The sequence below is a fragment of the Tsukamurella sp. NPDC003166 genome, from assembly GCF_040611135.1.
Lineage (GTDB): Bacteria > Actinomycetota > Actinomycetes > Mycobacteriales > Mycobacteriaceae > Tsukamurella.
Genome location: NZ_JBEXNL010000005.1, coordinates 1 through 115,034 on the forward strand (window position 1 = coordinate 1; position 115,034 = coordinate 115,034).

Annotated in this window: 96 protein-coding genes (1 of these 96 running past the window's edge); 49 read left to right on the forward strand and 47 right to left on the reverse strand. The window is 70.0% G+C overall.

All coding sequences use genetic code 11. The annotated features are described in order from the left end of the window. Nucleotides 1-3,691 (reverse strand): class I SAM-dependent DNA methyltransferase (locus ABZX10_RS07590; RefSeq protein WP_355536704.1); only part of this gene is annotated, 3,691 nt, incomplete at its 3' end. Nucleotides 3,692-3,693: 2 nt separating this feature from the next. Next, complete coding sequence (locus ABZX10_RS07595) at nt 3,694-6,519, reverse strand: helicase-related protein (RefSeq protein ID WP_355536707.1); 2,826 nt, start codon at nt 6,517-6,519, stop codon at nt 3,694-3,696. Nucleotides 6,520-6,737: 218 nt separating this feature from the next. On the opposite strand from ABZX10_RS07595, the gene ABZX10_RS07600 reads away from it, so the two are divergent. From ABZX10_RS07600 to ABZX10_RS07610, 3 genes are all read left to right on the forward strand, one after another. After that, the gene (locus tag ABZX10_RS07600; RefSeq protein WP_355536710.1) at nt 6,738-7,058 is read left to right on the forward strand and encodes a helix-turn-helix transcriptional regulator; all 321 of its coding nucleotides are present in this window, start codon (nt 6,738-6,740) and stop codon (nt 7,056-7,058) included. Between the two features lie 69 nt (nt 7,059-7,127). Then, complete coding sequence (locus ABZX10_RS07605) at nt 7,128-8,444, forward strand: DUF1800 domain-containing protein (RefSeq protein ID WP_355536713.1); 1,317 nt, start codon at nt 7,128-7,130, stop codon at nt 8,442-8,444. A 10-nt stretch (nt 8,445-8,454) separates the two neighbouring features. Beyond that, the gene (locus ABZX10_RS07610; protein ID WP_355536716.1) at nt 8,455-9,657 is read left to right on the forward strand and encodes a DUF1501 domain-containing protein; all 1,203 of its coding nucleotides are present in this window, start codon (nt 8,455-8,457) and stop codon (nt 9,655-9,657) included. Nucleotides 9,658-9,712: 55 nt separating this feature from the next. Here ABZX10_RS07610 and ABZX10_RS07615 read toward each other — a convergent pair whose 3' ends face one another. After that, entirely contained in the window at nt 9,713-10,216 is a 504-nt protein-coding gene (locus ABZX10_RS07615) for a hypothetical protein (protein WP_355536718.1), read from the reverse strand. A gap of 80 nt (nt 10,217-10,296) precedes the next feature. On the opposite strand from ABZX10_RS07615, the gene ABZX10_RS07620 reads away from it, so the two are divergent. Next, nucleotides 10,297-10,728 (forward strand): PPOX class F420-dependent oxidoreductase, encoded by a 432-nt coding sequence (locus ABZX10_RS07620; protein WP_355536720.1) that lies wholly within the window; start codon nt 10,297-10,299, stop codon nt 10,726-10,728. A gap of 4 nt (nt 10,729-10,732) precedes the next feature. Here the strand turns inward: ABZX10_RS07620 and ABZX10_RS07625 are convergent, their stop codons facing one another. The 5 genes from ABZX10_RS07625 to treY form a co-directional block, all read right to left on the reverse strand. Further along, nucleotides 10,733-11,758 (reverse strand): LLM class flavin-dependent oxidoreductase, encoded by a 1,026-nt coding sequence (locus tag ABZX10_RS07625; protein ID WP_355536723.1) that lies wholly within the window; start codon nt 11,756-11,758, stop codon nt 10,733-10,735. 66 nt (nt 11,759-11,824) lie between these two features. Beyond that, a complete protein-coding gene (locus ABZX10_RS07630; RefSeq protein ID WP_355536726.1) occupies nt 11,825-12,865 on the reverse strand; it encodes an LLM class F420-dependent oxidoreductase in 1,041 nt (346 codons plus the stop codon). A 57-nt stretch (nt 12,866-12,922) separates the two neighbouring features. Further along, nucleotides 12,923-14,662, reverse strand: coding sequence for a malto-oligosyltrehalose trehalohydrolase (gene treZ / locus ABZX10_RS07635; RefSeq protein ID WP_355536729.1), 1,740 nt, complete (start codon nt 14,660-14,662; stop codon nt 12,923-12,925). Between the two features lie 18 nt (nt 14,663-14,680). Further along, on the reverse strand, nt 14,681-15,358 hold the full coding sequence (locus ABZX10_RS07640) for a hypothetical protein (protein WP_355536732.1): 678 nt from the start codon (nt 15,356-15,358) through the stop codon (nt 14,681-14,683). A 35-nt stretch (nt 15,359-15,393) separates the two neighbouring features. Then, complete coding sequence (gene treY, locus ABZX10_RS07645; RefSeq protein WP_355536735.1) at nt 15,394-17,715, reverse strand: malto-oligosyltrehalose synthase; 2,322 nt, start codon at nt 17,713-17,715, stop codon at nt 15,394-15,396. Nucleotides 17,716-17,787: 72 nt separating this feature from the next. On the opposite strand from treY, the gene ABZX10_RS07650 reads away from it, so the two are divergent. The 5 genes from ABZX10_RS07650 (at nt 17,788) to ABZX10_RS07670 (ending at nt 22,272) form a co-directional block, all read left to right on the forward strand. After that, complete coding sequence (locus tag ABZX10_RS07650; protein ID WP_355536738.1) at nt 17,788-19,059, forward strand: adenosylmethionine--8-amino-7-oxononanoate transaminase; 1,272 nt, start codon at nt 17,788-17,790, stop codon at nt 19,057-19,059. 4 nt (nt 19,060-19,063) lie between these two features. Next, the gene (locus ABZX10_RS07655; protein ID WP_355536741.1) at nt 19,064-20,221 is read left to right on the forward strand and encodes an 8-amino-7-oxononanoate synthase; all 1,158 of its coding nucleotides are present in this window, start codon (nt 19,064-19,066) and stop codon (nt 20,219-20,221) included. Then, on the forward strand, nt 20,218-20,922 hold the full coding sequence (gene bioD / locus ABZX10_RS07660) for a dethiobiotin synthase (protein WP_355536744.1): 705 nt from the start codon (nt 20,218-20,220) through the stop codon (nt 20,920-20,922). Before ABZX10_RS07655 ends, bioD begins: the two co-directional genes overlap by 4 nt. A gap of 118 nt (nt 20,923-21,040) precedes the next feature. Next, the gene (bioB, locus tag ABZX10_RS07665) at nt 21,041-22,048 is read left to right on the forward strand and encodes a biotin synthase BioB (protein WP_355536747.1); all 1,008 of its coding nucleotides are present in this window, start codon (nt 21,041-21,043) and stop codon (nt 22,046-22,048) included. A gap of 32 nt (nt 22,049-22,080) precedes the next feature. Next, on the forward strand, nt 22,081-22,272 hold the full coding sequence (locus ABZX10_RS07670) for a hypothetical protein (protein WP_068569920.1): 192 nt from the start codon (nt 22,081-22,083) through the stop codon (nt 22,270-22,272). A gap of 589 nt (nt 22,273-22,861) precedes the next feature. Here the strand turns inward: ABZX10_RS07670 and ABZX10_RS07675 are convergent. From ABZX10_RS07675 to ABZX10_RS07685, 3 genes are all read right to left on the reverse strand, one after another. Further along, complete coding sequence (locus tag ABZX10_RS07675; protein ID WP_355536750.1) at nt 22,862-23,515, reverse strand: FMN reductase; 654 nt, start codon at nt 23,513-23,515, stop codon at nt 22,862-22,864. A 2-nt stretch (nt 23,516-23,517) separates the two neighbouring features. Continuing rightward, nucleotides 23,518-24,651 (reverse strand): LLM class flavin-dependent oxidoreductase, encoded by a 1,134-nt coding sequence (locus ABZX10_RS07680; RefSeq protein ID WP_355536753.1) that lies wholly within the window; start codon nt 24,649-24,651, stop codon nt 23,518-23,520. An 81-nt stretch (nt 24,652-24,732) separates the two neighbouring features. Next, on the reverse strand, nt 24,733-25,434 hold the full coding sequence (locus tag ABZX10_RS07685) for a hypothetical protein (protein ID WP_355536756.1): 702 nt from the start codon (nt 25,432-25,434) through the stop codon (nt 24,733-24,735). A gap of 177 nt (nt 25,435-25,611) precedes the next feature. On the opposite strand from ABZX10_RS07685, the gene ABZX10_RS07690 reads away from it, so the two are divergent. After that, a complete protein-coding gene (locus ABZX10_RS07690) occupies nt 25,612-26,562 on the forward strand; it encodes an acyl-ACP desaturase (protein WP_355536759.1) in 951 nt (316 codons plus the stop codon). A gap of 63 nt (nt 26,563-26,625) precedes the next feature. Here the strand turns inward: ABZX10_RS07690 and ABZX10_RS07695 are convergent, their stop codons facing one another. Continuing rightward, a complete protein-coding gene (locus tag ABZX10_RS07695; protein ID WP_355536762.1) occupies nt 26,626-27,351 on the reverse strand; it encodes an NUDIX domain-containing protein in 726 nt (241 codons plus the stop codon). A 49-nt stretch (nt 27,352-27,400) separates the two neighbouring features. Between ABZX10_RS07695 and nadA the strand changes: the two genes are divergently transcribed. From nadA to ABZX10_RS07715, 4 genes are read left to right on the forward strand one after another with little or no spacing between them, the layout of a single operon-like run. Beyond that, nucleotides 27,401-28,453, forward strand: coding sequence for a quinolinate synthase NadA (nadA, locus tag ABZX10_RS07700; RefSeq protein ID WP_355536765.1), 1,053 nt, complete (start codon nt 27,401-27,403; stop codon nt 28,451-28,453). Then, nucleotides 28,450-29,958: an L-aspartate oxidase gene (gene nadB, locus ABZX10_RS07705; RefSeq protein WP_355536768.1), complete on the forward strand. Its 1,509-nt coding sequence runs from the start codon at nt 28,450-28,452 to the stop codon at nt 29,956-29,958. Before nadA ends, nadB begins: the two co-directional genes overlap by 4 nt. After that, nucleotides 29,955-30,818, forward strand: a complete 864-nt coding sequence (nadC, locus tag ABZX10_RS07710) for a carboxylating nicotinate-nucleotide diphosphorylase (RefSeq protein WP_355536771.1) — start codon at nt 29,955-29,957, stop codon at nt 30,816-30,818. Before nadB ends, nadC begins: the two co-directional genes overlap by 4 nt. A gap of 38 nt (nt 30,819-30,856) precedes the next feature. Next, on the forward strand, nt 30,857-31,906 hold the full coding sequence (locus ABZX10_RS07715) for an NAD(P)-dependent alcohol dehydrogenase (RefSeq protein WP_355536774.1): 1,050 nt from the start codon (nt 30,857-30,859) through the stop codon (nt 31,904-31,906). A gap of 304 nt (nt 31,907-32,210) precedes the next feature. Here the strand turns inward: ABZX10_RS07715 and ABZX10_RS07720 are convergent, their stop codons facing one another. Genes ABZX10_RS07720 through ABZX10_RS07730 form a run of 3 tightly spaced genes read right to left on the reverse strand, consistent with a single transcriptional unit; the run spans nt 32,211 to nt 33,769 of the window. Continuing rightward, nucleotides 32,211-32,618 carry a VOC family protein gene (locus tag ABZX10_RS07720; RefSeq protein ID WP_355536777.1) on the reverse strand — a complete coding sequence of 136 codons (408 nt, stop codon included), beginning with the start codon at nt 32,616-32,618 and terminating at the stop codon, nt 32,211-32,213. A gap of 10 nt (nt 32,619-32,628) precedes the next feature. Next, nucleotides 32,629-33,090: a helix-turn-helix transcriptional regulator gene (locus ABZX10_RS07725; protein ID WP_355536780.1), complete on the reverse strand. Its 462-nt coding sequence runs from the start codon at nt 33,088-33,090 to the stop codon at nt 32,629-32,631. Beyond that, a complete protein-coding gene (locus ABZX10_RS07730) occupies nt 33,056-33,769 on the reverse strand; it encodes a lysophospholipid acyltransferase family protein (protein WP_355536783.1) in 714 nt (237 codons plus the stop codon). Before ABZX10_RS07730 ends, ABZX10_RS07725 begins: the two co-directional genes overlap by 35 nt. 121 nt (nt 33,770-33,890) lie before the next feature. On the opposite strand from ABZX10_RS07730, the gene hisD reads away from it, so the two are divergent. From hisD to hisB, 3 genes are read left to right on the forward strand one after another with little or no spacing between them, the layout of a single operon-like run. Further along, nucleotides 33,891-35,237, forward strand: a complete 1,347-nt coding sequence (gene hisD / locus ABZX10_RS07735) for a histidinol dehydrogenase (protein ID WP_355536786.1) — start codon at nt 33,891-33,893, stop codon at nt 35,235-35,237. After that, on the forward strand, nt 35,234-36,361 hold the full coding sequence (locus ABZX10_RS07740; RefSeq protein ID WP_355536789.1) for a histidinol-phosphate transaminase: 1,128 nt from the start codon (nt 35,234-35,236) through the stop codon (nt 36,359-36,361). The genes hisD and ABZX10_RS07740 overlap by 4 nt, the downstream gene beginning before the upstream one ends. Further along, nucleotides 36,358-36,972, forward strand: coding sequence for an imidazoleglycerol-phosphate dehydratase HisB (hisB, locus tag ABZX10_RS07745; protein ID WP_168544017.1), 615 nt, complete (start codon nt 36,358-36,360; stop codon nt 36,970-36,972). The genes ABZX10_RS07740 and hisB overlap by 4 nt, the downstream gene beginning before the upstream one ends. A 54-nt stretch (nt 36,973-37,026) precedes the next feature. Here hisB and allB read toward each other — a convergent pair whose 3' ends face one another. Next, complete coding sequence (gene allB, locus ABZX10_RS07750) at nt 37,027-38,376, reverse strand: allantoinase AllB (protein WP_355536793.1); 1,350 nt, start codon at nt 38,374-38,376, stop codon at nt 37,027-37,029. Between the two features lie 243 nt (nt 38,377-38,619). Between allB and ABZX10_RS07755 the strand changes: the two genes are divergently transcribed. The 4 genes from ABZX10_RS07755 to ABZX10_RS07770 are packed head-to-tail and all read left to right on the forward strand — an operon-like array spanning nt 38,620 to nt 43,090. Further along, nucleotides 38,620-40,164 (forward strand): NCS1 family nucleobase:cation symporter-1, encoded by a 1,545-nt coding sequence (locus ABZX10_RS07755; RefSeq protein ID WP_355536796.1) that lies wholly within the window; start codon nt 38,620-38,622, stop codon nt 40,162-40,164. An 11-nt stretch (nt 40,165-40,175) separates the two neighbouring features. Next, nucleotides 40,176-40,898, forward strand: a complete 723-nt coding sequence (locus tag ABZX10_RS07760; RefSeq protein WP_355536800.1) for an aspartate/glutamate racemase family protein — start codon at nt 40,176-40,178, stop codon at nt 40,896-40,898. A gap of 34 nt (nt 40,899-40,932) precedes the next feature. Next, nucleotides 40,933-42,336, forward strand: coding sequence for a C4-dicarboxylate transporter DctA (gene dctA, locus ABZX10_RS07765; protein ID WP_355536803.1), 1,404 nt, complete (start codon nt 40,933-40,935; stop codon nt 42,334-42,336). Beyond that, nucleotides 42,329-43,090: an MTAP family purine nucleoside phosphorylase gene (locus ABZX10_RS07770; protein ID WP_355536806.1), complete on the forward strand. Its 762-nt coding sequence runs from the start codon at nt 42,329-42,331 to the stop codon at nt 43,088-43,090. The genes dctA and ABZX10_RS07770 overlap by 8 nt, the downstream gene beginning before the upstream one ends. Nucleotides 43,091-43,155: 65 nt before the next feature. On the opposite strand, the gene ABZX10_RS07775 is transcribed toward ABZX10_RS07770, so the two are convergent. The 7 genes from ABZX10_RS07775 to ABZX10_RS07805 all read right to left on the reverse strand — a co-directional run bounded on the left by ABZX10_RS07775 (nt 43,156) and on the right by ABZX10_RS07805 (nt 53,105). Further along, nucleotides 43,156-43,977 (reverse strand): bifunctional allantoicase/(S)-ureidoglycine aminohydrolase, encoded by an 822-nt coding sequence (locus ABZX10_RS07775; protein WP_355536809.1) that lies wholly within the window; start codon nt 43,975-43,977, stop codon nt 43,156-43,158. Further along, the gene (locus ABZX10_RS07780; RefSeq protein WP_355536812.1) at nt 43,974-45,245 is read right to left on the reverse strand and encodes an aldolase; all 1,272 of its coding nucleotides are present in this window, start codon (nt 45,243-45,245) and stop codon (nt 43,974-43,976) included. Before ABZX10_RS07780 ends, ABZX10_RS07775 begins: the two co-directional genes overlap by 4 nt. Before the next feature lie 134 nt (nt 45,246-45,379). Continuing rightward, the gene (gene guaD / locus ABZX10_RS07785) at nt 45,380-46,684 is read right to left on the reverse strand and encodes a guanine deaminase (RefSeq protein WP_355536815.1); all 1,305 of its coding nucleotides are present in this window, start codon (nt 46,682-46,684) and stop codon (nt 45,380-45,382) included. After that, nucleotides 46,681-47,490 carry a xanthine dehydrogenase accessory protein XdhC gene (gene xdhC, locus ABZX10_RS07790; protein ID WP_355536818.1) on the reverse strand — a complete coding sequence of 270 codons (810 nt, stop codon included), beginning with the start codon at nt 47,488-47,490 and terminating at the stop codon, nt 46,681-46,683. The genes guaD and xdhC overlap by 4 nt, the downstream gene beginning before the upstream one ends. A 7-nt stretch (nt 47,491-47,497) precedes the next feature. Continuing rightward, nucleotides 47,498-49,906, reverse strand: coding sequence for a xanthine dehydrogenase molybdopterin binding subunit (gene xdhB, locus ABZX10_RS07795; protein ID WP_355536821.1), 2,409 nt, complete (start codon nt 49,904-49,906; stop codon nt 47,498-47,500). Continuing rightward, a complete protein-coding gene (locus ABZX10_RS07800; protein ID WP_355536824.1) occupies nt 49,903-51,387 on the reverse strand; it encodes an FAD binding domain-containing protein in 1,485 nt (494 codons plus the stop codon). The genes xdhB and ABZX10_RS07800 overlap by 4 nt, the downstream gene beginning before the upstream one ends. Before the next feature lie 233 nt (nt 51,388-51,620). Next, the gene (locus tag ABZX10_RS07805) at nt 51,621-53,105 is read right to left on the reverse strand and encodes an NCS2 family permease (protein WP_355536827.1); all 1,485 of its coding nucleotides are present in this window, start codon (nt 53,103-53,105) and stop codon (nt 51,621-51,623) included. A gap of 457 nt (nt 53,106-53,562) precedes the next feature. Between ABZX10_RS07805 and ABZX10_RS07810 the strand changes: the two genes are divergently transcribed. The 9 genes from ABZX10_RS07810 (at nt 53,563) to ABZX10_RS07850 (ending at nt 59,712) form a co-directional block, all read left to right on the forward strand. Further along, on the forward strand, nt 53,563-54,327 hold the full coding sequence (locus ABZX10_RS07810) for an IclR family transcriptional regulator (protein ID WP_068569446.1): 765 nt from the start codon (nt 53,563-53,565) through the stop codon (nt 54,325-54,327). 91 nt (nt 54,328-54,418) lie between these two features. Then, nucleotides 54,419-55,357: an NADP-dependent oxidoreductase gene (locus ABZX10_RS07815; protein WP_355536831.1), complete on the forward strand. Its 939-nt coding sequence runs from the start codon at nt 54,419-54,421 to the stop codon at nt 55,355-55,357. A gap of 57 nt (nt 55,358-55,414) precedes the next feature. Further along, nucleotides 55,415-56,044: an imidazole glycerol phosphate synthase subunit HisH gene (gene hisH / locus ABZX10_RS07820; protein WP_355536834.1), complete on the forward strand. Its 630-nt coding sequence runs from the start codon at nt 55,415-55,417 to the stop codon at nt 56,042-56,044. After that, entirely contained in the window at nt 56,041-56,286 is a 246-nt protein-coding gene (locus tag ABZX10_RS07825; RefSeq protein WP_355536837.1) for a hypothetical protein, read from the forward strand. Before hisH ends, ABZX10_RS07825 begins: the two co-directional genes overlap by 4 nt. A 9-nt stretch (nt 56,287-56,295) precedes the next feature. After that, nucleotides 56,296-57,030, forward strand: coding sequence for a bifunctional 1-(5-phosphoribosyl)-5-((5-phosphoribosylamino)methylideneamino)imidazole-4-carboxamide isomerase/phosphoribosylanthranilate isomerase PriA (gene priA / locus ABZX10_RS07830; RefSeq protein WP_355536840.1), 735 nt, complete (start codon nt 56,296-56,298; stop codon nt 57,028-57,030). Continuing rightward, nucleotides 57,030-57,893 carry an inositol monophosphatase gene (locus tag ABZX10_RS07835; protein WP_355536843.1) on the forward strand — a complete coding sequence of 288 codons (864 nt, stop codon included), beginning with the start codon at nt 57,030-57,032 and terminating at the stop codon, nt 57,891-57,893. The genes priA and ABZX10_RS07835 overlap by 1 nt, the downstream gene beginning before the upstream one ends. Before the next feature lie 25 nt (nt 57,894-57,918). Next, on the forward strand, nt 57,919-58,707 hold the full coding sequence (gene hisF / locus ABZX10_RS07840; RefSeq protein WP_355536846.1) for an imidazole glycerol phosphate synthase subunit HisF: 789 nt from the start codon (nt 57,919-57,921) through the stop codon (nt 58,705-58,707). Further along, on the forward strand, nt 58,704-59,078 hold the full coding sequence (gene hisI / locus ABZX10_RS07845) for a phosphoribosyl-AMP cyclohydrolase (RefSeq protein ID WP_355536849.1): 375 nt from the start codon (nt 58,704-58,706) through the stop codon (nt 59,076-59,078). The genes hisF and hisI overlap by 4 nt, the downstream gene beginning before the upstream one ends. Nucleotides 59,079-59,151: 73 nt before the next feature. Then, the gene (locus tag ABZX10_RS07850) at nt 59,152-59,712 is read left to right on the forward strand and encodes a hypothetical protein (protein WP_355536852.1); all 561 of its coding nucleotides are present in this window, start codon (nt 59,152-59,154) and stop codon (nt 59,710-59,712) included. A gap of 11 nt (nt 59,713-59,723) precedes the next feature. Here the strand turns inward: ABZX10_RS07850 and ABZX10_RS07855 are convergent, their stop codons facing one another. Beyond that, nucleotides 59,724-60,182, reverse strand: coding sequence for a redoxin domain-containing protein (locus ABZX10_RS07855; protein ID WP_355536855.1), 459 nt, complete (start codon nt 60,180-60,182; stop codon nt 59,724-59,726). A 37-nt stretch (nt 60,183-60,219) separates the two neighbouring features. Between ABZX10_RS07855 and ABZX10_RS07860 the strand changes: the two genes are divergently transcribed. Genes ABZX10_RS07860 through trpC form a run of 3 tightly spaced genes read left to right on the forward strand, consistent with a single transcriptional unit; the run spans nt 60,220 to nt 63,324 of the window. Further along, nucleotides 60,220-61,776 carry an anthranilate synthase component I gene (locus ABZX10_RS07860; RefSeq protein WP_355537504.1) on the forward strand — a complete coding sequence of 519 codons (1,557 nt, stop codon included), beginning with the start codon at nt 60,220-60,222 and terminating at the stop codon, nt 61,774-61,776. Further along, nucleotides 61,773-62,465: a TIGR02234 family membrane protein gene (locus ABZX10_RS07865; protein WP_355536858.1), complete on the forward strand. Its 693-nt coding sequence runs from the start codon at nt 61,773-61,775 to the stop codon at nt 62,463-62,465. Before ABZX10_RS07860 ends, ABZX10_RS07865 begins: the two co-directional genes overlap by 4 nt. Before the next feature lie 40 nt (nt 62,466-62,505). Continuing rightward, nucleotides 62,506-63,324: an indole-3-glycerol phosphate synthase TrpC gene (gene trpC / locus ABZX10_RS07870; RefSeq protein ID WP_355536861.1), complete on the forward strand. Its 819-nt coding sequence runs from the start codon at nt 62,506-62,508 to the stop codon at nt 63,322-63,324. 27 nt (nt 63,325-63,351) lie between these two features. On the opposite strand, the gene ABZX10_RS07875 is transcribed toward trpC, so the two are convergent. Both ABZX10_RS07875 and ABZX10_RS07880 read right to left on the reverse strand, forming a co-directional pair. After that, the gene (locus ABZX10_RS07875) at nt 63,352-64,254 is read right to left on the reverse strand and encodes a BadF/BadG/BcrA/BcrD ATPase family protein (protein WP_355536864.1); all 903 of its coding nucleotides are present in this window, start codon (nt 64,252-64,254) and stop codon (nt 63,352-63,354) included. Beyond that, nucleotides 64,251-65,690 (reverse strand): sugar porter family MFS transporter, encoded by a 1,440-nt coding sequence (locus ABZX10_RS07880; RefSeq protein ID WP_355536867.1) that lies wholly within the window; start codon nt 65,688-65,690, stop codon nt 64,251-64,253. Before ABZX10_RS07880 ends, ABZX10_RS07875 begins: the two co-directional genes overlap by 4 nt. Before the next feature lie 97 nt (nt 65,691-65,787). Between ABZX10_RS07880 and ABZX10_RS07885 the strand changes: the two genes are divergently transcribed. Beyond that, nucleotides 65,788-66,555 (forward strand): GntR family transcriptional regulator, encoded by a 768-nt coding sequence (locus tag ABZX10_RS07885; protein WP_355536870.1) that lies wholly within the window; start codon nt 65,788-65,790, stop codon nt 66,553-66,555. Between the two features lie 21 nt (nt 66,556-66,576). On the opposite strand, the gene ABZX10_RS07890 is transcribed toward ABZX10_RS07885, so the two are convergent. Genes ABZX10_RS07890 through ABZX10_RS07905 form a run of 4 tightly spaced genes read right to left on the reverse strand, consistent with a single transcriptional unit; the run spans nt 66,577 to nt 69,735 of the window. Further along, nucleotides 66,577-67,584, reverse strand: coding sequence for a transporter substrate-binding domain-containing protein (locus ABZX10_RS07890; RefSeq protein WP_355536873.1), 1,008 nt, complete (start codon nt 67,582-67,584; stop codon nt 66,577-66,579). Continuing rightward, entirely contained in the window at nt 67,581-68,372 is a 792-nt protein-coding gene (locus ABZX10_RS07895) for an amino acid ABC transporter ATP-binding protein (protein WP_355536876.1), read from the reverse strand. Before ABZX10_RS07895 ends, ABZX10_RS07890 begins: the two co-directional genes overlap by 4 nt. Further along, on the reverse strand, nt 68,369-69,286 hold the full coding sequence (locus ABZX10_RS07900) for an amino acid ABC transporter permease (RefSeq protein WP_355536879.1): 918 nt from the start codon (nt 69,284-69,286) through the stop codon (nt 68,369-68,371). The genes ABZX10_RS07895 and ABZX10_RS07900 overlap by 4 nt, the downstream gene beginning before the upstream one ends. After that, nucleotides 69,283-69,735 (reverse strand): GNAT family N-acetyltransferase, encoded by a 453-nt coding sequence (locus tag ABZX10_RS07905; RefSeq protein WP_355536883.1) that lies wholly within the window; start codon nt 69,733-69,735, stop codon nt 69,283-69,285. The genes ABZX10_RS07900 and ABZX10_RS07905 overlap by 4 nt, the downstream gene beginning before the upstream one ends. A gap of 339 nt (nt 69,736-70,074) precedes the next feature. Between ABZX10_RS07905 and trpB the strand changes: the two genes are divergently transcribed. The 5 genes from trpB to ABZX10_RS07930 all read left to right on the forward strand — a co-directional run bounded on the left by trpB (nt 70,075) and on the right by ABZX10_RS07930 (nt 76,175). Further along, nucleotides 70,075-71,403, forward strand: a complete 1,329-nt coding sequence (gene trpB / locus ABZX10_RS07910; protein ID WP_355537507.1) for a tryptophan synthase subunit beta — start codon at nt 70,075-70,077, stop codon at nt 71,401-71,403. Beyond that, nucleotides 71,400-72,182, forward strand: coding sequence for a tryptophan synthase subunit alpha (gene trpA / locus ABZX10_RS07915; RefSeq protein WP_355536886.1), 783 nt, complete (start codon nt 71,400-71,402; stop codon nt 72,180-72,182). The genes trpB and trpA overlap by 4 nt, the downstream gene beginning before the upstream one ends. A gap of 106 nt (nt 72,183-72,288) precedes the next feature. After that, a complete protein-coding gene (locus ABZX10_RS07920) occupies nt 72,289-73,365 on the forward strand; it encodes a GGDEF domain-containing protein (protein ID WP_355536889.1) in 1,077 nt (358 codons plus the stop codon). Then, nucleotides 73,362-74,483: a GGDEF domain-containing protein gene (locus tag ABZX10_RS07925; RefSeq protein WP_355536892.1), complete on the forward strand. Its 1,122-nt coding sequence runs from the start codon at nt 73,362-73,364 to the stop codon at nt 74,481-74,483. Before ABZX10_RS07920 ends, ABZX10_RS07925 begins: the two co-directional genes overlap by 4 nt. 63 nt (nt 74,484-74,546) lie before the next feature. Next, nucleotides 74,547-76,175, forward strand: a complete 1,629-nt coding sequence (locus ABZX10_RS07930) for an ABC-F family ATP-binding cassette domain-containing protein (protein ID WP_355536895.1) — start codon at nt 74,547-74,549, stop codon at nt 76,173-76,175. A gap of 37 nt (nt 76,176-76,212) precedes the next feature. On the opposite strand, the gene ABZX10_RS07935 is transcribed toward ABZX10_RS07930, so the two are convergent. From ABZX10_RS07935 to ABZX10_RS07970, 8 genes are all read right to left on the reverse strand, one after another. Then, a complete protein-coding gene (locus ABZX10_RS07935; RefSeq protein ID WP_355536898.1) occupies nt 76,213-77,007 on the reverse strand; it encodes an SDR family oxidoreductase in 795 nt (264 codons plus the stop codon). A gap of 53 nt (nt 77,008-77,060) precedes the next feature. After that, on the reverse strand, nt 77,061-78,287 hold the full coding sequence (locus ABZX10_RS07940) for a glycosyltransferase (RefSeq protein ID WP_355536901.1): 1,227 nt from the start codon (nt 78,285-78,287) through the stop codon (nt 77,061-77,063). Next, nucleotides 78,287-78,910 carry a TetR/AcrR family transcriptional regulator gene (locus ABZX10_RS07945; RefSeq protein WP_355536904.1) on the reverse strand — a complete coding sequence of 208 codons (624 nt, stop codon included), beginning with the start codon at nt 78,908-78,910 and terminating at the stop codon, nt 78,287-78,289. The genes ABZX10_RS07940 and ABZX10_RS07945 overlap by 1 nt, the downstream gene beginning before the upstream one ends. A 203-nt stretch (nt 78,911-79,113) precedes the next feature. Continuing rightward, entirely contained in the window at nt 79,114-79,887 is a 774-nt protein-coding gene (locus ABZX10_RS07950) for a PIG-L family deacetylase (RefSeq protein ID WP_355536907.1), read from the reverse strand. A gap of 82 nt (nt 79,888-79,969) precedes the next feature. Continuing rightward, on the reverse strand, nt 79,970-83,344 hold the full coding sequence (locus tag ABZX10_RS07955) for an ATP-binding protein (protein ID WP_355536910.1): 3,375 nt from the start codon (nt 83,342-83,344) through the stop codon (nt 79,970-79,972). Then, entirely contained in the window at nt 83,341-84,123 is a 783-nt protein-coding gene (locus tag ABZX10_RS07960) for a DUF4194 domain-containing protein (protein ID WP_355536913.1), read from the reverse strand. The genes ABZX10_RS07955 and ABZX10_RS07960 overlap by 4 nt, the downstream gene beginning before the upstream one ends. After that, entirely contained in the window at nt 84,123-85,631 is a 1,509-nt protein-coding gene (locus ABZX10_RS07965; protein ID WP_355536916.1) for a DUF3375 domain-containing protein, read from the reverse strand. Before ABZX10_RS07965 ends, ABZX10_RS07960 begins: the two co-directional genes overlap by 1 nt. A gap of 194 nt (nt 85,632-85,825) precedes the next feature. Further along, nucleotides 85,826-86,086 carry a helix-turn-helix transcriptional regulator gene (locus tag ABZX10_RS07970; RefSeq protein WP_355536919.1) on the reverse strand — a complete coding sequence of 87 codons (261 nt, stop codon included), beginning with the start codon at nt 86,084-86,086 and terminating at the stop codon, nt 85,826-85,828. A gap of 106 nt (nt 86,087-86,192) precedes the next feature. On the opposite strand from ABZX10_RS07970, the gene ABZX10_RS07975 reads away from it, so the two are divergent. The 6 genes from ABZX10_RS07975 to brxL are packed head-to-tail and all read left to right on the forward strand — an operon-like array spanning nt 86,193 to nt 98,499. After that, nucleotides 86,193-86,945, forward strand: coding sequence for a hypothetical protein (locus ABZX10_RS07975; RefSeq protein ID WP_355536922.1), 753 nt, complete (start codon nt 86,193-86,195; stop codon nt 86,943-86,945). Beyond that, nucleotides 86,942-87,499 carry a BREX protein BrxB domain-containing protein gene (locus tag ABZX10_RS07980; RefSeq protein ID WP_355536925.1) on the forward strand — a complete coding sequence of 186 codons (558 nt, stop codon included), beginning with the start codon at nt 86,942-86,944 and terminating at the stop codon, nt 87,497-87,499. The genes ABZX10_RS07975 and ABZX10_RS07980 overlap by 4 nt, the downstream gene beginning before the upstream one ends. Continuing rightward, a complete protein-coding gene (gene brxC / locus ABZX10_RS07985; RefSeq protein WP_355536928.1) occupies nt 87,496-90,951 on the forward strand; it encodes a BREX system P-loop protein BrxC in 3,456 nt (1,151 codons plus the stop codon). The genes ABZX10_RS07980 and brxC overlap by 4 nt, the downstream gene beginning before the upstream one ends. Nucleotides 90,952-90,953: 2 nt before the next feature. Beyond that, entirely contained in the window at nt 90,954-94,115 is a 3,162-nt protein-coding gene (locus ABZX10_RS07990; protein WP_355536931.1) for a hypothetical protein, read from the forward strand. Continuing rightward, complete coding sequence (gene pglZ / locus ABZX10_RS07995) at nt 94,112-96,445, forward strand: BREX-1 system phosphatase PglZ type B (protein WP_355536934.1); 2,334 nt, start codon at nt 94,112-94,114, stop codon at nt 96,443-96,445. The genes ABZX10_RS07990 and pglZ overlap by 4 nt, the downstream gene beginning before the upstream one ends. After that, complete coding sequence (gene brxL / locus ABZX10_RS08000; RefSeq protein ID WP_355536937.1) at nt 96,442-98,499, forward strand: protease Lon-related BREX system protein BrxL; 2,058 nt, start codon at nt 96,442-96,444, stop codon at nt 98,497-98,499. Before pglZ ends, brxL begins: the two co-directional genes overlap by 4 nt. A gap of 180 nt (nt 98,500-98,679) precedes the next feature. Here the strand turns inward: brxL and ABZX10_RS08005 are convergent, their stop codons facing one another. The 7 genes from ABZX10_RS08005 to ABZX10_RS08035 form a co-directional block, all read right to left on the reverse strand. Beyond that, entirely contained in the window at nt 98,680-99,939 is a 1,260-nt protein-coding gene (locus ABZX10_RS08005) for a HipA domain-containing protein (protein WP_355536940.1), read from the reverse strand. Then, nucleotides 99,920-100,270 (reverse strand): helix-turn-helix transcriptional regulator, encoded by a 351-nt coding sequence (locus ABZX10_RS08010; protein ID WP_355536943.1) that lies wholly within the window; start codon nt 100,268-100,270, stop codon nt 99,920-99,922. Before ABZX10_RS08010 ends, ABZX10_RS08005 begins: the two co-directional genes overlap by 20 nt. 87 nt (nt 100,271-100,357) lie before the next feature. After that, nucleotides 100,358-101,500, reverse strand: a complete 1,143-nt coding sequence (locus tag ABZX10_RS08015) for a VWA domain-containing protein (protein ID WP_355536946.1) — start codon at nt 101,498-101,500, stop codon at nt 100,358-100,360. Beyond that, a complete protein-coding gene (locus tag ABZX10_RS08020) occupies nt 101,497-103,737 on the reverse strand; it encodes a DUF5682 family protein (RefSeq protein ID WP_355536949.1) in 2,241 nt (746 codons plus the stop codon). The genes ABZX10_RS08015 and ABZX10_RS08020 overlap by 4 nt, the downstream gene beginning before the upstream one ends. 3 nt (nt 103,738-103,740) lie before the next feature. Continuing rightward, on the reverse strand, nt 103,741-104,844 hold the full coding sequence (locus ABZX10_RS08025) for an AAA family ATPase (RefSeq protein ID WP_355536952.1): 1,104 nt from the start codon (nt 104,842-104,844) through the stop codon (nt 103,741-103,743). Next, nucleotides 104,841-106,238 carry a DUF5691 domain-containing protein gene (locus ABZX10_RS08030; protein WP_355536955.1) on the reverse strand — a complete coding sequence of 466 codons (1,398 nt, stop codon included), beginning with the start codon at nt 106,236-106,238 and terminating at the stop codon, nt 104,841-104,843. Before ABZX10_RS08030 ends, ABZX10_RS08025 begins: the two co-directional genes overlap by 4 nt. Further along, nucleotides 106,235-107,524 carry an SWIM zinc finger family protein gene (locus tag ABZX10_RS08035; protein WP_355536958.1) on the reverse strand — a complete coding sequence of 430 codons (1,290 nt, stop codon included), beginning with the start codon at nt 107,522-107,524 and terminating at the stop codon, nt 106,235-106,237. The genes ABZX10_RS08030 and ABZX10_RS08035 overlap by 4 nt, the downstream gene beginning before the upstream one ends. Before the next feature lie 147 nt (nt 107,525-107,671). On the opposite strand from ABZX10_RS08035, the gene ABZX10_RS08040 reads away from it, so the two are divergent. Both ABZX10_RS08040 and ABZX10_RS08045 read left to right on the forward strand, forming a co-directional pair. Continuing rightward, nucleotides 107,672-108,436 carry a YdcF family protein gene (locus tag ABZX10_RS08040; RefSeq protein WP_355536961.1) on the forward strand — a complete coding sequence of 255 codons (765 nt, stop codon included), beginning with the start codon at nt 107,672-107,674 and terminating at the stop codon, nt 108,434-108,436. 65 nt (nt 108,437-108,501) lie between these two features. After that, nucleotides 108,502-109,323, forward strand: a complete 822-nt coding sequence (locus ABZX10_RS08045; protein ID WP_355536964.1) for a VOC family protein — start codon at nt 108,502-108,504, stop codon at nt 109,321-109,323. Between the two features lie 49 nt (nt 109,324-109,372). Here ABZX10_RS08045 and ABZX10_RS08050 read toward each other — a convergent pair whose 3' ends face one another. Further along, entirely contained in the window at nt 109,373-109,939 is a 567-nt protein-coding gene (locus tag ABZX10_RS08050) for a helix-turn-helix domain-containing protein (protein ID WP_355536967.1), read from the reverse strand. Between the two features lie 82 nt (nt 109,940-110,021). Beyond that, nucleotides 110,022-112,838, reverse strand: a complete 2,817-nt coding sequence (gene acnA / locus ABZX10_RS08055; RefSeq protein ID WP_355536970.1) for an aconitate hydratase AcnA — start codon at nt 112,836-112,838, stop codon at nt 110,022-110,024. A gap of 169 nt (nt 112,839-113,007) precedes the next feature. On the opposite strand from acnA, the gene ABZX10_RS08060 reads away from it, so the two are divergent. Both ABZX10_RS08060 and ABZX10_RS08065 read left to right on the forward strand, forming a co-directional pair. Next, nucleotides 113,008-113,625, forward strand: coding sequence for a DUF6676 family protein (locus ABZX10_RS08060; protein ID WP_355536973.1), 618 nt, complete (start codon nt 113,008-113,010; stop codon nt 113,623-113,625). A 241-nt stretch (nt 113,626-113,866) separates the two neighbouring features. Beyond that, a protein-coding gene (locus ABZX10_RS08065) for an NlpC/P60 family protein (RefSeq protein WP_355536976.1) crosses the window boundary here: on the forward strand, nt 113,867-115,034 show its 5' portion. Its footprint extends 302 nt past the window's final position; the window shows 1,168 of its 1,470 coding nt (coding positions 1-1,168); the start codon lies at nt 113,867-113,869; the stop codon falls past the right edge of the window.

Below are 115,034 nucleotides of genomic sequence, written 5' to 3' on the forward strand. Positions count from 1 at the left end.
GTCGGCCGACCCCGAGGTGGGAGCCCTGGAGGATGACCTGATCCCACGATTCAGGCACCCCCCACTCTGCGTCGAAGAACCCCTTCGTTCGGTCGTTCTTCTCGTGCCAGCCGGGTGAGAATTGGAGTCCAAGGGATGAGAACCTTGGAGCTGCGGCCAGCTTCTCCAATACTGCGGCCGTAGACTGGTTGACTGCGTACACCATACGGGTTTGTGAGAGAGGAACCTCGTCCGTCTCGAGTATCGCATGCCATGAACGGAGAGTCTCCTGGGTAGCCAGTACTATCCGTGAAGAGTGGGGCCGGAGATCCCAGTTTCCGTCGAGGTCCTTGATACCTGGCTCGGTTCCTGAACCATCATGTTTGATCGACCGCTCGACGGTGTCCGGGTGGTAGAGCGACGCCGCCTGCAAGAACCTGGGGGCCTGGCGCCCGCCATACACGTTCACGCCGAAGCGCTTCTGGTCCTGAATCTCGAAGAGCTTCAACTCGTTGATGAACTGCCAGTGCCTTCGAAGGCGGCGGTAGGTCTCAGCTCGAAGGCGGCCAGCCCTCTCGTCTGTGAAGTGGGACTCCAGGTGGATGAGACCGACCGAACCTGTCGGTCTGGTGTTTCGCCAAGTAAGTTCCATGAAGCAGCGGTACAGGTCGGGCTGCAGGCCGCTGAGATGCGGGAACAGGCGGGCGTCGCCGAGGAACGCCGCCGTCGCGGCGATGTCGGCGGTGCCGTCCAGTACGAGGTCGGTGATGCCGGGCAGCGCGAGCGTCGCGTCCCGCTTGGCCTTCACCTGCGCCTGCGTCGGCTTGACCGAGAGCTGGAACCACGGGTCGCCCTCGGCGAGTAGGGCGTCGACGTTCGATCGCGGGCGGACCCAAGGCGGGTTTCCGACTTGGAGATCGAAGCCGCCGCGGGCGAAGATGGGGGCGAAGTCCAGCTCCCAGTGGAAAAACCCCTGCCGCTCGGCGACGCGCTCGGCCACCGTGAGCCAGGGGTGCGCTGCGAGCACAGCCTCGACCGGCTTCACCTGCGCGAAAAGGAGATCCGACTCCTCGGCGTCGGTGAGCTCGGACCAGCTGGTCGTCTCGTAGAGGTTGCCCTGACCTGCCTTCTCGCCTCGTGTCTCCTTCACCGGGGTACCGAGCAGGTCGGTGAGTGTGTCGATCCAGTCGTCAAGACTCGGAGGCTCGACGATCACGCCGTCCACGGTGCGGTCACCGTCGGTGAGCGGCCAGAACCAGAGGGCGCACCAGGCGTCCATGATCCGTCGCAGGCGGCGGTAGGCGCCGTTCTGGTCGGCGAGGGACTCCTCGATCTGCTCGCGCGTCACCGCGCCGCCGGTGGGGACGAAGTCGCGGCCCCAGAGTGGGATGTCTCGCCGGATTTCCGATTCCGCGATCTCCAACCGCCGCAGTGCGAAGGCCCAGAGCGTCTCCGTCCGCACAGCGAGGTCGCGGAGGCGGCGCACCTGGGCGGCGGTCGGCTGCTTGCGGAATGTCTTTCGCCACTCCTTGAGCTTCGCGGTGGTCTCCGACGCGAGGTTCTTCGCCTCCTTGGCATCCACCGTCGAACCCCAGCCGGTAGACGGCAAAAGGAAGGTGTGTACCGAGTTGTGCGGGATCGCCTCGCCGAGCACTACATCCACGGGCGTCGCCTCGACATACCCGCGGTCAGTGACCTGGTCCGCGGCGATCACGGTGTGCCGCGCGCCGATGAGGGAGTTGCCGCGGCGCAGGTGCAGGCCGAACCACGGCGCCGCAAGCCCGGGGCCCATCGTGTCGAGCCACAGGGTGATCTCGGCGAATTCGACTGCGGTGGTGTTGAGGTCGACGCCGTAGACGTTGTGCAGCGCGAGATAGGACTTCACGCGCTGCAGCTCGATCGCGTACCGCTCGGGGTCGATGCGCTCGCCCAGCTCATCCTGCCGCCGCTTGAGGTACTGCTCCGCGAGTTGGCGTACGGCCTCGATCGCGAACGCTCCGGACCCCATCGCGGGCTCGCACACCGTGAGCTCGAGGATCTGCTCGGCAGTAGTCGTGGAGTCGTCCTGGTCGAGCAGCTCCTCCAGCGCCTGCCCCACCGTGAAGCGGGTCAACACCTCCGGCGTGTAGTACGACGCCGACTGCTGCCGCTCGCGGCCGGCGAGCCGGAACACGAAGGTTCCGCGCCGATGCACGACCGGCTTGAGCTCGCCGTTCTCATCCGGCGCCTTCACGAAGTCGGAGGGGGAGATCGATGCAATCCGGTCCTCGGGAACCACCCACGAGCCATCCTCGGGGTCACCGTGTTTGGCGACCTCGTACAGGTCCTCCTCGGCGAAGAAGCCGGTGTAGCTCATCAGGCCCTCGTACACGGCGCCCAGCTGGTTGATGCCCAGCTCGGCGTACGAGATGAAGCCACGATCGCGGCCGCGGGCCTCCTTGCTCAGCAGCAGGTGCCGGAGCACGCGCTGCAGCTCCGCATCGCCCAGCTTCACCTCCGCGATGAGTGAGATCGCCTCGGGCCGGAACAGATCCGCGCGCAGCGCGCCGAACGTGAGCCCCTCCTCGTAGGCGGCGTCGTTCGCCGAGACGCCACCGTCATGGCCCTGATCTACCCGCTCGAACAGCACCGCCAGCGAATCGTAGAAATGCGTCTTCGACTGCGCGCTCAGGTTGGTGATCTCGACGGGCAGCAGCTCGCGGAGCCGGTCGAGGCTGTAGCCCTGCTCATACGCGGGAACGCCGGTGGGGAGCACGCCCAGCTCGGCGGTCGCCTCGGCGTACAGCAGGAACAGCACGCGGTAGAGGAAGCGCAGCGACTGCCCGGCGAGCGCCTGCGCCTGATCGGCCGGGAGCGGCGGGAGTCCCTGCGCCGCACGGCGGCTGACGACCTCGTTCGCGACAATCTCGATCGACAGCCGCACGCCCTCGCGCAGGTCCTTGGACACGCCCACGGTGTGCTTGACCGACTCGTCGAGCACCGTCGACCACCAGATGTCACCGTCGGCGTCCGGGGCGAGGGAGTCGGCGTCGAGACACGTGAGGGCCCGGTCGATCTCGCCACCGCGCCCCGCGTCGTTCCGCTCTCCGACCAACTGCAGGTCGACGGCGAGGTAGCGGCCCTCGAGCCACCGCTCGCGTTCGGTGACGAGCGCGATGCCGCCGGCGAGCACGAGGGCGAAGCGCGGGCCGTCGTCATCCACGAACAGGGTGGACAGCAGGGCGGCGACGGAGACGATCGGCTCGGCATCGTCGCGGTGGTACACGCGCAGCAGGGTCTTCTCGTGCTTGGCCAGTAGGTCTTCGAGCTTCAGGCCGCCGGCGGCCTCCACGACGACGAACGGTGCCGGACCCGTCAGCCCGCGGGTGCGGAACTCAAGGACCGGTCCGGGTTCGGTGTCCGAGCCGCCGACGCGTTCGACGTCCCAGCGCACGGCGTTGTCGAAGCCGAGGATCGCCCGCAGCTCCGCGTACAGCGGGTCGAGAGTGTCGGCGTCGGCGCTCTCGGCGAGCCCGCTGAGGGCGCGACCCAGCTGGTTCCGGGACTCGGTGAAGCGGCTGCGAGTAGTGGGGGTGCCGTCCGCCCGCGCGGCCTCCCACTGCTTGCGGCGCCCCAGCGCCTTCGCCTGGAACGACTGCGACGTGGCGTCGGTGGTGAAGTAGTGCTCGCTGAGGAACTCGTCGCCGACGATCAGCGCGTCCGAGACGGGCATGCTCAGCTCTCCGATCCGAGGGGTAGGACGACGATCAGGGGACGGATCAGGCGGCGCGCGGGATTCATCGCGACCGCGAGCTCTTGCTCCTCGGTGATCCGCTTGCTCTGCTCGGCCAGCTCGGAGCGCCTGATCAGCGTTCCGGCTTCTTCCTGCCACCGGTGGGAGCGCCGCATCCATGCATCGATCCGCGCGGCGGTCTCGCGGCGGATGGCCTCGGCCTGTTGCTCGGCGTTCGCGTCGGCGGCGCGCACCGCGGCCGCCACGAGGGGCTGCAGCGACTGGGCATCGGTGACGTCGCAGGTGTTGACGTCGCCGAGCTGCAGCTCCGCGACGGCCTCGTGGGCGGTCGCGTGCGGCATCGCGAGCGATGCGCTCGGCTCGTCGACGTCGGGGAAGGCCACCGTGTAGTAGCCGGCCGCGACCACCTGCCCGCGGTCGTTGGTCTGCGTGACCTGGACGAGCACCGTCGGGAACAGGACCGCGCCGCGCACCGCGTAGATCTGCGCGCGGCCCAGCTCGGCGAGCGCGCGGTCGGCGGCCCAGTCGAGGATGGGGTGCAGCGGCGCGAGGTAGTGCGCTTCCGGCCAGGTCGAGGTGGAGGCGCCGGAGCGGGCCTGCGTCAGCTCCTCCTCGCCGCGGGCGGCGGTGTACGCGAGCTTGTACGTCTCGGTGACGCGGCGGGCGGTGAGGTAGTCCTGCGGGAGCACCTTGAGGCGCTGCGTCAGGTCCTTCGGTGGAGTGAGACTGGCGATCGAGTACTGCTTGTGGACGGTCCAATCCACGCCGTTGGGCGGCGCCAGCTGCGGTGTCTTGAGGAACTCGAGCAGCGCGTCGGCGAGGAACGCGAAGTCCGACTCGTACACGCCCGGGGAGGCGGTATCGACGGCCGTCTCGGGGAGCGTGTCATCGTCGTCCTGGTCGATCGTGCCCAGCGCCAGGCCGGCGAAGAAGGCGTCGAGGCCGCCACCGTCGGTGACCTGATCGACTGTCTTGACCACCGTGTCCAGCTCCTGCTGGCCAGCGAGCACTGCGATGATCGACTCCTCCTGGGCCTTCACGTCGTAGGTGCCCATGAGCGACGAGGCGTCGCCGAGCGCCTTGTGCGCCTCGTGCTCGCGTTCGACGAGGCGGGTGAGGACGCGGATGTCGCCCGCGAAGTGCTCCGTGGACGGGGTGAGCAGCAGCGTGGTGATCTGCGGGCGGTGCTTCTGCCCGTAGCGGTCGATGCGGCCGTTACGCTGCTCGATCCGGATCAGGCTCCACGGGATGTCGTAGTGGATCAGGTTGTGGCACTGCGAGTGCAGGTTCACGCCTTCAGACGCCACGTCGCCCGTGACGAGGATGCGGATGGGTGACGACTCGAGCTTGAACGATTCGACGATGTCCGTCTGCTCGGTGTCACTGAGCCCGCCGTGCAGCACCGTGACCGGTGCGAGCGCATCTCCGCGGGAGGGCTTCAGCTTCAGGTCCGCGGCCAGTGCCTCGGCGAGGGCCGTCAGGGTGGCCACGCGCTCGGCAAAGATCACCACGCGGGTATCGCTGCCGGGCCCGACGCCGATTTCTCGCAGCAGCTTCGCGAGTGCCTCGTACTTGGCGGACTCCCGGGTGGGGACCGCCTCGGTGAGCTCGGCGAGGACGTCGAGGGCGCGCCGTTCCTTCTCCGCCGCGGCGGAGGTGTCGAGCCGGCGCCGCCGCTCGCGGATCGTCTGCATCAGGGCGGCAGGGGAGGAGAGGAACGCCTTCGCGAGCGTCCACGGGAACAGCGAGGAGGTCCTGCCGGAGTAGGGGGAGGCACCGTCGGACGGCCAGAGCCAGACGTCCTCGAGTTCCCGGGCGATCGCGTCCTCGGCCGGGGTGGCCGGCACCGTCACATTGCGGGGCGGCTGTCGCTCGGCCCAGTCGGCCCCGACCTCACTCGCCACGTCCGGGTGATGGCGGTGGCGGCGGATGACGAGCTTGCGGACCTCGTCGAGATCGGGCTCGCCATCGGGGGAGACGGCGGTGGGGTCGAGCATGCGGACCAGCTCGGCAAAGGACTCCGCGCGGCCGTTGTGCGGGGTCGCGGAGGCGAGGATCAGCGCATCGGTGCGTGCCGACAACAGGCGCGCGAGCCGGTTGTTCTGCGACGCGGTGTTGGTGACGTTGTGCGACTCGTCGATGACCACGGCGTCCCAGCGCTGCTTCTGCAGGTTCGCGATGTAGCGATCGCTCTTGAGCGTGTCGATCGAAATGATGACGCGCTTGTAGTAAGTGAACGGGTTGCGGCTGGCGGGCAGGACCTGCCTGATCCGCTGAATGCCGGCCGAGTCCAGCCGGACGAAGGGCAGTGCGAACCGGGTCCACAGCTCCATCTGCATCTGCTCGAGCACGTGCTTCGGCGTGACGATGAGGATGCGCTCACCACGCCCGCGCCGAACGAGCTCGGACAGGATCATGCCGATCTCGATCGTCTTGCCCAGACCGACGGAGTCCGCGAGGAGGATCCGCGGCCGCAGCTTGTCCGGATCGAGCGCCTTGGCGACGGCCTTCACCTGGTAGTCGAGCGGCTTCGCGAGCCCGCTCTTCGCCGTGGCGAAGCCCGGATCGGTGACGGCGATCGGGGTCTTGCGGAACATCGACTCCAGCCACAGGCGGCTGAGCCGGAACCGTTCGGACATATCGGGGACGACGGCGACGGCGGTCGGGTCGACCTCCTCGATCTCATCGAGCGCCGTGGAGAACACCGCAGTGGTGTCGCGCACCAGCTCTGACAGACCCGTGACGTGGACGAAGCAGCCGTCAGCAGTGGGCTCGACTGAGGTGACCAGCCACTCCTGATCGCGCACGACGACGACTGACCCCGGTGCACACGAGAACGCGCGCGGCCCGGCGCTTCCGCCGGTACCGACACCGTCGTGCTCGATCACGCTCATCCTGCCCGTGCCCCCATAGTCCACCGGGTAAACCCCGTGCGATGAACCTAACAACCGGGGCTGACAGATTTGCGCGATGGTGGGGTTTACCTCGGTGGTACGGCGATTGCGCCGTCGGAAGTGTGGAGCGGGTGCCTGCCTCGCCGATCGAGATGCACCTGGCGAAGCAGCTGGGGCTGCGCCTGCGGCGTCTGCGCGAGGATCGGGGCTACACGCAGGAGTCGATGGCCGCGAAGACAGGGATCGACCCCAAGACCTATCAGGGCTACGAGAACGGCGTCGGCGACTACAAGTCGGGACGGCCCTTCAATCCCAAGCTGAACACGTTGATGGCGATCGCCTCCGGGCTCGAGCTCACGACCCCGGCGCTGATGATGGTGCTGTTCGACGCGGACGGAGCGCAGGAGACTACCGCGCCTCGGGTTGCGGGTGGATCGGACTTGTCGACCTGAACCGGTCGCCAGCTGTGGGTTCCCTGCTGATATCGGCGTGACCAGCGCCGATGCTCCTACGCTGAACGCATGGGCAACCAATCCGCCGAGTGGCTGCAGCGTGCGCGGGTGTTGCGCCGCATGGGCTTCGGCGCCACCGGGACGGAGGTGGACGCCACCGTCGGGACGGCGATACCGGACCTGGTGGCGACGCGGTTGGACAGTACGCCGGAGCCGTCCACGGCGCCCGCGGCCGCCTACCTCGCCGCCCCGGGCAAGACGGCGTCGACTGCCGAGCGGAAGGCGTACCAGCAGAAGCTGTCCGCGCAGCAGACCGAGCTGAGCAGGTGGTGGCTCCAGCGCATGGTCACCGCGCGCGAGCCGGTGCACGAGCGCCTCGCGCTGACCTGGCACAACCACTTCGCGACGTCGGCGGTCAAGGTGCGGCAGGCGCAGTCCATGGCGCGGCAGAACGCGGCGCTGCGGGCGGGCTCGCTCGGCGACTTCCGGGCGCTCGCACTCACGATGCTCACCGACCCGGCGATGCTCTACTGGCTCGACGCGCAGCAGAACACCAAGAAGGGCGCGAACGAGAACCTGGCGCGGGAGTTCATGGAGCTCTTCGCCCTCGGCCACGGCAACGGCTACACCGAGGACGATGTCAAACAGGGCGCCCGCGCGCTCACCGGCTGGACGCTCGACAACACCGGCGCCGCGAAGTTCGTGCCCGCCCGGCACGACGCCGGGGAGAAGACGGTGCTCGGCATGAAGGGCCCGCTCGACGTCACCGGGTTCTGCGATGCCGTCCTGGCGCACCCGAAGTCACCGTCGTACATCGCGACGCGACTGTGGCACGGCCTCGCCTCCGACACCCCGCCCAGCGACGCCGCGCTCCCCCGCCTGACCACGGCCTACGGCGCCCGCCGCGACTTGAAGGCGCTGACCACCGCCATCTGGACCGATCCCGAGTTCCTGGGCGGCCGCGCGAGCGTGGTCAGCGGTCCGGTCGAATGGCTGGTCGGGGCGCTGCGCGCCCTCCGGATCACCCCCGCGGACACGGGCAAGAAGGGCTCGCCGGCCACCGTCGACGGTGCCCTGGCCCTACTGACCACACTCGGGCAGCGTCCGTTCTTCCCGCCCGACGTGGGCGGATGGCCCAGCGGCCTCGGGTGGGCCTCGACGGCGGCGGTCTCGGCCCGGCTCTCGGCGGCGACGGCGCTGACCGCAGCGGGGAACATCGCCACCGTCGAGCAGGCGGCCCGCACGGACCGCATCGACGCCGCGGGTCACCTGCTGGGGGTCGGTGCGTGGTCGGACGTGAGCGCCGGCGCCCTGCGGCCGTTCGCCGGCGAACCGAAGAGGCTGGTGGCCGTCGCCCTCCTCACCCCCGAGTACCTCACCTCGTGAAAGGTTTCGCATGGTGCAGCTGACGCGACGTTCACTGCTCGTGTCCGGGGCCGGTGTGGCCGCGGTCGGCGGGCTGGCCGCGTCCGGGGTGCTGACCTGGGAGGAGCTGCACCGCCGGGCGGGGGAGCGCGCGCCGGACGCCGGGACGGGCACCGTCGTCCTCGTGACCCTGTACGGCGGGAACGACGGCCTGTCCACCCTCGTGCCGTACGCGGACCCCGCGTACCACGACGCCCGCCCCGACCTCGCCTTCACCGCGGACCAGGTACAGCGGCTCGACGATCGGTACGGCCTCAATCCGGAGATGAAGGGCCTCGCCGGGCTGTTCCACGCGAACAAGCTCGCGATCGTGCGCGGCGTCGGCTACCCGAAGCCCGACCGGTCCCACTTCCGGTCGATGGACATCTGGCAGACCGCCTCCCCGTCGGAACCGGTGCCGACAGGGTGGATCGGGCGATGGCTCGATTCCACGGGTGACGATCCGGTGCGCGCCCTGAACATCGGGGCGACGGTGCCGGCCCTCGCGGTCGGCGCGAAGACCTCCGCCGCGGCGCTGTCGCTGGCCGGGATTCCGAAGACCTCCCTGGCCGCGTCGGCGAAGGCGCTGGGGGCGGCCGATCACGCGGACACGCCCGCGATGGCGACCGTCCGGACTTCGTACCGCTCGGCGCAGATCGTGGGCGCCACGTTCGCGGGTCCGGCCGGGGAGAAGGACGACGGTGCCGCCGATCGGACGAATCCGCTCGCGCGCCAGCTCGACCTGGTCGCGCGGTGCATCCTGGCGGGCGTGCCGACCCGGATCTACTCCGTCTCGCTCGGCGGTTTCGACACCCACTCAGCGGAGCGCGATACGCAGCACCGGCTGCTCGGCGCGGTGGACACCGCGCTCACGGCCTTCCACCAGCGAATGCAGGCGGATCCGCGGGGGCGCGGCACCGTCGTGATGATGTACACGGAGTTCGGCCGCCGGGTGCACGCCAATGCGTCCGAGGGCACCGACCACGGCACCGCCGGCCCCGTGTTCGTGCTGGGCGACACGGTGCGCGGCGGCTTCCACGGCGACGAGCCGAGCCTGACGGATCTGGATCAGGGCGACCTGAAGTACACCGTCGACTTCCGCGACGTCTATCACGAGCTGCTGTCGAAGGGTATCGGCGCCGACCCGACGCCCTCGGTGGGCGCGGGTCGGCGCGACGTGGGGTTCCTCGCCTGAAGTTCGACGGTGCGCGGTCGGGGCCCGCGGACCGCCGGGCCGGGCGTGGGATCGATCAGCCGACCGCGCCCACCGGCTGCTGGTCCCGGTGCGCGGCGACGCGCTGCTGGAGGAACCACTGCTGGGCGAAGAGGGTGACGCCGATGAACAGCATCGTGGTGACGCCGGCGAAGCCGTGGCCGGTGTGGTCGCCCATCGCGGCGGGAACGACGACGTCGACGGCCACGTGCAACGCGATCGCGACGATCCACAGCCCGATCGTGGCCGGCGTTCCCTGACGGAGGTAGGCACCGTCGGGCCCGGGGAAGACCTTCGTGGTCAGGGCCCGCGGGTAGGCGAGTGCGACGGCGATCACCAGGCCCAGCACGGCGGCCACCACGTGCCCGGCCCCGACCTCGCCGCCGGACGAGACGTATTGCACCGTCTGGACCAGTCCGAGGATCGCGAGCACGGCGGCGATCCGCGAGGTCTTCTCCTTGAGAGGCCGGGCCTGCACCTGGCGGTAGAAGATCCAGCCGATGACGAGGACGGCGATGACGGCGGTGGTCGCTGAGTTCATACCGCAGACTCTTCCGCGATCAGCGCGGAACCGGATCGACCGACGGGTGGAGATCCGGGTGGAGACGTAGCCTCGACCTCATGCAGATCACGCAGTCCCTGACGCAGGCCGTCGTCGAGTTCCTCTCCACCGGAACCCGGACGGGGCACCTCGCCTACCGCGCGAGCGACGGGCGCCCGCTCACCACGCCGGTCTGGTTCGTCATCGACGACGGTGCGCTCGTCTTCGCCACGGGACGGGACACGCCGAAGGGGCGGCTGCTGGCCCAGGATCCCAGGGTCGCGGTGTCGGTCGACCTGCAGGAGCCGCCGTACGCCTTCGCACAGGTGCAGGGCGTCGCCGAGTTCGTCGACGATCCCGACTATCTGCTCACGATCTGCACGGCCTGCGGCGTCCGGTACATGGGCGCCGAGCGCGGCCAGGAGTTCGGGCAGCGCAACGCCGTTCCTGAGGAGGTGGTGGTGCGGGTCCGCCCGACCCGGGTGCTGTTCAACGGCGATGTCACCGCGTAGGGGCTCAGCCCAGCTGGTCGACGGCACCCTTGATCAGCTCGAGGCTGCGCTTGCGCTCCTCGATCCCCGGGATCATGCCGGAGATCATGAGTTCCTGCGGCTGCGTGCGCGCCAGCAGCTCTCGCAACTCGTCCCGGACGGTGTCCTGCGAGCCGACGATCCACGCCGATGTCGACGGCGCGATGAGGTGCTCCTGCTCGGCCGTCAGCGGGTTCGCGGCGGCCTCGTCGAACGTCGGGAGGCGGCGGGGATTGCCGGTGCGGGCGGCGAGCATGCCCACCTTTCCCGGTCCGGCGATCCGCTGCGCCTCCTCGTCGGTGTCGGCGGCGATGACCGTCACGGTCAGCATCGCGTACGGATCGGCGATGTCGCCGGGCCGGAAGTTCTCGCGGTACTCGGCGAGCGCGGGCAGCGTGGCCTGCGGTGCGAAATGGCGGGCGAAGGCGAAAGGAACGCCGAGCAGGCCCGCGAGTTTCGCGCTGAAGGTCGACGAGCCGAGCAGCCAGATGCCCACCTGGGCGCCGAGGCCGGGCACCGCGGTGATCGCGGCGTACGGGTGATCGGCCGGGAAGTCGTCGTTCAGGAACGCGCGCAGGTGCGCGAGTGCCTGGGGGAAGTCGTCGACGGACTCGCTGACCCTGCCGCCGCGCAGCGCGTGTGCGGTCAGCTGGTCGGTGCCGGGAGCGCGACCGATTCCGAGGTCGATCCGCCCGGGGTAGAGCGCGTCGAGGGTGCCGAACTGCTCGGCCACGACGAGCGGCTGGTGGTTGGGCAACATCACGCCGCCCGACCCGACGTGGATGGTCTCGGTGGCGGCGGCGATCTGCCCGATCAGGACGGCGGGAGCCGAGCTGGCGATGCCGGGCATCGAGTGGTGCTCGGCGACCCAGACGCGTTCGTACCCGAGGCGTTCCGCCTCCTGCGCCGTCGCGATCGTGCCGCGGAGGGCGTCGCCGAAGGAGGCACCGTCGACGACGGGAGCGAGCTCGAGGAGGGACAGGCTGGGGCGGGGGAAGGAAGCTTCGGTCACGGAAGAGACAACCGGGGGCGGCCCGGAAATCTTCCCGGACCGCCCCTTATCGGACTGTGTCGGACGCTACAGGAGCCCGCGCAGCAGCTCGACCTGCTGCACGCGACCCGCCGCGTCCTCCGCGATCGGCGCCACGTTGAGCACGGTGGCGCCGGCCTCCTCGAACGCCGCGATCCGTTCCTTGACGAAGCCCTTCGGGCCGATCAGGGACACATTGCGTGCGAGCTCGTCGGGCACGGCCTCGGCTGCGGCGGCCTTCTCGCCCGCGAGGTAGAGCTCCTGGATCCGGTCCGCCTCGGCGCCGTAGCCGTAATTGGTGGCGAGCGTGTGGTAGAAGTTCTTGCCCTTGGCGCCCATGCCGCCGATGTACAGCGCGAGGTGGGGCTTGACGAAGCCGAGCAGGTGATCGACGTTCTCGCCGATCGCGAGTGCCGGGCCGGCGTACACGTCGAGCTCGCCGAGCGCGGGATCGCGCTTGGCCTTGCCCTCCGCCACGGCATCGCCCCACACGTCCTTGGCCTTCTCGGGCAGGAAGAAGATCGGCTGCCAGCCCTCGGCGACCTCGGCGGCCAGCGCCACGTTCTTCTGCCCCAGGGCGGCAAGCAGGACCGGGATACGATCGCGGACAGGGTGGTTGATGAGCTTGAGCGGCTTGCCGAGGCCGGTGCCGCCGTCCTCCCTGGTCAACGGCATCGTGTAGTACTTGCCGCGGTGCTCGAGCCGCTCGCGGCTCCAGACCTTGCGGCAGATCTCGATGATCTCGCGGGTGCGGCCGATCGGGGCGTCGTACTTCACGCCGTGGAAGCCCTCGATCACCTGCGGGCCGGACGCGCCGAGTCCGAGGATGAACCTGCCGTCGGAGACGTTGTCGAGTCCGGCAGCGGTCATCGCGGTCAGGGTGGGCGTGCGGGTGTAGATCTGCAGGATGCCGGACGCGAGCTTGATGTGCTCGGTCTTCGCGGCGAGGTAGCCGAGCGCGCTGACGGCGTCGAACGAGTACGCCTCGGGGACGAAGACGATGTCCAGCCCCGCCCGCTCCAGGTCGAGGACCTCGTCGGCCGTGGCCTTGAACCCGTCCGTGTAGTTGATGCCCAATCCGATTCGCATACGGGAAAGGTTCTCACAAAGCGATCGCTTAGCGACAGGGTGGCGGGAAAAGTGACCTCATACCGCGCGGCGGAGGACCACGAAGGATTCGCCCGGCACGGTCGTCGCGTCTCCCCGGACCGACGGTGCCGCCCACTCCAGGACGGGGGTACCGCCGAACGGCGCCGTGACGGCAGCGCCGGAGACGTTGACGATCAGCGTGAGGTCGCCGCGGTGCACCGCGAACCACGTGGCCTCCCCGGGATGGTCGATCGTGACGGACCGGAGGTCGTCGACGGTGAGCGCCGGGTCGCGGCGGAGCGCGATCAGCGCGCGGTACACGTTCAGTAGCCGCGCGTTCTCGGGGCGTTCGCGCTCGGTCCAGTCCAGGCGGGACGCCACGAAGGTGTCCGGGTCCTGCGGGTCGGGCACCTCGCCCGGCGGCCAGCCGTGTTCGGCGAACTCGGCCTTGCGGCCCTCGACCGTGGCGCGGGCCAGCTCCGGCTCGGGGTGGCTGGTGAAGAACCGGAAGGGCGTGCGCGCGCCCCACTCCTCGCCCATGAAGAGCATCGGCGTGAAGGCGGAGAACAGGACCAGTGCGGCCTTGATCGCGAGCCGTCCGGGGGACAGGTACTCGGACGGGCGGTCGCCCCGGGCCCGGTTACCCACCTGGTCGTGCGTGCAGGTGTACGCCAGGAGCTGCGACGGTGCCACCGCCGCCGGGTCGATCCGCTCACCGTGCACCCGCCCGCGGAAGGAGCTGAAGGTGCCGGCGTGGAAGAAGCCCTCGGTGAGCACCGTTGCCAGGCATTCCGGGCTGCCGAAGTCGGCGTAGTAGCCCTGCCGTTCGCCGGAGACGAAGGCGTGGATCGCGTGGTGCACGTCGTCGTTCCACTGCGCCGCGAGCCCGTACCCGCCGTGGTCCGCGGGGGTGACCAGGCGCGGATCGTTGAGATCGGATTCCGCGACCAGCGCCAGCGGCCTCCCGAGCTCGGCGGACAGGTCGGCGGCCAGGGCGGCGGCGTCCTGGAGAAGGTGGCGGCCCGAACGGTCGACGAGGGCGTGGACCGCGTCGAGCCGGAGCCCGTCGACCCCGTAGCGGCGCAGCCACCACGCGATGTCGTCGAGGATGAAGCGCCGCACCTCGGCACTGTCCTCGCCGTCGAGGTTGATCGTCCGGCCCCAGGTGTTGGCGCCGTCCGTCTCATACGGGCCGAACCGCCCGAGGTAGTTGCCGGACGGGCCGAGGTGGTTGTACACCACGTCGAGCAGCACGCCCAGCCCCAGCCGGTGCGCGGCGGCGACGAACCGCTCCAGGCCCGCCGGCCCGCCGTAGGGCTCGTGCACGGCGTACCAACCGACACCGTCGTAGCCCCAGCCGTGCGTGCCGTTGAAGGCGTTGACCGGCATGACCTGGACGAAGCCGACGCCCAGCTCCACGAGATACGGGAGCCGCTCGACGGCGGCATCGAAGGTGCCCTCGGTGGTGAACGCGCCGATGTGCAGCTCGTACACGAGCGCGCCGGCGAGTTCGCGGCCCGCCCAGCGCGGCGGCGCGACTTCCGGGATCAGCGCCGACGGTGCGTGCACCCCGTCCGGCTGGCGCGGCGATCGCGGATCGGGGAGGACCGTGTCGTCATCGCCGAGCAGGTAGCCGTACCGCGCGCCCTCCCGGGCCGGTACCGATGTGCGCCACCAACCGCCGCGGTCCGCGCGCATCGGGTGCACCGCGCCGTCGAGCCAGAGACGCACCCGATCCGGGCGCGGCGCCCACACCTCGAACCGATGATCGGCGACAGAAGCGGGCGGCATGGACATCGGTGAAGAACGATAGCGTCAATGCAGTGCCTCCCACTCCGGGGTGCGTGCGTGGTGCAGCGCCAGCGCTGCCACCGCCGACTCGACGGACTCGTGGCGACCACCGGAGATGCACCCGACGGACCGGAACTCGTGCTGGTCCAGCAGACGGAACCGCCACACCTCGTCGAGTGAATCGGCACAGATGTGGGTGGTGAGCGTGACCACCGAGGGCGCGCCGAGGCAGGCGTTGCCGTCCTCCGCGAAGAACTCCCCGAACGTGCGCTCCCCGAGCCGGACGTACAGCGTGTCACCCATCGGGACCTCGCTGAGCACCGACCGCGCCCCGTCCAGCACCAGCCTGTCGTAGATGTCCGCCGTGAGTTCCCAGGCGGTGGCCATGCCGGCGCAGCGGATGAGGAGGTGCGCCACCTCCTCCGGATCCTCCAGGAGCCCGAGGATCGAGTTGCGGCCCTCACGTAGCGCCCGCACCTCGATCGCGCCGCCGGGCAGGGATTGGGCCGTGAGCCGCGACGTGGCGACCGTCATCACCAGGCGGCCCGTGGGAAGCAGATCCGCGGGGAGGCCGTGTTCTCGGAGCGATTCCGCCACGCGCGCCAGTGACGAGGCACGGATCCGCGCGCCGCTGACGCCGGCGCGCGCTGTGGCGGACTGGGCGAGTGCCGTCCGAAGCGGCCGCGGGGTTTCGCTGTTCATGTCCACGAGTGTGCGCGGACCCACTGACAAGTTTTCTACTCGCGCACCAGCAGGGCGACAGGATGTTCGAGGAGAACCTCGGTGAGTAGCGTCCGACCTGCGAAGACGTTCCCCGTGAGGCGGTCCGTCCACTCGCCCCCGCCGAGGTCCACGCGGGTGCCGTGCCAGCCCCCGGCGCGGTCGAGGACCAGCGAGCGACGCGTCGCGAGGGCGGCGACGTCGGGCGACCCGTCCTGCGGTCCGCGGAGGAACCCGAGCAGGTGATCGGCGGCGGGGCCGTCCGCGTGGAGCGGCGCATAGGACCCGCCGACGAAGCTGTCCGGGCGCTCCCTGCGCAGTCGTAGTGCCGCGCGCACGACTGCGTGCTTCGGGTGCGAACCGTCCCGGAGTGCCGTCCAGTCGACGGGGCGGCGGTTGTCCGGGTCCACGAGCGAGTCCGCCCAGCGCTCCGTGCCCTGGTAGACGTCTGGCACACCCGGCCCGGCGAGCTGCAGCAGCTTCTGCGCGAGCGAGTCGGATCGACCGTGCGGCGCGAGTCCGGCGACCAGCTCCGCCATCTCCGTGCCGATCGGACCGTCGAGCACCGCGTCGAGGAAGGCGTGCCCGGCGGCCTCGAAGGCACCGTCGGGCGCGGTCCAGGAGGTGCCGATCCGGCCCTCGCGCATCGCCTTCTCGGCGTACGCGTGCAGTCGGCCCCGCAGGTCGTCGGCGACCGCGCCGTCGTCGGGCAAAACCCCGAACACCGTCTGGAGCAGGAACAGGCCCGTCACGGGGTCCGGGGCGGAGGGCAGCTGCGGGAGCCAGCGGTCGACCGCCGCGGCCCAATCGTCGGCGCACTGGCTGAGTACGCCGATCCGCGCCCGCACGTCCTCGCCGCGCTTGGTGTCGTGCGTCGACAGGGTGGTCATGGCCGCGGGCCACTCGGCGGCGCGGCGGGACAGGGCCGGGTGCGGATCCTCGGGTCCGAAGTCCGACGGTGCGCCGCCCACCTCCTGCAGGGAGAGCAGCCGGGCGGCGCGATAGAAGGAGGTGTCCTCGAGCGACTTGGCCGTGAGCGCGCCGGTGAGCTGGGCGAACCGGTGCGCGCTGTCGCGGCCGAGGGAGCGAGCGGCCGTCACGGCCTCGGTCGCGGTCGCCTGCCCCGGCACGGCCTCGGCGAAGGACGCCTGATAGTGCGCGTAGGTCCGCAGGTTCGCGGCGGGGACGTGCAGCACCGGGTAGTCGTCGCGGTAGTACGGGATCTCGTTCATCCACGCGAGCGCGGCGTCGGCGAGGGCGTCGATCGGGACGGACGTACCGGTCTCCTCACGGACCGACCGGGCCAGCCGGAGGAACTCGGGGCGCAGGTCGCGAGCGGCGAGCCCGTCGCGGATCCGCAGGACCGAGTTGGAGTTCCACCGCACGGCACCGTCGTCCCCGGTCCAGCGCGCGTGGAGGTCCGTCATGCCCGGCTCCCCGGCGGGGTCGAGCAGAGCGTGGCCGAGCTCTCGGAGCGCGTCGTAGCCCGTGGTTCCGGCGACCGGGAGGCCCGGATCGAGCGGCTCGTCCGGCGCGAGGATCTTCTCGATCACGATCCATGCGTCGGGCCCGACGAGTTCGCGCAGCCGGCGCAGGTAGCCGATCGGATCGGCCAGGCCGTCGGGGTGGTCCACGCGCAGGCCGTCGGCGATCCCGTCCGCGAACCAGGAGCCGATCTCGGCGTGCGTCGCGGCGAACACCTCGGGGTCCTCCACGCGGACGCCGGCCAGGTCGTCGACCGTGAAGAACCGCCGGTAGGAGCGCACCGGGGACCGCCAGGGCACGAGCCGGTAGGGCTGCGCGTAGTGCAGTCGCTGCGCGTCGAGGCCGCCCACGTCGCGGCCGATCGGGAACGTGCGGTCGTGGTACCGGAGCACGGGCTCGGGCCCCGCACGGTCGACGGTGAGCGCCGCCGCGTCCTCCTCGGAGGCCAGGACCGGGATCGCGAGCTTGCCCCCGGCCCCGTTGCGCGGGTCCCAGTCGATGTCGAAGAAGTGCGCGTACGCGGACTGACGGCCGAGGCGCAGCACATCCCACCACCACGGGTTCTGCTCCGGGCGGCCCACGCCGAGGTGGTTCGGCACGATGTCGATCACGAGCCCGAGACCGTCGACGTGCGCCGAGTCCGCGAGTCGCTCGAGGCCCTTGCGGCCGCCCAGCTCACCGCGCACCGTCGTCGGATCGACGACGTCGTAGCCGTGCGTGGAACCGCGCACCGCTTCCAGCACCGGCGACAGGTACAGGTGGGTCACGCCGAGGTCGGCCAGGTAGGGCACCTGAGCTGCGGCATCGTCGAAGGTGAAGGCAGGGGAGAGCTGCAGGCGGTAGGTCGAACCCACCCGACGTTCCTTCGGGCCCAACCCGCTCGTGCCGTGCACCCGGCCAGAGTAACGCGGCTATGGTGGCCCGACATGACGCCCGATGAGATCCTCGCCCTGGACGCCCGCACCCTCTGGCACCCGTACAGCGCGGTCGGCGGCTCCGGGGCCCGGGTGGTGACCTCGGCGAAGGGGGTGCGCCTGACTCTCGGCGACGGATCGCAGGTCATCGACGGGATGAGCTCCTGGTGGTCCGCGATCCACGGCTACCGCAACCCGGTGCTCGACGCTGCGGCGAAGGCGCAACTCGAGACGATGTCGCACGTCATGTTCGGCGGGCTCACCCACGAGAGCGCCGCGCGGCTCGGCGAGCTCCTGGTGCGGATCACGCCGGACGGGCTGGACCGCGTGTTCCTCGCCGACAGCGGCTCCGTCTCCATCGAGGTCGCCGTCAAGACCGCTCTGCAGTACTGGCGCGCCCGGGGCGTCACCGGCCGCAACCGCCTGCTCACCTGGCGCGGCGGCTACCACGGCGACACCTTCACGCCGATGAGCGTGTGCGACCCCGACGGAGGCATGCACTCCCTGTGGTCGGACGTCCTGGCGACGCAGGTCTTCGCGCCGGCGCCGCCCGCGGAGTACGACGAGGCCTACGTCGCCGAGCTGGATCGCCTCGTGGGCGAGCATGCGCACGAGCTGGCCGCGGTGATCATCGAGCCCGTCGTGCAGGGCGCCGGCGGCATGCGCTTCCACCCGCCCGCGTACGTCGCGGCGCTGCGCGAGATCACCCGGCGGCACGGGGTCCTGCTCATCTGCGACGAGATCGCCACCGGCTTCGGCCGCACCGGCACGCTCTTCGCCTGCGACGCCGCCGGGATCACGCCGGACATCCTGTGCGTCGGCAAGGCCCTGACCGGCGGCTACCTCACGCTGGCCGCGATGCTCTGCACCGACGAGGTCGCGCTCACCATCTCGAACTCCGATCAGGGTGCGCTCATGCACGGCCCCACCTTCATGGGGAACCCGCTGGCCTGCGCCATCGCCGTCGCCAGCACCGAGCTGCTGCTCGCGCAGGACTGGGCCGCGCGGGTCGCCGAGATCGAACGGGGACTGCGCGACGGACTCGCGCCACTGCGCGAGCTGCCCGGTGTCGTGGACGTCCGGGTCCTCGGCGCGATCGGCGTCGTGCAGCTCGACCGGCCCGTCGACATGGCCGCCGCGACCGACGGATGCGTCGCCGCCGGTGTGTGGCTGCGCCCCTTCCGCGACCTGGTCTACACGATGCCGCCGTTCATCAGCACGCCGGCGGATGTGGCCGCGATCTGTGGAGGGGTGTCGGCCGCCGTGCGCGCGGCGCTACAGTGAGCGCATGAACGGTGTTCAACTCCCGGCTCGCCGGGGTGTTCAAGTCGATGCGCTCGGATGGCTCGACGGCTACGCCGCCGACCGCACCGAGGCGGGTCTCCGGCGGTCGTTGCGTGCGCGCCGGCCCGGCGAGCCCGACCTCGATCTGGCGTCGAACGACTACCTCGGCTTGAGCCGGCACCCGCGCGTCCTCGACGCCGCCACCGACGCGCTCCGCCTCTGGGGCGCGGGCGCCACCGGCTCGCGGCTGGTCACGGGCACCACCGAGCTGCACGAGCAGTTCGAGCAGAACCTGGCCGACTTCCTCGGCGCCGAGGCCGCCCTGTGCTTCTCGTCGGGCTACCTGGCGAACCTCGGGGTCGTCACCGCGCTCGCCGGACGGGGCGCGCTCGTCGTCTCCGACGGCGGCTCGCACGCCTCCCTCGTCGACGCCTGCCGGCTCTCCCGGGCCCGGGTGGTGGTGACTCCGCGCGGCGACGTGAACGCCGTTCGGGAGGCGCTCGCGGGCCGCGTCGAGGAGCGGGCGATCGTGCTCACCGACTCCGTCTACAGCGCCGATGGAGTTCTCGCCCCCGTCGCCGACCTGCATGCCGCGGCCCGGGCGTACGGCGCCGCCCTCGTGGTCGACGAGGCGCACGGGCTCGGTGTCCGCGGCGCCGGCGGGCGCGGCCTGGTGCACGAACTCGGCCTCGCCGGCGCGCCCGACCTGGTCGTCACGGCCACCATGTCCAAGGCGCTCGGATCCCAGGGCGGCGTCGTCCTCGGTCCCGAGCGGGTGCGCGCACACCTCATCGACGCGGCGCGGCCCTTCATCTTCGACACGGGGCTGGCGCCCGCCGCCGTCGCCGCCGCCGATGCCGCCCTCGCCGAGCTGCGGGCGGACCCCGCCCTCGCGGGCCGCGTCCTCGATCGCGCCCGTGCGGTCGCCTCCGGGATCGGGGCGCCCGAGCCGACCTCCGCCGTCGTCTCGCTCGTTCTCGGCGAGCCGGAGCGCGCGGTCGCGGCGCGCGACGCCTGTGCCGCGCAGGGCGTGCACGTCGGCTGCTTCCGGCCCCCGTCGGTGCCCGAGGGCACCTCGCGGCTGCGCATCACCGTGCGCGCCGACCTCACGGACGCCGAGGTCGCGACGGCCGTCGCGGCGATCCGCGGGGCCGTCGCGTGATCCTCGGCGTCACCGGCACGTCCACCGGCGTCGGCAAGACCGTCGTCACGGCGGCGCTGGCCGCGGCGCTGCTCCCGAGCGGGCCCGTCACCGTCGTCAAACCTGCGCAGACCGGTTTCGCGGCCGGCGCCGACCGCGACGAGGACGGCCAGCTCAGCGATGTCGCCGAGGTCGCTCGCCTGGCCCCGGGAGTGATCACCGTCGAGCATCTGCGGTTCCCCGAGCCCCTCGCGCCGCTGACCGCGGCCCGTCGGGCGGGGCTGCCGCCGCTCGACCGCGCGGAGGCGGAGGCGGTGGTGCGCCGCGCGGCGGGGACCGTGCTCGTCGAGGGGGCGGGCGGCGTCCTCGTCCGGTTGGGGCTCGACCGGAATCGAACGCCGTTCACGCTCGCCGACCTCGCAGCCGATCTCGGGGCGCCCGTCGTCGTCGTCGCCGATCCCGCCCTCGGCACGCTCAACCACACCGAACTGACCGTCCGCGCGCTCGCCGTCGCCGGGGTCGTCTGCGCGGGGGTCGTGCTCTCCCGGTGGCCAGAGGCGCCGGGCCTGGCCGAGCGGTGCAACCTCGTCGATCTCCCCGAGGTCACCGGCGTGCCGATCGTCGGCCGGATTCCCGACGGTGCCGTCGCCCTCCCGGCCGAGGTCTTCGCCGCAACGGCGCGTTCCTGGTTCGACGCGGCGTGGCTCGCCGGGCTCGGATGACGCCGCGCGGAGCCCTTGAACACCGTTCATGAATTGAACGCTGTACAGTGCTCGGTAGCAGCGGCGCCGCGGTGTCGCAGACCACAGCCGAACGATCACAGCCGACGAGGGAGTGCACATGACCGGGGTCCTGGCCGACATCATCGAGGTCGCGCGCGAGCAGGTGCTCGAGCGCGGCGAGGGGCTGAGCCAGGAGCAGGTGCTCGCCGTGCTCCAGCTCCCCGACGACAAGCTCGACGAGGTGCTGCAGCTCGCGCACGAGGTGCGCATGAAGTGGTGCGGTCCCGAGGTCGAGGTCGAGGGCATCATCAGTCTCAAGACCGGCGGTTGCCCCGAGGACTGCCACTTCTGCAGCCAGTCGGGCCTGTTCGAGTCCCCGGTCCGTTCGGCGTGGATCGACATCCCGTCGCTGGTTGAGGCGGCCAAGCAGACCGCCAAGACCGGCGCCACGGAGTTCTGCATCGTCGCGGCCGTCCGCGGTCCGGACAAGCGGCTCATGGCGCAGGTCGCCGCCGGCATCGAGGCCATTCGCAACGAGGTCGACATCCAGATCGCGTGCAGCCTCGGCATGCTCACCCAGGAGCAGGTCGACGAGCTCAAGGCCATGGGTGTGCACCGCTACAACCACAACCTCGAGACCTCGCGCTCGCACTTCCCGAAGGTCGTGACCACGCACTCCTGGGAGGAGCGCTGGGGCACCCTGCAGATGGTCCGCGAGGCCGGCATGGAGGTCTGCTGCGGCGGCATCCTCGGCATGGGGGAGACGCTCGAACAGCGCGCCGAGTTCGCCGCGAACCTCGCCGAGCTCGAGCCCGACGAGGTGCCGCTCAACTTCCTCAACCCCCGCCCCGGCACGCCCTTCGGCGACCTGGACGTGCTCGAGCCGAACGAGGCGCTGCGGTCCATCGCCGCCTTCCGGCTGGCACTGCCGCGCACCATCCTGCGCTTCGCCGGTGGTCGCGAGATCACGCTCGGCGACCTCGGCGCTGAGAAGGGCATCCTCGGCGGCATCAACGCCGTCATCGTCGGCAACTACCTCACCACGCTGGGCCGTCCGGCCGAGACCGACCTCGACCTGCTCGGCGAGTTGAAGATGCCGATCAAGGCCCTGAACGAGACCCTGTGACGGTCGTGACCGCCGCGCCCGGCAAGGAGCCGGTGTACAACGAGTTCACCGGCAAGCCGCTCGCCGAGGGGGCGCCCGTCTTCGCCGCGGCGCTCCTCGGCCTCGAGCCGCCGCGCTACTGCGCCTACTGCGCGCGCCGGATGATCGTGCAGGTCAGCCCGGACGGCTGGACGGCCCGATGCTCCCGGCACGGCGAGCTGGACTCGAAGAGCCGCGAGCGCTGACGCCGGCCACACAGGATCGGTCGATACGCTTACCCCGATGGCTACTCGAACCGCGCCCAGCGCGACCTCCCACGTCGTGGTGCCGATCGTGGTCGGCGCTGTGCTCGGGGCCGCCGCCGCCCTCGTCTGGGGGACGACGGTGCCCGGCGTGCGCGGCGTCGTCCTCACTTCCGGCAAGCCGGCCTTCCGGACGGATCAACTGGACAACCTCTTCATCGCGACCGCGGCCTTCGTCGCGGTGTCCGCGGTCGGCGGACTGCTGACCGGTGCCGCGCTGTTCCGCGGCGCACGCCGGACCCCGCGGGGGGTCGGGATCACCCTCGGGGCCGCGGTGATCGGCGTGGCGGTCGCCGTGCTGCTCGGCCAGGCCGTCGTGAACGCCCGGTTCACGGGGCCCGGCGCGGCGGGGGTCGACTTCACCGCAGCTCCGTCGATCCGTCTCGACGGTGCCAACCTCCTCGCTCCGGCCGACCACTCCGGTGGCACGATCGCGGATCTCGCGTCGTGGGTGCTGGTCCTGGTGTGGCCGGGTGTCGCGGCGCTGTGGTGCGCCGTGGTCGCCCTGTTCGGCCGGCTGCCGGCGGATCGGCTAGCCGGTGTGCCCGCGGAGCAGATCGGCGAAGTCGGTGACGGGTCCGAGATCGGTGGTCTTCCCGGAGCGCCGTGGGGCTCCCAGATCCGACGGTCCGCCGAAGCCGGCCACAGCACCGTCGGACGTGACCAGGGCGCCGGCGAGTTCAGCCCCGGCCCGTGAGATCCGGGTCGCCAGCTCGGACGAGCCGAAGTCCTCGGTCGCGGCGAACACGCCGGTCGGGAGGGTCTGCGCGCGCAAGTAGCCGAACAGCGGCCGCAGCGCGTGGTCGAGCACGAGCGAGTGCCGCGCCGTACCGGCCGTTGCGGCGATGAGCACGGGTACCCCGGTCAGGGAGTCGGGGTCGAGCGCGTCGAAGAACATCTTGAACAGGCCGCTGTAGCTCGCGGTGAACACCGGTGTCACGGCGATGAGGCCGTCCGCCGCGGCGATCGCGTCCTTCGCCGCGGTCAGCGCGGGGGTGGGGACGCCCGTGGTCATCACCGTCGCGAGGTCGCGAGCGAGCTCGCGGACCTCGATGACGGTGACGTCCAGGGCTTCGCCGCGAGCCGAGACGCCGGCCCGGACGGTGTCGGCCAGCTGGTCGGCGAGCAGGCGGGTGGACGAGGGCTCGGACACGCCGGCCGAGACGACGACGAGGGAACGCGGCATCGTCAGGCCTCCTGTCCCGCGAGCAGGGCGCCGGACGGCACCACGTCGTGGTGCGCCGAGTCGGGACCGGCCGCGACGAGCGACTCGTGAGTCGGCGGATCCGACGGGACGTGGGCTGGGCGGCGCAGCTCGAACTCCTTGCGCAGCACCGGCACCACCTCGGTGCCGAGGATCTCGACCTGTTCGAGCGCTTGCTCGAGCGGCAGGCCGGCGTGGTCGACGAGGAACAGCTGGCGCTGGTAGTCGCCGGCGTAATCGGCGAAACCGAGCGTCTTCTCGATCACCTGCTCGGGTGTGCCGACGGTCAGCGGGGTCATCTTCTCGAAGTCCTCCAGCGACGGGCCGTGTCCGTACACGGGCGCGTTGTCGAAGTAGGGGCGGAAGCGACGCTTGGCCTCGGCCTCGGTCCCGGCCATGAACACCTGGCCGCCCAGGCCGACGATCGCCTGGTCCGCCGAACCGTGGCCGTAGTGCTCGAAGCGCTGCCGGTACAGCCGCACCATCTGCTCGGTGTGCTCGGAGTTCCAGAAGATGTTGTTGTGGAAGAAGCCGTCGCCGTAGAACGCGGCCTGCTCGGCGATCTCGGGCGAGCGGATCGAGCCGTGCCACACGAACGGAGGCGTGTCGTCCAAGGGTGCGGGCGTCGAGGTGTAGCTCTGCAGGGGCGTGCGGAACTGGCCCTCCCAGTCGACGACGCTCTCGCGCCACAGCCGGCGGAGCAGGTGGTAGTTCTCGATGGCCAGCGGGATGCCCTGGCGGATGTCCTTGCCGAACCACGGGTAGACGGGGCCGGTGTTGCCGCGACCCAGTGTGAGATCGACGCGACCGTTCGCGAGGTGCTGCAGCATCGCGTAGTCCTCGGCGATCTTCACCGGGTCGTTGGTGGTGATCAGCGTGGTGGCGGTGCTCAGGCGCAGGTTCTCGGTGCGGGCGGCGATCCAACCGAGCATGGTGGTGGGGGAGCTGGGGACGAACGGCGGGTTGTGGTGCTCGCCCGTCGCGAAGACGTCGAGGCCCACCTCCTCGGCCTTGACCGCGAGCGCGGTCATCGCCTGGATCCGATCGTGCTCGCTGACGGTGGTGCTGGTCGTCGGGTCCGTCGTGACGTCTCCGACGGTGAAGATTCCGAACTGCATGTCGATCCTTCCCGTTCGGGCCCCTGTCGGGCCCTTCGAGAACTTTAACGGACCGTGGTCCGATTATGTTCCCGGGGCTGCTCAGCGCCGTTCGCGCACGTCAGCGGTGGTGAGGACCCGCACCTGCCGGTCCGGCTCGGTGAGCACCGTCAGGAATCCCGGCTCGGCCTTGAGGACGTAGCCGTGCACGGTCTCCGTCGTCGTCACGACGTCCTCGATCGGTACCCACGGCGTCTCGACGAGCCCGGCGATCGCGAGCAGGCCGATCCCCGCGATCAGGGTGGCCCGCCGGAACACGAACTCCGTGAACCGGCGGAGCGCGCCGCGCCGCCAGAACAGCCGCATCGCGACGACGGCGAGCCCGACGACCACGGCGCTGATCGGCACCCAGATGTACCGATAGGTCGCCGACAGGGCGACAGCTGCGGCGATCAGCAGCGCCAGCGTCAGGCTCGTATCCACGATGCCCGTGCGAGTACCGCGGATCGGCCACACCAGCTTGAGCAGCACGATGGGCAGGAGCAGCGCCACCAGGGCGCCCGTGAAAGCCGCGTCACCCATCAGCGTCCCGAAGAACATGGTCAGCGCGTCGTTGACGTCGGTCACGGCCATGATCTCCGTCGCGGTGTCCCAGTTCCAGTCCGCCACGGCCAGTAGTCGCAACAGGAGGAACAGGACGGCCGCGCCGGCACCGATGCTCAGGCCGCGGGCGACATCGCCGGTCTCGTCGGTGGCGATCCGGGCGGAGGAGTCCTCCGACGAGTTTTCGGACGTACTGGTCATGGCGCTCCCCGGTCCGGTGTCTGGGTCGTCGGGAATTCTCGCGCACCGCGTCGTCCGGCGTCGGGCGGGCCTCGCGAGCCGCTGTGGTCGTCGTTGCTTTCGTACCGCAAGTTCGGCTGCACCGTCGCCCGGTGGCGTCCTACGATCGGATCGTCCGGACCGACGGAGGCGCTGACGATGTCGACACTGACCGACCTGCAACTGCTCACCGAACTCGAGCCCGTGGTGGAGAACAACATCAACCGCCACCTCCGTGTGGCCAAACCCTGGAATCCGCACGACTACGTGCCGTTCACCGCCGGCCGCAACTTCGCCGCGCTCGGCGGGGAGGACTGGGAGCTCGGGCAGTCCCCGCTCTCCGAGGTCGCGCGCGTCGCGATGATCACCAACCTCCTCACCGAGGACAACCTCCCGTCGTACCACCGTACGATCGCCGACAACTTTTCCCTCGACGGTGCCTGGGGCACCTGGGTGGGTCGCTGGACCGCGGAGGAGAACCGGCACAGCATCGCGATGCGGGATTACCTGCTGGTGACCCGCTCCGTCGACCCGGTCAAGCTCGAGCGCGACCGGATGACGCACCTGGAACTCGGTGTCGAGGCGCCGGAGAACTACGGCGGTGTGCTGGACCAGGTCGTGTACGTGACCATTCAGGAGCTCGCGACGCGGGTCAGTCACCGGCAGACCGCGCGCGTGTGCAACGAGCCGGTCGCGGACGCGCTGCTCAAGCGCATCGCCACCGACGAGAACCTGCACATGGTCTTCTACCGGAACCTCACGGCCGCGGCGCTCGACATCTCGCCCGACCAGGTTCTGAAATCCATCGTCAAGGTGACCACCAATTTCGTCATGCCCGGCGAGGGCAAGCCGGACTTCCGCCGCAACGGCGTGCTCATGGTCAAACACGGCATCTACGACCTCCGTCAGCACCTCGACGACGTGCTCAAGCCGATCTTCACGATCTGGGGGCTGTTCGACCGGACGGATGTGTCGGCCGCGGGGGAGCAGTACCGCGACGAGCTGGGCCGATACCTGGAGAAGCTCGAGGCCGATGTGGTGCGGTTCGAGGAGAGTCGGGCGCGCGCCGTGGAGCGGGAACGGGCCCGGGCCGCCCGGAAGTCCGCCTGACCCCCGTGGATCCGACGGTGCGCCGCGCACCGACGGGCGGGCGCGGTCGGCGCGCGGGCACCGTCAGCCCGGCGGGCGCAGCGTCGCGAACTCGTCGGTGATGCGCAGGTACGAATCGGTGAACCGGTACAGCGCGGGCGGGCGTCCGCGCGTGGCCTGGCCCGTCTCGCCGGTCGCGGTGATCACCGATCGGCGCGAGAGGATGCGCAGCAGGTTCGTCGCGTCGACCGGGTAGCCGAGCACGGCGACGTAGACGTCCCGCAGCTGCGAGACCGGGAACGCCCGCGGCGCGAGCGCGAAGCCGATGTTCGAGTAGGACAGCCGCGCCGCGAGGCGGGCGCGGGCCCGGTGCACCATCGCGGCATGGTCGAAGGCCATCGTCGGGAGGGCCTCGACGGGGTGCCACGTCGTGTCGTCGGGGAGCCGCGGGTCGGTGCCGGATCGGACGAGGCCGAGGAAGGCGGACGCCAGGGTGCGGTCGGCGTCGTCGCTCGCGGGTACGCGGTGGGGGTCGGAGAACTCGGCGAACTGCTCGAGGTGGGCGACCTCGGTGAGGTCGACCTTCTCCGCGAGCAGCCGGCGTGCGCTCGTGGGGAGGTCCTCGCGCGGATCGAGCAGGCCGCCGGGGAGTGACCATGCGCCCTGGTCCGGCGCCATCGCGCGCTGCCACAGCAGGACCTCGAGCGTGCCCGCAGCGCCGGTCTGCCCGATCCCGGGTGTGACCCGGAACACAACGGAGAGGACCTCGTGCGCGACCCGGTGCGGGGGAGCGGTGCTAGCATCGGCCATATATCGATCATAGGTCGATAAATAGTCCGACAGAAAGGGAGGCGCCGCGATGACCACAGCCACGTCCGCCGCCACCGCATTCAGCTCGCCCCTCTACGACCGGATCGTCGAGAACGGTGGCATGTACACCGGCGTCGACGGCGACCGGGAATGGGCCGCCGAGGTCAAGCGGCTCGCGAAGCTCCGCGATGCCACGATCCTCGCCCACAACTACGAGTTGCCCGCCATCCAGGACGTCGCCGACTTCGTCGGGGACTCGCTGGCGCTCTCCCGCATCGCCGCCGATGTCTCGACGTCGACGATCGTCTTCTGCGGCGTCCACTTCATGGCGGAGACGGCGAAGATCCTCAGCCCGGAGAAGTCGGTCCTCATTCCGGACCAGCGCGCCGGCTGCTCCCTCGCCGACTCGATCAAGGCCGTGGAGCTGCAGGAGTGGAAGGACGAGCACCCGGATGCCGTCGTCGTCTCCTACGTCAACACCACCGCCGAGGTGAAGGCGCTGACGGACATCTGCTGCACGTCCAGCAACGCCGTCGAGGTGGTGCAGTCGATCCCGGCGGACACCGAGGTCCTGTTCCTGCCGGACCAGTTCCTCGGCGCGCACGTCAAGCGCGTCACGGGTCGGCAGAACATGCACATCTGGGCGGGCGAGTGCCATGTGCACGCCGGCATCAACGGCGACGAGCTCGCCGCGCAGGCCAAGGCCCACCCGGACGCCGACCTCTACGTGCACCCGGAGTGCGGCTGCGCCACCTCCGCGCTGTACCTGGCGGGCGAGGGCGCCGTCCCGGACGACCGGGTCAAGATCCTCTCCACCGGCGGCATGCTCGACGAGGCGCGCGCCACCGGCAAGAAGGAGGTCCTCGTGGCCACCGAGGTCGGCATGCTGCACCAGCTGCGCATGGCGGCGCCCGGGGTGGACTTCCGCGCCGTCAACGACCGCGCGTCGTGCAAGTACATGAAGATGATCACCCCGGCCGCTCTGCTGCGGTGCCTGGTCGAGGGCAAGGACGAGGTCTTCGTGGATGCCGAGATGGCCGACGCCGGTCGCAAGGCCGTGACCCGCATGATCGGCATCGGGCAGCCCGGCGGCGGGGAATGACTACCACCGCCGGAACTGGGGAGCGCGGGGTGGCTGCGTCCCCGCCGGCCGACCTGCTCGTCGTCGGCGCCGGCGTCGCGGGGCTCACGGCCGCGATCGCCGCGGCGGACGCGGGCCTGACGGTGACGGTGCTGTTCAAGCCCGCGGTGGGTGGCGCACCGTCGACCTCGACGGCGTACGCCCAGGGCGGTATCGCGGTCGTGGACGTGCACGACCCGGCGGACTCCGTCGAGCGGCATGTCGCGGACACCGTCGCGGCCGGCGGCCCGCTCGTGGATGTCGTTGCGGCCCGGTCGATCCTGGCGGACGGTCCGGCCGCGGTGGACCGGCTCATCGCCTGGGGCGCGCAGTTCGACCGGCGCCCCGACGGCACACTCAAGCGCACCCGCGAGGGTGGGCACTGCCTCTCCCGCATCATTCACGCCGGGGGCGACGCCACCGGCGCGGAGGTCCAGCGCGCCCTGACCGCTGCCGCGAAGACCCGCGCGACGCTGACCGCGCGGCCCGGCCAGGCGTACGCCCTGCTCGCGAACGGCGATCGGATCGTCGGCGTGCGCACGCGCGACGGCGATGTCCTCGGCCGGACGGTGCTCCTCGCCACGGGCGGCGCGGGGCACCTGTTCTCCAGCACGACGAATCCGCTCGGCGCGACGGGCGACGGCATCGCGCTCGCGGCCGCCGTCGGCGCCGACGTCCGGGAGCTCGAGTACGTCCAGTTCCACCCGACGATGCTGTACACGCCGGGCGCGCGCGGCCGGCGGCCGCTGATCTCGGAGGCGGTCCGCGGCGAGGGTGCGCACCTGCAGGACGCGAACGGCGATGCCGTCATGGCCGGCGTGCATCCGATGGGCGATCTCGCGCCGCGCGACGTCGTGGCCCGCGCCGTGACGGACGCGATGGAACGCACCGGTGCGCCCTGCGTGTACCTCGACGCCACGATGATCCCCGATGTCGCGCAACGGTTCCCGACGGTGACCGAGGCGGTCCGGGCCGCGGGTCTCGATCCGCAGACGGACCTCATCCCCGTGGTCCCCGGCGCGCACTACCTGTGCGGCGGCGTGGTCACCGACCTGCAGGGCGCGACGACCGTGCCCGGCCTGTACGCCGCCGGCGAGGTCGCGCACACCGGCCTGCACGGCGCGAACCGTCTGGCCTCCAACAGCCTGCTCGAGGCGCTGGTCATGGGCCTGCGGGTCGCGTCCGCGGCGCAGGTCGCCCCAGCGCTGCCCGACGGTGCCGTGCACCCGATCGCGCCGTCGACCGCGCGCGCGGAGCGGACCGCGCTCCAGGACGCGATGACGCGCTTCTGCGGGGTCCGGCGCACCGTCGACGGCCTGGAGGAACTCGGCGTGCTGCTCGCCGACCCGGGCTTCGTCGTCGACGCGCCCGCGGCCACCCCGCGCGACCACGAGGACGGCGTGCTCGCCGCCGTCGCGCGACTGATGGCGGCGCAGGCGCTGGCCCGCGTGGATTCCCCGACCGAGGCACTGGAGGCGACCCGATGACGGAACTGACGCTCGAGCCCGACCGCGCCGAGGTGGTGCGACTCATCCGCACCGCGCTCGACGAGGACCTCCGGTACGGCCCGGATGTCACCAGCGAGGCCACGGTGCCCGACGGTGCCACGACCCTCGCCAAGGTGGTCAGCCGCGAGCACGGGGTGCTGGCCGGCGTCCCCGTCGCGGAATGGGTGCTCGACGAGGTGGTCGGCCCAGGAAACTACCGGGTGCCGGCGAAGATCGCCGACGGCACCGTCATCGCCCCGGGCGACGTGGCGATGGCGATCGAGGCGCCGACCCGCGCCCTGCTTACCGCTGAGCGCACGATGCTCAACGTGCTGACGCACCTGTCGGGCATCGCGACGGCGACCGCGGCCTGGGTCGAGGAGGTCGACGGCACGGAGACGAAGATCCGCGACAGCCGCAAGACGCTGCCGGGCCTGCGCGCGCTGCAGAAGTACGCGGTCCGCGCCGGCGGGGGAGTCAACCACCGGATGGGGCTCGGCGACGCCGCACTCATCAAGGACAACCACGTGGTCGCGGCGGGTTCGGTAACCGCCGCCGTTGAAGCCGTCCGGCGACGCGCGCCCGGCGTGCCGCTCGAGGTCGAGGTCGACTCGCTCGAGCAGCTCGACGAGGCCTTCGCGCTCGGCGTCGATCTCGTTCTGCTCGACAACATGCCGCTGTGGATGACGCAGTCCGCGGTGCAGCGCCGGAACAAGACCGCCCCGCGGACCAAGCTCGAGTCCTCCGGCGGGCTGCACCTCGACGTCGCGAGGGACTACGCGCGGACGGGCGTGGACTACCTCGCCGTCGGTGCCCTCACGCACTCGGTGCGGGTTCTCGACCTGGGGCTGGACATGTAGTGAGGGTCACCGGCGGGCGGTACTTCGGAGAGCGCACAATGGAACCCATGATCGTCAACGCATATGGAGCCGTGTCCGCCACCGAACCGCTGCAGTCGATGACCGTGGAGCGGCGCGATCCCGGCCCGCACGACGTGCAGATCGCCGTGCGTTACGCGGGGATCTGCCACAGTGACATCCACACGGTGCGCAGCGAGTGGGGGCCGGCGCGGTACCCCGTGGTGCCGGGGCACGAGATCGCCGGTGAAGTGACCGCGGTCGGTTCCGAGGTCACGAAGTTCGCCGTCGGCGACCGCGTGGGGGTCGGCTGTTTCGTCGACTCGTGCCGCGAGTGCGCGGCGTGCCTGCGCGGCGAGGAGCAGTACTGCGAGCGCGGTATGGTGGGCACCTACAACGCCAAGGGCAGGGACGGGCAGCCCACGCAGGGCGGCTACTCGACGAGCATCGTCGTCGATGAGAACTACGTGCTGAGGGTGCCCGAGAGCATCGACTACGCGGCCGCCGCGCCGCTGCTGTGCGCGGGGATCACCCTGTTCAGCCCGCTGCGGCACTGGAACGTGGGGCCGGGCACCAAGGTCGCCATCATCGGTCTCGGCGGCCTCGGGCACATGGGCGTCAAGCTTGCCGCCGCGATGGGCGCCGAGGTCACGGTGCTCAGCCAGTCGCTGAAGAAGATGGAGGACGGGCTCCGTCTCGGCGCCGCGCACTACTACGCGACGTCCGATCCGGAGACCTTCAAGGTTCTGCGCAACACGTTCGACGTCATCATCAACACGGTGTCGGCGAATCTCGACATGCACCAGTACTTCGGCATGCTCGCCGTCGACGGCACCCTGGTCGAGGTCGGCCTGCCCGAGCACCCGGTCCCGGTGAACGTCTTCGACCTCACCCGCAACCGCCGCAGCTTCGCCGGTTCGATGATCGGCGGCATCGCCCAGACCCAGGAGATGCTCGACTTCTGCGCCGAGCACGGCATCGGCTCCGAGATCGAGCTGATCTCCGCGGACCAGATCAACGAGGCCTACGAACGGGTGATCGCCTCGGACGTGCGGTACCGCTTCGTGATCGACACCGCGACGCTCGGCTAGCGACCGATCGCGAGCTCGGATAGTGACCGGCCGCGACGCCCGGAGCGCGGCGACCACGCGTGGGCGCGTGTGCCGCCCAGACGTGAGGACGTGCGCGCGAAGCGCCGGGTGGCAAGGACTCCCACACCGAGGGGGTATGCTTTTCGCGCACACCCCGCCCCCGTGACATGGCATCTGAACTGGGCTTTTACAGGATGCACGCTGGGTGTACAGCCTCTACGAGATGTACCTGTCGCACCGAACCGGCAGGGCATGGCGCCAGCGCATGTGACCCCGCGCGGGGAAGCGGTGCGGCCGCGTCGTCCTACAGCTGGTTGATGCGGATCAGGTTGCCCGCCGGATCACGGAACGCGCAGTCCCGCACGCCGTAGTCCTGATCCATGGGCTCCTGCACCACGTCGGCTCCCGCACCGGCCACGCGCTCGAACAGGGCGTCCAGGTCGTCCGTGGAGAGGGTGATCGCCGTGTAGGCGCCCTTGGCGATGATGTCGAGAACGGTGGTCCTCTCGTCCTCGGTCAGGCCCGGGTCCATGGCCGGCGGGTGCAGCAGGATCGAGGTCTGCGGCTGATCGACCGGTCCGACGGTGAGCCACCGCATGTCCTGGTAGCCGACGTCCTTGCGGACCTCGAAGCCGAGGGTGTCGCGGTAGAAGCCGAGGGCGGCCTCCGCGTCGGTGTGGGGCAGGTACGCGAGCGAGATCGTGATGTCCATGCCTCACACGCTATTGCGGCGCGGCGGGCGGCGCTTCTCGATTCCTGACCGGTCTCATCACCTGTCGCGCGAGGCAGGCGGGGATGCCCTCCGCGGCGGCACTGTGATCGCGCTTGTACACGCTGGGCGACACCCCGACGAGCTCGGTGAACCGGGTGCTGAAGGTCCCCAGCGACGAGCAGCCCACCGCGAAGCAGGCGTCGGTCACGGAGACATCGCCGCGCCGCATGAGCATCATCGCCCGCTCGATCCGGCGGGTCATGAGGTACGAGTACGGCGATTCGCCGTAGACGCGGCGGAACTCGCGACTGAGGTGCCCCGCCGACAGGTGCGCGCCCCGCGCGAGCTCCTCGACGTTCAGCGGCTGCGCGAACTCCCGGTCGATGCGGTCCCGCACCCGGCGCAGTACCGCGAGATCGCGGGCGCGCTGCGCTGGATCAGGACTGCGGGCGCCACTTCTTGGCGTACTCATCGACGTACTCCTGACCCGTCAGCGCCTGGATCTCCTGCATGAGCCGGTCGGTGACCGAGCGTTCGAGGACGTGCCGCTCGTCGGGATCCGACGGGATGTCGTACTCGATCGGCTCGATCGGCTTGGCGAATCGCACCTGCACGCGCTCGGCGTGCCAGCTGAAGGGGCCGGGGGGCGAGACCTTGTCGGTGCCGATGACGCCGACGGGGATGATCGGCACATTCGCCTCGAAGGCGATCCGGACCAGGCCCGTGCGGCCCCGGTAGAGCCGGCCGTCGGGGGAGCGCGTGCCCTCGGGGTACATGCCGACGAGGCGCCCCTCGGCGAGGAGCTTCTTCGCGGTGTTCAGCGCCGCCGTAGCGGCGTCGCCACCGGCGCGATCGATCGGCACCTGCCCGGTCTGCGTGTAGAAGAACTTCTGCAGCTTCCCGGAGATACCGGGCGCGGTGAAGTAGTCGCTCTTGGCGAGGTAGGAGATGCGGCGCGGCACGACCAGCGGCACGAACAGCCAGTCCGCGATCGACAGGTGATTGCCTGCCAGCAGAGCCGGACCGTCGACGGGGATGTTCTCGAGCCCCTCGACGACCGGCCGGTTGATCACGCGGATCGTCGGCCCCACCGAGACGTGCTTGACCAGCCAGTACAGCAGTCCCTGGTCGCCGTGGTTGCTCTCAGCCATGGCCGACAACTTACCGGACCGTCAGGTGATCCGCGGACCGTCGGTCCCGGCTGTGACGGGCGCCGCAGCGCCCGGTGCCCTGGGCGGAAACGGGCTGGCGCTCGACCCATAGAATGGTGTCATGCCTGATCTGCAGCTGACCCGTCTCGACCTGCGCGGTCGCCGCCCGTCGCTCACCGAGTTGCGCGCCGCGCTGCCGCGCGGTGGCGTCGATGTCGACGCCGTGGTGCCGCAGGTCCGCCCGATCGTGGACGCGGTGGCGGAGCGCGGCGCCGAGGCCGCCCTCGAGTTCGGCGCGACGTTCGACGGTGTCCGTCCGGCCACGGTCCGCGTTCCCGCGGCGGCGCTGGAGCGTTCGCTCGCGCAGCTGGATCCGGCGATCCGTGCGGCGTTGGAGACCGCGATCGAGCGGGTCCGGAAGGTGCACGCCGATCAGCGCCGCGTCGACACCGTGACGGAGGTGGTGCCCGGCGGTACCGTCACCGAGCGGTGGATCCCCGTCGACCGTGTCGGCCTGTACGTCCCCGGCGGCAACGCCGTGTATCCGTCGTCCGTCGTCATGAACGTCGTGCCGGCCCAGATCGCCGGCGTCGGCTCGCTCGTGGTGCTCTCGCCCGCGCAGAAGGACTTCGACGGTCTGCCGCACCCCACGATCCTCGCCGCGTGCGCGCTGCTCGGCGTCGACGAGGTGTGGGCCACCGGCGGCGCGCAGGGCATCGCGCTGGCCGCGCACGGCGGCACGGATCTCGACGGCGCCGAGCTCGCCCCCGTCGACCTCATCACCGGTCCCGGCAACATCTACGTCACCGCTGCCAAGCGGCTGTGCCGCGGTCTCGTCGGCATCGACGCGGAGGCGGGCCCCACGGAGATCGCGATCCTCGCGGACAACACCGCCGATCCGGTGCACGTCGCGGCCGATCTCATCAGCCAGGCCGAGCACGATGTCATGGCCGCGTCCGTGCTGGTCACCACGTCGCCCGAGCTCGCCGACCGCGTCGACGAGGCGCTGTCCGCCCAGCTCGAGGTCACGCGCCACCGTGAGCGCGTGAATACCGCACTGCGCGGCCCGCAGTCCGGCACCGTCCTCGTGGACGGCATCGACGAGGGCCTCGACGTGGTCAACGCCTACGCCGCGGAGCACCTCGAGATCCAGACCGCGGAGGCGCACGCGGTCGCCGGTCGGGTCCGTGCCGCCGGCGCGATCTTCGTCGGGGCGCACTCGCCGGTGAGCCTCGGCGACTACGCCGCGGGCAGCAACCACGTGCTGCCCACCGCAGGTTGCGCCCGGCACAGCTCGGGCCTGTCCGTGCAGACCTTCCTACGGGGCGTGCACGTCGTCGAGTACGACGAGGCCGCGCTCAAGGACATCGCGGGCACCGTCATCACCCTCGCGAACTCCGAGGACCTACCCGCGCACGGCGAGGCTGTGCGGCTGCGCTTCGAGTCGTTGAAGGGTGGGAACGCGTGACCCCGCTGCCCGGCGAATCGGTGACGCTGGACCAGCTGCCGATCCGCGACACGCTCCGCGGCAAGGAGCCCTACGGGGCGCCGCAGCTGCCGGTGGCCGCCGCGATGAACACCAACGAGAACCCGCACGCGCCGAGCCCCGCGCTCGTGGCGGACATCGCTAAGGCCGTCGCCGAGGCCGCCGCCGCGATGAACCGGTATCCCGACCGCGACCTGGCCGCGCTGCGGAACCGGTTGGCGGAGTACGTGACCGAGCGGACGGGCACCGTCGTCGGGCCGCAGAACCTGTGGGCGGCGAACGGCTCCAACGAGATCCTGCAGCAGGTGTTGCAGGTGTTCGGCGGTCCCGGTCGCACCGCGATGGGTTTCGTGCCCAGCTACTCGATGCACCCGATCATCGCGGACGGCACCGATACGCACTGGATCCCGGGCAAGCGCACCGCCGACTTCTCCCTCGACGTCGACTACGCCGTCGGCGCGATCGACGAGCTGCGGCCCGACGTGCTGTTCCTGACGAACCCCAACAACCCGACCGGGCACCTCATCGCCTCCGGCGATCTGATCCGCATGATCGAGGCGGCGCCGGGCATCGTCATCGTCGACGAGGCGTACGGAGAGTTCAGCTCCGGGCCGTCCGCGGTGCGCCTGCTCGACCGCTTCGGCGACAAGCTGATCGTCAGCCGCACCATGAGCAAGGCCTTCGCGTTCGCGGGCGGCCGCGTGGGGTACCTCGTGGCGGCACCCGCGATCGTGGACGCCATTCAGCTGGTGCGCCTCCCGTACCACCTGTCCGTGTTCACGCAGGCCGCCGCGATCGCCGCCATCGACCACCGCGCCGAGACCCTCGCCTCCGTCGCGCACCTCTCGGCGGAGCGCGACCGGATCGCTGCGCGGCTGCGTGCGTTGGGTTACGAGGTCATCTCCTCGCACGCGAACTTCATCCTCTACGGTGGCTTCGCGGACGAGGCCGCCGCCTGGCGCACCTACCTCGACGGCGGAGTCCTGGTGCGCGACATGCACATCCCCGGGTTCCTCCGGGTCACGGTGGGACTGGACCACGAGAACGACGCCTTCCTCGCGATCAGCGAGAAGCTGGCACCGAAGAACGACGGAGACCGCTCATGACCGACCGCATCGCCCGCATCGAGCGCACGACGCGCGAATCGTCCATCGTCGTGGAGCTCAACCTCGACGGCACCGGGACCACCGAGATCTCCACGGGCGTGCCCTTCTTCGACCACATGCTCACGGCGTTCGGCCAGCACGGCAGCTTCGACCTGACCGTGCAGGCCAAGGGCGACATCGAGATCGACGCGCATCACACGGTGGAGGACACCGCGATCGTGCTGGGCCAGGCGTTCGCGGAGGCACTGGGTGACAAGCGCGGCATCCGCCGCTTCGGCGACTGCTTCATCCCCATGGACGAGACGCTGGCGCACGCGTCGGTCGATGTCTCCGGCCGCCCCTACGCGGTGCACACCGGGGAGCCGGAGTACCTGGTCAGTTCCGTGATCGGCGGCTACCCGGGTGTTCCGTACTCGACGGTGATCAACCGCCACGTCTTCGAGTCGCTCGCCATGAACGCGCGCATCGCGTTGCACGTGCGCGTGCTCTACGGTCGCGATCCGCACCACATCACCGAGGCCGAGTTCAAGGCCGTGGCCCGCGCCCTCCGCGCGGCCGTCGAGCCCGACCCGCGCGTCACCGGCGTGCCGTCGACCAAGGGAACCCTCTAGCCCACGTCCCCGAGGGCCGACGGTGCGCCGTCGGCCCCGGGACGGATCGGCCTGTCAGGCCTCGCCGCGGCGGAGCAGGCTGCCGTGCGGGGTCTCGAAGTCGACCTTCCGACCGCGCACCCAGGTGCCGTCGACGACCCCGGCGAGCGCGCGCCCGTCGTAGGGGGAGATGGCGTTCTTGTGGTGCAGCCGGTGCACGTCCACGACCTGCGCGGCCTCGGGCTCGAAGATCGCGAAATCCGCGTCGAAGCCCAGGGCGATGCGGCCCTTGCGAGTCATGCCGGCCAGCCGGGCGGGGTTCGCCGACATCCATTCGAGCACCTGCTCGAGCCCGATACCGCGGCGCTTGGCCTCGGTCCAGATCAGGGACAAGCCGAGCTGCAGCGAGGCGACGCCGCCCCACGCGACACCGAAGTCGCCGTTCTCGACGTCCTTGAGGTCGATCGTCGAGGGGGAGTGGTCGGACACGATGCAGTCGATCGTGCCGTTCTGCAGTCCCTCCCACAGCAACTCGCGGTTCGAGGCCTCGCGGATCGGCGGGCAGCACTTGAACGCCGTCGCGCCGTTCGGGATCTCCTCCGCCAGCAGCGTGAGGTAGTGCGGGCAGGTCTCGACGGTGAGCTTGACCCCGTCGCGCCGCGCGCTCGCGATCATCGGCAGCGCGTCGGACGACGACAGGTGCAGCACGTGCGCGCGGGCTCCGGTCCAGCGGGCCCGTTCGATGACATCGGCGATGGCCTTGTTCTCGGCGCCGCGCGGGCGGGAGGCCAGGAAGCCGGAGTACTCGGCTCCGGTGGGCTCGGGGGCGTGGTCGATGGAGCACGCGTCCTCCGCGTGCACGATCATCAGCGAGTCGAAGGTGGCCAGTTCGGCCATGTCCTCCTGCATCTCGTCCACCGTGAGCGCCGGGAACTCGTCGACGCCCGAGTGCAGCAGGAAGCACTTGAATCCGAACACGCCGTCGTCGTGCAGGCCGCGCAGCTGGTCCTTGTTGCCCGGCACGGCACCGCCCCAGAAGCCCACGTCGATGTAGGCCTTGGGGCCGGCCACCTCGCGCTTGAGACGCAGGGCCTCGCGGTCGACGGTGGGCGGGATCGAGTTGAGCGGCATATCCACCAGCGTCGTGACGCCGCCCGCGGCGGCCGCTTTCGTCGCGGACTCGAAGCCCTCCCAGTCGGTGCGGCCGGGCTCATTGACGTGCACGTGCGTGTCGACGAGGCCGGGGATCATCACCTGGTCGTCGCTGAGTTCGATGACCTCCCGGCCCGCGAGGCCGTTCCCGAGCGGCTCGATGGCGACGACGCGGCCGTCGCGGATCCCGACCTCGCGGGCGACCGTTCCGGCGGTGGTGACGATGCGGCTGCCGCGGACCACGAGGTCGTACTCGGGGGTGTCCGTGCTCATGAGCTCTCCTTCGCTAGAAATTCCGAGTCGCGGAATTTCGTCTCGATCCTGAGGCAACAGTAGGTGTGACCTGCACCACTAGTCAAGATTCCAGTTTCCGCCGTGTGGCGATCATATTCCGACATGCGACATCCCTCTTGACAGGAACGCTGGCATAGGTCTTACTTATCGCTACCAGTGGAAGAATCGTTCCGTAACACGGAATGAATTCGAGCGGTCAGCCAGCAAGAACGAAGGCCCAGCATGACAGAAGAACTCACCCCCCGCGCCGGCGCGCCGGAGGCGAACCCGATCCGACTCGGTGACGCCGACATCGCCGATCTGCCCGACGTGGATGCCCTCAACCGGCTCAGCGACGGCCTCTACAACCGGGACCTCGCACCGACGAAGCGAGCGGGCCGCACCTGGGGCGGCTACAACATCTTCACCCTGTGGGCGAACGACGTGCACAGCCTCGGCAACTACGCGTTCGCGATCGGACTGTTCGCGCTCGGCCTCGGAGGTTGGCAGATCCTGCTCGCGCTCGGCCTCGGCGGCGTGTTCCTCTTCCTCCTCCTGAACCTGTCCGGGTTCATGGGGGAGAAGACGGGCGTGCCCTTCCCAGTGATGAGCCGCATCTCCTTCGGCATCCGCGGCGCGCAGATCCCCGCACTCATCCGCGGTGTCGTCGCCATCGCCTGGTTCGGCATCCAGACCTACCTCGCATCGGTGGTCCTGCGGATCATGATCGTCGCCGTGATCCCGAGTGCCGATACGCTCGATCACAACCGCTTCCTCGGTCTCTCCACACTGGGGTGGATCGCGTTCGTCGTGCTCTGGGTGATCCAGCTGGTGATCGTGAGCTACGGCATGGAGATGATCCGCAAGTACGAGGCGTTCGCCGGACCCGTCATCCTCATCACGATGGCTTCGCTGGCGTTCTGGATGTTCGGCAAGGCGGGCTGGTCGATCGCGTGGACCACGCCGACGTCCAAGACCGGACTGGACATGTGGCTGCAGATCGTCGGCGGCGCGAGCCTGTGGGTCGCCATCTACGGCACCTTCGTCCTCAACTTCTGCGACTTCACCCGCAACGCGAAGGCGAAGAAGTCCATCGTGCGCGGCAACTTCTTCGGCATCCCCCTCAACATGCTGCTCTTCGGCGGCATCGTGATCACCCTCGCCGGGGCGCAGTTCAAGATCAACGGCCAGGTCATCGAGTCGCCGGCGGACATCGTCAAGACCGTCCCGAACACGCTGCTCCTGGTCCTCGCGTGCCTGGCGCTTCTCGTGCTGACCGTCGCGGTCAACCTGATGGCGAACTTCGTCGCGCCGATCTACGCGCTCAACAACCTCTTCCCCAAGCAGCTGAACTTCCGCCGCGCCGGCCTCATCTCCGGTGTCATCGGACTCGTCATCCTGCCGTGGAACCTGTACGACTCGCCCGCGGTGATCACCTACTTCCTCGGGGGCCTCGGCGCCCTCCTGGGCCCGCTGTTCGGCATCGTCATGGCCGACTACTGGCTCATCCGCAGGTCGAAGGTCAACGTGCCCGACCTGTACTGCGACCTGCCCGACGCGCCGTACTACTACCGCGGCGGCGTCAACCCGCGCGCCGTGATCGCCCTCGTCCCCACCGCCGGTGCCGCGCTTCTCATGGCCTTCGTCCCCGCGTTCCACGTCGTGTCGAACTACTCGTGGTTCATCGGCGCCGCGCTCGGAGCGATCGTCTATCTGCTCGTGGCCGATCGCACGGGCCCGTTCGTCGATGTCTCCGGTGAGCCGATCGCCGTTCCCAGCAAGCACTAGGAGCACCCGCCATGCGCATTCTCGTCGCCAACGTCAACACCACCGAGTCCATGACCGCGGCCATCGCGGAATCCGCCCGGTCAGCAGCGTCCCCGGGAACCGAGATCATCGGCATCACACCGCGGTTCGGGGCGGACTCCTGCGAGGGGAACTTCGAGTCCTACCTCGCGGCGATCGCCGTCATGGACGCCATCACCCGGTACGAGGGCCCGTACGACGCCGTCATTCAGGCGGGCTACGGCGAGCACGGCCGCGAGGGCCTGCAGGAGCTGCTCGAGGTCCCGGTCGTCGACATCACCGAGGCCGCGGCGTCGACCGCGATGTACCTGGGGCACAAGTACTCCGTGGTCACCACCCTCGACCGCACCGTGCCGCTCATCGAGGATCGGCTCAAGCTCGCCGGGCTGGATGCGCGGTGCGCCTCGGTGCGCGCCTCGGGACTGGGCGTGCTCGAACTCGAGTCCGAGCCCGAGCGCGCCGTCGAGGCGATCGTCGCGCAGGCGCGCGAGGCGGTCGAGCGCGACCATGCCGAGGTCATCTGCCTCGGTTGCGGCGGCATGGCGGAGCTCGAGGAGAAGGTCTCCGCCGCAACGGGAGTCCCCATCGTCGACGGTGTCCGCTCGGCCGTCACGATCGCGGAGGGGCTGGTCCGGATGGGCCTGCGCACCTCCAAGGTCCGGACCTACGCCGCCCCGCGGCCGAAGGTCGTGACCGGCTGGCCGATTCAGAGCTGACTCAGACACGATGCCCGACTCGAAGGGAACGACCGTGAGTTCACCCGCTGCGCCGACCAAGAAGCCCTGGTACAGATCCCTGTTCGTGCAGGTGCTCATCGGCATCGCCGCGGGCATCAGCACCGGCATCTTCTTCCCGGAGTTCTCCCACCACCTGGCGCCGCTGGGCCAGGGCTTCATCAAGCTCATCAAGATGCTCGTCTCGCCGCTGATCTTCCTCGTCGTGGTGACGGGCATCGCGAAGGTCGGCAGCATGGCGGCCCTCGGCAAGATCGGCGCGAAGGCGCTGCTCTGGTTCACGGTGTGCACGACCTTCGCGCTCGCGTTGGGCCTGCTCGTCGGCAACGTGGTGCGTCCCGGTGCCGGACTGCACATCGACCCGGCGACGCTCGATGCGAGCGCCATCGATGCGCAGACGCACGGTGAGAAGCTGCCCGGCGGCGTCGATTTCGTCATGAACATCATTCCGACCTCGGTCGTCGACGCGTTCGCGAAGAACAACCTGCTGCAGGTGCTCCTCTTCGCGGTCCTCTTCGGTGTGGCCCTGGCCGCGATCAGTGAGAAGGTGCAGCCGGTCCTGCTCGAGGTGATCGATCAGGCGATGCACGTGATCTTCCGCATCGTCAGCTACATCATGTACCTGGCCCCGATCGGCGCCTTCGGCGCGATGGCGTTCACCGTGGGCAACTACGGCGCGAGTTCGCTGGCGTCGTTCGGCATGCTGGTCGTCGCGTGTTACGGCGCGGCCATCGTGTTCATCCTCATCCTCGCCGTCGCGGTGCGGCTCATCACCGGCGTGAGTACGTGGAAGTTCCTCAAGTACTGCCGCGAGGAGTTCATGCTCGCGCTCGGCACCGGCTCGTCCGAGGCCGTGATGCCGTCGGTGATCAAGAAGCTCGACGCCGCCGGTTGCGACCGCTCGGTCGTCGGTCTGGTGATCCCGACCGGCTACTCGTTCAACCTCGACGGCGCCGCGATCTACCTGTCGCTGTCGATGATGTTCCTCGCCCAAGCCGTCGGCGCGGATCTCAGTGTGGGGCAGCAGATCGCGATCATGGGAATCCTGATCCTCAGCTCCAAGGGGATGGCCGGCGTTCCGGGGTCGGCGTTCGTCGCGTTGTCGGCGACGGCCGCAGCGGTCGGTGCGTTCCCGGTCGCGGCGGTGGCGCTGTTGCTCGGTGCGGACCGCCTCATGGACTCCATGCGCGTCGCGACGAACCTCCTGGGGAACTGCCTCGCGACCTTCGTGATCGCGCGCTGGGAGGGCCTCCTCGACACCGAGAAGATGAAGGCCGTCCTCGAGGGCACGCTGGTCGTCGACGATCCCGATGACGTTCGAGCCCACCCCGGCCACGGCACCGCGGCGTTCCCGCCGCGCGCCGACGCGGTGACCGCTGCCGATGGCACCACCGATCCCGAAGGAGCGAAGAATGTCTGAGTCCACCGCCGCGCACGCAGCGGACGCAACGGTCGCCATCCTCGGCAGCTGGGGCTACTACGGATTGCTGGACGACGCGCGCTCCTACCCGGTCGATACGCCGTACGGTCGCCCGTCGGACGATATCGTCATCGGCACCGCACACGGTCGTCGCGTGGCGTATCTGACGAGGTCGGGCCGCGAGCGGAACATCCCGCCGCACCGGATCAACCACCGCGCCAACATCTGGGCGCTGCACCACCTCGGGGTGCGGCACGTCTTCGGCGCCACACCCGCGGGGGCCTTCGATCCGTCGATCGGCGTGGGCACCGTCGTGGTGCCCGATCAGCTGGTCGACCGGACCGGCATCACCGACGACACCTTCCACGACGACGAGGACATCCGAGTGTCCTTCGCGGAGCCCTTCGCGGCGGGAACGCGCGAGGCGGCGATCTCGGCGCTGCGCGAGCAGCGCTGGGTGGTGGCGGACGGCGGCGTGGTGGTCGCGATTCGCGGCCCGCGGTTCTCGACCACCGCGGAGTCCCGGTGGTACGCCGCGCAGGGCTGGGACGTGGTCTCGACGACCCCCTACCCGGAGGCGGTCCTCGCGCGCGAGCTCGGCATGGACTACGCCTGCGTCGCATTGGTGACGGACCACGACGTGATCGCCGAGACGCCGTGGCCGGTCAGCCAGGAGCAGGTCGAGCGGACCCTCGACGCGAACACGATGCGCCTGCGAGAGGCGCTCGTCCGGGCGGCGGCCGCGCTGTCCTGACCGCTCCGAGAACGACGGTGCCGCCTCCCGGAATCCGGGAGGCGGCACCGTCGTACTGGTGTGCGTTACAGGACGATCTGGCGGTTGACGTCCTTGTAGAGCAGGTAGCGGAAGTTCGACGGTCCGCCCGCGTAGCAGGCCTGGGGGCAGAAGGCGCGCAGGGACATGTAGTCGCCCTCCTGCACCTCCACCCAGTCGCCGTTGAGGCGGTAGACGGCCTTGCCCTCGAGGACGAAGAGGCCGTGCTCCATGACGTGCGTCTCCGCGAACGGGATCGACGCGCCGGGCTCGAAGGTCACGATGTTGCAGTGCATGTCGTACGCGAGGTCCTGCGGGTCGAGGATCCGCGTCGTGCGCCACTTGTTGTCGGTGCCGGGCATCGGGGAGGGCTCGATGTCGCGCTCGTTGCCGACGGCGACCTTCGGCGTGTGGCCGGCGAGCGGCTCGTAGCGCTTGCGGATCCACTGGAAGACGGCGGCACCGTCGGCCTTGTTGGCGACGGACCAGGCCGTCCCGGCGGGGATGTACGCGTAGCCGCCGGAGGTGAGCGCGTGGGCGGTGCCGTCGATGGTCACCTCGAGCGCGCCCTGCGTGAGCAGGAGGAAGCTCTCGACCTCGGGCTGCGGCTCGGGAGCGTCGGAGCCGCCGCCGGCGCCGACCTCGACGATGGACTGCGCGAACGTGGTGGAACCGCCGGCCACGGGGCGGTTGAGGACCCACGCGCGGGTGTTCGTCCAGCCCGGGAACACCGAGGTGACGATGTCGCGCATGACGCCGCGGGGGATCACCGTGTACGCCTCGGTCACGATGGCGCGGTCGGTGAGCAGATCGGTCTGCGGCGGGTGCCCGCCCTGCGGCGAGTAGTAGAAGGGCTCGGTGGCGCTCATCGGTTCTCCTGGTTCTGGATGGGACGGTTGAGGGCGAGGTCGCGCACGGTGTCGACCGTGACCTCGGCGGCGGAGGCGACCTCGGCGGCGGTGACCGCCCCGCAGGTCACGCCGCGGTGGATGAAGGACGCCAGCGCGCGGGCCGTCGCGGGCTCGTCGAGGATGGCGGAATCGACCTTGTGCACGTAGTTGCGCAGTCGGGTCGCGGCGGCGGCGAAGCCCTCGCGGTAGAACGCGTAGGTCGCGAGGTAACGGGTGACGAGCTGCGCGGGATGCAGGTCCCAGCCCTGGTAGATCCCGCGCTCGAGGTGGCGCCGGACCAGGCGCGCGTGCAGACGCCAGGCGTCGGCGACGTGCGCCGGGTCGCCGATCGGGAGGATGTTCGTCGACCCGTCGGACAGGTGGACCCCGGTGCCCGCGACGGCGAGCTGCATGACGTTCTTCGCGTGGTCCGCGGCGGGGTGCTCCATCGACTGGTACTGCGCGGCGATGCCGAGCGAGGCCGAGTAGTCGTAGGTGCCGTAGTGCAGCGAGCTGACGCGGCCCTCGCCGGCGTGGATGAGCCGGGCCACCGGTGCCGTGCCGTCCGCGCCGAGGATGACCTGCGGCGTCTCGACCTGCACCTCGAACCGCAGGCGGCCGTCCGGGAGGCCGAGCGCCCGCTCCAGCCGACCCGCGACGTCCACCATCGCCTCGACCTGGCCGACGGTGGTGACCTTCGGCAGCGTCAGAGTCAGTCCCTCGGGCAGCGGGCCCGCCTCGAGGAGAGCACCGAGGAACAGGTCCAGCGTGCGGAGGCCGCGCGCCCGGGTGGGCGCCTCGAAGCATTTGAACCGGATCCCGATGAACGGCGGGGCGACCCCGTCGGCGACCGACTTCGACACGGCCTCGGCGGCGGCGAGCACGTCGGCGTCCTCGGCCTCGTCGCCGCGATCGCCGTAGCCGTCCTCGAAGTCCAGGCGGAGGTCCTCGATCGGCTCCGTGCTGAGCTTGTGCCGGACGAGATCGGCGAGCGCGGGGTCGTCTGCCAGGCCCACGATCTCGGCCACCTCCGCGACGCCACCGGCCTCCTCGGCGGCGGCGATCGCGGCGACACCCCAGGTGCAGGCGGTGTCGGGGGTGAACCGGTCCGCCGGGATGTACGCGGTCTGGACCGGCTGTCGGCGGCCGTCGTCGCCCGGGTAACCGCGCGCCAGCAGCGCATCGGTCTCCGCCAGCCCCCCGTCGATCGCGGCCAGAGCGTCGTCGGTGAGCGATCGTGTGGGCATGGGACCTCCGGTCAGTAAATGGAAAAGTAATTCCGTATGGTGGAGAATACGCCGATCGGAGCGGGCACACAAGGGTTTCGGAGGTTCCGGCGTCACGTCGCGCGGACCCGCTGCGTCCGGGCGGTCGACGGTGCCTATCCGGCCGGGATCGCGGCCGGGATCACCGGTGCCTCGCCGCCGATCCACACGCGCGCGATGTCCGCGGCGGTGCCGAGCGAGAAGATCTTGGCGAGAGCGTTCTCCGCCGTCTCGGCCCGGCGCAGGCAGACGTCGAGCGGTTGTCCCGCCTCGGGACGGACGAGGATCGCATCGAACTGCTTGCCCACCGACAGGTCGCCGACGTCATCGAGGCCGAGGGCCTGCGCGCCCGCTCGCGTCGCGAGGTGCAGCAGGTGCACCGCCGTGAGGGGGACACCGTCGCCCATGAGCAACTGTTGCATGAAGTAGGCCTGCAGCCCCTCTTTGAACAGCGAGAAGCCGCTCCCGGCACCGACATCGGTGCCCAGTGCCACCCGCACGCCGTGGTCCAGGTGTCGGCGCAGTGGGAAGGATCCGCTCGCGAGCGCCGAATTGGACGTGGGGCAGTGTGCGACCGATGCCCCGGAGCCCGCCAGGAGCGTGAGCTCCTCGTCCGTCGGATGGGCGTTGTGGGCGAGGACGGAACGTTCGGTGATGAGGCCGTGCCGGTGGTAGGTGTCGAGGTAGTGCGCCGATCCGGGGAACAGGTCGGCGACGGCGGCGATCTCCGCCGGGTTCTCGTTCATGTGCGAGGTGAACCACAGTCCGGGCACGTCCGCCATGAGAGCGGCGCCGCTCGCCAGCATGTCCGGTGTGGTCGAGTACGAGAACCGCGGCGTCACCGCGTACCGGAGCCGGCCGCGGCCGTGCCACCTGTCGGCCAGGTCGCGGCCCTCCTTGTACGACCGTTCCGGCGTGCTCAGCAGGGGCTCGGGCAGATTGTGGTCGCTCGTGACCAGCCCCGCGGTCATCCGGACGCCGACCTTCTCGGCTTCGGCGAAGAGCGCGTCGACGGCGTCATGGAAGTGGGAGCCGAAGACGAGCGCCGTGGTGGTGCCGGCCGAGGTCAGCCCGGTGAGGAACTCCCGGGCCACGGCGCCCGCGTACGCGGGATCCTCCAAGCGGCACTCCTCGGGCAGGGCGCACTGATCGAGCCAGTCCAGGAGGGGCATGCCGAGTCCGCCGATGGCGCGGATCTGCGGGTAGTGCACGTGGGTGTCGACCAAGCCGGGGAGCAGGACGCCGTCTCGGAGGTCCACGACCTCGGCGCCCGGATGTCGCGCGGCGACCGCGCGGAAGTCGCCGCGATCGACGATGACGCTGCGCTCCACGGCGATGCCGGCATCGCCGTCCGAGCGGAGGACACCGCCGGTGAACGGGTCGTCCGGGGTGTCGAGGACGCGACTGCGGTAGATGATCATGTGTGTTCTCCTGGAACGGATGTGGGGAACCGGGCGAGGAGGTCGGCCGCGACGCTGACCGCGATGGTCGCGGGGTGCTTGCCGACGAGGGTGCTCAGCCCGATGGGGGATTGGATGGTGCCGATGGCCTCGGCGTCGTGTCCGGCCTCGGCGAGCATGGCCCGGAACCGGGTCCACTTCGCGGAGGAGCCGATGAGCCCGATGCTGCCCAGTCCGGGTGTGCGAAGGGCCTGGTCGCAGAGATTGAAGTCCTCGGCGTGGTCGTGGGTCATGATGAGAACGTGGGTGCCGGCCGGCAACTCCTCCAGGACCGATTCGGGGAGCATCGAGTGCCGGAGGTGCACGGTGGCCTCGCCCGGCTCGATCTGTGCCGCCGCCGTGAGCTGTTCGGGGCGGGAATCGGTGAGGTGGAGCTCGATGTCCTGGCGGGACAGGATCCGCGTGAGTTCCAGTCCCACGTGGCCGATCCCGAAGATCGCCACCGCCGGTACCACCGGCAACGGTTCGAGCACGATGACCACCTCGCCTCCGCAGCACTGCCGCCCGTGTTCGGTCCGGGCCTTGTCGTTGAGCCGGAGCGTCAGGGTCTCCGGTACCGTGACCCCGCCGCGGATCATGGTCCGGGCGCGATCGATCGCGGTCAGTTCGAGATTGCCGCCGCCGATCGTGCCGAATTCGCGGTCCGCAGAGGCGATCATCTTCGCACCGGCCTCCCGCGGGGCGTGGCCGCGCACGCCGACCTGAGTGATCAGCACGGCGGGTCGCCGGTCGCGGCGGAGGCGGGCGGCGTCGCCCAGCCAGGTCATGTCGACCTCAGCCGAGCGGCGCGGGGGCAGGTGCGGCGACGGTGTCCGGGACCGCATCCCGACGGTGACCGTTCCGCTCCGGTCCGGCGGCGCGCGCGCTCTCGATCGCCCAGTAGACGGCCTCGGGTGTGGCGGGTGAGGCCAGCTCGACGCTCGCGCCGGGCGGCCCGAAAGCTGCCGCTGCCTGGCGCAGGGCCTCCCGGACGGAGAACGCCAGCATGAGCGGGGGCTCACCGACGGCCTTCGAGCCGTAGACCGCGCCGTCCTCGTGGGCCTTGTCCAGCAGCGCGACCCGGAAATCGGGCGGCATCTCCGAGAAGCTCGGAAGCTTGTAGGTACTCGCCGATTGCGTGAGCAGCCTTCCGCGGGTGCGGCGGTCGCTCTCGTCCCACCGGAGGTCCTCCAGCGTCAGCCAGCCCGCGCCCTGCACGAACCCTCCCTCGATCTGGCCGAGATCGATGAGCGGGGACAGGGAGTCGCCGACGTCGTGGACGATGTCCACGCGGCGGAGCCGGTACGCGCCCGTGAAGCCGTCGACCTCGACCTCACTCGCGGCCACACCGTAGGCGAAGTACTTGAAGGGCTCGCCCTGCATGGCCTTCGCGTCCCAGTGCAGACCCTCCGTGCGGTAGTAGCCGGAGGCCGAGAGCTGCACGCGCTGGAAGTACGCCGCGTGCACCACTTCCTCCCACGTGAGCTTCTGCGCGGCGGCGCCGAGTCCGCTGATCGTGCCGTCCGAGAAGCGCACGTCGGACGGATTGGTCCCGATGAGTGACGCGGCGACGGCCGCGAGACGATCGCGGATCTGCTCGCAGGCGTTCTTGACTGCGCCGCCGTTGAGGTCAGCACCCGAGCTCGCGGCGGTCGCTGATGTGTTGGGCACCTTGTCGGTGCGTGTCGGCGCGAGTCGCACGCGGGACAGCGGCACGCCGAGCGTGGTGGCGGCGACCTGGAGCATCTTCGTGTGCAGGCCCTGGCCCATCTCGGTCCCGCCGTGATTGATCAGGACGGAGCCGTCCTTGTAGACGAGGACGAGCGCGCCGGCCTGATTGAACGCGGTGAGGTTGAACGAGATGCCGAACTTGACGGGGGTGAGGGCGACCGCGCGCTTGGTGTGCGGGTGCGCCGCGTTGAACGCGTCGATCTCGGCCTCGCGCGCCTCGACATCGCCGGACGCGATGACCTGTTCCCATGCGGTCCGGATGCGGTCGGCATGCCGGACCGGCTGGCCGTAGGGGGTGCTCTGGCCGTCGCTGTAGAAGTTGCGGCGCCGCAGCTCCCGGGCGGGCAGGCCCAGCCGGGGCGCACAGGCGCCGAGGATGTCCTCGATGACCAGCATGCCCTGCGGTCCGCCGAACCCGCGGAAGGCGGTCTGCGAGGTCTTGTGGCACTGGGCGATCCGTCCGTGCACCGCGATGTTCGGGATCCAATAGGCGTTGTCGATGTGGCACAGCGCACGGGCGAGGACGGGCTCGGAGAGGTCGAGGCTCCAGCCGCCGTCGGCGGTCAGCGTCGCCTCCAGGGCGGTGATGAGGCCGTCGTCGTCGAAGCCCGCACGCCACGTGGCGTGGAACCCGTGCCGCTTGCCCGACATCGTCATGTCCTGCGTGCGATCGAGCCGCAGCCGGACCGGACGCCCCGTCAGGGTCGCCCCGAGGGCGGCGATCGCGGCGAAGCCGTGCGGTTGCATCTCCTTGCCGCCGAACGCCCCTCCCATCCGGAGGCACTGCACCGTGACGGCATTGCTCGGCAGTCCGAGGACGTGCGCGACGATGTCCTGCGTCTCGGACGGGTGCTGCGTACTGGACTGTACGAAGATCTGCCCGGCCTCGTCGACCTGCGCGAGGGAGGCGTGGGTCTCCAGGTAGAAGTGCTCCTGGCCGGCGAACTCGAACTCCCCCGAGAAGGTGTGGGCGGCTTCCGCGAACCCGGCCCCCGGATCGCCGCGGCGCACCGTCGGCCGGGCGCCGTGGAAGCTCTCGGCGGCGATGGCCTCGCCCAGGGTGATCAGCGACGGCAACGGTTCCAACTCGAGTTCGACGGCTGCGGCGCCCAGGCGCGCCGCCTCCAGCGTGTCGCCGAGCACCCAGCAGACGGCGTGCCCGTAGAACATCACCTCGTCCTCGGGGAACAGCGGCTCGTCGTGCTTGATCCCGGCGTCGTTGACCCCGGGGACGTCGGCGGCGGTCAGCACGCGGACGACGCCGGGAACGCGCAGAGCGGCTTCGGTGTTCAGCGCGATGATCCGGGCGTGGGCGCAATCGGACTGGACCGGGTAGGCGTGCAGGGCGTCTCGGGTGCGCCCGACGAGGTCGTCGGTGTACAGGGCGGCGCCCGTCACGTGCAGGACGGCGCTCTCGTGCGGTACGTCCTGGCCGACGACGGCGTTCGCGGGGCGTTCGGACAGGTGGCTCATGACAGCTCCCTCGGGGCGACGGTGTCGGTCGACACGGTGGACTCGGCGTGGAGCTTCTCGAGGGAGCGGCCCAGCATCGCTGCGCGGTAGCGGCCGGATGCACGGTGGTCGTCCATCGGAGTGCCCTCGCTGCGAAGGACATCGGCGGCGGCGAGCACCGTGTCGCGCGACCACGGGCGCCCGATCAGCGCCCGTTCGGTGGCCGTGGCGCGCAGCGGCGTCGCGGCGACGCCCCCGAGGCCGATGGCGGCGCGGGTGACCGTCCCCTCCGCGACTGTCAGTGCGAACGCGACTGCGACGCTGGAGATGTCGTCGAAGCGGCGCTTGGCGATCTTGTGGAACGCCGTGACCGGACTGAGCGGCACCGGGATCCGCACCGCCTTGATCAGTTCGTCGGGGCGGCGCACCGTCTGCCGGTAGCCGGTGAAGTACTCCGACAGAGGGACCGTGCGCTCCCCGGACCGCGACGCGAGGATCAGCTGCGCCTCGAGGGCGAGCAACGCCGGCGGGGTGTCGCCGATCGGCGAACCGGTGCCGAGATTGCCGCCGAGCGTGGCGGCGTTGCGGATGAGCCGCGACGCGAACTGCGGGAAGACCTGCGCCAGGAGCGGGATTCGACCGCCCAGCCGGCGCTCGATCTCCGAGAGGGTGAGCGCGGCGCCGATCTCGACGGCGTCGGCGTAGACGTTCAGCTCGCGCAACTCGGGGAGGCGGTCGATCGCCACGACGAGTCGTTCCCGGCGGCCCTTGAGGTTCACGTCGACGCCGAAGTCGGTGGAACCCGCCACCAGTACGGGAGACTCGTCCGTGGCGAGCAGGTCGAGCACGTCGTCGAAGGCGGCGGGACGGAGGAATCGTCCTTGCGCGCTGTGGATCTCCATCGGGCGGGGCTCCGGCGCAGGGTCGGCCCGCCGGGCGGCCAGCGGGTCGTCGGCGGCAGGGTCCGCGGGGAGTCCGTACGCCGCATCGCGGATCGGGCGGTATCCCGTGCAGCGGCAGAGGTTTCCGGACAGGGCGTGCAGGTCGAAGCCGTTCGGTCCGTGCTCCTCATCGAGCGCGGGGCCCGTGCTGGATCCCTCTGGTGCGCAGGCGCTCGCGCACGCGCGGTCCGGCCGGTAGTACTCCGCTGCCATGCTGCAGATGAATCCCGGTGTGCAGTAGCCGCATTGCGATCCGCCGCGCAGCGCCATGGCCTGCTGGACGGGGTGCAACCGGTCGGGGGATCCGAGCCCTTCGGAGGTGACGACCTCCTGGCCGGCCAGCGCGGCCGCCGGGGTCAGGCAGGCGTTGATGGCCGTCCATCTGGTTCGGTCCCCGGGTACGTCGGGGTCGCCGGGACGGGCGACGAGAATGGAACACGCCCCGCACTCGCCCTCGGCGCATCCCTCTTTGGCACCGGTCAGGCCCTGGTCACGGAGCCAATCGAGCGCACTCGTGTGGGTGGCTCCCGTGAAGGCGCGGGGCTCGCCGTTGACTGTCACACGACATCCGGTCAGCGTTTCGATCACCGCTGCATCCCTACTGAACCCGGGGACGGGTTCCGTCAGGCATGGTTCGTGTAGCTGAGCTGGACCGCTGGTTTTCCATGCGAACAGGATCCAGAGCTTGATCATAGGTGACGCGAGTCACAGTGGGAAGGGTGTTTCGGAATCTTGTTTCCGCATCCCGGATTCGGTGGAGCTACGGTGTGGTGAGTTCGGTGTATAGCTGCACGTCAGCCGCCTATCAGTGCCGTAATGGGTCCACGGACGAAGTACAGGACGAACCCGACCGATACGGCCCACAGTAGCCAGTGCGCCCTCTGCCCGCGACCGCTGAGGACGCTGAGCAGGGCCCAGGTGATGAAGCCGACGCCGATGCCGTTCGCGATCGAGTAGGTCAGCGGCATGGTCACGATCGTGAGGAACGCCGGCAGGGCGACCGAGAAGTGGGTGAAGTCGATCTCGCGGATCTGCGCGACCATCATCGAGCCGACGACGACCAGCGCGGCGGCACCGACCTCCATCGGGATGACGCCGATGACCGGCGCGAAGAACATCGAGGCGAGGAACAACGCGCCGGTCACGCAGGCCGCGAGGCCGGTGCGCGCGCCCTCCGCGATGCCGGCGGCGGAGTCGACGAAGACGGTGTTCGACGAGCCGGAGGAGGCGCCGCCCGCGACGGCGCCGAGGCCCTCGACCACGAATGCGGACCGGATGCGGGGGAAGGTCCCGTCGGGCTGCCCGATCTCCGCCTGCCGCGCGAGGCCGGTCATCGAGCCCATCGCGTCGAAGAAGTTGGTGAACACCAGGGTGAAGACCAGCATGGTCGCCGAGAGGGCACCGATCCGCTCGAAGGCTCCGACCAGGTCGAACTGGCCGATCAGCCCGAAATCGGGGAGGGCGACGACATGGCTCGGGAGCTCCGGCGCGCTCAGGTTCCAGCCCTTGGGGTCGGGGTGGTGGGGATCGCCCACGGTGCCGAGTTTCGCGAAGTGCTGCACCACGATCGCGATCAGGGTTGCGACGATCATGCCGATGAGGATCGCTCCGGGGATCCGGCGCGCGACCAGGATCGCGATGAGCAGCAGTGCGAAGACGAAGACCGCGGTCGGCAGTGCGTCGATCGATCCGTCGTGGCCGAGCTGCACGGGCGGGCCCGCGGGCGTCCGGGTCACGAAACCCGAGTTCACGAAGCCGATGAAGGCGATGAACAGGCCGATCCCGACGGTGATCGCCGTCTTCAGCTCCGCCGGAACCGCGCGGAAGATCGCCGTCCGGATACCGGTGGCGCCGAGGACCACGATGATCACGCCGTTGATGATCACCAGGCCCATCGCTTCCGGCCAGGTCACGTCCTTGACCACCGCCACCGCGAGGAAGGAGTTCATGCCGAGTCCGGCTGCCAGGGCGAAGGGCAGGCGTGCGACCAGGCCGAACAGGATGGTGATGAGGCCCGCGGTCAGCCCGGTGACGGCGGTGACCTGGACGAATCCCAGTGTGCCCTGAGCGGCGTCCGCTGAGCTGCTGAGGATCAGGGGGTTGAGCACGACGATGTAGGCCATCGCGACGAAGGTGACCAGGCCGCCGCGGATCTCCCGCGGAACGGTCGACCCGCGACGGGTGATCTCGAAGAATCTGTCCAGGAAACCGGTACCGGGTGAGCCGGCGGCCCGCTGTTCGACGCGATCGTCGGCCGCGCCCTTCTGTGAGCTGGTCATGGTGGTCCTCTCGGTCCGAAACGGGGGAGTGGCACCCGTCGGCGCAGATGCTCCGGCGGAGCGGCGAAGATGGTGGGAGTCGATCGAAGGCGATCGTCGGGCGGCGCAGAATGCGGTTCCGCCGTCCGGAATTGTGATTCCGGTCACGTCGAGTGAAACACGCCGTCGAGAGGCTGTCAAGAACGTGTTCAGGGGAGAGTCCGTGTGACATGTGCGGTGCGACAAGGGGTGCCGCCATCGCGGCGGCGTCGCGTCTACGGGGCGGCTGCGAATGTCGACGCCGAGGTTCCGCGATGCGAATCGATTGTTCCGCACGGTAGTGCTCTTGATGGGAACCGTCCGGTGTGTGTTCGGAAACCGATGCCGCGATACGGAACATTGGGCGGAATGAATGTGGGTAGTCTCGATACGGAACAGCAGGTTTCGCGCGGTCAGCAACGCACGGTAGGGGGAGCGCATGGCGGGTAAGTCCACGACCGGAGTGCAGTCCGTCGAGCGCGCCTTCGAGTTGCTCGAGCTCATGGGGCGAGCGGGCGGCGAGTGCTCACTCAGTGAACTGTCGGCCGGCACGCCCCTTCCTCCGCCGACCATTCATCGGCTGCTGCGCACCCTCGTCGGGATCGGGTACGTCCGCCAGCTGCCCAATCGGCGATACGCCCTGGGGCCCCGCCTGATCCGGCTCGGTGAGGTCGCGAACCGTCAGCTCGGTGCGGTGGCCGTGCCAGTCTTGCAGTCGCTCGTCGACGAGTTGGAGGAGACCGCGAGTCTCGCTGTCCTCGACGGTGACATGGTCATCTACACGGGGCAGGTCCCGTCCCCCCACAGCATGCGGACCAACAACGAGGCCGGCCGGCGGGTGAACCTGCACAACAGTGGGGTGGGTAAGGCGGTGCTCGCCGAGCTCGACGATGCCCGGATCGTCAAGCTCGTCGGCCAGGCGGGCATCCCCGCCCCGACGCCGCACAGCGTCAGCACCCTGTCCGGAGTGTTCGCGGAGGTCGAGACCGTGCGCGCGCGGGGCTACTCGATCGACGACGAGGAGCAGGAGGTCGGCGTTCGCTGCTTCGCCATGGCCGTGCCCGGCGCGCCCACACCGATGGCCGTCGGCATCTCGGGTCCGGTGTCGCGCCTGGGCGAGGGCTTCGAGGAGCGCGCCATCCCCGCCCTCCAGCGCGCCACCGCGATCATCTCCGACGCGCTGATCGGTGCCCGCGAGTTCTGATCCGGACGCGCCCGCGGGTGTCGCTGCGAGACCTTCCGATCACGGTGAGTCGCGACGGAATGCTCCCCGCCCGTCGCCCGTTGATCACGGCATGACGACAGCAGTGGTGGCGACGGCGTTCGGAGGACCAGAGGTCCTCGAGGTGATCGATGAGCAGCTCCCGGCGCCCGGGGTGGGCGAAGTGGCCGTCGAGGTACGTGCGGTCGGGGTGAACCCGATCGACTACAAGCGGTACAGCGGGGCGTTCGGCGACGACCCGTCGACGCTGCCCCAGCGGCTCGGACTGGAGGCGTCGGGTGTGGTGACGGCCGTCGGTCCGGACGCGCAGGGACCTCGGGGACCGATCGCCGTGGGCGATGAGGTGGTGGTGTACGCCCCGGGCGTGTACGCCTCGGCCGTGGTCGTTCCCGCTGCCGCGGTACTCCCCAAGCCCGCAGGCGTGGGCTGGGAAGAAGCGGCGGGCCTCCTGGCCACGGGCCTCACGGCGTGGGACGCGGTGGAGCGCATCGGACTGCAGGACGGGGAGACCGTCGTGATCCACGGTGCGGCGGGTGGCGTCGGCCTCCTCGCGGTGCAGCTCGCGAAGGCGCGCGGCGCCACGGTGATCGGCACCGCACGCGAGGCGAACCACGACTATCTCCGGAGCCTCGGCGCGATTCCGGTCGTGTACGGCCACGGACTGGCCGAGCGGGTCCGCGAGGCCGCGCCGGGCGGCGTCGACGCGGCGATCGACACTGTCGGGACCGATGAGGCCGCGGACGTCTCGCTCCAGCTGGTACCGGAGCGGAAGCGCATCGTGACGATCGCCGGATTCGACCGCGCTGCCCGGGACGGCTTCGTGGCGATCGGCGGACCCGATCCCGAGAGCGCGCGGGTCCGCGAGTCGGCGCGGGTGCCGCTCCTGGAGCTCGCGGCCGCCGGCACGGTGGTCAACGTGATCGCCAAGACCTTCCCGCTGGTCGATGCAGCGCGGGCGCACTCCGAGCTCGCGTCGTCGCACGCCCGTGGGAAGTTCATCCTGATCCCGTGACCGGGTGACCGGATACTCCGGTGCGGGGTGCGACGCGCGCCGATTAGGCTGGACTGCATGAAGAAGGTGGCGATCCTCGACTACGGCTCCGGCAACATCCGGTCCGCGCACCGCGCGATGGAACGGGCCGGGGCCGAGGTCACCGTCACCGCCGATCCGAAGGTCGCCCTCTCCGCCGACGGCCTGCTCGTTCCGGGCGTGGGCGCCTACGAGGCGTGCATGGCGGGTCTGAAGTCGGTGCAGGGCGACCGGATCATCGGTGAGCGGCTCGCCGGCGGCCGGCCGGTCATGGGGATCTGCGTGGGTATGCAGATCCTGTTCGACAAGGGCATCGAGTTCGGCGTCGAGACCGACGGCTGCGGGGAGTGGCCCGGCACCGTCGAACGGTTGCAGGCCGAGGTCGTGCCGCACATGGGGTGGAACACCGTCGAAGCCCCCGAGGGCTCCCGGCTCTTCGCCGGTACCGGTGCGGACACTCGGTTCTACTTCGTGCACTCGTACGCCGTACAGCGGTGGGAACTCGATATCGCCGACCACATCCGCGCGCCCAAGGTCACGTGGGCGGACCACGGTGGCCGGTTCGTTGCAGCCGTCGAGAACGGGCCCCTGTGGGCGACCCAGTTCCACCCGGAGAAGAGCGGCGATGCCGGCGCGATCCTCCTGAAGAACTGGGTGGAGACCCTGTGACCGGTCAGCGCGGCCTGTCCCTGGGCCGGCTCGCACTGTTCTCGCTCGGCGCCGCCGTGGCCGTGCTCGCGCTGTCCGTCGTCCTGCTCAACGTCCTCCGCCCGAGCCCCCCGATCGCGTTGCTCATCGTCGCCGCCGGGCTGGTCGGGGCGGTCGCCGCCATGGGTGTCGTCTCCCACCGCCTCGTCGGGCGGGCCACGGCCGGGCAGGACGACGTCGATCGGGATGACCCGACACACTAGGCTGGAGCCGTGAGTCTGGTACTTCTTCCCGCAGTCGATGTCGCCGACGGTCAGGCCGTCCGTCTGGTTCAGGGGGAGGCCGGCAGTGAGACGGCCTACGGGTCGCCCCGCGATGCCGCCCTCGCCTGGCAGAACGACGGTGCCGAGTGGGTTCACCTGGTCGATCTCGACGCGGCGTTCGGGAAGGGCAGCAACCGTGAGCTCCTGGCGGGCGTGATCGGGGAGCTGGACGTCAAGGTCGAGCTGTCCGGCGGAATCCGTGACGACGACTCCCTCGCCGCTGCCCTCGCGACCGGGTGCGCCCGCGTCAACCTCGGCACCGCGGCGATCGAGAACCCGCAGTGGTGCGCGAGCGCCATCGCCCGGTACGGCGACAGGATCGCCGTCGGACTCGACGTCAAGCAGATCGACGGCCGGTGGCGCCTGCGTGGACGCGGCTGGGTGACCGACGGCGGCGACCTCTGGGAGGTGCTCGAGCGCCTCGACAAGGACGGCTGCAGCCGCTACGTCGTCACCGATGTCTCGAAGGACGGCACACTCACCGGTCCCAACCTCGATCTGTTGTCGGCCGTCGCGAACGCCACCGACGCGCCGGTCGTCGCCTCCGGCGGCATCTCCGCACTCGAGGACCTCACCGCGATCGCCACGCTCGTCGACGCGGGCGTCGACTCCGCGATCATCGGCAAGGCACTGTACGCGGGCCGGTTCACGCTGCCCGAGGCGCTGGCGGCGGTGTCGCGCTAGTGGCCGGATTCCCCGCAGGCTTCTCCGGTGACCCGGACCGGCTCCTGGCTCTGGCGGGCGCTGCGCTCGACGAGGCCGCGCCGCGGTTCGTTGAGGGCGTGGGAGCGCCGGCGTCGGTCGCCAAGGGGCCGGCGGATTTCGCCACCGACCTCGATCTCGAGCTCGAACGCCGGATCGCGGGCGCCGTGGCCGAGTCCACCGGGGTGCCCGTGCACGGCGAGGAGTACGGCGGCCCGGCGGTTGACGAGGGCACCGTCTGGGTGCTCGACCCGATCGACGGCACCTTCAACTACTCGGCCGGCTACCCGGCCACCGGCACCCTGCTCGGCCTGCTGCACGACGGGAGACCGGTCGCGGGGCTCGCCTGGTTCCCGCTGGTCGGGGACTCCTTCTTCGGCCACGTGCAGGGTCCGGTCCGCAACGGCGGCGAGGAACTGCCGCCGCTGGGCGACGGCGGGCTCGACGACGCGATGATCGCGGTCGGCAGCTTCAGCCGCGGCAGCAACGGCCGCTTCCCGGGCGACTACCGCTACGCCATCCTCGGCGAGGTGTCGCGCCGGGTCGCGCGGGTCCGGCAGTTCGGGTCGACGGGCGTCGACCTCGCGTACACCGCGGCGGGGGTGCTCGGGGGAGCCGTCGTGTTCGGACACCATCCCTGGGACAACGCCGCCGGTGCCGCCCTGGTGCTCGCGGGCGGCGGCCGCGTGACCGACCTCGCGGGCGAGGAATGGCACGTCGGTGCCGATTCGGTGCTCGCCGGGTCACCCGTCGTCCACGACGAGCTGCTCGGCGTCGTCCGGTCGGTCGGCGCACCGTCGGACTACCGCGGCGACCCGGGGCACTCCGGAACCCTCAGCTACTGAACCACTTTCGAAGGAGGCGGAGCCGATGACGGTGGCCGTGCGCGTGATCCCGTGCCTGGACGTCGACGACGGGCGCGTCGTCAAGGGCGTCAACTTCCAGAACCTGCGCGACGCGGGTGATCCCGTCGAGCTCGCGGCCGCGTACGACGCGCAGGGGGCCGACGAGCTGACCTTCCTCGACGTCACCGCGTCGAGCTCCGGCCGCGGAACGATGCTGGAAGTGGTGCGCCGCACCGCTGAGCAGGTGTTCATCCCGCTCACCGTCGGCGGCGGCGTGCGTTCCGTCGAGGACGTCGACGCCCTGCTCCGCGCCGGCGCCGACAAGGTGTCCGTGAACACTGCGGCGATCGTCCGCCCCGAGCTGCTCCGTGAGCTGTCCAACCGGTTCGGTAGCCAGTGCATCGTGCTCTCCGTCGACGCGCGCACCGTGCCGTCCGAAGGCGCGGACGCGGCCCGCCCGACACCGTCGGGCTGGGAGGTGACCACGCACGGCGGGCGCAAGGGCACCGGCCTCGATGCCATCGAATGGGCCCGCCGCGGCGAGGAACTCGGCGTCGGGGAGATCCTGCTCAACTCGATGGACGCCGACGGCACGAAGGCCGGATTCGACCTGCGGATGATCGGTGCGGCCCGCGAAGCCGTGCACATCCCCGTCATCGCCTCCGGCGGCGCCGGCGCGGTTGAGCACTTCGCCCCCGCCGTCGAGGCCGGCGCCGACGCGGTGCTCGCCGCCAGCGTCTTCCACTTCGGGGACATGACGATCGGCCAGGTCAAGGCCGAGATGGCGACGCACGGTCTGGTGGTCCGACGATGAGCGGGCTCGACGCTCCGCAGGACTCGGGGCTCGCCCCGGCGATCGCCGCACGGCTCAAGCGCAACGCCGACGGGCTCGTCGCCGCCATCGCCCAGGAGGAGGGTACCGGCGACGTGCTCATGATGGCGTGGATGAACGACGAAGCCCTGGCTCTCACCCTCGCCACCCGCAAGGGCACCTACTACTCGCGATCCCGGAAGCAGTTGTGGGTCAAGGGCGAGACCTCGGGTCACGTGCAGGACGTCCGCGACGTGCGCCTCGACTGCGATGGTGACACGGTCCTGCTCACCGTCCGGCAGACGGGGCCGGCCTGCCACACCGGCACGCACACCTGTTTCGACGGCGACCTGCTGCTCGGTTCCGAGGGCTGATCCGGCGTGGCCGTCCGAATCGTGACGAACGTTACCTAGATCAGCATTGTAAAACACGATATTCATGTTGATCATGACTATCGCACTCCTTCTCCGACGTGTAGCTGTCACGTCCGCAGCCGTGTCCGTCGCCGCCGTCGCCGCGGTGTCTCCAGCCGCCGCCGCACCCGTGCGGCTCAGCGCCGCATCGCTCTCGTTCCCGACCTCCGCCCTGCCCGGGTGGTCGTTCACCCCGGCCCAGACCGGCGGAGTCAGCCAGGCCCGCGCGCCGTTCGGACCTACCGGATCGTGGGTCTCACAGGTCAGCATCGGCGATTTCGGGCGATCCGGCCTCGACGTCAAGGCGCTCGCGAAGGCCTTCGCCGAGAACCTCGCGAACGGGAGCGGCTACACCGGCCACAACGCCCGGATCGACGGTCTGCAGGTCACCGATGCGAGCGTGTCGGGGATCCGCGCCGGTCGTGCGACCGCGAACGTGTTGCTGCAGAACGCTCCCACCCGCGGGGAGCGGCTGCGGGTCACCGTCGTCGACACCGTCCCGGAGACCTACTTCATCTCCCAGGTGCCGTTCGAGGCCACGGACCGTCTGGCACAGGTCACTGCCGCCGAGGCGGGGCTCGTCGCGACCCGCTGATCCGTCGGCGGCTACCCGGTGAGGGTCCGGAGGAAGGCGAGGGTCTCCTCGACGTGCGCCACCGCGCGGAGTTCGCCGATCACGATGTGCAGCACGGTCCCGTCGGAGTCGATGAGGAAGGTCCGCCGCTTGACGGGGGCCACGGCGTACCGTCCGCGCAGGACGTCGTACTCGGCGGCGACGGCACCGTCGGCATCGGTGAGCAACGGGAAGCCGGGCTCCATGACGTCGGCGAAGGCCTGTGTCCGGGCCGCCGGGTCCATACTGATGCCGATCCGCGCGGTGCCGCGCCGGTCGAACTCCTCGCCCGCCGCGCGGAACCGATCGACCTCGGCGACGCACACCGGCGATCCGGCCGTGAGGTAGAAGAAGACCGCGGCGCGGCCGTCGCCGCGGAGCTCGGAGAGCGTGCGGACGGTGCCGGTGCGGTCGGGGAGTGCGAACTCGGGGGCCTGCTGGCCTATGCGCATGGCCACGAACCTACCGGCGCTGGGATACTGGCAGGCGATGAGTACCGCACAGCAGCCGAACCTGCAGCCCGACGGAGCGACCACCAGCGCGGACGAGTTCCGCGCGCTCGCGGACCGGCACCGCGTGGTGCCCGTGACCCGTACGGTCCTCGCCGACGCCGAGACTCCGTTGTCGGCGTACCGCAAGCTCGCCGGGGGCCGCCCCGGCACCTTCCTGCTGGAGTCCGCCGCCGCGGGTCAGTCCTGGAGCCGATGGTCGTTCGTCGGGGCTCCGGCGCCGTCCGCGCTCACCGTCGTCGACGGTGCCGCCACCTGGATCGGAAAGGCGCCGGCCGGCGCACCGTCGGGCGGCGATCCGATCGAGGCCCTCGGTGAGGTGCTACGGCTCCTGAGCTCCGAGCGGATCGAGGGACTGCCACCGCTCAACGGCGGCATGGTCGGCTACCTCGCCTACGACGCGGTGCGGCGCCTGGAGCGGCTGCCCGACACCACCGTCGACGACCTGCACCTGCCCGAGATGGTGTGGCTGCTCGCGACCGACCTCGCCGCGATCGACCACCACGAGGGCACGATCACGCTCATCGCCAACGCGGTGAACTGGGACGGCTCGGCCGACCGGGTCGACGAGGCGTACGCGGACGCGGTCCGGCGCCTCGACGCCATGGAGGCGGCGCTCGCGGCGCCCCTGGCCTCGTCGGTCGCGTCGTTCACCCGGCCCGAGCCCGAGGTGACGGCGCAGCGGACCGTGCTCGAGTACAGCGCGATCGTCGAGAAGCTCGTCGGCGACATCGAGGCCGGTGAGGCGTTTCAGGTGGTGCCCTCGCAGCGCTTCTCCGTGCCCTCGGACGCCGACCCGATCGACGTCTACCGCGTGCTGCGCGCCTCGAACCCGAGCCCGTACATGTACCTCGTGCAGGTCCCGGCGCCGGACGGCTCGCTCGCCTTCTCCATCGTCGGGTCGAGTCCGGAGGCGCTGGTCACGGTGTCCGACGGTGTCGCCACCACGCATCCGATCGCGGGCACCCGCTGGCGCGGTGCGACCGCGGAGGAGGACCTGCTGCTGGAGAAGGACCTCCGGGCCGACGAGAAGGAGAACAGCGAGCACCTGATGCTCGTCGACCTCGGCCGCAACGACCTCGGCCGGGTCTGCACGCCGGGCACCGTCCGGGTCACCGACTACCGTCGGATCGAGCGGTACAGCCACGTGATGCACCTGGTCTCGACCGTCTCCGGTGACCTCGCGGAGGGCAAGCAGGCCCTCGACGCCGTCGCGGCGTGCTTCCCGGCGGGCACCCTCACCGGGGCGCCCAAGGTCCGGGCCATGGAGCTCATCGACGAGGCCGAGATCACGCGCCGCGGCCTCTACGGCGGCATCGTCGGCTACCTCGACTTCGCCGGCGACGCGGACACCGCGATCGCCATTCGCACCGCGGTCCTCAAGGACGGGACCGCGTACGTGCAGGCGGGTGGCGGCGTCGTCGCCGACTCGGTGGGCGAGTACGAGTACAACGAGTCGCGCAACAAGGCGCTCGCCGCCCTCAAGGCGGTGGCGGCGGCGAACACCATGCGCGCGGTCTCGGAGGAGACACGATGACGTCGAAACGGAACCTGGCACTGGTCGCCCTTCTCCTGGCCGGCGCCGCGTGCGCCGCGTGGGGCTCGGGCCGGATGTCGTGGATGGGTGTCACCCTGGCGGACGGGCTGTCGGCAGCGCGATCGATGGAGGTCGCCGGACATACCTGGGCGCCCGCGCTGTCAGCGCTGTGGCTGGTCTTCCTCGCGGCCATCGCGGCCGGGCTGGCGCTCAAGACCTGGGCTCGGGCGCTGGTGGCGTTGATCGTCGCGGCGGCCGCGATCGGCACGGCGTACCCCGCGCTGACGGTGCTCACCCAGGAGCCCGACATCGGATACCTGGAGAAGATCCTGCGCGCCGACACCGTGATGGGGAACAAGGACTACGTCTCCGCGGTCGCGAGGGCCACGGCGGGCCCGTCGGTCGCGCTGGTCGCAGCTGTCCTCGCCGTCGTCGCCGCGGCCCTGCTGGTGCGCGGCCTCCGTGCCGGCGGGATGGGGTCGCAGTACGTCTCGCCCGCGGCTCGTCGCGCTCAGCTGGAGCAGCGCGTCTTCGACGATGCTGCGGACGGGGAGACGTCGGAGCGGGACCTCTGGGACGCCCTCGACGGCGGCGAGGACCCGACGACCACGAGCGACGCCGAGGCGGCTCGGGTCGATCGGTCCTCGCGCGAGGGGGTCGCGCCCGACCGCCCGCGGACGGAGGGCTAACCTTGGAGCACGCTGCACGCTCCACGAAAGGCCCGCTGCCGTGACATCACCCACTGTTCTCGACTCGATCATCGAGGGTGTGCGCGCGGACGTGGCGGCCCGTGAAGCGCTCCTCGACCTCGCCGCCGTGAAGGCGGCCGCAAAGGCCGCGGCGCCGGCGCTCGACGCCACCGCCGCGCTGCGCGCACCCGGGATCGCGGTCATCGCGGAGGTCAAGCGGGCGAGCCCGTCGAAGGGCGAGCTCGCGGGCATCGCGAACCCCGCCGCGCTGGCATCGGAGTACGAGGCCGGGGGTGCGCGTGCGATCAGCGTGCTCACGGAGGAGCGCCGGTTCAAGGGCTCGCTGGCCGATCTCGACGCGGTGCGCGATCGGGTTCGGATCCCGGTGCTGCGCAAGGACTTCATCGTCTGCCCGTATCAGATCCACGAGGCTCGCGCCCACGGTGCGGATCTGGTGCTGCTGATCGTCGCGGCGCTGGAGCAGCCCGTGCTCGTGTCGCTGCTCGACCGCGTGGAGTCGCTCGGCATGACGGCCCTCGTCGAGGTGCACACGGAGGACGAGGCCGACCGCGCGCTCGAGGCGGGCGCCACCGTGATCGGCGTCAACGCCCGGAACCTCAAGTCCCTCGACGTCGATCCCGAGACCTTCGGTCGCATCGCGCCCGGCCTGCCCTCCTCGGTGATCAAGATCGCCGAGTCGGGCGTGCGCGACAGCCATGATCTCCTCACCTACGCGGGCCAGGGCGCTGACGGCGTGCTGGTCGGCGAAGGGCTGGTGACGGCCGGCGATCCGCGGACCGCGGTCGCCGACCTCGTCACCGCGGGCTCGCACCCGAGCTGCCCGCGCCCCGCGCGGTGATGCGCTGACGCGGGCGGCCGCACGCACTCACGCCTTCGCGGAGTTGCGGCGCTCGAGCTCGCGCAGGGCGATCTGGATCGCGCCGCGCACCGGGTCGACGGTGAGCACGCGCAGGTCGGACACACCCCGCATCCCCAGGTGATGCCGGACGCGGCGCTGCAACGCGGGCTGGTGCACCGCGAGGCCGCCCGCCAGGACGACGGGGCCCGCCGAGCCGATGCGATCCGCGACCGACAGCGCGATGTCGGTGAGGGCGATCGCCGCCTGGTCCACGATGTCCGTGCTGACGGGGTCCCCGGACTGCGCCAGCTCGAAGACCACCCGGGCGCGTCCGGCCCAGTAGCGACGTTCGGGCTGCGCGTAGAAGTGGTCGAGCAGTTCGTCGGTGTCCTGCAGGCCACAGTCGGCAGCGAGTTGCTGGCCCAGGTGGTCCGCGGGCTCCTCCCGGTCGATCCGGATGAGAGTGCGCCGCACCGCCTCCTTGGCCACCCAGTAGCCGCTGCCCTCGTCCCCGAGCAGATAGCCCCAGCCGCCGGCGCGGGCGTGCCTGTCGTCCGCTCGGCCCCACGCGACGGCGCCCGTACCGGAGATCACCGCGATGCCGTCGCGGACGCCCGCCGCGGCGAGGATCAGCTGACTGTCGTGCACCACGCGGACGCGGGCACCGGGAATGCGGTCCGCGAGGAGCCGGGTCAGCGTCGCCGCTCCCGCCGGGGTCTCCACGCCGGCGGCGCCGGCGCACACGGCGCCCACGTCTTCGACGCCGAGTCGGGCGAGCGCGATGTCGAGTTGGCGACCGGCCTCGGCCTGGCCCACGGACGCGATGTTCGCGCTCCCCGCGAGGGCCTCGGCCACGACCACGCCGTTCTCCGCGCGGACGGCCTGTGTCTTCGAGCCTCCGATGTCGAGGCCGATCACCGCGGTGTTCACTTGACCGCGACCTCCGCCTGTCCGGCGCCCGGCTCACCGGTCGTGGTCGGCCACCTGCCGCCGTTCTCCCAGTAGTGCTGGATGTCCTCGAGCTTGCGGCCCTTGGTCTCCGGGGCGAACTTGAGCACGAACAGGAACGCGAGGACCGACATGACGCCGAACACCGCGAAGGTGCCGGTGCCGCCGAGCAGCTTGCTGTGCAGCATCGTCAGGGTGAGCTGGGCGACGATCGCGTTCGCGACCAGGTCGGAGGTGAGCATGGCCGACGAACCGTAGGCGCGCAGGCGGGCGGGGAAGGCCTCGCCGGCATACACCCAGACGAGTGAGCCGAAGCCGAACGAGAAGCCGATCGTCACGAGCACGAGGCCGGCGAAGCCCACCACGCTCGCGGTCTTATGCGTCTCGAAGTGTCCGTCCGCCATCTGGTACGCGGTGATCATCACGACGAACGCGAGAATCATCGTGCCGATGCCGCCCAGCAGGATCGGGCGACGGCCGAACCGGTCGATGGTGAAGATCGAGATGATCACGGCGAGGAGGCCGAAGAGCTGTACGAACGCGGGCAGCATGTACGTGCCGAAGTTGTCCGTGAAGCCCATCGACTTGAAGATGTCCGGGCTGTAATTGATGATCGCGTTGATACCGGTGATCTGGATGAAGAAGCCGAGGACGACGACGAAGAAGGTGGCCCGCAGATACGGCTGGCGGAACAGTTGGCTGAGCTTGCCGCCGGACTCGTCCGACAGCTGCGCGCGCATCTCGGCGATCTCGGCGTCGATCTCCGCGGGGGAGGCCGTGGGCTCGACGGCGGCGAGGGTGGTGCGTGCCTCCGCTTCGCGGCCGCGGGTCATGTACCAGCGAGCGGTGTCGGGCAGACGGAGCAGGACCAGGCCGACCAGAATCGCGGGGACGGCCGCGATCCCGAGCATCCACTGCCACGCGTGCTGCTTGTCGGCGAGCAGGAAGCCGAAGACGTAACCCAGGATGATGCCGAAGATGGTGGCGAACTGGTAGGTCACGAGCATCGCGCCGCGCCGTTTCGCCGGTGCTGATTCCGCCACGAAGACCGGCACGACCACCACCGAAATGCCGACGGTCAGTCCGAGGAGGAACCGGGCCGCGTACAGGGTCACGAGCCACGGCGACAGCGCCCCGAGCAGAGCGAACACGGTGTAGCCGGCGGCGACCGAGACCATCGCCTTCTTGCGGCCCACTCGGTTGGCGAACCAGCCGCCGACGATGGCACCGAGGATCTCGCCGACGATGACCACGGTGACCAGCGCCTGCGTGGCAGTGTCCCCGAGATGGAAGTCCGTGGCGATGAAGTCCTTCGCCGCGGCGATGTTCGACGTGTCGTATCCGTAGATGACGCCGAGGCTCGCTGCCGCGACGCCGACGAGGACTGCGCTCGACTTGGCAGCCTGCTTACTGCTCATGCTCTCTCCTTGAGGTCCGGCCAAGTGGTCTACACCACTTGCGGTTGATCAAGAGTGGCATAGACCACTTCTACCGTCAAGGGGTAATGTGGAGCACATGACGATCCCTCGCACGAGGCACGCCGAGCCGCCCCGCTATTTCCGCGCGAAGTTGGAACTGCAACGCCGGATCGGCGAATTGGGGCACGGAGACACGCTGCCGGCCGAGCGCCGGCTTGCGGAGGACCTCGGGGTCTCCCGCACCACGCTCCGAAAAGCCCTCGCCGAGCTGTCCGCGGAAGGGGTGCTGCGCCGCGAGCACGGCAGCGGAACGTACGTCGCGCCGCCGAAGGTGGTGCGCGTGCGTCAACTGACCTCGTTGAGCGAGGACGTCGGTGTCGACGGCAAGACGGTCGACTCCCGGGTCCTGGCGTGCGACCACGTCCCGGCGGACGCGGAGACGCAGGCGGCGCTCGAGCTGTCGCGCGGGGCGCGCGTGTACCGGGTGACGCGGCTGCGCATCGTCGACGACGAGCCGCTCGCGATCGAGATCGCTCACCTGCGCGGACCGCTGCGCGGGCTCGCGGGGCGTTTGGCGGAGGACGGAGCCTCGCTGTACGAGGCGCTGCGCGTGCACTACTCGCGGGAGATCGCGGCGGTGGAGGACACGGTGGAGACGGCGCTCGCGTCGCCGGACGAGGCGGAGCTGTTGGCGGTACCGACAGGGCACCCGATGCTCATGGTCCACCGGCTGGGGCGTGGAGTGGACGGTGTGGCCCTCGAGTGGACGCGCAGCGTCTACCGGGGGGACCGGTTCAAGTTCGTCGCCCGCGCGACGAGTCCGACCGCGACGACGGGCGTCGCGGCCGAACCCGCTGCGAGCTGACGGCGGTGTGGGGTCGAGGCCTCACTTGTCGGTGATCGGCAGCCCCGGCGGGTTGATCTCCGAGGTGGGCACGGCCTCGGCCTCGAGGCCCCAGCGCCGCAGCACCTTCAGGTAGTCGCCGCTGCGGATCGTCGACTCGAGGGCGGCCTGCACGGCTCGGATGATGCCGCTGTCCTTCTTCGTCGTCGCGCCGATGAGGCCCTGCAGCGTCGAGCCCGCGCCGGACACCTGGCCGACGATCTTCGTCGCGCCGGGCGTGCCCTTGGTCTGCGCGACGTGGAACGCCGAGACGGGGTTGGGGCCGAAGTGGGCGTCGATCTGGCCGGAGGCGAGCGCGGCGTAGATGCCGGTGCTGTCCTGGTAGTTCTTGATGGTGATGCCAGGCTTGCCGGCGGCGCGCAGGTCGGCGTCATAGCGCTGCAGGATGCGCTCCTGGTTGGTCCCCGAGCTGACGGACACGGTCTTTCCCGAGAACGAGTCCCCACCGGCGAAGACGAACGTCGAGGTCTCGAGGACCTCGACTGCCAGGTCGTCCTTGCGGTAGGTCGCGAAATCGTACTTCTGCTTGCGCGCCTCGGTGACGGTGATGTTCGAGACGCCGAGGTCGAACTGTCCGCTGTCGATGCCCAGGAACAGGCCCTCCCACGAGGTGTTGGACTCTTCGATCTTCAGGCCCAACGAGCCCGCGATGAGGTGGGCGATGTCCGACTCGTCGCCGATGAACACGCGCTCGTCGTCGGTCGCGGGGAAGTAGAACGGCGCGTTGCCCGCGCCCGATCCGTGGGCCACGCGGAGGGTGCCGCGGTCGCGGATCGCCTGGGGGAGCAGGGCGGCCGCGGCCTCGTCCTTCGCCGGGACGATGCGGTTCTGCTTGCTCGTCAGGTTGAGGTGCTGGCCCGCGGCGCCGGTCACGCTCGCGGTCGTCGACTCCGTGGTCGCTCCGCCGCAGCCCGCCAGGACCGAGCCTGCGAGGGCGAGGGCCGCGGCGAGGGCGGGCAGGCGATGTCGAAGGGGCGTCCGGGTGGTCATGCGGTCTCCTTGGCGGTCCAATGGGCGAGGAAGGTGCGGGTGCGGTCGGTGGCGGGGCGGTCGAGCACGGCGGTGGGCGACCCGACGGCGACTACGCGGCCGCGGTCGAGGAAGACGATCCGGTCGGAGATGCGGCGGGCGAAGGCCAGCTCGTGGGTGACGACGACGAGCGTCCGGCCCTCGGCGGCGAGTTCGGCGATCACGGCGTTCACCTCGCCGACCAGCTCCGGATCGAGCGCCGAGGTGGGCTCGTCGAAGAGGATCAGCTCCGGGTCGAGGGCGAGGGTGCGCGCGATGGCGACCCGCTGCTGCTGCCCGCCGGAGAGTTGCCCAGGGTAGTGGTCGCTGTGCGCGCCCAGGCCCACCCGATCGAGTAGTTCCCGAGCGCGCTCCGCGGCGTGCGGGCGGCTCCGCCCGAGCGTGAGGCGTTGCGGGTGGGCGACGTTCTCCGCAGCCGTGAGGTGGGGGAAGAGGTTGAACTGCTGGAAGACAAAGCCGATCCGGGCGCGCTGGCGGCGCAGCTCGCGCTCGCGCAGCGCGACCAGATGGTCGCCGCGGCGCCGGACCCCGATGAGGTCACCGTCGACCCGGACGACCCCGGAGGTCGGCTCCTCCAGGTGGTTGAGCAGGCGCAGCAGCGTCGACTTGCCGGACCCGGACGGCCCGATGATCGAGACCACCTCGCCGGGCGCGATGGTCAGGTCCACCCCGCGGAGGACCTCGTCGTGGCCGAAGCGTTTGGTCAGGCCCACGGCCTCCAGGCGCGGGGACGGGACGGTGGCGGTCATGCGGACTTCTCCTTCTTCTTCGCGGATGAGGTGGCCCCGTACCCGCGGGCGAGGCGCTTCTCCAGGTAGTGCTGGCCGATCGAGAGGACGGTGGTGAGCAGCGCGTACCAGGCGACCGCGACGAGCAGCAGCGGGATGATCCGTCCGTTGCGGCCGTAGATCACCTGGACCTGGTAGAAGAGATCGGGCAGGGCGAGGATGAAGACCACCGTCGTGCCCTTGATCAGGCCGATCACCTCGTTCGCGGCGGGCGGGACGATCGTCCGGAGCGCCTGGGGCAGGGTGATCCGCAGCAGGTGCGCGGCCGGCGGGATCCCGAGCGCCCGGGCGGCGTCGTGCTGGCCGGCGGAGACCCCGAGGATGCCCGCCCGGACGATCTCCGAGCCGTACGCGGCCTGGTGCAGGACGATGCCGATCACCGCCGCGGTGTACGGCGTCAGCAGGTCCTTGGTGGCGGAGTCGACGAATGTCGGCCCGAACGGGATGCCGAGACCGATCGTCGGGTACAGCGCCCCGAGGTAGCCCCAGAACAGGACCTGGACCAGCAGCGGGATGGACCGGAATAGCCAGATGAAGCCGAAGCTGAAGGCGGCGAGAACCTGGTTGCCGGACAGCCGGGCGAGCGCGAGCAGGCCGCCCAGGAGGAATCCGAGAACGGCACCGATCACGGTGAGCTGCACCGTGAACCAGAGCGCCTCGAGGATCGTGGGGCTGAAGAGGTAGGCGCCGAAGGTGGGCCAGTCGTAGCGGGGGTTGGTGATCGCCGAGGTCACGAGCTGCGCGAGCAGGACGACGGCGACGGCGACCGCGAGCCACCGGCCCCACTGGACGCGGTGCCGCACGGGGAGTCCGGCGAGCTCCGCGAGTTCGGGATCGGCGGTGGCCGGCTGGGGCCTTGTGAGGGCGAGGGTCATGACGCTCCGGTCGGTTCGGGGGTGGGCGGCAAGGCGAGTCGCAGGGGGATCGCGGCGCGCAGGCGGAAACCGAGGCCCTCGTACACTGCGCGGGCGCCGGTGTTCTCGGCCGACGTGTGGAGGAAGGGGACGTCGCCGCGGGCCCGGATGTGGTGCCCGACGGCCCGGACCAGCCGGGACGCGAGGCCCCGGCCGCGGTGGGCGGGATCCGTGCACACCGCGCTGATCTCGGTCCATCCGGGTGGGCGCAGGCGCTCCCCGGCGAGCGCGATCAGGCGGCCGGAGTCGTCCCGCAGGCCCAGGTAGAGCCCCAGTTCGACGGTGCGCCGTTCGAACGGACCGGGACGCGTGCGCGTGACGAGATCGAGGATCTCGTCGGCGTTCCGCGGGCCGAGGACCTCGGCCTCGTCGTCGGGCGCGGTGGTGAGGGCGGCACCGTCGTACTGCACGAGGGGGACTTCTTCGGCGACCCGCCAGCCAGCGGGGAGTGGTCCCCGCACGCCGCGGAGGGCGACCGGGGTGTCGGGGAGCGCGAGTCGGGCCAGCGCGGCGTAGTCCGCGGCGGTCGGCTGCGGCGGGTGGCCGACGAACCGGGCGACGTCGGGCCGGTACCGGACGACGGCGCCGTCGCCGACCCGGAAGCGGGCGTGCGCGCCGTACAGAGACGCCCGGCGGGATCGTCGAGGACGTGGCCGAGGGTTGTGGTCATGCCCGGAAACATTCGTCGGGCAGAGGGATTCGCGGAATGGTTGGCGTCGCCGTGATTCCTCTTTGACGGGTCGAGGATAATCGTGGATGTGAGCCTCCCAGAAGCGAGTACCGGACTGTCCCAGCGATCGGCCTACGAGCCCGACGGGACCGGTCATTGGGGCGCCTGGGGCGGCAGGCACGTGCCCGAAGCGCTGATGGCCGTGATCGAGGAGGTCACCGCCGAGTTCGAAAAGGTCCGCAGCGACGACGGCTTCCTCGACGAGCTGGACCGCCTGCAGCGGCAGTACACCGGCCGGCCGTCGCCGCTGTACCCGTGCGTGCGTCTGAACGAGCACGCGGGCGGGGCGCAGCTCTACCTCAAGCGCGAGGATCTCAATCACACCGGCAGCCACAAGATCAACAACGTGCTCGGACAGGTGCTGCTCGCCAAGCGCATGGGCAAGCCGCGGGTGATCGCTGAGACCGGTGCGGGCCAACACGGCGTCGCGACCGCCACCGCGTGCGCGCTGCTCGGGATCGAGTGCGTCGTCTACATGGGCAAGGTCGACACGGACCGGCAGGCGCTCAACGTGGCGCGGATGCGGTTGCTCGGCGCCGAGGTGATCGCGGTGGCGTCGGGTTCGGCGTCGCTGAAGGACGCGATCAACGAGGCGTTGCGCGACTGGGTGAGCAACGCCGACACCACGTACTACTGCTTCGGCACCGCGGCGGGCCCGCACCCGTTCCCGCTGATGGTCCGCGACCTGCAGCGCATCGTCGGCATGGAGGCGCGCGCGCAGGTCCTCGACGCCGCCGGCCGCCTGCCCGACGCCGTCGTCGCCTGCGTGGGCGGAGGGTCGAACGCGATCGGCATCTTCCACCCGTTCATCGCCGACGCGGGGGTCCGGCTCGTCGGCTGCGAGGCCGCCGGCGACGGCGTCGAGACCGGCCGGCACGCCGCGACCTTCACCGGCGGCAGCCCCGGCGCCTTCCAGGGCGCCTACTCGTACCTGCTGCAGGACGAGGACGGCCAGACCATCGAGTCGCACTCGATCTCGGCCGGGCTGGACTACCCGGGCGTCGGCCCGGAGCACGCGCAGCTCAAGGAGGACGGCCGCGCCGAGTACGTCCCGATCACCGACACCCAGGCGATGGACGCGTTCGCCCTGCTGTGCCGCACCGAGGGGATCATCCCCGCGATCGAGTCGGCGCACGCCGTCGCGGGCGCACTCGAACTGGGGCGCGAGCTGGGCCCCGGCGCGGTGATCGTGGTCAACCTGTCCGGCCGCGGCGACAAGGACGTCGACACCGCCGGGAAGTGGTTCGGCCTGCTCGATGACCAAGGTGAGGTCGTGGGCCAGAAGGTGATCGGCGCGGACCTGAACACGGAGCTGCGCAACGCGGAGTTCGAGGGGGAGAACAAGTGAGCGCACTGGCACCGGTCTTCGAGCAATGCCGCGCGGACAACCGCGCGGCACTGGTGACCTATCTGCCCTGCGGGTACCCGTCCAAGCAGGGTGGCATCGACACGGTGGTCGCCATGGCGGAGTCCGGCGCAGACATCGTGGAGCTGGGTGTCGCCTACAGTGATCCCGTGATGGACGGCCCCGTCATCCAGCGCGCCGCCGACGACGCGTTGCGCGGCGGCATCAGAGTGCGCGACATCTTCGCCTACGCGGAGGCGGTCGCCGGCGCGGGCGCCGCGCCGGTCGTGATGGCGTACTGGAACCCCGTGCTCAAGTACGGCGTCGAGGCCTTCGCCCGCGACCTCGCCGCGGCGGGCGGCAAGGGGCTGATCACGCCGAATCTCATCCCGGAGGAGGCCGAGGAGTGGATCGCGGCCGCCGATCGGTACGGTCTCGACAAGATCTTCCTGGTCGCGCCGTCGTCCACCCCGGAGCGGCTCGCGATGACGGCCGACGCGTCGTCGGGCTTCCTCTACGTCGCCTCGACGATGGGCGTCACGGGTGCGCGGGACGCCGTCGACAATGTCGCACCGGAACTCGTGGCACGGGTGCGGGCCGTGTCGGACATCCCCGTCGGCGTGGGCCTCGGCGTGCGCTCGCGGGAGCAGGCGGCGGAGATCGCCGCCTACTCCGACGCGGTCATCGTCGGCTCCGCCCTGGTCAGCGCTGCGGGACAGTCCCTCGACGCGGTGCGGTCGCTGACCGCGGAACTGGCCGAAGGGGTCCGCACTGGCCGCTGACACCACCGGGCCGAGGAGCGCCGTCCGACGACGGACGACGCGGCGCCCACTCGCTCGATCCGCGTGGCGCGAGCTGACCGATGTGCCGAAATGGCGGACGGCCGGAATGGCGGAGTTCGCCTTCGCCACGGAGGCGATCGGCTTCGTCCGCGGTACCGGTCCGTTGCGGATCGCGGTCGCGTCCCTGGCGATGATGATGTTGCCGCTGGGCATGGTCATGCAGTTCAACCCGATGGGCCCGCACGGTACCGTCGCGCGGACCGTCCAGCTGAGCGCGGCGCTCCTGGGATTCGGGTTGGGACTGCAGTGGTTGAGGGGGAGTTGGCCGACTGCCCGGCAGGCGATCAGGTTCCTCTTCTTCGCGGATCTGCTCCTCGGGGTCGGCGTGTCGGTGCTGTCCGACCCCACAGCGCGCATCTGTGGATCGATCCACCTCGCCATGCTCGGGCTGTTCGCGGCCTTCTTCCTCGGCTGGCGGCTGCTGTTGGTGCATTGCGTGTATGCGCTGTTGCTCATCAGTGGACTCACCGCGTTCGCGATCGCTTTCGACGAGCGGACACTGCTCGATCTGTACGTGTACACCACCCCCGCGATCACGACCGTCGTCGGACTGCCCGTCGTCATTCAGGTGGTCGTCGAGGTCGGCCGGGCAGGGATGACACGGGTATCCCGCGAGTGGTACATCGACAGCCTGACGGGTGTCTACAACCGGCGCGGCATGGGCTTCGCCGTCCGTCGCGCGATCGATCGGCACGGTGAGCCCGGCGGAGTGTTCGTGGTGGGCGCATTGGACCTCGACGAATTCAAGCTCTTCAACGACAGCCACGGGCACTTCGCCGGTGACGAACTGCTGAGTGCGGTCGCCGCACGGCTGAAGTCGGTGCCGCACCTGTTCGTCGCGCGCAACGGTGGGGATGAGTTCGGCGTCTTCGCCCTCCGATCCGACATGGCTGCTGCCGAGCGCACGGTCGAACGGCTCCGGGATCTCGTCCGACGGCGGACGGACGGCCCCGCAGCGCCGGGGATCCCGGCCAGCATGGGGATCGTGCTCGCACCGATCCGCGACAGCGACCGGCTCGATGCGATCGCAACGTCCGCCGACGAGGCGTTGTACGCGGCGAAGCGCAGTGCGACGGACGCCGTCGTCGTACGGCGCTCCGACCGCGTTCGGGGAGATGCATGACCGCGCGAGCGTTGCTCCGGTCGGTGGTGCGCGGGCTGTCCGACCGCGAGGCGTGGCGGCGGGCGGGGACCGCGGAGTACGCCGCGGCATCGTCCTGGCTCAGGGTCCAGGGCGGAGGATTGGCGCTCCGGGCCGCGGTCGGCGGGCTAGCGCTGATGATGGTTCCGCTGTGCATCGGTGTCCTGTTCTCGACGGCCCGCCCCAGCACACCACTCGCGATGGCGGTCTTCGTCGTGTCGTCCAGTGCCAGCGCCGTGCTCGGCGTGTGGTGGCTCCGACTGCGTCGCCCGACGGCCCGCGATGCCATCAGGTTCGTCGCGGTCGCGGACGTGTGCCTGTTCGCGGGCTGCCTCGCGCAGTCGGGTATCGGCCGCGTCAGCGGCACCACCTACCTGGGCATGCTGGCGATGCTCACGGCGTTCCTTCTGGGCTGGCGAATCCTGCTGCTGCACTGCCTGTTGTCCGTTGTCGCCGTGGTGGCCACCACCGTCACGACGATGGTGGTCGACGGGGCCGCACTCGGCGAGCTCTACGCCACGCTCGCTCCCGCTCTGGCCATCGTCTTCGCGTTGCCGATGATGGTCCAGTTCGTGGTGGAGTTCGGTCGACGCGGCATCGGCGTGGTCGTCACCGAACGCAACCGCGACCCGCTCACCGGCGTCTACAACCGGTTCGGGTTGCAGGCCGCCCTCCGGGTGCTCGCGCGGAGGCCGCACGGCGCCGCGTTCGTGGCGATGGTGGACCTCGATGGGTTCAAGCAGTACAACGACCGGCACGGTCACCTGGCCGGCGATCAACGGCTCGTGGAGGTCGGGCGCACGCTGCGTGGCGGTCTGCCCGAAGCGCTCGTCGCCAGGATGGGTGGCGACGAGTTCCTCGTCGTGGCGGTGCGTCCCTCCCGGGCCGAGACCGGAGCGCTCGTCGACCGGCTGCGGGCCCTCGTCTCCGACGGTGCGCCGCCCGCGATCGTGGGTAGCGCGGGCGTGGTGGTGCGCGGGCCGCTCGCCGCCGACGAGCTCGCCCGGGTGGTCGCCGACGCGGACCGGGCGCTCTACGAAGCAAAGGGTGATCGGTCGTTGCGGCTCATCGTGCGGGAACAGACCACCGACGAGGAGTGAGCGCGGTCACGGCAGCGAATCGGAGGTGAGAATCGGACCCCCGGACCGGTAAGCTGGACCGTTGTGATTACCGCGACCGATCTCGAAGTGCGCGCCGGCGTCCGCACCCTGCTGACCGCACCCGGCGACCGGTTGCGCGTGCAGGCCGGGGACCGGATCGGCCTCGTCGGCCGCAACGGCGCCGGCAAGACGACCACGATGCGCATCCTCGCCGGCGAGGGCGAGCCCTACGCCGGCCGGATCATCTCCTCCGGTGATGTGGGCTACCTGCCGCAGGATCCCCGCGAGGGCGACCTCGACGTGCTCGCCAAGGACCGGGTGCTCTCGGCACGCGGGCTCGATCAGATCGTCGCGCAGATGGCGAAGCAGCAGGTCCGGATGGCCGAACTCGTCGGCGACGAGCTGGACACCGCGGTGCGTAAGTACGGCAACCTCGAGGAGCGCTTCTCGTCGCTGGGCGGCTACGCCGCCGAGTCCGAGGCGGCGCGGATCTGCAACAGCCTCGCGCTCCCCGAGCGGGTGTTGGAGCAGCCGCTGCGCACCCTCTCGGGCGGCCAGCGCCGCCGTGTGGAGCTGGCGCGCATCCTGTTCGCGGCGTCCGACGGTTCCGGCGGCAAGTCCGACACCACTCTGCTGCTCGACGAGCCCACCAACCACCTCGACGCCGACTCGATCGGCTGGCTGCGCACCTTCCTCCAGAACCACGACGGCGGGCTCATCGTGATCAGCCACGACGTGGACCTGCTCAACGACGTGGTCAACCGCGTCTGGTTCCTCGACGCCGTGCGCGGCGAGGCGGACGTTTACAACATGGGCTGGAAGAAGTACATCGACGCCCGTGCCACCGACGAGCAGCGTCGTCGTCGCGAGCGCGCCAACGCCGAGAAGAAGGCCGGTGCCCTCCGCGTGCAGGCCGCGAAGATGGGCGCCAAGGCGACCAAGGCCGTGGCGGCGCAGAACATGCTGCGCCGCGCCGAGCGCATGATGGCCGAGCTGGACGACGTGCGCGTCGAGGACAAGACCGCGCGGATCAAGTTCCCCGCCCCGGCTCCCTGCAGCAAGACGCCGCTCATGGTCAAGAACCTCACCAAGACCTACGGCTCGCTCGAGATCTTCACCGGCGTCGACTTCGCGATCGACAAGGGCTCCCGCGTCGTCGTGCTGGGCCTCAACGGCGCGGGCAAGACGACCCTGCTCAAGCTGCTCGCGGGCGTCGAGACGCCGGACACGGGCGGACTCGAGCCGGGCCGCGGTCTCAAGATCGGCTACTTCGCGCAGGAGCACGACACTCTCGACGACGAGGCGTCCGTGTGGGACAACATCCGGCACGCGTCGCCGGACGCGGGGGAGCAGGACCTGCGAGGTCTGCTCGGCGCGTTCATGTTCACGGGGCCGCAGCTCGAGCAGCCCGCGGGCACGCTGTCCGGCGGTGAGAAGACGCGCCTCGCTCTGGCGGGTCTCGTCTCCTCCGCTGCGAACGTCCTGCTGCTCGACGAGCCGACGAACAACCTGGACCCGGTGAGCCGCGAGCAGGTGCTCGAGGCGCTGCGTTCCTACGAGGGCGCCGTAGTCCTCGTGACGCACGACCCGGGCGCCGCAGAGGCGCTGAACCCCGAGCGCGTCATCCTGCTGCCCGACGGCACTGAGGACCACTGGAACGCGGAGTACCAGGAGCTCATCGAACTCGCCTGAGCCGGTGGCCGACGGAGTCGTCCCGCCCGTCCGTCCGTCAGGGCAGGATCGAGTCCACGTAGCCGCCGTCCACTCGGACGGCCCCGCCCGTGGTCGCGGAGGCGAGCGGTGAGCTGAGGTAGACCACCATGTTGGCGATCTCCTCCGGCTCGATGAGCCGCTGGATGAGGGACTGCGGGCGGTGCAGGCGCATGAACTCGCGCTGCGCCTCGTCCCACGGCAGGTCCGTGTCCACCAGCTGGTAGACGAAGTCCTTGACGCCGCCGGTGTGCGTGGGCCCGGCGATCACCGAATTGACCGTGACGCCCGTCCCGGCGGCCGCCTTGGCGAACCCTCGCGAGACGCCCAAGAGCGCCGTCTTGGACACGCCGTAGTGGATCATCTCGGCCGGGATGACGATGGCGGAGTCGCTCGCGATGTTGAGCACTCGGCCCCACCCACGGTCCATCATGTCCGGCAGTACCAGGCGCGTGAGACGCACCGCCGCAAGGACGTTCACGTCGAAGTAGCGGCGCCACTCGTCGTCGGTGACCTCGAGCGGATCCTCGGCGCCGAACACGCCCAGGTTGTTGACCAGGACGTCGACGGGGCCGAGTTCGGAGATCGCGTGCTCGGCCTCGACCTCGACGGTGACGTCCGCGACGACGGGGATCAGGTCCGCCCCGGGGACCTGCTCGCGCAGAGAGGTGATGGCTGCCGTGACGCGGTCCTCCGATCGGCCGTTGATCCCCACCCGCGCCCCCGCCTGCGCCAGGCCCGCCGCGATGGCGAGGCCGATGCCCTGGGTGGATCCGGTCACGAGGGCGGTCCGCCCGCTCAGGTCGATACGCATGCTCTCGACCCTAACCGCGCACCCGTCAGGCGCGCTCCGCGTAGACGAGTTCGCTATTGCCCGGCGACGGCGCGGACGACCGCCGCGGCACCGTCCTCTCGGGCGATCGCGCTGCTCAGGACACTCGCGGCCGTCCGATACCGGGAATCGCCCACCGCGGCACGGATCGCCTCCGCGAGTGTGGGAACCGTGACCTTCGTCCGTGCGATCGGCGCGGTGCCGGCCCCGAGCGCGTGCAGCCGCCGGGCCCAGAACGGCTGGTCGCCGCCGGGAGACGGGAGGGGCACCGTCGGGACCCCCGCGCGGAGGGCGGCCGCGGTGGTGCCCGCGCCGCAGGAGTGCGCGACCGCCGCGACCCGGGGCAGGACGTGCTCGTACGGGACGGTGCCGATGTTCAGGACGCCGTCGCGGTCCGGAACCCGAAGGCCGGCACCGCCGGATTGCACGATGCCACGGACACCGGCCGCGGCCAGGGCCTCGTCGACGATCGTGGACAGGCGGTCCCGTTCCTGCGCCGGCACCATGAGGGAGCCGAGGCCGACGAGGACGGGCGGCGGACCGTCGGCGAGGAAGGCCTCCAGGTCGGGCGAGAACGACCAGTCCCGCGGCGTGGGCGACCACCAACTGCCGACGACCTCGATGCCCGGGCGCCAGTCCGCCGGGCGGGGGAGCACGCTGGGCGACCACCCGCACAGGATCGGCCACTGCGCGCGCGAGCGGTCGCGGCGGAGCGCGCGGGCCGACTGCTTCGGCAGGCCGAGGTCGCGCCGCAGCTCGGCGACCACGCCCGCGTACATCCGGTCGACGGTGCCCTCGGCGAACCGCCCGACGGCCCGGTTGATCGTGCCGCCGGCCGACCACGCACCCAGCAGGCTGGGCGGGTACTCGCGGGTCGCGGACAGCGGCTGCAGGCGGGCGCCGATGATCGGTATTCCGCGCGCCTCGGCGAGGGCGTGCATCGCCGGCTCGGCGAAGGGCGTGGTGAGCACGACGTCGGCGGAGACATCGGCGACGGCGTCGAGGAGGCCCCGGCTCAGCTGCCGGATCCCTGCGGGTTTGACCAGCTTCAGCGCGTCGGCGAGGGAGGGCTCGCCGTCCGGTTCGCCGAGGTCGAGCGGGATTCCCCGCGCATCCAGCCCCAGTTCCGCCGTCTCGCCATCGAGTTCGTGGTTGGTGGTGATCGTCACGGCGTGGCCGGCCTGCTGCAGGCGCAGTCCGACGCCCGCGAGCGGCATCGTGTCGCCGCGGGAGCCGTAGGTGGCGATGAGGACGTGGGCCATCATTTCTCCTGGTCGGTGCGGGTGGCGCGGGTGAAGGTGTCGACGAGGTCGTCGGCATAGGCGTCGAGATCGAACTGTGGGTCAGCTTGCGAGGCGTGCATCGCGGAGCCGACGGCGCCGCGGATCGCGGCCGCCATCGAGGCGACGTTCAGTGGCCGGAACTCGCCGGAGTCGACGCCGTTCGCGAGGATCACGTCGAGTTCGACCTGTGCGCGGGCGTCGTCGTGGCTGGTGTCCACGGCGACGTCCTGAAGGCGGCCGCCGTCCTTGGTGCGGAAGCCGCCGGCGATCTCCATGAGCGCCACCTGATGGTTGCGGTGCGTGCGCATGTACCGCAGGTGCGTGCGGATGTGCGCCTCGAGCTTCGCCGAGGCCGTCGGCGCGGCCTCGACCGCGGGCACCATCTCGGCGAGCAGGGCGGAGTAGCACTCGTGTACCACTGCTGCGATCAGGCTGTCCTTGTCGCCGAAGTGGTACAGCACCACACTCATCGCGACGCCCGCCCGGTCGGCGATCTTGCGCACGGACGCGTTCCCGTAGCCGAGCTCGGCGATGGTGTCGATCGCGCACCCGGCGATCTGCGCGCGGCGCGCCTGTTCGGTGAAGGTTTCGGTAGATCGCATGATCTAACTATAGATCACGCGATCTATAGCGGGCGACCTCCGCGCCTATCGGGCGAGCGGCCCGAGGATCGTCGATCGAACGACTCTCGGATTCCGACCGTTGTGGTCACCCCGTCCGGCGTGGACAGAATCCGAGTGCGAGGCGATCGGTGGTGAGTCCCTTGCCGGGATCGCACTCGGCGGTGTCCTGCGCTCCGCGCAGTTCAGAGGAGGTAGTCGGATCTCTGGTCGACGCCGTGCTCCACGAAGTGCTCCGTCCGGACCATCGGCGCGATCAGCCAGGCCGGGAGTCGGCGGAGGATGCGCATCAACCGGGCGGCGCGGCCGGGCCCGTTGATCTCGGAGCGGTGTGCGCCGAGCGCACGCTGCTTCGCGGCGACGAACGGCCGCACATCGATCCGATGGGTGATCTCCGCGGACGGGGTGAACCAGGTTCGTGCGGCATCGAGGTCGTGGCCGCGGGTGAGACGGAGCCGGGTGGTCACCGTGAGCAGGCGGACGGCGACCTCGCGCGGCACCGTCGCCTCCACCAGACGCACACCCGTCAGCTCCGCGGCGCGGCGCGCGATGCGGTGGACGGCGATGTGGTCCCGGTGTCCGTAGCCGCCCGCCGGGTCGTATCCGATGAGGAGGTCGCTGGCCGTCTCCCGAATGACCGCGGCGAGCGCCCCGGCGGCCTCGTCGGGGTCGGCCCGGACCAGGCGGACCCGGCCGGGAGGATCGGGATAGAGGTCCCGACCGTGACCGCTGTCCGCGTATCCCAGCCAACGGACCTCCGTGACCCCGAGTTCAGTGGCGGCGGCGTCCAGCTCCCGCAGGCGCTGGCGGGGGTCGGGCTCGTCGTCGCCGCGCATCATGCCGTCCGTCGCCACGACCAGCACCACCCGATGCCCGGCGGCCGCCAGTTTCGCCAGCGTGCCGCCCATGAAGATCGACTCATCGTCCGGGTGAGCGTTCAGCGCGACGACGGTGCCCATGACCACCTGTATATCACCGATTGAACGCTGTTACGGAGTTCGCGACCTGCAGAAACGCACTCGGTAACAGCGTTCAATCGGGTCAGCGGGTGGTGGTGAGCTCGCCGAAGGTGGCGTACCGGGCGTCGGAGCGGGCACCGTCGGGCGTGACCTGCTTGTCGACGAGGATCACCTGCCCGATGAAGGGCTCGACGATGCCGACCATGCGGATCGGGGCGGCGATGATGAGCTGGAAGCCGAACTGCTCGAACGCCCGCAGCGACTGGGCGGAGAAGCGCTCGTCGGACTTGCTGAAGGCCTCGTCGAGCATCAGCGGCGCGAACGCGGGCTCGTTCGATCCGTCGATCCCGTGGCTGCCCAGGGCGAAGCTCAGCGCCGCCGCCAGGCAGAAGGCGACCAGCTTCTCCTGCTCGCCGCCCGAGTTCGTCGCGGTGTTGCGGTAGGTGACTACCGCAGGCGCATCGGGCTCGGCGCCGACCGCGTTCTCCCGGCCGTAGAAGGAGTAGCCGGTGCGGACGTCCAGCACGTTCTCGGTCCAGCGGCGCGACTCGGGGTCGTCGCCGGTCAGGCGCAGCACCAGGCCGCGGATCCGCTTGAACTGCGCGGCCATCGCGGCAGGCTCGGCCCGCTTCGCGGCGGGGGCGTCGCGGACCATGTCGTCGACGAGCTTCGCGAACTCCGTGGCCTCCGGGGTCGGCCGGGCCGCGTAGGCGATCTGCAGATAGGTGCCCTCGTTGAACTCGACGCGGCGCAGCCCGGCGTTGACGTCGGCGATGCCGCGGGTGATAGCCCGGTGGGTGTCGTCGACCTCCTTGAACAGGTTCGACACCGAGTGGCTGACGTCGGTCGTGATGAGCCGCCGGAACTTCTCCGTCGCGGCAGCGAGTCCGTGCGCCACGAGGTTCTCGTGCACCGCGACGAAATCCGGCGCCGATGCCGCCTCGGCGGACAGCTCTGTGGATGCGTCCGGCCACTCGCGCAGGAACTGCTCGGCGGTGCGGACGATCCGCGCCTCGGCGGCGTCGCGCTCGGCGGTCGCCGCGTTCTGCTGGCGTTCCAGCTCGGCACGCAGGTCGGCGCGGACCTCGCCGAAGGTATCGAGGGTGAGCCGGCGCGGCTTGGCCTCGTCGGCGGTGAGCAGGTGCCAGAGTGCGGTAGCGAGGAAGTCCTCGTCGGGCTCGGACAGCTTCGGCGCGCTCTCGGCGTCGATCTTCTCGAATTCGGCCAGGAGGTCGTCGAATTCGGTGCCGGCGCGGTTCATCGTCTCGGTGAGGGCGCCGATGCGGGTCTGCGCTTCGGCGAGCTCGCCGTAGGCGTTGTCGGCCTGCAGCTCCAGCTCCCCGAGATCGGCGTTGCCGGACCTGGCGTCGGAGATCCGGTCCGCGAGCTCCTCCGCCTCGGCCTTCGCTGCCCAGTGGTCGAGTTCGCCCCACGAGGTGTAGCCGAGAACTCCTGCGGCACTGTCGGCGACGGCCTTGTGCTCGGCCAGGTCGTCGCGCAGCGTGGCCGATGCGTCCGCGGCCTTGGCGTGCACGGCGGCCAGCTCGTCGCGGCGCCGCTGCAGTGCCTCGCGCTTGGACCCGGTGTTCGTGCCGAGGACCCACTGCGAGCGGTCGGCGACGGCGCGCCGGTCGTCCTTGCGGAACCGTCCGCCCGCGCTCTTGACCAGGCCCTCCGGGGTGACGGCCTGATCGTGGCGCTCCAACTCGGCGGGGGAGTCGACGCACGTGTGGCGGGCGGCGCGCGCGACGGCGCCGGCCAGCCACCGTCCGGTCGTGGAGCTCTCGTCCACGACGAGCTTCTCGGCCAGGGACCCCGGGTCCGGACGCGTGCCGTCGGCACCGTCGACCACCTGGTAGGTGAGGACGCCCTGGACGCGGGTGGCGTTGACGTGGTCGGCGACCGCGCGCTGGTGCTCCGCCGGCACGAGCAGCGTGGTGGCGAGCGGCCGGAGGACGCGCTCGGCGGCGGCGGCCCACGTCGCCTGCTCCGCGGGCCGCACGTCGATGAGCTCCGCGGCGTAGGGCAGCTCCTCGGCGGGGACGCCGGTGGCGCGGGCGATCACGTCGCGCTGGTCGAGCAGGGCGGGCGGCAGCAGCGAGGCGCGGCGGTCCAGAACGGACAGCTCGTCGTCGACGGACTCGACGGCGCGGCGGGCGTCCGACTCGTCGGTGTACGCGGAGTGCACGCGCCCGGCGAGCGCCTCGGCGGCCTCGGTCGCCCGATCGCGGATGCCCGGAACCTGTTCGCGCAGCGCGGCGAACTCCTCCGCCGACTCCGGCGCACGCTCGCCGAGCTTCTCGACCGCGGCGGCGAAGCGCTCGTAGGCGCGCTGCCGGGCCTGGGTCTGCAGCTCGCGCGACTGGAGTTCGGCCTCGAGGACGCCGACCTCGCCCTGCTCCTGCCGCAGGCGATGCAGCAGCTCGTTGTAGCGGATCTTGCGCTCCTCGGCGCGGTCCTCCCAGCGGGCGATCTGCGCGTCCATGCCGGCGCGCTCGCCCTCGATCCGGTCCATCTGCTCCTGCAGCAGCCGCAGCTTGTGGCCGCGCAGGTAGGACCGCACGGGGGCGCCGAGCAGGTCGGCCGCGCGGGTCGTCCCGACGGTGGCCGACCGGTACCGCTCGTACGCCTCCGGCATCGGCCGCAGCACCTTCTCCTGCGCCTCCGCCCGCGCCGCGGCCCGGTAGGCCTCGTCGAGCTGGGTGAAGTTCTCCACCAGGCGTTCCGCGCGCGCGTAGGTCTGCGGCCGGTCGAGCATGTAGGTGCGGATGAAGGCGTCGAGGTCGCCGACGTTCTTCATCGCCTTGGCCTTGCCGAGCAGCGCCAGCGCGGCGCTCGAGGTGCCGATGCCCACTCGCCTGCGGAGCGCGTCCTGGTACGCGGCCTGGGTGTCGAAGGACTCGACGCCCGTGTGCCGCGAGCGCCAACCGCGGGTGTCGAATCCCGCGGTGGCCCAGTCCTGCAGGTCGAGGAGATCGAACGCGCCGGAGTGGATCTGGTACCACGACTTGAGGGAGGCACCGTCGGTCCCGCTGCCGGGGAACCACTTCACGGCGACGGCGGTCGTCACGTTGCCGGCGCCGTTGTCGTAGGTGGCGGCGACGGCCGACCAGGTGGCCGAATCCCCGCGCAGGTACTGGACTTTGGACTGCTGGTGCTCGTCGTCGTTGACCGACCACGCGCCGCGCACGTAATCCGCCATCGAGCGCGCGGCGCGTTTGGCGCCCTTCGCGGTCATGTCCGCCGACGCGTTGAAGGACTGGTCGTAGGTGGGCAGCAGCACCACCGAGTGCGCGTCCATCAGCGAACTCTTGCCGGAGCCCGACGGGCCGGTGAGGATCACGCCCCGCTCGTCGATGGGGAAGTCCTTGTAGCCGTCGAAGGTGCCCCAGTTGACCACCTGCAGTCGGGTCAGGCGGTACTGGCCCATGTGCTGTCGGGTGCTACGCGCGGTCACGCCTGCGCCTCCTGGTCGTCGAGGTCGACGGTGCCGTCGTCGTCCGCACCGTCGACGGGGGCCGCGGCCTCGCCGAGATCCTGGTCGGTGCTGGCGAGGTCGCGGTACGCGGCGGTGTACAGGTCCACCTGCTCGGGGGTGAGCAGCGAGGCGATCACCGAGTGCACCGCGTACCGGTCGCTGGTGCCGACGCGGCGGATCAGGCGGCGCGTCTCCAGCTGGTTGATCGCGGCGTCGGCCTTCTTGACGAAGCCGGCTTCGTCGGTGTCGCGCGCGGGGCGGAAGGTCAGCAGGTGGTCGAGCATCTCCTGCCGCTCGACGACGGCCGTCTCGTCCGGGCTGGACAGGTGCTTGAGTCGCAGGAACAGTGCCAGCACTGACGCGGCGAGCGAGAGGCTCTGCGCGCGCAGCAGATTGCGCTGGCGCGGGTCGTTCTCGCTGACCTGCCGGGTGAAGGCGTGCTTGGTCTCCCGGTTGATCTCGAGCAGGAGGTTCAACTCCGACAGGCGGGAGCGGAGCAGCGTCTCCTCGGCCTCGATCACGGCCCAGTTCTTGGATTTGGCTGATACGTGCGGGGCCGCAATTAGCTCCTGCAGCGCGTAGCAGACCGAGTTCGGCAGCGCTGAGGTGTCGCCGTCGAAGCGGGGTGCGGTGTCGGCGCCGCGCAGCGACGTGATCGCGTCCTCGTCGGCGATGCTGAAGTCCGCGAGGTCGATCTCGGGAAGGACCTCGTCGGCGGGCACGTCCAGCGTCTCGACGTCCAAGGATTCGTCCGACATCAGGCCTCCTGCTCGAAGAGTGTGGTGGGCTCGGGCGCGGCCGAGGCGGGGGTCAGGGGCGGGAGCGCGGCGGCGAACTCGACGTGCGGCACCGTCAGCTCGCGCGGGCCGCGGGCCGTGTGCGCGACGACGGTGATCGGTCGGTCTGCGTCGACGGTGCCGTATCGCGCGCCGAGCGACCAGATGCCGACGACATCGCCCGCGCGGGGCGCGTCGATGGCAGCGAGGACCTCGGCGAGGGTGGCACCGTCGGACAGGCCGACCTGCGCGTTGATCGCGCCGGCGAGGGCGTCCCAGTCGATCGCCTCCCGGCCGACGAGCCGAGCCGGGTCGATGGTGAACTCGCCCGAGGTCTCGCGGACCTCGGGCGGCAGGGTGACGATGCCGTCGTGGAAGCGCAGGGCGCCGACCGAGCTGGTGTCGACGGCGGTCATGGGGACGGCCAGGCCGGTGTCGCGGCCGGCGGAGACGGTGTCGAAGGCGTCGACGGCGGCGCGCTGCGCCTCCGTGATGCGGGCGCGCAGCGACTGGTACTGCAGGAAATCGCCGTCCTTGACGAAGGTGTTGATGCGGCGATACACCTGGCCGCGGATCTCGTCGACGCGCTGGACCTGCATCCACATGCGGTCGAGGAAGCCGGTGAGGGAGTCGCGCAGATCGTCCGGGAGGTCGATCTCGTGGACCACCGAGGCGACCGACGTCTCGAGCTGGCGGCGCAGGCGGTGGTCGGAGAGCAGGGTGTAGAACGCGTCGAAGGCCTTGCCCTCGGGGGTGTTCGCGAGCTCGTCGTGGCCGTCGAAGAGACGCTGCAGAGTCTTCGCGTAGGCCTCGGCCTCGGAGCTGCCGGAGGCGTCGAGACCGTGCGTGAGGAGCGCACGGGTGTGCTCGCGGAGCTTCTCGCCGTAGCCGAGGATGTCGGCCGGCATGCGCTCGGCGAGGGAGCTGACGATCTTGAGGTCGTCGACCACCTTGTCGCGGTCGTACTCGGGGATCAGGCCCTGGCGAAGAGCCTCGCGGCGGCGGGTGAGCTCGGCGATCTGCTCGTCGAGGGCGCGCAGGTGGTCGTCCGGGTCGGCGCTGACGGTGACCGCGACCGCCGAGAGCCGGGCGGTGACCAGCTCGAGGGCGGTCTCGGTGGCGACGTTGCGGTCCAGGGAGACGGCCTGGACCTGGCCGAGGGCCGTCGTCGCGCCGCAGGTGAGCTGGATGACCTCGCGATCGTCCTCGTCGAGGGTTCGGGAGACGTAACCGTGCTTGACCCACTGGTCCAGCACGTCCGGGCCGGCGGGGACGGGGCGCGCGCGTTCGGTGAAGTGGTGTGCCAGGGACTGCAGCTCGACGGTGAGCGCGTCCCCCAGTTCCTCCGCGTCGACGGGGCCCGTGCCCAGCCGGGCCGCCATGAGCGCGAGGTAGGCGACGGCGTGGGGGGAGCGGAGGAGGCGGAGCGCGACGTCGTTGTCGGCGTTGTCCGTGAACGCGGCGTACAGCTGCGCGGCCGACTGCGCCATCGTGCACCTCCCGTTCGATAGGTCGTCAGCGACGGTCCAGTGTATCGGGGGCCGCGCGGCGGCGGCAGCGGGTCGGGAGCGAGGTGTGCCCGAGGAATCCGACTGTGAAGATCCTGTCCGATTCGGTCAGGTGCCGGATTTTGGTGCGAGTCGTGTTCCCGTACGGGAACACATCCGTGGGCGCCGGCGGGATACTACTCGGCGATCCGGCGGATCAGCTCCGCCAGGTCGACGTCGAGCGCCGTGCTCAGTCGGACCAGCGTCGTGAACCGGGGGTTCGCTGGCGTGCCCTTGCGGCGATCCGACAGGCCGCTCTCGAGGAGCTGGAGGTGGTTCGTGCTGATCCCGATGTCGGCGGCCAGCGCTTCCTGACTGAGGCCCTTCTCCGCCCGCAGTCGCCCTATCTCGATGCCGAGCCGCTGGGACAGCGCGGCTTCGACGGAGGACTTGGGCATCTGACAAGGGTCTGGGCCCAAACTTGTCGGAGCCACCATGTATACATGGGAAAAATGTCTGATCGACGTCAGCGGGGAGGGCGGGATGAGGAGGGGGCGCAAGCGCATGGATGCACACGTCGCCGATGCGGCCTTCGTTGTCGGCACGCTACGAACGACGGCCAGCCACACGATCGGCATACCGCACCTCGCGGCGTTGCTGCGGGATGTGCCGGCGGGGGCTGACGCCGCTGAGTACCGCCGCGCGGTTGTGGAGGACAACATCCTCGGTCGACCAACCCAGACCGGTCGGCAGCGTACGTTCCGCCATCTCCGCGAGCTGTATCTTCTAGACCCTGGCCGCCCGGAGTTCGCGGCGCTGCGGCACTTCTGGAACATCGACCCCTCGTCGCGCCCGCTCCTTGCGGGGCTTCTGGCCTTCACCCGTGACGAGGTGCTTCGCGTGTCGTTCGCCGCGATTTCGGACCTCCCTGCGGGCTCAAGCGTGACGTCGGCAGATCTAACCGAAGCTGTTGCCGGACAGCTCGGCCACGAAATGTCGGAGTCGACGCTCTCGAAGATTGGCCGCAACACCGGAGCTTGCTGGACACAGACCGGCCACCTCGCGGGTCGCACCAAGAAGGTCCGGACCGAAGTGGAAGCCCGCCCGGTGGCCATCGCCTACGCGGCGTACCTGGGGCACCTCGCCGGCGGGCGCGGCCTCGGCGTTCTCGACAACCCTTGGTCGCATATCCTCGGACTCGCACATGGCCATTCCTTGGAGGCGCTACGCGCCGCACACACCCAGGGTCTCCTCGACCTTCTCGTAGCAGGCGACGTCGTCGACGTGTCGTTCCGAGCCTTCGGCGGTGACGCATGAGCCGCGTCTCGGACCTGGTTGATGCCTACCGGGCCGAGTTGTCACTGACCTGGAGAGACAACGTCTCCGGCGGTGAACGCGTCTGGATGTTCGTCTATCCGCCGGATCTTGAGCGTCAGATGAGACATGCGCTGCCCAGTTTGGAGTTGGCGACGACCCAGTCGGTGCGCGAATGGCAGGTACTGGATATCACTGACGACTTCGGCCACTGGTTGTCTTCTCACCGGCACGCGGAGGCGTTCTACGAAGAGCCGATGGACCTCACCCAGTCGATCCTCGATCAGTTCGAGACGACGCTGGTGACGCGTATCCGCCAGACTCTCGAAACCGCTCCCGCGAACGCTGTAGTGGCCCTTGTCGGGATCGGTTCGATTTTCCCGTTCCTGCGCGCGTCGAGCGTGATCAAGTCCGTCGACTCTGCCGTGTCCGGCCGCTTCCTCGTGTTCTTTCCGGGGCTTCACGATCCGGACAGCCATTCATTCCGCTTGCTCGACGCCCGCGACGGCTTCAACTACCGCGCCCGTGTCATCGATTCGCAGAAGGACCTCACGTGACCATCAACAACGACCTGTTCGTCCGTCCGCCGCTGAGCTTCGAGATTCCGAACGACGGTGTCACGAACGTCGATCGCCCGGAGGACGCCAATCAGTGGGGCGTACTCAAGTACGAGCTTGAGAGCTTCGTTTGCGAGGGCGAGTATGAACATGGCCTGCAGCGCATCCTTGACTCTTACACTGGCCACCGGAACCGGACCACGCAGCCCGCGGTGTGGGTCTCGGGCTTCTACGGCAGCGGCAAGTCCCACCTCGTCCGTGTCCTACAGCATCTGTGGGCAGATACCAAGTTTCCGAACGGTGCGACCGCGCGCGGACTGACCAACATCCCGCAGGGCGTTCAGGATCAGCTGACGGAGTTGACCACGCTGGGCCGCCGCGATGGCGCGGCGCCCTGGGCCGCAGCGGGTGCGCTCGACCGGAGTGGCGACACATTGAACTCCGTGTTCCTGTCGATCGTCCTCGGAGCGGCGGGGTTGCCTACCCGCGTCGCGCCCGCTCGCGTTGCGCTGTGGCTCGAGGGTAACGGGCACCTGGGCGCTGTCGGCGACCACATCACAGCAACTGGCGGGGACCTCCTCGAGGAGTTGGGGGAGTACAACGTCAGCGACCGGCTCGCGAAGGCCATCCTCGCGTGCGACCCGGAGTTCGCTGCCTCCGCTAGGGATGTGCGAGCTGCGCTCCGAAGCCAGTTCCCGCCTCATACGCGATCATTCTCCACGGACGAGACCATCGCGTTGCTTAAGAAGGTCCTCGAGTACGTCGGCGGTGGGCAGACTCCGCCGTCGCTGATAGTCCTCGACGAGGTTCAGCAGTACATTAGCGGCGACGGCGGTCGTGCTATGGAAGTGCAGAACCTCGTCGAGTCGGTCTCGCGTGAACTCCACGGTCGAGTGCTTCTCATCGCCACCGGACAACAGGAGCTGACGGCCGACCCGACGCTTCAGAAGATCCAGGACCGCTTCACCGTCAAAGTCGTGCTCAAGAATCAGGACGTCGATGCCGTCGTGCGCCGTGTTCTTCTGAGCAAAGAGCCTGCAAAGAAGCCCGGTCTCGATAGCACGCTGTCCTCGGTCGCCGGGCAGATTTCCCGCCAGCTCATCGGCAGCAGGATTCAACACACCGCAGCGGACGACAAGGACCTAGCCGAGGACTACCCGTTGCTTCCGCTGCGTCGTCGTTTCTGGGAGAGCGTGCTCCGCCAGGCCGACGCCGGCCGGGCTGGTCAGCTGCGTTCCCAGCTCCGCATTGTGCATGAGGCGAACCGCAAGGTCGCTCCCAAATCGGTGGGGACCGTGGTCGGCGCCGACTTCCTCTACGCGCAAAAGAACGAAGACCTTAACGGCGCGGGCCTTCTTCTCAAGGAGACGCAGACCCTCATCCACGAGCAGGGGCAGAAGGACCCCCTGCGCGCTCGCATCCTCGGCCTCGTCCACCTCATCGGTTTGCTCCCGGCATCCGGCCACGGCGACATCGGCGTGCGCGCGACGACAGACCATCTCGTTGACCTCCTCGTCGAGGATCTTGCCCACGATGGCGACCGGCTTCGGCAACAGGTGCCCGCTGCTCTCGATGCTCTCGCCGGCGAGGGCGTACTCCAGCAGGATGGCGAGGAATACCGGCTCCAGACCAAGGCTGGCCGTGAGTGGGACGAGGCCCTGCGCAGACATCAGGCGCAAGTGACTGACAGTGAGGTGAGCACGGAGCGCGACTCGCTGCTGCTCTCAGAGGTCAACCGGGCTCTGCCCGCGACGATCCAGCAGGGTCGTGCCAAGGAATCGCGCAGACTTGCGCTGCACGCCGACGCCTCGCTCCCGCCGGAATCCGATGCGATCCCGATCTGGCTGCGCTCCGAGTGGGACGAGGGGATTACCGCGAAGCAGTTCGATGAAGCCGCACGCAGCCTCGGCATCGACTCGCCGATCGTCCTCATCCACCTTCCCCGACTGCAGGCTCCCGCGTTCGTCGCGGCAATCCGTAACAAACTCGCCGCGCAGAGAGTGATCGACCAGCAGGGAATCCCGCAGGATGATGAGGGCAAGCAGGCCCGAAGCGCGATGCAAACCCGCCTCAACCGCGCGACGGACCAGGTCGATGCCCATGTTCGTGACGTCATCGCGAAAGCGGACGTGCTCCTCGGGGGCGGCACGGCCCCGAACGGGCTCTCGCTGCGCGAACGCATCGAAGCAGGCGCACAGTCGGCCGCGACCCGTCTGTTCCCGCGGTTCTCAGATGCTGACGACAACCGTTGGCCGCAGGTGATCGACCGCGTGCGGCGTGGATCGGCTGCCGACGCGCTCAAGGCCGTCCAACACGATGCCGACCCCGAGCGTCACAGCGTCGTTAAGGAAGTCCTCAGCCGCATCAGTCCGGCAGGCACGTCCGCGACTGACGTTGAGAAGGCTGTGACATCGAAGCCGCTCGGATGGCCGCGCGACGCGCTCATGGCGTCCCTCGGCGTGCTCCTCGACACCGGAGTGGTCCGCGCGACGCTCAACGGGAGCGACGCGACCACGGCCGATGTACTCAAGCAGACCCGCCTCGGCAATGTGCAGCTGCGCCGCGAAGCCACGGTGCTCAAGCCTGCCGAGAAAATTCAGGCACGCCAGGTGCTGAGCAACGTCGGCTTCCCGACCGACAACGATGGTCTCGTCTCGGCCGTCGAACAGGCTGTCAAGTCGCTCGTCGACCGCGCCAAGGGCGTGAGTGGGCCTGCTCCACTCCCTGACATCACCGTGCCGGGCAGCATTCAGGTGATCGTGAGTGCGTCGGGCAACGACCGCGTGCACGCTCTGCTGGCAGCGAAAAGCGACCTCACGAGCTTCAACGACCAACTCGGAGACCTGGAGCATAGGCTCAAAAGCCGGACGCTTTCGCTCGAATTGGCGCGTTCGTTGGCGGCCGCGGCCACGGGACTGGAGCCCGCGTCGGCGGCCCGTGAGCGGCTCGATGCGTTGGCCGCGAGCCGCGGGCTCCTCGCCGACGCCGATCCAGTCGCTCCGATCGTCAATGAACTCGCCGAGGCACTTCGCGATGCCATCCACGAAGCAGCAATTGTGTTGCGCGACGCCCGCACGGCGGCTTTAGCGGGGCTCGAACAGCAGCCAGCGTGGACGACTCTCGACGAACCGCAGCGCGAGGCATTACTCACGGAACACCATCTCGGCTCCGAGACGGCCCCCAATCTCGCAGATGCGGTAGCCGTTCTGATGACGGCGCAAGCGCGGCCGCTCCAGGGGTGGACCGCTGAACTCGATGCCATCCCGCAGCGAGTTTCGCGGGCGCTGGAGGCGGCTATTCAGCTGACGACGCCTAAGGCCAAAATGACCACGGTGCGGGTTTCGACGGCGACCCTGGGTAGCGCCGACGAAGTCGAGTGCTACATCGACAACCTGCGAGCGAAGCTACTCGACGCCCTGAACGGCAACGACACGGTCGTGGTGAAGGGCTGAGCATGACCACGTCAACGACCAACGTTCTCAATTCCGACCAACGGCGCTTCCTGGACGGCCAGACGCAGCGCGCTCGCGCAGCGGCGCAGCGGGCGGCCGAGGATGCACTGCGAGCACTCGCAGTGGGCGAACCGAGCCGGCCCGCATATCTGAGTGATGAACAGAACACCCTTCGTCTCGCACTTCGCGACAAGGCACGGCAGCTTGGTGATGACACTTCGCGTACGGGCGAGGCTTTGACGAATCTCGTTCATGACGTGGCGTACGAGCAGTGGCACCGATTGCTGTTCGCCCGTTTCCTGGAAGTGAACGGACTCCTGCGGCACCCCGAATACCGCGACATTTCTTTGTCCCTGGAGGACTGCGGGGATCTTGCCTCGGACCTCAGCGAGCCCGATGGGTGGGCAGTCGCTGCTCGTTTCGCGTCGGAGATCCTTCCTGGTGTGTTCCGCCTGACCGATCCTGCCGTCCAGGTGCGGGTCGCGGCCGAACACCGCACCGTGCTGGAGCGACTCCTGCTAGAGATCCCGGGGGAAACGTTCAAAACCGAGGACGCGCTCGGCTGGGTGTATCAGTTCTGGCAGACCGCCGAGAAGAAGCGGGTGAAGGAGTCAGGCGCCAAGATCGGCGGAGCCGACTTGCCTCCCGTCACGCAGTTGTTCACCGAGAACTACATGGTTCGCTTTCTACTGGAGAACTCGCTCGGCGCATGGTGGGCGGCACGGCATCCCGCTTCGCCGCTCGTCGGCACGTGGGAGTACCTCCGTCGAGACGAAGCGGGCACGCCCGCCGCCGGGGCGTTCGATGGTTGGCCCGAGCGCGCCGCTGATGTCACGGTCATCGACCCCTGCTGTGGTTCAGGCCACTTCCTCGTCGCCATGTTCGGGATGCTCTGGCGCATGCGCGCAGAGGAGGAAGACCTCACCCCGGCTGACGCTCAGGACGCGGTCCTCCGCAACAACCTTCATGGTCTCGAACTTGACCCCCGCTGTACCCAAATCGCGACTTTCAACGTCGCGTTGGAGGCGTGGAAGCAGGGTGGGTTCCGCGACCTCCCTGCGCCGCAGGTGGCTTGCTCTGGCATTCCGGTTAGAAGTGCGCGTCGGGATTGGGAGCGATTCGCGGGCGATGATATCAGGCTTCGTGACGCAATGGCTCGTCTTCATTCACGCTTTCGTGACGCGGACACTCTCGGTTCGCTCATCGATCCCCGCTCGATCGGCGGCGAATTACTTGTGGATCCGTCGGATCGGATACTCGATGATCTACTCGCCGAAGCGCTGCGGCGAGAACATCAAGAAGACACAGTGCTTGGTCACGCGGTTCTCGATTCAATGCGAGCTTTCAGTCTGCTGGGGCGTACGTACACTCTCGTAGCCACAAACCCGCCGTTTCTCAAGCGTGGAGCGATGGGAAGCCTGCTGCGTGAGTATGCTGATACGCATCACATGGTTGCGCGTGGCGACCTCGCCACGATGATGTTGGATCGCTGCCTGTCATTGATTGAACTAAACGGAACAATTGCAGCAGTGTCGCCGCAAAACTGGCTGTTTCTGAAAACTTACTCCGATTTTAGGGGGAAACTACGGGAGCGCAGCCTCCCGCAGTTGATTGCGGTTCTTGGGGAGGGGGCATTCTGGTCCGCGGCGGCTGCGGGCGCCTACGTGACAGCGACGGTTCTTTGTCGAGTTCCGGGTTCAAGTCCGCGATACGTAGACGCGGCTGAAGGTTCAGTATCGCGGAAGGAAAATGCGCTTCGAGAAATGCCGGTTCTCGCAAGATTGAGTGAGGGGACTGACGAAACTGGCGTCTTGTTGCCACCTAAGGATGATGGTCCGCGGGCCGGGTTGCAGTTGGCGAGGATTGCAGATGTGGTGTCAGGTATACAAACTGGCGATGTGGAGCGCTTCGTGCGAAGGTTCTGGGAGATACCTGAAATCTCTGGCGACTGGTCTCATTATCAAACATCCCCGACCTCTCAGGGGGGTGGCGGGTTAGATTCGGTTGTTTACTGGGCAGACGGAAGTGCCCTAACAAAGGATGTCGGTGCCGTGATCCGTGGTGCTCGTGCATGGGGCAAGCGTGGTATTGCAGTTAAGCTCTACCGATCTCTTGAGGCTGCGCCGTACCTAGGGTCTTTCTTTGATCAATCAGTCGCGGTATTGATTCCTAGGAAAGATGATGCATACGGCGAATTGTTGAGGTTCGCCACTTCTCCAGATTTCGCGATATCGGTCCGATCTGTGGACCGTAAGGTGAACGTAACGCCCGCCGCGTTAGGTAGAGCGACTATTGATATCGAGGGGGTTAAGGCCGCGGAGTTGTCACTGACAACTCGCGGCGAGCAAGACGTGACGCAATGGGTGTTCTCGGGCTCGCCGAAGGAGACGCGTAGTTCCTTGCAAGTGGCGGTCGCCAGGATTCTCGGGTACCGATGGCCGGATGGTGACGTGGACAACTTCGATGATTTTGTCGACTCCGACGGAATCGCTGCGCTGTGTCCACTACCCGGCGAGCCTGACCTGGCGACCCGACTGCGCGAGGTGCTTGCGGTGGTGTACGGAGGCGAATGGTCGAGTTCTCTTGAACGGTCGCTGGTCGTCGAAGCTGGGGGTAAGAATGGACGTTTGGAGGACTGGCTACGAAATACCTGCTTCGGGGAGCACGTCAGGATTTTTGGTAACCGTCCCTTCTTTTGGCATATTTGGGATGGTCGCAAGGACGGATTCTCGGCGATCGTCAACTATCACAAGCTCGACCGGCGGACGCTGGAGAAGCTGACCTTCACGTCGCTCGGCGCCTGGGTTGAGCGCCAGAGGCATGAGGCTCGCGCGGAGCGCGCCGGTGCGGATGCGAGACTAGCCGCCGCGGAGGATCTCCAGCGCAGACTCAAGCTCATTCTCGACGGCGAGCCTCCCTACGACGTGTACGTCCGGTGGAAGTCGTTGGCCGAGCAGCCCATTGGATGGGACCCCGACCTCGATGACGGGATTCGCCTGAACATCCGGCCTTTCGTGACCGCCGGCGTGCTGCGCGCTAAGGTGAACGTTCACTGGAAGAAGGACCGCGGGAAGAACCCGGACGGATCGGAGCGTCGCAACGACCTCCACCCATCGCTTGAGGAGCGTCGGGCCGCCCGGCGAGAGGCGGAGACTGTCGAATGACGCTCGTGCGGGCCGTCGTCGCCGACGCACTTCGCGATGCCGCAGCCTTCAACGCCGGGGCGACCTCCGCCCCGGCGGCTGTGCTGTGGGCTGACCCCGATCGCGCGTGGGAGCCGGTGATCCGCAACCTTCAGGAGGCGGTGCCGGTCCTCATTCTCGGTGAGTTCGACCCGGCGGCCGCTCAGGGACCGGCGCTCTGGATTCGTGCCGTCCTCGCCTCGCCAGAGACCGCGGACCTTCCGGCCCATATCGCCGCGCGTGATGATCGCAATCCGTGGGTGATCTATCTTCCCGGTGTCAGTAGGGGCGATCTGGTCGCAGCGTCCACGCCCGAAGACCCGCTTGCACCGCTTGTCGAGACCGCCAATCGCTCCAATTGGTGGCCATCTGCTCACGGCCAGACACCCTGGACGCCGCACTCATTCCTCGCGTCAAAGCAAGGCGCGGGACTCGACCTCGCGGGCGACGCCGCGACCAAGTCCGCCCTCATCCAAGTCCTGAACACGTTCCTCAGCGAGGACATCGACGATCTCCAGCGTTTGGGGAGACTCGACTCTTCGCGTCTGCACCGCCTCGTGCTCGACGACTCGGTTCGTACCCTCCTCGAATGGATGAACGACCCGGACTCGGTGCGCGCCTCGCTCGAGGATGCGCGCTGGCAGGCTCTTATCGCTTCCTGCAAATCGGTGTACACTTTCAGCCCCGAGAAGGACGGTGCGCTCACTGCGGCGAGCAAGCTGGGAGGCCGGGCAGGCGAGTGGTGGGCCGTGTGGCAGCGGTTCGCGGAGAACCCCACCCGCTATCCGAAAATCCCCGAACTACTCGATCAAGCGCGCCCCTCGGTCGTGCCGCTCTTCGGAGACACTGACCCCCATCCCGATTCATGGCCGTCATGGAATCGCGAGCAGGAGGACGCGTTGCGAACGGCTCTCGGCGCGATCGCAACCCATTCGAACCCGTCGGTGTCGGTCAAGGAACTCGCTGCTGAGCATTCGGTGCGAGGGGACAACGTCTGGGCGACTCTCGGGCACGCGCCGCTCGCGCGGGTCGTCGGGCACCTCGCCGAACTCACCGATCGCGTGGCGGCCGCGTCGTCGGCGGGAGACCTCGAGGCACAGGTCGCCTGGTACGGCGATGAAGGTCACCTGATCGACGACCTCGCTCTGCGGGCCATTGCCTCGGCCAAGAGTGCGCGGGATCGGTCCGCAGCGGCGAATGCACTTGGCGCACTCTACGACCCGTGGGTGGACGAGTCGGCCCGGGCGTTCCAGAAAGTGGCGGAGACCGACTACTCCGGTGAGACCGGCCTGGACATCGCAACGGGCACTGCCGTCGTGTACGTCGACGCGCTGCGCTTCGATCTGGCCGCGCGCGTTGCTCGACGGTTGTCCCCACTTTCCGCCGCCGTTGAGACCCGGTTGGCCGCATTCCCGAGTGTGACCCCCACCGGTCAGCCGGCCGTCGCCCCCATCACGGCCGCGGTTGGTGGCGGCAGTGCCTTCGACGCGGTCGATGAGCAGGACCGGTCTATCAAAGGCCCGGTGCTGCGGTCAGCACTTGCGGCGGGGGGTGTTCAGTTCCTCGAATGGGACACTGCGGAGGTCGGTGACCCCAGCGGTATGGCGTGGACGCAGACCAATTCAATCGATTCGCTTGGGCACTCCCGCGGACACGAGCTGGCCGACCTTGTTGACCAACAACTCGACCTCGTCGCGGAGCGTGTCCGTGGGCTGCTCGACGCGGGGTGGCGGAAGGTCGTCGTCGTGACCGATCACGGATTCCTCCTGCCCGGTAGGCCCGCGCAAAAAGTCATGCTGCCGCTTCAAATTACAGAAGGGGAGGAGACGCGCAAGCCGCGTGTGGCCCGGTTGAAGGCCGCGGCGGCGCGTCCGGATTTCCCGATAGTTCCCTGGACCTGGGACTCGTTAGTCGAGATGGTGAGCGCTCCCGGAACTGCGGCGTTCGAGGCGGGCCGCCTGTACGAGCACGGTGGGCTGAGCCTTCAGGAGTGCGTGACTCCTGTCATCACGGTGACGCACGGTGACACCGACGGCGCGCCCGTCCAGATCGAGGCTGTCCGTTGGACGGGGCAGCGATGCCGCATCGACTACGGACCCGCCGACGTGGGCATCGTCGCCGAGATTCGACTCCGCCCGGCCGACGCGTCGAGTGTCATAGGCGGACCGAAGTCGCCGACCGAACTGGGTGAGGTCAAGGTGCTCGTCGACGAAGAGCAGGCCACCGCCGGTACCGCCGCGTGGGTCGTGCTCCTCGACCCGAGCGGTGGGATCCTGACTCAAGCGCAGACCACCGTGGGAGGTGCCGAATGACCGAGACCATCGTGCTGGACGAGATCGACGAGAAGGCAGCGTCGGCGTTCGAAGGCTACGTCGTGCGCAAAGACCTTGCCCAGCAGTTCAAGGGCGCCTACCCCGTGCCGACATACGTCGGCGAGTTCCTCATTGGCCGCTACTGCGCGACTACTGATCCCGAGGAGATTGAAGAGGGACTCCAGGTGGTGCGACGCCTCCTCGCAGACCGCACGGTGAGGGCCGGTGAGGAGGAACTCTTCAGATCACGGGCTCGCGAGCGGATGACCGTCAAGCTCATCGACCTCGTCAAGGCTCGGCTGGACGCGAAGTCGAATTCTTATGTCGCGGAGCTGCCGAGCCTCGCGCTACGCGATGTGAGGATCGACGACGCCGTCGTCCGCGACAACGAACGCATGCTTACAGGCGGCTTCTACGCCGAAGTCGACCTCTTCTACGACGCATCCATCGCGGAGGAGAACGGCGGCAAGCCCTTTGCTGTCGGGTCGCTGCGCCCCATCCAACTCTCGACGAGGGACTCGCTCTCACGGCTGGCCGAAGGCCGCTCGCGGTTCACCACCGAGCAGTGGAAGCACTTGCTGCTTCGATCTGTCGGATTCGAGCCAGCGCAACTCAGCGATCGCGAGCAGGACGTACTCCTGCTGCGCATGGTTCCGTTCGTGCAGCGAAACTTCAACATGGTGGAGCTGGGTCCGCGCGGCACGGGCAAGTCGCACCTGTTTCAGCAGGTTTCGCCGTACGCGCATCTGATCTCTGGCGGCAAGGCGACCGTCGCGCGCATGTTTGTCAACAACGCGACTGGGCAACGCGGTCTTGTCGCGCAGTACGACGTGGTCTGTTTCGACGAGGTCTCCGGCGTCTCCTTCGATCAGAAGGACGGCGTGAACATCATGAAGGGCTACATGGAGTCCGGCGAGTTCTCGCGAGGCCGCGAGTCGATCCGCGCCGACGGCTCAATCGTGCTCGTCGGCAATTTCGACGTCGACGTAGCTCATCAGCAGCGCATCGGGCATTTGCTCTCGCCGCTCCCTCCGGAGATGCGCGACGACACCGCGTTCATGGACCGCATTCACGTTTACCTGCCCGGATGGGATGTCCCGAAGCTCAACCCGACGTACTTCACCCATCACTTCGGGCTGGTGAGCGACTTTCTCTCTGAGTGCTGGTCGCGGCTGCGCGACCAGTCACGGCTCTCGTCCATTCAGGGCCGCGTGAACTACTCGGACGCGCTGTCAGGTCGTGACCTCTCGGCCGTCAACAAGACCGTCGACGGGTTGCTCAAACTGCTCTACCCCGATGCTGAGGCCGCCATCTGCGACGAGGACCTCGAATGGGCCGTTCGCATTGCCTTGGAATGCCGCCGTCGAGTCAAGGAGCAGCAGCGGCGTATCGGTGCCGCCGAGTTCCGGAACACGCAGTTCGGCTACCGCCTTGGTGAAGGAGTCGAGCAGTTCGTCTCGACGCCCGAGCTGGCGAGCCCAGACTCGATTGGTCTCGATCCGCTACCGCCCGGCCAAGTGTGGGCGATTTCCGAGAGCGACGGCGACGTCGGCCCAGGGCTTTACCGGATCGAGGCGGCGGACACGCCCGGCTCAGGCGCGCGTGGGTTGCTCAACCAGGCCGCGCCTGCCACTCTCCGCGAGAGCTTCAAGGTCGCCGAGCAGAACCTCATCGCCCAGGCGAGACAACTCGTAGGTGACCGCGACCCGCGCGAGCACAACCTCACGGCACAGGTTCGAGCTCTCGATGCTGCCAAGACCGGCGCCGGCCTCGGGCTCCCGATTCTGCTGGCTCTCACCTCCGCAATGCTCCAGCGGTCGGTCCGCGGCGGCATGATCGCCGTCGGTAACCTGTCGCTGGGCGGCGGCGTCGAGACAATTCTCAATGCCGCACAACTTGCCGAGCACGCGATGGAGAAGGGGGCCACGGCACTCTTGCTCCCGGTGTCTGCCCGCCGCCAACTCCTCGACGTCAGCGACGAGGTCGCGACGAGGGTTTCATTCATCTTCTACAGCGACGCCCATGACGCTCTCATGAAGGCTCTGGACGAATGAAGCAGCAGAAGTGAGATCGTGCGCGGTCGCTGGGAAAATCACGCGCGGCGGTTCGGGCGCGCGCCGCAGGTAACCCATCGACAGATTCGGCTGGGCGGCGCTTAGTTGGTTAGTTAGTTAGTTAGGTGGCTTCGTCTCGGCCTTCCTATAGCTGGGGATCGCCCTCCCGCGGGTTCCTGATCAGTAGTTGTAGGTCGCGAACGGATTGAGGATCTGGCGGCGCCACAGCAGGTTCCGCTCTGCTGTTGTGAGCCGCGACAGGTCGGCGACGTCGTCCCAGCCGTGCTGGATGATCGCGATCTGCGCGTCGATGATCGCCCGGGCTTCGTGCACCGTCAGGCCGTAGACCGGGGCGGCGGCCAGGCACGCGGCGAACGAGCTGACGCGGGTCCCGTCCCGGTCGAACGCCATCGCCTGGGCAGACGTCTCGCCGGAGCGGACCTGCGGACAGAGATCGTAGGCCGGGGTGAGGTCCAGAGTCGTGCCGTCCCAGAACGCGGCGTGGTTACGGGCGTGGTCGTCGTTGTTGCCGATCGCGATGTTGAACACGATGCGTTGGAAGAGACGTCGACCGACATCGGAATCACCACCGTCTCGACGCAGCAGGTCCAGGAGGTCCGGGTAGGTCGCGTACCGGCCCTCCATCTCGTCGAGCCCCAGCATCGTCAACGCGGACACGACGATCCGCCGGCCACCGTCGGACGGTCGGTCGAACCGGCGGATGACCAGCACGTCCTTGCCCAGCGAGGCGGTGAGGAACGAGTCGGTCGTGTCGACGCCCACGCGCCGCGCGAACTCCAGCGCGAGCGCCTCCGCGTTCACCACCGGATACGGGTCCGACGAGGAGGAGAACTTCGCAATGTGCCCGACCCCGTCGACGTCGATGAGCGCCTTCGGTCGAGCGCCCCCGATGGACGTACCTCGCACGAGCGCGGCCGCCATCTCGGCGGGGAGGTCGCGACCCGCTTGCAGGGCATCAGCGGCGGTGTGGAGCTCGTCAAGCGTCGCCGCGGTACCACGCGGGACGTACACCTGCGCGCTCTCCTGGAAATCGAGGCCGCCGATGCGATTCGAGCCGGACTCGAGGAAGTACGTGATCTGGTCGAGATCTCCCGGATCGGCGTCCCTGCCGCGCGCACCGTGCAGTCGCTCGAGGATCACCCGCTGGCCCCAGGAGTCCGGTCCCGCGTCGCGCAGAACGGACGCGATCGGCAAGTTTGATCGCGGCGCCTGCCATCCGGAGCGAAGGGGCAGTTCTGCGGGATAGAGGCTGATCGCATCCGCGCGAGCGAGGTAGCTCCGGCCGTAGCCGAACTCGAAGCGTTGTCCCTTGTCCTCCCGACGGACTCGCCCCGCGACGACCGGTTCCGATTGTCCGGGGAGCCACACCCACACGAAAGCGCTGCGCGGGCCCGTGGCGTCAGAAGTCGAGATCGTCATCGCGGGAATCCGTTGTCGATCGTGGCTGATACTCACGGGACGGCAGCAGGGCGACCCGTTCCTCGCCGCGCCGACGCAGCTGGGCGAGCTCGTCGTCCGTCGCGCCGAAGAGCGGCACGCCGACGAGGGATGCCGCGCTCAGCACCGTGCCGATCGCGGTGCCGGGCGCACCTCGCTCGATCGCCGTGACCGTGCGCGGCCCGACCCCGAGCCGGTCGCCGAGGTCCGCGGCGGTCCAGTTCTTCGCGTGCCGGCCGATGCGGATCTGGGACCCGAGCAGTGTGAGTGCGTCCGATGCGACGCGGGTGGGGGATACGGGACGCTTCGCCATCTCCACCTCCGTTTAAGGGTATCTACATCAATTCTACCGCAGATTTATAGTAGATCCTGCGGATCGCGGGCGGCGCGTGTGCCGAGCTCAGTCGCTCATCCCGCGCTTGCTGAGTTCGTTCCGATCGGCCCAGCGGATGATGTCGCCGCGATTCAGGGCGACGGCCAACAGATCCGGGAAGGCGTCGGGGGTGCAGGCGAAGGCGGGGATCCCCATGTCGGACAACGCCGCCGCGATCTCCCGGTCGAAGCTGGGCGCGCCCTCGTCGGACAGCGCCAGCAGCACCACCACCTGCACACCGGCGGCCTGCATCTGCGCGACCCGGGCCAGCATCTCCTCCCGCACGCCGCCCTCGTAGAGGTCGGAGATGAGCACGAAGATGCTCTCCTGCGGCCGGGTGATCAGACCCTGGCAGTAGGCGATCGCGCGGTTGATGTCGGTGCCGCCGCCGAGCTGGGTGCCGAACAGGACGTCGACGGGATCGTCGAGTTGGTCGGTGAGGTCGACGACCTCGGTATCGAAGACCACGAGCGACGTGCGCACCGACCGCATCGACGCGAGCACCGCGCCGAACACGGCGGAGTACACGACCGACGCGGCCATCGAGCCCGACTGGTCGATCGCGAGCACGATGTCCTTCGACACGGCCTGCGATCGCCGGCCGTAGCCGACGAGCCGCTCGGGCACGACGGTCCGCTGTTCCGGCAGGTAGTTCTTGAGGTTCGCGGCGATCGTCCGGTTCCAGTCGACATCGCGCAGACGCGGCCGGTGGGTGCGCGCCGCCCGGTTCAGGGCGCCGCCGACGGTGGCGCGGGTCCGGTCGGCGATCCGCCTCTCGACCTCCTCGACCACCTTGCGCACCACGGCGCGGGCCGTCGCCTTCGAGGTCTCCGGGATCGCGCGGCCCAGCGTGATGAGGGTGGTGACGAGGTCGATGTTCGGCTCCACGGCCTCCATCAGCTCGGGCTCGAGCAGCAGCTGATGCAGGCCCAGCCGCTCGACCGCGTCGTGCTGGACGACCTGCACCACCGTCGAGGGGAAGTACTCCCGGATGTCGCCGAGCCAGCGCACGACGGACGGCGCGGAGGCACCGAGACCGCCGCGGCGGCCGTCGTTGTCGTAGAGCGCGCCGAGCGCCTTGTCGATCCGTGCATCCGTCCCGGACGGCGCGGGCAGCCCGGACGCGGACGCGCCGAGCAACAGCCGCCACCGCCGTTCCCGTTCGTTCACGCGGACACCTCCGTCAGTCCCAGGAGCATCGCGGCGGTCGCGACGGCCGGCCCGGCCAGTCCGGGATCGAGCGTCGCGGTGTCGGGGTCGACGGTGCCCGGTCCGTCCCCGAGCCGTACGACGCGATCGCCGATGTTGCGCCGCACGCCGGCGTCGAAGTCGCCGAAGGTCCGCCGCAGCAGGGGCAGCACGTCGACGAACTCCTGCTCGCCGAGTGCGAGCAGCCAGCCGTCGAGCACGCCGAGGAGCGCCGGATCGTGCACGAGGACGATGCCGCTGCCGCCGAGGAAGCCGGAGATCCAGGCGGCCTTGGCCGTCGTGTCCGCGCCCGCGGACAGCGCCCGGTGCAGGCGCAGTGCAGCGTCCTCGCCGGCGACCGCGCCGGCGTCGAGCAAGAGCCGCGTCACGCGTCCCACCACGGAGCCGTGGACGTCGGGGCGGTCGGCGACGGTGCGCAGCGCCGTGTACCAGCGGTCCCGATCGGCGTCGCCGAGGAGCCCGATCACCTCCTCCACCTGATCCACCCGTCCCGCCAGGACACCGGCCGCCTCGTCGCCGAGGCCCGTGACCGCGGACGGCAGGCCCACGCAGGCCCGGAGCAGCAGACCGGACGAGACCTCGGCGAGCGCAGCGGTGTCGGTGCCGCGGACATCGCCGTAGCGCTGGTTCCGGCCGAGCGCGGGCAGCGCGGCCAGCAGCGCGTCGACGTCGTGCGCCACGGCCGCGCGGTCCGAGATCGCGCGGAGCAGGCGGGTGACGGCCGGCGGGAGGTCCGCCACGAGCGCGACCTCCAGTGCGCCCGTCACCTCGGCGAGCGTCGTCGCCTCTTCCGCCAGCGCCTCGAGGCGCCGGACAGCGGCGTCGGGCACCGTCGTGCCCCAGATGGACGCGACCACCACGTCGACGGCGAGCTCGGGCCGCCATTGCAGCGCCCAGCCCTCCTTGAAGGTGCCTTTGCCGGTGGTCTCGGCCGGATCGCCCCACTCGATCCCGAGGATGCGGAGGCGGTGCAGCAGCTGGGATTTCGCCACGTCGTTCGGCTTACGGAGGTCGAGCACGAGCTGCTTGACCGCGGCGTCCGGCTTGAGTCGCAGGGTCCGCGCGGTCGCGTCCAGGTCGGCCTGGAGGGGCACGACGGGCAGGTGCTGCGGCACCGCGCCCAGCCGTTCGCCGACGACGATCCGCTCGCGGACCAACTCGGCGAGGGACGGCGCACCGTCGCAGAGGACCGCGAGAACGGCCTCGTCGACCTCGGCCAGGCCCGCGAGCGGCCGGCGGCGCAGCGCTGCGAGCGTCTCGGCGAGCCGGACGCCCTCGATGATGTGCGCGGACGAGACGGGCACGTCCTCCGCACGAAGGAGTTCCGCGACGAGCGTGAGCCATCGGACGACGACCTCGTCGGGCTCGGTGGCGAACAGGTGGTGGTACCAGCCCGGGGACGTGACGCCGGCGCCGTAGCCGGACGCGGTGGCCAGGCGCGAGTACGACCACGGCACCCACGCGGACCGCGCGCGCACCTTGGGCGCCCCGGCGAGGATCCGGTTGTCGGCGGCCGCCGTCGGGAGGGGTCCCGTCAGCGCCGGGACGTGCCACGCGCCGCACACCACCACGACCGTGCGCACCCCGTCGCGTTTGAGCGCTGCGCGCAGGCACTTGCGCATGAACGCCTCGCGCCGTTGCTCGCGGGTCGGCGCGGCACCGTCGACCGGCACGGCCTCGGCCTGCTCGCGGACCGCACGCATCGCCTCGGCGAGGGACTCGAAAACGTCACCCTCGCCCCGGGACTCGATGACATCGTCCCACCAGCGCTCCGGGTCGTCGTAACCCGCGGCCGCGGCGAGTGCCGCGATCGGATCGGCGCGGAGGCCGTCCTCGAGCGGCGGCTCCGATTCGGCGCGGGCGGCGAGCGACTGCGCGGCCGGCAGATCGCAGAACTCGACGGGAACGTCGTGCCCCACGGCCCAGCGGGCGGCCTGCCACTCCGGCGAGAACACGCCGAAGGGCCAGAACGCGGCCGTCGCGGGATCGTCGGCCACGTACCCCAGCAGCGCCACGGGCGGCACGAGGTCGGGATCGACGACGTGGGCGAGCAGCTCCGACGCGTCGGACGGGCCCTCGATCAGTACCGCATCGGGACGGAGCCGTTCGAGTTCCGCCACGACCGCCCGCGCGGAACCCGGGCCGTGGTGCCGGATCCCGAGGACGTGGACCTGCGCCTCGTGCGCCGCGGAGGCCATGGATCAGTGGGTCTCGCGCGCCGCGCGGTAGAAGTCCGACCAGCCGGGCCGCTCCCGGACGACCGACTCGAGGTACTCGGTCCAGGCGACGGAATCGGCGACCGGATCCTTGACGACGGCGCCCCGGATCGATGCGGCGACGTCGTCCGGCCGGAGGACCCCGTCGCCGAAGTGGGCCGCCATCGCGGTGCCGTGGGTGATGACCGAGATCGCCTCCGCCGTGGAGAGCGTGCCGCTGGGCTGCTTGACCTTCGTCCGGCCGTCCTCGGTGAGCCCGGACCGCAGCTCCCGGAAGACGGTGACGACGCGACGGATCTCGTCCGCCGCGGCGGGGAGCTCGGGGAGGTCGAGCGCGCGGCCGAGGGAGGCGACTCGCTGCGAGACGATCCGCACCTCGTCGTCCGCCGTCGCGGGCAGGGGGAGGACCACGGTGTTGAACCGGCGGCGCAGCGCGGACGACAGCTCGTTGACGCCGCGGTCCCGGTCGTTCGCGGTCGCGATCAGCGAGAACCCCTTGGCCGCCTGCACTTCCATCCCCAACTCCGGAACGGGGAGGGTCTTCTCCGAGAGCACCGTGATGAGCGCGTCCTGCACGTCCGACGGGATGCGGGTGAGTTCCTCGAGGCGCGCGACGCGTCCCTCCGCCATCGCGGTCATGATCGGCGAGGGCACGAGCGCCTCCCGGCTGGGCCCCTCCGCGATGAGACGAGCGTAGTTCCAGCCGTACCGGATCGCCTCCTCCGGCGTGCCCGCCGTGCCCTGGACGAGGAGCGTCGAGTCGCCGCTGATCGCCGCGGCTAGGTGCTCCGACACCCAGGTCTTCGCGGTGCCCGGCACGCCGAGGAGGAGCAGAGCCCGATCGGTGGCCAGCGTCGCGACGGCCACCTCCATCAGCCGCCGGGGTCCGATGTATTTGGGCGTGACGACAGTGCCATCGGGAAGGGTTGTGCCGCAGAGGTAATCGACCACGGCGGACGGCGACAGGCGCCAGTTCGCCGGGCGCGTCGCCGAGTCCTGCGAGGCGAGCGCCGCGAATTCGGCGGCGTACACCTGCTCGGCGTGCGGCCGCAGCAGATCGACGGTGTCGCCGGTGGGGGTGGCGGTCATGGCAGCTCCTGTTCGATGGCGGTGCGCAGGCGGAGGATCTCGGGCAGTGCGGCGAAGTAGCGGGCGCGCACGGACGACGCCGCGGCGAGGATCTGTGCGGCCCGGTCCGGCCACGGTGATGGCGGGCCCACGGGGAGGCGAGCGGCAGCGGCGTCGAGCAGCGCGTCGACGCCCTCGTCGAGCTGCCAATCGGTGCCCTGCGCCGCTTGGTACAGGATCGAGCCCACGCGATCCGCGAGGTCGGGCGGCCACGGGCCGGGGAGCAGTGCGAGAGCGCCGGGTGCGCCCGTCGAGGCAAGGGCGGCGGCCCAGCGCGGGTCGGGGCGCCGCGCGGCGGCCGCGATCCAGCCCGGCAGCAGGTCGTCCCGGTCGTCGCGCGTCGTCACGAGATCCGACGGTGCCGCCCCGAGCAGCTCCTCCCAGTCGGCCAGCGGCAGCGCCGCTGCGACCTGATCGGCCCACTGGCGCCGCCAGGTGCGGCCGATCCCGGATCGATGCCCGACGATGCCGTCCCGCGTGGCCGCCGCGTCGAGACCGTCCGGGGTGCGGACCGTGAGCTTGAGGCCGCCGAGCAGCCCGCGGCTCAACGAGACGTGCTCGCGCGCCCGGTCGCGCATCCGCCGTTGGTACGAGGTGCCGACACCGCCGGCCAGCGCCTCCTGTGCCGCCGCGCGGACCTCGGTGCTCCGATCGTCGAGCGCGCGCTCGAGCAGTGCGTCGTCGCCGGGGCCGGCGGGGATCACCGCCAGCGCGCGCAGCAGCGCGGCACGGCCCGCCGCCCGCGTGTCCTTCCAGGCGGCGTCGACGAGCTCGGTCGCGGCAGCCGGGTCGGTTCGGCGGACGGCACGGACGTAGCGTGCCCGCGCCTCGTCGGAGCCGCTCTCCCAGTCCGCGGGATCGGGTCGGTCCACGTCGAGTCGGGCACCGATCGACGGTGCCGCTGCTGCGAGCCAGGCACCGCGCGGCCCGACGAGGACACCCACGGATGCGGCCGCGCGGGGACGATCGACCGTGAACCGCAGGAGCCGGGGAATGAGTTCGGTCGGCGCGCGCAGCCCGGCCTCGGCGACGCGGCCGAGGCACCAGGTCTCGCTGTCCGGGTAGCGCAACGCGGTGACGACGGTGCCGGCCAGCGCGCGCGGCATCGCCGGACGCGGGTCCTCGTCGGCGGGTGGGAGCGGCTCGAGTCCCCGGATCGGTGCGGCGCCTTCGGCAGCCAGGGCGGTCGCGGTCAGGGCCGCGGTGTGCAGGACCAGGGCGTTCGACGGTGCGTCCGCGGGAACGCGGGCGAGGGCGCCGGCGATCACGGGGTCCGCCCCCGTGCGCTCCGCCCGGCGGGTCCCGGTGCCGAGCAGCGCTGCGGACACCGTGGCCGGCCAGTGCTCGGCGGTCACAGCGCGACCGCCTTGTCGTGCGCCAGAACCGACAGCGGGACGAACGCCGTCGCGTCGAGGAGGCCCGCCACGACCACCTCGGACCCGCCGGAGACGGCGAGCAGCGTCCACCACGCCTCGTCCGTGATCCGCAGCGGGACCGCGAGGCCGTCGCGATCGACCAGGTGCGGGGTATCCGCGTCGGCGGGAGTGCCTGCCAGGAGTACCGGGTGGTCCACGACCCACGGGTCGGCGGCGCACCGTCGGGCACGATCCTCGCGGGCCCGCTCGCAGGTGACCCCGGCCCGAACGATCGCGGGCCGACGGCTCGCCATGTCGCCGGCGATGAGGGCGCGCAGCCCGTCCGGGTGGAAGGCGAGCGGCCCGACCTCCGTGGCGCCCACGGCCGGGCGCCGGGGGAGCGACGGACCGCCGCGGACCTTGAAGTCGAGGATCACGGCCCACCGGCCGGTCTCCTCGCCGTGCAACCAGGTCCGCCGGGTGGTGACGTTCTCCTCGACGGTCTCGGTGCGCCCCAACGCCGTCCAGGAGTCGTGGATGGCGGGCCCGGCCAGGACGTCGGCCGAGGCCACGGGGTACCCGACATGGCGCCGGACGGTGGCGGCGATCTCCTCGGGGAGCGAGTCCAAGCGCGAGTGAGCCTCGGTGAGCATCCAGAGCAGCCCGAACTCCCGCAGGAGCCGGTCCGGCCAGCCCGCGCCGACGACGGTCTGCGGCAGCCGCCGCACCCGGGCGGCCAGCCCGGGGGCCTTGGCGTCGACGAGGCGGCGGGCCAGGGGATCCACGCGCGCATACGCGTCGCCGTCCATGCCCGAGAGCCCGCCGTGCACCTGGTCGAGCAGCCACATCCGCAGTTCCGCGATGCCACCCGCGACGGCCTCGGTGCGCTGGGCGGCCGTGCGGGCGGCGCGCTCGGGATCCTTGGGAGCGGCTGCGCGTTCGACGGCCTGCTCGCGGCGCCTACCGCGGGATTCGAGCCACACCGCGGCGAAGTCCGCGGGCTCCTGCGCGTCGGGTACGCCACCGCCGGACCAGAGCAACAGGAGACCGAGGGCGTGTTTGCACGGGAACTTGCGCGACGGGCACGAGCACGTGTATGCGGGTTCCGCGAGCTCGACGACGGTCTGATACGGCCGCTTGCCGCTGCCCTGGCACTGGCCCCACACCGCGGTCGGCGTGGTTCCGACTTCCGACCAGGGCGCGGGTGCGCTCAGCTTCTCGCCGGCCCGAGCCGACGAGACATCCGGCGCGAGCTCCAGTACCTGCTCGCGCGTCCAACGATCCACCCCCACAGGATTCACTCAAGCACAGATCCGCGGACGGTGCCATGCCATGAGACGCGCGAGAGGTCACAGATCCGCTGTTCACGTGGGCAACACAGACCTCGGTGGTGTACTTTTCCACCTGTAGTCACATTTGTCACGGAGGTCAAGATGCGTGTCTCTGGTTTCATCCGATCGGTTCTGGCGGCGACGGTCGTGGTCGTCGCGATCGCGTCCGTGACGACCGGGCCGGCGGGGGCGGCACCGTCGACCTCGACGGCGTCGACGACGTCCCTGACGGACCAGGCGTTCGAGCGGCAGGCGGCGGGGGACACCGCCGGCGCCCAGACGGCCATCAATCAGATGCCCGTCGACCAAGCGCAGAAGGTCGTCGCCGTCATGACGAACGTGAACAAGGCGCTGACCTTCCCGCTGACCGATCAGGTCCCGGGCGGCGTCGCGGCCGGCACCGTGATCGTGATCCTCGGCTTCGGTCTCGAGGACAACGGCGCGATGCGGCCGATCCTCGTCGAGCGGCTGACGAAGGGGCTCGCGGTCGCCCAGGCGTACCCGGCGTTCCCCATCGTCGTGACGGGCGGCGCCCCGAAGGCGGGTAAGACCGAGGCGGCCGCGATGAAGGAATGGCTGCTCGCGCAGGGCGTGTCCGGCACGCGGATCTACACCGAGGAGGGCGCGGGCTCCACGCAGGCCAACGCGATCAACACGGCGGCGCTCATGCGGCAGAACGGTTTCGGCACCGGCGCGGTGCTCGTGACCTCGGCCGATCACACCCGCCGGTCGGTCGCGGACTTCCTCGTCGCCGGCATCACGCTGCAGGCCGTCGTCGCCTCGGACGCCAAGATCCAGTCCGCGCCGATGTCTGCGAGCGGCGTCGCGGCCGTCTACCGGGACGCGCGGGGCGTGGCCAAGATCTGATGCGCGCGGGGCGGGGCCGGCCCGAGGTCTGGAACTTGTCGGTCCCGTGTGCGAGCGTTGACCCCATGACCGAGTACACGGCGCCGGTGGGCGCACCCGTCTGGATCGACCTGTCGAGTAACGATGTCGAGAAGTCCGTGGATTTCTATCGCGCCGTGTTCGGATGGGAGGCCGACCCACCGGCACCCGAGTTCGGCGGCTACCGGAACTTCCGCGTGAACGGCGCGATGGTCGCGGGCCTCATGGCCGCCCAGCAGGAGGGCATGCCGGACATGTGGTCGGTGTACCTGCGCACTGACGACGCCGATGCCTCGCTCGCCGCGGCCGGTTCCGCCGGGGGCACGGTGGTCGTGCCCGTCGCCGATGTGGGAGACCTCGGTCGGTTCGGATTCTTCATCGACCCGGCCGGCGCGGCGATCGGCGTATGGCAGCCCGGTACGCACGCCGGCTTCGCCGAACGGGGCGTGCCGGGCACGCCCTACTGGTTCGACTGCATGAGCGCGGACTACGCGGCGTCCTCGGCGTTCTACCGCACCGTGTTCGGCTGGGACTACGAGGAGGTGGGCACCGGCGGCGACCCCGACGCGATCGGTCCGGACCGGTACAGCCAGGTCATGGTCGCCGGTCCCGACGGTGCCGCCCAGGGCGTCGCGGGGATCATGGACGCGAAGCCGCTGTTCGACTCGGGTGCCTTCGGCGCGGGGATGTCGTCGTTCTGGCAGGTGTACATCACCGTGGACGATGTGGCCGCCGCAGGCGAGCGGATCACCGCTGCGGGCGGCACCGTCGTCCAGCCGGGCGAGGTGACGCCGTGGGGCACCCTGGCCGCGGCACGCGACGCGAACGGTGGCTTCTTCTGCTACGCCACCCCGCCCGCGGGGATGTGAGCGTCCCGCGCACAGGACTGTGAGCGTCCCGCTGGCTGGGAGGTGGCCGCTACTCGCGGCGCCGCACGCTCTCCTCAACGAGGTCGAGTACGGCCTCGAGGCCCACCGTCGGGCGGCCGGACGCGAGGTGGGTGACCAGGCCGTCGAGGACGAGGTCGAGGTAGGCGAGGATCACGTCGGTCGGGAGGTCGTCGCGCAGCCTGCCGCGCTGCTTCTGCCGCTCCAGGCGGCGCAGCGTGGCGTCGGTCAGCTCGGCGCTCCGCTCGGTCCACTCGGCGCGGAAGTCGTTGTCGTTCTTGAGCCGCCGCGCGATCTCGAGTCGAGTCCCGAGCCAGTCGAAACGCTCGGGGTGGACCAGCATGTCGCGCATGACCTGGACCAGGCCCTGTTCGGCCGCGATGTCGGCCATCCGCTCCGCGTCCTCGCGGGCCAGCGCCAGGAACAGCGCGTCCTTGTCGCGGAAATGATGGAAGATCGCGCCCCGCGACAGTCCTGTGGCGGCCTCGAGGCGGCGCACTGTGGCACCGTCGTAGCCGTACTCCGCGAAGCAGGTCCGCGCACCGTCGAGGATCTGACGGCGGCGCGCGGCGAGGTGGTCATCGCTCACCTTGGGCATGTGGACGCTCCTGATGGAACGGGGACGGCGGGCCCGGCCGCAGGGGCCGGACCCGCCGTCACTCGTGGTCGACGGTCGTCGATCAGCTGTTGACCATGTTCCGCAGCACGTACTGCAGGATGCCGCCGTTGCGGTAGTAGTCCGCCTCACCGGGGGTGTCGATGCGGACGTCCGCATCGAACTCGACCTTGGTGCCGTCCAGCTTGGTGGCCGTCACGTGCACCGTCTTCGGGGTCACACCGTTGTTCAGCTCGGTGATGCCCGCGATGTCGAAGGTCTCCGTGCCGTCGAGGCCGAGCGTCTTCCAGGACTCGCCCTTCGGGAACTGCAGCGGGACGACGCCCATGCCGATCAGGTTCGAGCGGTGGATGCGCTCGAAGGACTCGACGATGACGGCCTTGACGCCCAGCAGGCTGGTGCCCTTGGCCGCCCAGTCGCGCGAGCTGCCCGAGCCGTACTCCTTGCCGCCCAGGACGACCAGCGGGATGCCGGCGGCCTGGTAGTTCTGCGACGCGTCGTAGATGAACGACTGCGGGCCGCCCTCCTGGGTGAAGTCGCGGGTGTAGCCGCCCTGCGTGCCCTCGAGGCCGATCGTGTCCAGGACGCGGTTCTGCAGGCGGATGTTCGCGAACGTGCCGCGGATCATCACCTCGTGGTTACCGCGCCGGCTGCCCAGCGAGTTGTAGTCCTTGCGGGCCACACCGTGCGCGTCGAGGTACTGCGCCGCCGGGGTGCCGGGCTTGATCGGGCCGGCGGGGCTGATGTGGTCGGTGGTGACCGAGTCGCCCAGCAGCGCCATGACGCGGGCGCCCGAGATGTCGGTGACCGGCGCGGGCTCCATCGTCATGCCGTCGAAGTACGGTGCCTTGCGGACGTAGGTCGAGTCCTCGTCCCACTGGAAGGTGTCGCCCTCGGGGGTGTCCAGGTTCTGCCAGCGGTGATCACCGGCGAAGATGGTCGAGTAGGACTTGCGGAACATGTCCTGGCTGATGGCGTTCTTGATCGTGTCGTCGATCTCCTGCGCCGACGGCCAGATGTCCTTGAGGTACACGTCGTTGCCGTCGTGGTCCTTGCCCAGCGAGTCCGTCTCGAAGTCGAAGTCCATCGTGCCCGCGAGGCCGTACGCGATGACCAGCGGCGGCGAGGCAAGGTAGTTCATCTTCACATCGGGGGAGATGCGACCCTCGAAGTTGCGGTTGCCCGAGAGCACCGCGACCACGGTCAGGTCCTCGTCGTTGACGGCCTTGCTGATCTCGTCCGGCAGCGGGCCGGTGTTGCCGATGCAGGTGGTGCAGCCGTAGCCGCCCAGGTAGTAGCCGAGCTTCTCGAGGTACGGCCACAGGCCGGCCTTCTCGTAGTAGTCGGTGACGACCTGCGAGCCGGGGGCCATGTTGGTCTTGACCCAGGGCTTGGTGGTCAGGCCCTTGTTGACGGCGTTGCGGGCGAGCAGCGCCGCGCCGAGCATGACCGACGGGTTCGAGGTGTTGGTGCACGAGGTGATGCCCGCGACCGCGACCGCGCCGTGATCGAGCACGAAGGTGCCGCGCTCACCGGTCACGGTGACCGGCTTGGACGGACGGCCCTCGGCGCCGTTGGCGGCCGACTGGACGTTGACGGCACCGTCGTCCGCGAAGCTGAGCTTGGCGGGATCCGAGGCCGGGAAGGACTCCTCGATCGCCTCGTCCAGCTGCGTGTGCGGCGCCGGGTTGTTCTGCTCGACGTAGTTGTGGATGTCCTTGCGGAAGGCCGTCTTCGACTCCGACAGCAGGATGCGGTCCTGCGGGCGCTTCGGGCCGGCGATCGACGGGACGACGGTGCTCAGGTCGAGCTCGAGGTACTCGGAGTACGCCGGCTCGCGGTCGGCATCGTGCCACATGCCCTGCTCCTTGGCGTACGCCTCGACCAGCGCGAGCTGCTGGTCGGTGCGGCCGGTCAGGCGCAGGTAGTTGATGGTCTCGCCGTCGATCGGGAAGATCGCCGCGGTGGAGCCGAACTCGGGGCTCATGTTGCCCAGGGTCGCGCGGTTGGCGAGCGGCACCTCGGCGACGCCCTTGCCGTAGAACTCGACGAACTTGCCGACGACGCCGTGCTGACGCAGCATGTCGGTCACGGTGAGCACCACGTCGGTCGCGGTGACGCCCGGCTGGATCTCACCGGTGAGCTTGAAGCCCACGACGCGGGGGATGAGCATGGAGACCGGCTGGCCCAGCATGGCCGCCTCGGCCTCGATGCCGCCGACGCCCCAGCCCAGGACGCCCAGGCCGTTCTCCATCGTGGTGTGCGAGTCGGTGCCGACGCAGGTGTCGGGGTAGGCCTGGCCGTTGCGGGTCATGACGACCGGCGCGAGGTACTCGATGTTGACCTGGTGGACGATGCCCATGCCCGGGGGGACGACCTTGAAGTCGTCGAACGCGCCCTGGCCCCAGCGGAGGAACTGGTAGCGCTCGCCGTTGCGCTGGTACTCGAGGTCGACGTTGCGCTCGAGCGCGTCGGCCGTGCCGAAGACGTCGAGGATCACCGAGTGGTCGATGACCATGTCGGCGGGGGAGAGCGGGTTGACCTTGTTCGGGTCGCCGCCGAGCGCCGTGACGGCCTCGCGCATGGTGGCGAGGTCGACGATGCACGGGACGCCCGTGAAGTCCTGCATGATCACGCGCGCCGGCGTGAACTGGATCTCGACGCTCGGCTCGGCCGACGGATCCCAGTTCGCCAGGGCGTTGATGTGATCGGTAGTGATGTTCGCGCCGTCCTCGGTCCGCAGCAGGTTCTCTGCGAGGACCTTCAAGGCGTAGGGCAGCTTCTCGGTGCCGGGCACGGCGCTGAGGCGGAAGATCTCGTACGACTGATCGCCCACCTCGAGCGTGCCGCGCGACGAGAAGGAATCGATGCTCTTGCTCACGTCAGCTCCACTCAACGTTTGTGGTGTGCACCGACGGGCTGTGTCGGTGCCTGAAACCGATAATACAGTACGCTTGTCCTGTGAGAGGTCATTGGGCTGAACCTCGCTGGACGCAGCTCATTGTGCCTCGTTCCGGGTCCGATCGTGGGCGTGTCGTACTGTGAGGGCCATGGGGCCCGTGCCGATCATCACCGCTGTACCCGCCGACGTGGACCTGTCGGCCCTCGAGGCGGACCTCGCGCACGACGGGGTCGCCGTGCTGAATCCGGCTCATCAGGATTCGGTGCCTCAGCTGGCCGCCGTGGTGCGTGACGCTCGGGCCAAGGGGATCGAGAACTTCAAGGTGGTCGTCCTCGCGCACGACTACGACCCGGACACCTCGCTGCGCGACCTCGGCACCCAGGTCGGCAAGGACATGAAAGCCAAGGGCGAGGACGCGATGACGATCCTCGTGATGTCACCCAACCAGGTGGCCGGGTACTCGACGCAGCTGAGCCGGTTCCAGATCGAGAAGGGGCAGGACGGCCACACCGGACGGCTCGCGCTCAACAATCCGCCCAAGGCCACGCAGGACTTCGTGGACGTCGCGCACGACGCCACCTTCCCGTGGACGGCCGTCACCGTCGCCCTCATCGTGTTCGTCGCGGCGCTCGCCGGAGTGGCCCGGTCCGTGACGCGCAGGCGCAGCCGGGCGGTCGACGCCGCGCGCCGGGCTGCTGTCGCGCCCGGCGGAGTGTCGGGCACCGTCGAAAAGAATGGCGCTGCGACCGCTCCGTCGAACGAATAGCGCACATTCATTCGAAATTCCAGCTGTGTGATTCACGGCCGGTGTCCGATTCGAAATCGTTCATCCATTGCATCGTCGATGCAGTTCAGTACCGCTTTCTGCGAAGTCACACGTGTGTAGTTTGTGATTACTGTTTTCTATTGTTGTGAAAGTGCCGTACGGTACATCTGAAGCCAATGTTGTGCGTGTTGCACACGCGTACTCATCGGGTCTGAACGAGTCTTGAGTTGAGGGAGACACCTTGAGGCGTACGGCACACCCCGCCACGAACATCGCTGCGCGGTCGCTGCTCGCGGTCGTCGCCACCGGTTCGCTGATGGTCGGGACCGTGGCGGCCACCGGCTCCGCCACGGCCGAGCCCGGCGGCGACAATACGAACCCGGCGAACGTCGTCGCCACCCTGGTCGACCGCATCGCGCAGGCCGACCAGCGCATCGCCGACCTGCGCGGAGACGTCGCGACCAAGCGGCAGTCCGTCAACCGCGCCGTGGTGGACCTGCAGTCCGCACAGGACGCCGCGCGTGCCGCCACCGGCGCCGTGAAGGTGTCCGAGACCGCGGTGACGGAGTCGAACACGCGGATCAAGACGGCCCAGGACACGTTCGACACCGTCGTGCGCGCCGCGTACGAGCAGGGCAACAGCGCCGGCGCACTGGTCAACACGCTCGGTGGTGCCGACCCCGGCGTCGCCGTGGACCGTGCGACGACCCTGCGGATCGTGGCGGACAAGCAGCGCGTCGCGTTGGGCGACCTGCAGGCCGCGAAGGCTCGCGCCGAGGCCTCCCGTACCGCCGCCCGCGCCGCCAAGGTGCAGGCCGACTCCGCCGCCGCTGCCGCGGTCGAGCGGAAGAAGACCGCCGAGGACTCCATCACCACGACGGTGGCCGCGCTCGGCACCCAGGAGCAGGAGCAGGCCAGGCTCACGGCCCAGCGCACCCTCGCGCAGCGGGCCCTGGATGAGGCCAAGCGCGCCGACGACCGCGCCGCGCAGCAGAAGATCTACGCGCAGTACGTCGTCGACGAGCAGCAGACCCAGCAGATCGCGGCTCCCGCCGCGGCGGCGGCACCCGCGGCCCAGGCCGCCCCGGCCGCAGCGGCTCCGGCGCAGGCGGGCACCGTCGACTCCGCGGATCCGCTGGCCGCGGCCCGGACGTTCGCGCAGGGCATCGTCGGCCAGGCGTCGTCGCTGTTCAGCAACCCGTTCGGCGCCGTGACGGGGCAGACGGCACCGGCCGCCGCGGCGCCCGCCGCACAGGCGGCGACCAGCGCCGCCGGCATGACCGGCGCGCAGATGATCGAGACCGTGATCCAGCGGGGCATGTCGGTCATCGGCGTGCAGTACGCCTGGGGCGGCGGCAGCTGGAACGGCGCCACCAAGGGCGTCCGCGACGGCGGCGTCGCCGACAGCT

What these genes read in the sequence shown, in the direction of transcription:
- ABZX10_RS07695 (WP_355536762.1), bottom strand. Translation starts at nt 27,351, where the DNA reads ATGGCCGATGCTAGCACCGCTCCCCCGCACCGGGTCGCGCACGAGGTC.
- ABZX10_RS07610 (WP_355536716.1), top strand. Translation starts at nt 8,455, where the DNA reads ATGGTGCAGCTGACGCGACGTTCACTGCTCGTGTCCGGGGCCGGTGTG.
- ABZX10_RS07990 (WP_355536931.1), top strand. Translation starts at nt 90,954, where the DNA reads ATGACCACGTCAACGACCAACGTTCTCAATTCCGACCAACGGCGCTTC.
- treZ (WP_355536729.1), bottom strand. Translation starts at nt 14,662, where the DNA reads ATGTCCATGCCGCCCGCTTCTGTCGCCGATCATCGGTTCGAGGTGTGG.
- ABZX10_RS07680 (WP_355536753.1), bottom strand. Translation starts at nt 24,651, where the DNA reads ATGCAGTTCGGAATCTTCACCGTCGGAGACGTCACGACGGACCCGACG.
- nadC (WP_355536771.1), top strand. Translation starts at nt 29,955, where the DNA reads ATGACGGAACTGACGCTCGAGCCCGACCGCGCCGAGGTGGTGCGACTC.
- xdhC (WP_355536818.1), bottom strand. Translation starts at nt 47,490, where the DNA reads ATGACCTGGCTGGGCGACGCCGCCCGCCTCCGCCGCGACCGGCGACCC.
- ABZX10_RS07960 (WP_355536913.1), bottom strand. Translation starts at nt 84,123, where the DNA reads ATGTCGGACGAATCCTTGGACGTCGAGACGCTGGACGTGCCCGCCGAC.
- hisI (WP_355536849.1), top strand. Translation starts at nt 58,704, where the DNA reads ATGAGCGGGCTCGACGCTCCGCAGGACTCGGGGCTCGCCCCGGCGATC.
- ABZX10_RS07720 (WP_355536777.1), bottom strand. Translation starts at nt 32,618, where the DNA reads ATGGACATCACGATCTCGCTCGCGTACCTGCCCCACACCGACGCGGAG.
- ABZX10_RS07980 (WP_355536925.1), top strand. Translation starts at nt 86,942, where the DNA reads ATGAGCCGCGTCTCGGACCTGGTTGATGCCTACCGGGCCGAGTTGTCA.
- ABZX10_RS07620 (WP_355536720.1), top strand. Translation starts at nt 10,297, where the DNA reads ATGCAGATCACGCAGTCCCTGACGCAGGCCGTCGTCGAGTTCCTCTCC.
- ABZX10_RS07940 (WP_355536901.1), bottom strand. Translation starts at nt 78,287, where the DNA reads ATGGCCCACGTCCTCATCGCCACCTACGGCTCCCGCGGCGACACGATG.
- ABZX10_RS07945 (WP_355536904.1), bottom strand. Translation starts at nt 78,910, where the DNA reads ATGCGATCTACCGAAACCTTCACCGAACAGGCGCGCCGCGCGCAGATC.
- ABZX10_RS07675 (WP_355536750.1), bottom strand. Translation starts at nt 23,515, where the DNA reads ATGCCGCGTTCCCTCGTCGTCGTCTCGGCCGGCGTGTCCGAGCCCTCG.
- ABZX10_RS08060 (WP_355536973.1), top strand. Translation starts at nt 113,008, where the DNA reads ATGGGGCCCGTGCCGATCATCACCGCTGTACCCGCCGACGTGGACCTG.
- bioB (WP_355536747.1), top strand. Translation starts at nt 21,041, where the DNA reads ATGACCGGGGTCCTGGCCGACATCATCGAGGTCGCGCGCGAGCAGGTG.
- ABZX10_RS07850 (WP_355536852.1), top strand. Translation starts at nt 59,152, where the DNA reads ATGACTATCGCACTCCTTCTCCGACGTGTAGCTGTCACGTCCGCAGCC.
- ABZX10_RS07630 (WP_355536726.1), bottom strand. Translation starts at nt 12,865, where the DNA reads ATGCGAATCGGATTGGGCATCAACTACACGGACGGGTTCAAGGCCACG.
- ABZX10_RS07815 (WP_355536831.1), top strand. Translation starts at nt 54,419, where the DNA reads ATGACGACAGCAGTGGTGGCGACGGCGTTCGGAGGACCAGAGGTCCTC.
- ABZX10_RS07925 (WP_355536892.1), top strand. Translation starts at nt 73,362, where the DNA reads ATGACCGCGCGAGCGTTGCTCCGGTCGGTGGTGCGCGGGCTGTCCGAC.
- ABZX10_RS07730 (WP_355536783.1), bottom strand. Translation starts at nt 33,769, where the DNA reads ATGGCTGAGAGCAACCACGGCGACCAGGGACTGCTGTACTGGCTGGTC.
- ABZX10_RS07805 (WP_355536827.1), bottom strand. Translation starts at nt 53,105, where the DNA reads ATGACCAGCTCACAGAAGGGCGCGGCCGACGATCGCGTCGAACAGCGG.
- ABZX10_RS07970 (WP_355536919.1), bottom strand. Translation starts at nt 86,086, where the DNA reads ATGCCCAAGTCCTCCGTCGAAGCCGCGCTGTCCCAGCGGCTCGGCATC.
- xdhB (WP_355536821.1), bottom strand. Translation starts at nt 49,906, where the DNA reads ATGAGCCACCTGTCCGAACGCCCCGCGAACGCCGTCGTCGGCCAGGAC.
- hisF (WP_355536846.1), top strand. Translation starts at nt 57,919, where the DNA reads ATGACGGTGGCCGTGCGCGTGATCCCGTGCCTGGACGTCGACGACGGG.
- ABZX10_RS07885 (WP_355536870.1), top strand. Translation starts at nt 65,788, where the DNA reads ATGACGATCCCTCGCACGAGGCACGCCGAGCCGCCCCGCTATTTCCGC.
- ABZX10_RS08010 (WP_355536943.1), bottom strand. Translation starts at nt 100,270, where the DNA reads ATGGCGAAGCGTCCCGTATCCCCCACCCGCGTCGCATCGGACGCACTC.
- ABZX10_RS07650 (WP_355536738.1), top strand. Translation starts at nt 17,788, where the DNA reads ATGACGCCCGATGAGATCCTCGCCCTGGACGCCCGCACCCTCTGGCAC.
- brxL (WP_355536937.1), top strand. Translation starts at nt 96,442, where the DNA reads ATGACCGAGACCATCGTGCTGGACGAGATCGACGAGAAGGCAGCGTCG.
- ABZX10_RS07770 (WP_355536806.1), top strand. Translation starts at nt 42,329, where the DNA reads ATGTCTGAGTCCACCGCCGCGCACGCAGCGGACGCAACGGTCGCCATC.
- ABZX10_RS08025 (WP_355536952.1), bottom strand. Translation starts at nt 104,844, where the DNA reads ATGACCGCCACCCCCACCGGCGACACCGTCGATCTGCTGCGGCCGCAC.
- ABZX10_RS07900 (WP_355536879.1), bottom strand. Translation starts at nt 69,286, where the DNA reads ATGACCCTCGCCCTCACAAGGCCCCAGCCGGCCACCGCCGATCCCGAA.
- ABZX10_RS08050 (WP_355536967.1), bottom strand. Translation starts at nt 109,939, where the DNA reads ATGCCCAAGGTGAGCGATGACCACCTCGCCGCGCGCCGCCGTCAGATC.
- hisB (WP_168544017.1), top strand. Translation starts at nt 36,358, where the DNA reads ATGACCGACCGCATCGCCCGCATCGAGCGCACGACGCGCGAATCGTCC.
- nadA (WP_355536765.1), top strand. Translation starts at nt 27,401, where the DNA reads ATGACCACAGCCACGTCCGCCGCCACCGCATTCAGCTCGCCCCTCTAC.
- hisD (WP_355536786.1), top strand. Translation starts at nt 33,891, where the DNA reads ATGCCTGATCTGCAGCTGACCCGTCTCGACCTGCGCGGTCGCCGCCCG.
- ABZX10_RS07855 (WP_355536855.1), bottom strand. Translation starts at nt 60,182, where the DNA reads ATGCGCATAGGCCAGCAGGCCCCCGAGTTCGCACTCCCCGACCGCACC.
- ABZX10_RS08005 (WP_355536940.1), bottom strand. Translation starts at nt 99,939, where the DNA reads ATGACGATCTCGACTTCTGACGCCACGGGCCCGCGCAGCGCTTTCGTG.
- ABZX10_RS07655 (WP_355536741.1), top strand. Translation starts at nt 19,064, where the DNA reads ATGAACGGTGTTCAACTCCCGGCTCGCCGGGGTGTTCAAGTCGATGCG.
- ABZX10_RS07760 (WP_355536800.1), top strand. Translation starts at nt 40,176, where the DNA reads ATGCGCATTCTCGTCGCCAACGTCAACACCACCGAGTCCATGACCGCG.
- ABZX10_RS07690 (WP_355536759.1), top strand. Translation starts at nt 25,612, where the DNA reads ATGTCGACACTGACCGACCTGCAACTGCTCACCGAACTCGAGCCCGTG.
- ABZX10_RS07860 (WP_355537504.1), top strand. Translation starts at nt 60,220, where the DNA reads ATGAGTACCGCACAGCAGCCGAACCTGCAGCCCGACGGAGCGACCACC.
- ABZX10_RS07615 (WP_355536718.1), bottom strand. Translation starts at nt 10,216, where the DNA reads ATGAACTCAGCGACCACCGCCGTCATCGCCGTCCTCGTCATCGGCTGG.
- ABZX10_RS07880 (WP_355536867.1), bottom strand. Translation starts at nt 65,690, where the DNA reads ATGAGCAGTAAGCAGGCTGCCAAGTCGAGCGCAGTCCTCGTCGGCGTC.
- ABZX10_RS08020 (WP_355536949.1), bottom strand. Translation starts at nt 103,737, where the DNA reads ATGGCCTCCGCGGCGCACGAGGCGCAGGTCCACGTCCTCGGGATCCGG.
- ABZX10_RS07810 (WP_068569446.1), top strand. Translation starts at nt 53,563, where the DNA reads ATGGCGGGTAAGTCCACGACCGGAGTGCAGTCCGTCGAGCGCGCCTTC.
- ABZX10_RS07865 (WP_355536858.1), top strand. Translation starts at nt 61,773, where the DNA reads ATGACGTCGAAACGGAACCTGGCACTGGTCGCCCTTCTCCTGGCCGGC.
- ABZX10_RS08040 (WP_355536961.1), top strand. Translation starts at nt 107,672, where the DNA reads ATGCGTGTCTCTGGTTTCATCCGATCGGTTCTGGCGGCGACGGTCGTG.
- allB (WP_355536793.1), bottom strand. Translation starts at nt 38,376, where the DNA reads ATGAGCACGGACACCCCCGAGTACGACCTCGTGGTCCGCGGCAGCCGC.
- ABZX10_RS07725 (WP_355536780.1), bottom strand. Translation starts at nt 33,090, where the DNA reads ATGAGTACGCCAAGAAGTGGCGCCCGCAGTCCTGATCCAGCGCAGCGC.
- nadB (WP_355536768.1), top strand. Translation starts at nt 28,450, where the DNA reads ATGACTACCACCGCCGGAACTGGGGAGCGCGGGGTGGCTGCGTCCCCG.
- ABZX10_RS07920 (WP_355536889.1), top strand. Translation starts at nt 72,289, where the DNA reads ATGGCGGAGTTCGCCTTCGCCACGGAGGCGATCGGCTTCGTCCGCGGT.
- pglZ (WP_355536934.1), top strand. Translation starts at nt 94,112, where the DNA reads ATGACGCTCGTGCGGGCCGTCGTCGCCGACGCACTTCGCGATGCCGCA.
- ABZX10_RS07715 (WP_355536774.1), top strand. Translation starts at nt 30,857, where the DNA reads ATGGAACCCATGATCGTCAACGCATATGGAGCCGTGTCCGCCACCGAA.
- ABZX10_RS07890 (WP_355536873.1), bottom strand. Translation starts at nt 67,584, where the DNA reads ATGACCACCCGGACGCCCCTTCGACATCGCCTGCCCGCCCTCGCCGCG.
- ABZX10_RS07950 (WP_355536907.1), bottom strand. Translation starts at nt 79,887, where the DNA reads ATGGGCACCGTCGTCGCGCTGAACGCTCACCCGGACGATGAGTCGATC.
- ABZX10_RS07640 (WP_355536732.1), bottom strand. Translation starts at nt 15,358, where the DNA reads ATGAACAGCGAAACCCCGCGGCCGCTTCGGACGGCACTCGCCCAGTCC.
- ABZX10_RS07685 (WP_355536756.1), bottom strand. Translation starts at nt 25,434, where the DNA reads ATGACCAGTACGTCCGAAAACTCGTCGGAGGACTCCTCCGCCCGGATC.
- ABZX10_RS07755 (WP_355536796.1), top strand. Translation starts at nt 38,620, where the DNA reads ATGACAGAAGAACTCACCCCCCGCGCCGGCGCGCCGGAGGCGAACCCG.
- ABZX10_RS07780 (WP_355536812.1), bottom strand. Translation starts at nt 45,245, where the DNA reads ATGCCCACACGATCGCTCACCGACGACGCTCTGGCCGCGATCGACGGG.
- ABZX10_RS07965 (WP_355536916.1), bottom strand. Translation starts at nt 85,631, where the DNA reads ATGGCGCAGTCGGCCGCGCAGCTGTACGCCGCGTTCACGGACAACGCC.
- ABZX10_RS07935 (WP_355536898.1), bottom strand. Translation starts at nt 77,007, where the DNA reads ATGCGTATCGACCTGAGCGGGCGGACCGCCCTCGTGACCGGATCCACC.
- ABZX10_RS07605 (WP_355536713.1), top strand. Translation starts at nt 7,128, where the DNA reads ATGGGCAACCAATCCGCCGAGTGGCTGCAGCGTGCGCGGGTGTTGCGC.
- ABZX10_RS08045 (WP_355536964.1), top strand. Translation starts at nt 108,502, where the DNA reads ATGACCGAGTACACGGCGCCGGTGGGCGCACCCGTCTGGATCGACCTG.
- hisH (WP_355536834.1), top strand. Translation starts at nt 55,415, where the DNA reads ATGAAGAAGGTGGCGATCCTCGACTACGGCTCCGGCAACATCCGGTCC.
- guaD (WP_355536815.1), bottom strand. Translation starts at nt 46,684, where the DNA reads ATGATCATCTACCGCAGTCGCGTCCTCGACACCCCGGACGACCCGTTC.
- ABZX10_RS07895 (WP_355536876.1), bottom strand. Translation starts at nt 68,372, where the DNA reads ATGACCGCCACCGTCCCGTCCCCGCGCCTGGAGGCCGTGGGCCTGACC.
- ABZX10_RS07975 (WP_355536922.1), top strand. Translation starts at nt 86,193, where the DNA reads ATGGATGCACACGTCGCCGATGCGGCCTTCGTTGTCGGCACGCTACGA.
- ABZX10_RS07775 (WP_355536809.1), bottom strand. Translation starts at nt 43,977, where the DNA reads ATGAGCGCCACCGAGCCCTTCTACTACTCGCCGCAGGGCGGGCACCCG.